Below are 114,512 nucleotides of genomic sequence, written 5' to 3' on the forward strand. Positions count from 1 at the left end.
GCGATCGGGTTGGCACCGGCGGCCACGTTGCGCAGGCCGGCCTTGACCAGGGCCTGTGCCAACACGGTGGCGGTGGTGGTGCCGTCGCCTGCGACGTCGTTGGTCTTGGTGGCCACCGACTTCACCAGCTGGGCGCCGAGGTTCTCGAACGGGTCTTCCAGGTCGATCTCGCGCGCGATGGTCACACCGTCATTGGTGACCTGCGGTCCACCGAAAGCCTTGGCCAGCACCACGTTCCGACCGCGCGGACCCAGAGTCACCTTGACCGCGTCGGCGAGCTTGTCGACGCCGGCCTCCATGGCCCGGCGCGCAGTCTCGTTGAACTCAATCTGCTTGCTCATAGATGTCTTTCTGCTTGAGAACGCATGCCGCCCCGGACATCACCCGCGTTGAACACGGGGATCTCCGGGGCGGACGCACGAGTGTGTTACTTGGAAACGACAGCCAGCACGTCGCGGGCCGACAGGATCAGGTACTCCTCGCCGTTGTACTTGATCTCGGTGCCGCCGTACTTGCTGTAGATGACGGTGTCGCCCTCGGCAACGTCCAGGGGGATCCGCTTCTCGCCGTCCTCATCCCAGCGGCCGGGGCCAACTGCGACGACGGTGCCTTCCTGCGGCTTTTCCTTGGCGGTGTCGGGGATGACCAGACCGGAAGCGGTCGTGGTCTCGGCCGCGTTGGCCTGAACGAGGATCTTGTCCTCGAGTGGCTTGATGTTGACTGCCACGATGGAAGCCCTCCACTTGTTTGGGTATCGAGTCCCGGTGTTCTCCGGGGCCCTCGGGTTAACCAGGTGTTCGGCATGCGTCCGAGCCCTCGCTCCGTCGTCGCGGGTGCCGGCGCTGGGGTAGGCCGCGTGCCACCTAGCACTCTATACATGCGAGTGCTAGCACTCAAGGGTGGGTTGTGCGCCGCCCGCGAACTCTTCTATGAGCTGAAAGCCTGCCAAAAAGTATGAGTCAGTGGACGGTGCTATACTCGAACACATGTTCGAAGTTAGTTGGAACATCGACCTTGACGCCACGGAAGCGGCGTTGGTCGACCAGCTAGCTGCGATGACCCGCGCGACCGCCGGCATTGCCGCGGCACAGGCCAGAGTGACGGCGATGCTGGAAGCCAAGCGCCTCGCCCGTAAGGCCGCTGAGGGTGTGCCTGCCGCCAGACGCGCTCAAGGGCTGGCATCCGAGGTGGGGCTGGCCCGCAAGTCCTCCCCTTGGCACGGGGCCAAGTATCTGAAGATGTCCAGGATCCTGGTCGACGACATGCCTTACACGCTCGCGGCTCTGCAGTCCGGCGTGCTTACCGAATACCGGGCAATGATCATCGCGGACCAGGCCGCCTGCCTGTCACCGGCAGATCGACACGCGATGGACGCCGAACTGTGCGCGGATCCTGCCGTGCTGGATGACCTGGGGGACAAAAAGGTTGAGGCTGAGGCCGGGCGGGTGGCTTTTCGGCTCGACCACGACGCGGTGATGGCGCGCATCAGCCGCCATCAGTGCGATCGCACTGTCACGCTGCGTCCGGCCCCGCACGGCATGGCGTACGTGACTGCGCTGCTGACCTCCGCAGAAGGCGTTACGGCCTATCAAGCGCTGCAGGCGGAGGCCGCCGCCGCCGGGGCCGCCTCGATCGCCGCCGGAGGTGGATGCCAGGGGCGAGGCCCGTTGATGGCCGATGCCTTCTACCGACGGGTCACCGGGCGTGAGGTCGAAGCCGCGGTCCCGGTCGCGCTCAACCTGGTGGTCTCCGACGAGAGCTTGTTGGCCCAGGGTTCCGAACCGGCGGTGCTGCAGGGATACGGCCCCATCCCGGCAGCGGTGGCCCGACAGATGGCCTTGGCGGCGCTGCTGGACCCCCAGGCCGAGGCCGCGGTGCGCAAGCTCTACGCCGATCCGGCCACCGGCAACCTGGTCGCCATGGAGTCCACCGCCCGGGCGTTCCCCAAGGGGCTGCGCTGGCTGATCGCCATGCGTGACCAAAAGTGCCGCACGCCGTATTGCGACGCCCCCATCCGGCACATCGACCACATCACCCGGCACGCCGACGGTGGCGCGACCACCTCCGTCAACGGGCAAGGGCTTTGCGAACGCTGCAATTACGCAAAGGAAAGCCCCGGGTGGCAGACCGCGACCACCTACGACGGTTACGGCCGGCACACCACAGAACTCACCACGCCGACCGGCCGGACCTATCGAAGTACCGCCCCGCCGCTACCTACCGGCGCGCGGGTGTTCACCAGCGACATCCACGTCGTGCGCATTCACGCTGCCGCCTGACCGGTCGACCCGGTCCAGCTCTTCATCCCGCGGCTGACCGCCCGGTATCCGCGTGGCCATGGCCACCAGTCCGTAGGCCACCGCGAACCGATGGCCCAGCTGACCGGCCACGTTTCCCCGGCCCACACTCACGTCGTGGCCGAGCTGCTCGCTGACCGCTCGGACCAGTTCGTCGTCGCTGGCGCCGCCTCCGACGAGCAGCACTCCGGCCACTCCGGGGGCCACCTGCTCGATACCCCGCATCACGTTGCCGCCGATCACCTGGCGTTTGGCGGCCAGGCGCCAACTGCGCCACTCGGCGCCCGACAGCCGCGCCGTGAAGGGCAGCCAACCAGTGGGGGCCGCCGTCAGCAGCCATCCGCTGCACCGGCCGCTGAGCGGCGTGTCCAGGAACTGCCGCCGGCCGTGTTCGTCCTCGATCAGCTGGACGGTGACGGCCGTGACCGCCTCCGCCCGTTTGGCGTATTCGGCCGCGCTTCGGGAGATGTCCAGGGCGGAGGCCGTCGCCGCGGTCAGCAGCTGTCCCGCACCCGGCAACACGACGCGGGATCCGTCGGACACGACGTCGACGGTGCCGCCGCCGACATCCACGACCACAACCCCGGGGGTGACCCCGGGAGTGGTGAGAGCGCCGACGCGGGCCGCTGCGGCCTCCGAGTCGACGGGCGTCACCGGCACGCCCAGCGCGCCGGCCAACTCGTCGGCCCCGGCCGGCGGTCTCTGCTCGCCGCCCATGCTCGCCATCACCAGACTGTCCACAGCGACCGATCCGCGACGCGAATTGGCCCGCGCCGCGATATCGGCGAGATGAACCACATGGGCACCGCCTCGCTCGGGCCGCACGACGGGCGGGGAAACCGCCGGCTCGGAATCGCCGAGGCTGACCACCGCGCAGGCACTGTCGAAGAGCTGATCGGCGATCACGCGCGCATCCGCGCGTTCGGCCTCGCTCAGGCCGAACACATCGGCGAGCCAGAAGGGATCGGTGAGGCTTTGCAGGGGCGCGATGCCCTGGCGCACTTCGGCTGCGACGCGGGACGCCGGCAGTAGCGCCATCACGTCGACGTCGTCGACGACCGGCAGAGCGGTGCTCAGCCGGTTCGACACCAGCACCGCCTCATCGTTGGCCGTCAGTACCGCGGTGACGTTGCAGCCTTGGGCTACAGCGGCATTCACTCGCAGCGCTACCTCACGGTAATCCCACTGCGCCGTCGCGCAGGCGATGACCGGACGGCCGGGCTCGACGTCACCGAGGCACTCGACCGGAACCGGCTGCCCCACCCCGACCGCATCGCCCGCGGTGGTGGCCGCCGACCGGGTGACAATCGTCAGCCTTCCCGTCCGCCTGGTCTCCAGTCGGACCTGTTCGACGGTCGACTGGACGGGCGGGGTCGGGGCGAACGCTGCCCGGTCGACCACCAGCCCATGCGCCTCGGCCAGGCGCCGCACCAACTGCGCGGCACCCTGCACCGCGCGGGGCGATCCCTTGCCACCACGGGTCGGGGTGCGGGCGCTGGCCAGCACCGTGAGTTCGCCGTCCATCCGGCAGAGCACCACCTCGGTGGTGGAATTGCCGATGTCGACACCGGCCCAGACGGTCACCGCAGCAGGCCGCGCCGCTGGTAGGCCGTCGCCGCCTCCCGGACGAGCGCCGCACAGGCGGGTGCATCCCGGTCTGCGAGCCGCTGTGCCAGGTCCTCCAACTCAGCGAAGCTCGACCGGTGCGGCCTCAGCGCCTCATAGGCGGCCAGCATCTCCTCAGAGCTGAGTGCGGTCATCTCAGCCGCCCGCCGCAGGTTCATCGCCAATTGCACGGAGCCGGAGCGCTCCGCGATATCCGCCTGGGACAGAAGGGTTTCCCGGCTTATCCGGATGTCATCGAGAATCAGGTCGCCGCTGCGGGCAGCCTCGACCGTCACCTCGGCGAGGCTGCGGCCCGAGTGCGCGGTGGTCGTCATCGCTTGAGCTCCAATTCCATGTTCACGCTGTCTTCGCGATCGCATTCGGACCGCTCGATCGCCACCATCGACACCACCCTGGTGTGGTACCGGGCGGTGATCGCCTCGTCGGTGTATGCGTTGCGCATCGGAGCCGGTGTCGCGCCCTTGGCGTGCCTGCCGGCGTTGATGCCGATCAGCCGGTACATCCCCGGGGTGATCAGCGGTGCGACACTGAGCAATTCGAGGTTGGCCAACGGCGGGAGATCTCGGCGGTGGATCAGGGTGGTGCCCTTGGCCTGAAGCCCGACACCGATCCCGGATCCGGACAGCCGGGCCGCGGATTTACCGATCACCCCGAGATCCACCGAGTCGGCGATCCGGACCAGGCGTGGCACACACTGCTCCTCTTCCAGCCCGGCCAGGATCTGCTCCAGCGCGTCGTAGACACTCATCCCCGACAGGGTGCGAAACAGCTTGACGCCGAATGCCGGAGACACCCCGATGACCACCTCGCGGGGATCGTCTCCGACGCTCGCGGGCCCCCGCACGATCAGCCGGTCCGGATGGGCGAAGGTCGCCTGCTCCTTGACCAGGTCGGTCACCGACCGCGCCTGGCGCACCGCGTCGATCTGGGCCTGGCGCTCCGCCGTCGGCCGGTACCCGGTGCCGGGACCGCGGTAGTCGTTCGGATCCTGTAGCGCCGAAAGCACATTCATCTGTTCGTCGAAGATCGCCGCGGTCTGCAGATAGTCGCCGGTGACGCGGGCCTTGGCCATGTCCAGAACCCGCTCGGCGATGTCGGTGAAACCCGTCTCCGCGAGCGCGGCGACGATATCGAGCACCGTCAGACCCGATTGCTCGATCATCCGGGCAGCACTGAGTACCTTCACCCCGTCGGTGGCGGGCAGATCCTTGGAACCCGCAGCGCCGACAACGGCTTCCACATGGTCATCATCGAAATCAGCGAGCCCGAGATATTCGAATACCGCCCGGGTGGCTTCGGCGGCCTGGCGGCGCATGGCCTCCAGGGTGGTCGGATCCACCGACCGCAGCCCGCCGTCGACACCCCAGTCGCGCTGCATCACCAGATAGTCGTCGAGGTCGGCGGCATTGAAGTTGGACGGGCCGAACATGTTGTCGTAGGCCACCACCGAGCCGAATCCGGAGAAGATGAAATCCGATCCCGACAACAGCACCGGTAGCGTCCGGCTGGTTCGCCGCATCGTCGACTCGGACACCAGCGAGTCGTTGCCGCTGCAGGATTCGAGCCCGCGCAGCATGACCATGAGGTTCTCGGCGATGAGTTCGCGGACACCACCCGGCACCGACGCGGTGATCGAGGCGCCGTCGATACCGCCGTTCTGAACCCCCTGTGCGCCGATGCCTTTGGCCAGGGCGACGCAGCGGGACTCCAGGTAGTTCATCGACTTGCGTTCGGCCTGGCCCATCAGCACCTCCGATCCCGCCCCGCTGGACAGCCGCATCTTGATACCGCGGGAGGCGTAGGACGAAGTGAGAAACGCTTTCGACCACGGGGTGTCGTCACCGTCGGTGAAGACCTGCTCGGTGCCGTACACCGAAACCGTCTCGGCGTAGGACACCAGGCCGCGCACCCCGAGTTCCAGCTCTCGCGCCTCCTCGACCGAACACTGTGTCAGCGCCCCGGGCGCGGGTACCTGGGAACCGATCAGCAGGCCCACCGCGACCGCCGGGGCGTCGTCGAGCACCGGGACGGTGGCCTCCAGTTCCCGGAAGCCGTAGACGACGGCGGTGGCGGCGTCGGCCGCGATGAGCAACGGGTCGTCGAGGCGGTTGGTGACGTGGGCCTGGTTGGCGGGAGTGCGGCGGGCCCGCATCTTCATCATCGCCATCTGTATCTCGACGGGCTGCAGCAGCGCCACCACCCTGGCCATCTTGGCCGGGGTCAGTCCACCGCAGACGCGCAGCACCTCCTCGCGCGGCACACCCGAGTCGACGATCATCCGGGCCAGCTCGACGTCACTCATCGCCATCGATCGCGGTGCCTGCTCAGGGTCGACGGCGTAGCGGACGATGAACTCGTCGATGGTGTCGAAGTCGGTGGCCGCCTTCGAGTCCATCTCCAGCACGGTGCCGTCGTCGGCCGCCTTCCAGGACGGTTCCGGATCGTGGGGCGACAGATGCGAGATCATGCCCAGCTCGGGGTCGGCCTGGGCGAAGCCGTCCAGGTTGACGCGCTGCTCATCCAGCAGTCGGATGCGCCCCAGCCGGTGATCCTGCTCGGTTTCGCTGCTGTCGTTCATGGCGGTCGTCGTACCTCTCTGTCGCGTGACCGGCCAAGCATCGACTGAACGCAGCGCCGGAAACAACGTCCGCCCGGCACCTTCCAACAATGTGTGTGACTCCGGCGCAGCCAATGTGAACTGGCTTACAACAAGGTGTTGGAAAGTGATCGACTGCAGTGGCGCAGCGGCCTGTGATTCTCGCAAACTTGCCCCGGACTTCACCTGGCCGCCAACTGCGGCCGGCAGTTAGGAGGAATCGACCCAATGACCGAGGTTGTCAACGCGGGCCAAAAGCCCGCACCTGATACGTCATCGGACGGCCGTCCGCCGAAATTGCGCGGACACCTCGGCGTGCCCGCGATCGTGCTGATGGTGGTGGCGGCCTCGGCGCCGCTGTCGACCATCGGCGGCAATGTGCCGATCGCGATGGCATTGGGCAACACCACCGGCATCCCGGTCGCCTTCATCGTCGCCGGGGTCATCTTCGGCCTCTTCGCGGCCAGCTTCGTCGCGATGTCGAAGTACGTCACCGACGCCGGTGCCTTCTACGCCTACATCCGCGAGTCGCTCGGCCGGGCGGCCGGAACCGGTGCGGCCGTGCTCGCGCTCCCGGCCTACATGGCGACCCTGATCGCCGTGGCTGCCTACGACGGCGTCATCCTCAACGAGCTGATCACCCGGTTCGGTGGACCTGATCTTCCATGGTGGTTGTTGACCGGCCTGGTGCTGGCGGCCGTCGCCTGGCTCGGCTACCGCGACATCGATCTCAGCGCCAAGGTGCTCGGTGTCTTCCTGGTGTCCGAGGTCGCGATCCTCATGGTGGTGGATCTGGTGATCGTGGTCCGCGGTGGTGAGCACGGCCTCACCGGCGACTCGTTCACCCCGCAGGGTATCGCCGGCGGATTCGGCATCGCCCTGCTGTACGCCCTGTGGGGATTCGTCGGTGTCGAGGCGACCGCGGTCTTCCGCGACGAGGCCAAGGACCCCGATCGCACGGTGCCCCGGGCCACCTACTGGGCGGTGGGCATCGTCGCGGTCTTCTATGCCTTCACCAGCTGGGCGCTGGTCGAGGGCAACGGCGGGCACGACGCCATCCAGCTGGCCACCGACGATCCCGACAACTTCATGGTGAACACCGCGGGCAAGTACCTCGGCATGGTGGGACGCGATCTGAACACCATCCTGTGGTCTGTCAGTGTCTTCGCGTGTGCCCTCGCGTTCCACAACATCGCGTCGCGGTACGCGTTCGTGCTCGGACAGAGCGGCGTGTTCTCGAAGAAGATCGGCAAGGTGCATGAGCGTCATGGCTCACCGTCGAACGCCTCGCTGGTCATCACCGTGGCCTCGTTCGTCGTCATGGGTATCTGCGCAGCACTGCAGCTGGACCCCGTGTTGCAGATCTTCGGACCTGGCGGTGGCCTCGGCATCCTGGCCCTGGCGCTCCTGTGGCTGCTGACCACGATCTCGGTGGTGATCTTCTTCGTCCGGCGTGGCAACTCGACCGGCAAGGTGGTGCTTGCCTCGTTCGCGACGCTCGCCCTGGCGGCGGCGCTGGTGCTGGTGGTGTCCAACCTGACCCTGGTGGTCGGTGGCACACCCACCCTGGCGGCGATCTTCGGTGTGATGCCGCTGGTGTTCTTCGCAACCGGCATGCTGCTGAGCCGACGATCTTCCGGGGAGCTGGCCTCCATATCGTCGGTCGGCTGAACAAGCCCCGGCGTCGGTGGCCACCTGCCGGGCAGGTGGCCACCGACGTGACTGGTCGCTGATACCGTCGGCTTCGACGCACCGCCGAGCAGTTGATCAGAAGGGAAGCGGCATGTCCGAGGACTCGTCGCTGAACGTAGCGGCGGTCTTGACGATTCCACCCCTGGACCAGGGTTCGGTGGTCGCCGGGCACCGCGGGCTGGCCCGCGAGGTCGGGTGGGTGGACATCATCCACGCACCCGCCGAGGACTTCGTCCGACCCGGTGACCTGGTACTCACCACCGGCGCCGACATCCACCAGCCGGGGGTCCGTGAATTCCTGGTCTCCCTGGTGGCCTCACCGGCCGCGGGCATCATTCTCAGCCCACCACCCGATGTGGACGCCCACGATCTCCTGGAGCTGCTGATCCCCCTCGCCGACCAGCATGCATGCCCATTTGTGCTGCTGCCCTGGGAGATTGCCTTCGCCGACGTCCAGAAGACCATCCTGCCGCTGGTCAGTCCGTCTCCACCGGACACCCGGGTCCAGATGGTCATCGGGCGCCGCTTGCATGACGATCCCCACTGGGGCGACGCCGCCCACAGTTTCGCCAAAGCGCTACACGAATTGGCGCTCGCCGCCGGTCTGACGGTCACCTCCTCGGTCACCGACGACCTGGTGATGAGCCACTTCTCTTCGGCCCCAACAGAAGCCACGGTATCGGGCTTGGTCGATTCCGCACAGCGACTAAGCAAGCTCCCCGAGGAGCTCGTGACCTGGGCGCTGCTGGCACCCGCACATGGCCATGCGGTCACCGTCGCCGCACCGGTCTCGCAGGCACTTCCCGAGGGCCCGGTCGGTCCTATGCAGTTCGCCGAGGTGCTCCGTCAGCACCCGCGCAGCATGGCAACCATCCTGCAAACGCTGCAGCCACTCATCGACTACGACAAGACCCGGCGTGGACAACTCGTGCACACGCTGGAGATCCTTCTCGACGAGGCCACCAACACCAGTGCGGCGGCGCGGGCATTGTTCCTGAACCGGCACTCGCTGCTGTACCGGATCAAACTCATCGAGGAACTCACCGGGCTGTCACTGAAGAACCCCGCCGACCGTTTCCAACTGGAGGTCAGCGTCCGGGTTCACCACATCAACGAAGCGCGCTGACTAGCGGTCGTACTGTCGAGGGTCGACGTTCAGATGCGCCGAAACGTCGCCCACCATCTCGACGTCGACCTTGCGCTCGGTGAAATACCAACCGTGTTCGTCACGGGCGAACATGTCGGCGTAGCGCCCGACCACGATGGGCTGCAGCGGAACCGTCTCGGTCTTCTGGACGACACAGAACGTCGAGCGAGCCTCGGCCCGATCACCGTCCAGCTCGACGATCGGGTTGAGCACCAGGTGGCGGGTCAGCGTGCGATTGCCGTGCTCCCGAAACCGGCGGGTGGTGTGTGCGAACAACTTGGCGATGGCCTGCTCCCCGGCGACGCTGCCCGATGCGGGCCCGCCGAACGTCGCACGGCCCAGCAGCTTGCCGACCCCGTCGAAGTCGCCGGCGTCGATCAGCTCGGCGTAGCGGTACAGCAGCTCGGTGACCTCGAGCTTGTCGGCCATTGCGGTCACGCCACCTGTCCCTTCACCACCGGCAGACCCGGATCACTGGCCGCATCCAGCGGCGACGGCGTCGCGCCTGCCGCGATCAGGTGTGCGGCGAACGAGGCGATCATGGCGCCGTTGTCGGTGCACAGCCGCGGCCGCGGCACCCGCAGTGTCAGGCCGGCCGCCGCGCAACGCTCCTCGGCAAGTTCCCGCAGCCGCGAATTGGCCGCCACCCCACCGGCGATCAGCAGCGTGGACACCTCGAGATCGGTTGCCGCGCGCACGGCCTTGGCGGTCAGCACATCGGCGACGGCCTCCTGGAAGCCTGCCGCGACGTCAGCCTGCGACGCCTCCGGGTGTGCTTCCACGTAGCGGGCCACCGCGGTCTTGAGCCCCGAGAAACTGAACACGTACGGGTCGTCGCGCGGGCCGGTCATGCCCCGGGGGAAGACGATGGCGTCGCGGTCACCGGTGCGAGCCAGCTCGTCGAGCACCCGCCCACCCGGATAGCCCAGCCCCAGCAGCCGGGCCACCTTGTCGTAGGCCTCCCCGGCGGCGTCGTCGACGGTGCTGCCGAGCTCGATGATCGGCTCCCCCAGCGACCTGACATGCAGCAGGTGGGTGTGCCCGCCGGAGACCAGCAGGCCCACGCTCTCGGGCAGCGGCCCGTGGTCGTACACATCGGCGGCCAGGTGCCCGCCCAGGTGATTGACGCCGTAGAACGGGACGTTCCAGCCGGCCGCGTACGCCTTGGCGGCGGCCACGCCGACCAGCAGCGCTCCGGCCAGCCCCGGCCCGATGGTCGCGGCGACGACGTCGGGCCGCTCGATGCCGGCCGCATCCAGGGCCCGGCGCATGGTCGGCCCGAGCGCCTCCAGGTGCGCGCGCGACGCGATCTCGGGGACGACGCCGCCGTAGCGGGCGTGCTCGTCGACGCTGGAGGCGACTTCGTCGGCCAGCAGCCGTACCGTGCCGTCGTCGGCGAGGTCGGCGATGCCGACTCCGGTTTCGTCACAAGAACTTTCGATGGCCAGGATGATCACGACGGGTCCCCTTGGGGAAGGCGTTGCATGGTGTAGGCATCGGCCCCGCTGGCGCGGTAGTACCGCTTGCGCAGGCCTATGTTGACGAATCCGACGCTCTCGTACAGCGCGATGGCCGGTTCGTTGTCGGTGCGGACTTCCAGGAAAACCGTTCCGCCCGAGGCGTACTCGAGCAGGTCGTCGAGCAGCCGGCGCCCGATCCCCTGCCCCTGAAAGTCAGGATCGACGCCGATGGTGTGAATCTCGTACTCATAGGGGCGCATTCGGCCCAGCCGGGAGATGCCGGCATAGCCGACCAGCACCCCGTCGTCGCGGGCCGCGATGTAGCGGTTGTGCTTGGCGTCGAGTTCGGCCAGGAACGCCCGGGCCGGCCATGGATCGTCGCCGGCGAACAGCTTGGCTTCCAGCTCCGCGCACCGCGTGGCGTCGGCCCGCGTCAGCGCGTCGAACACGGTCATTTCCGCACCGCCGCAGAGGGTTTGGCGTCGGGCCGGCGCAGATATAGCGGGACCAACGGCTGCGGGTCGCCCCAATCGGTGACGGCGAGCACCAAGCCCGCAGGCGTCGGATACACCACGTCCAGCCGTGGCAGGTCGAACAGTGCGGCGTGATCGGGTGAACCGGCCACGGCGGCGACCGAGGTCTGCAGTACCGAGGCCACATCGGCGGGAGCGTTGACGGCAGGACCATCGACCCGAACCCCGTCGCGGTAGTGCGCCCAGTACACCTCGCGTCGCCGGGCGTCGGTGACCACCAGCACGTCGCCCTCGGTGTGGATTCCGATGCCGTCCAGGCTGCACACCCCGTGCACCGGAACGCCCAGCGCATGCCCGAACGCCGCGGCACTGGCCATCCCCACCCGCAGGCCGGTGAACGGGCCGGGACCGCACCCGACGACGACCGCGTCAAGATCTGCGACGGTGATCCCGGCATCGGCGATGGCGCCGAGCACATTCGGCGTGAGCTGTTCGGCGTGGGCCCGGGCGTCGACGGTCACCCGCTCGGCGAGGGTCTGCACCGTGCCGTCCTCGGTCCGGCCGACCACGCCGGCGCTGACGGCCGGGGTCGCGGTGTCGACGGTCAGCACATTCATGGGGCGCTCCACTGCCAGATCACCGTGCGCGTCTCGGTTTCGGTGTCCCGCTCGATCCGGATGTCCAGGTGATGATCGGAAAGACGTTCGGCCAGGCCCTCACCCCACTCGACGACCACCACGGCGTCGTCCAGGTCGGTGTCGAGGTCGAGCGCGTCGAGCTCCCCCAGCAGGTCGACACCGGGGTGATCGAGCAACCGGTACATGTCCACATGCACCATCGCCGGCCGGCCGGCCTGCCGGGCGGGGTGCACCCGGGCCAGCACGAACGTCGGGGAAACCACCGGCCCATCGACATCCATGGCCGCCGCGATGCCCTTGGCCATCACGGTCTTGCCCGCCCCCAGCGGACCGGACAGCACCACCACGTCGCCGGCCTTCAACCCGGCGCCGAGCCGCGCGCCCAAGGCGATGGTGTCCTCGGTGGTGGCCAGTTGCGCTGTGCCGGCGCTGCGCTCAGCCACGGAACCGCACCCGGTCGCGGACCCGACGGCTGAGGGTGACCAGTCTGGACGGGGTGGCCCGCTCCACCAGACGGACCAGTGCGTCGTCGATCACCACGGGCTCCTCCAGCTGGACCAGATGACCCGCTCCCCCGACGATCACGAGTTCGGAGCGGGGTAGCTGTGCGGCCATGGCCTTTGAGTATTCCATTGGCGTGAGCAGGTCACGGTCACCACAGGCGATCAGTGTCGGCACTTTCGCCAGCACCCGAAGGGCACCGGCCTCGTCGTGGACCTCCAGGGCATGCAGGAATTCGACCAGCGTGGTGATCGAGGTGCCGTGCATCATCCGTTGGGAGAACCGGACGACACTAGGGCTGACCGCTTCGTCGCCGTAGGACGCCGCGCGCAGTACCGGTCCGATCACCGACCGGGCCGCGCCACGAGTGTGGTGCACCGCGCCAGGGGCATACCGCGCCACGAACCGTACCGCCTCCAGCGCCGGGTTACGCAGGATCTCCCCCAGCGGTGAGCGGGTCACGCCTTCGACCGCCGACGAGATCACCGCCGCGCCCACGATCTGCTTCGGATAGCGATGCGGGAACTGGCGCGCATGCGAGAGCACCGTCATTCCGCCCATCGAGTGGCCGACGAGCACCGCGGGGCCACGCGGAACCGTCACGGACAGAACGGCTTCCAGGTCGCGCCCGAGTTGCTCGACGGTGTAGGTGTCCGGAGGTGCGGTCCCCGACTGGCCGTGGCCCCGCTGGTCGTAGAACACCATCCGCACCTGCGGACCCCACTGTTCGGCCAGTCGGGTGCGCTGAAAGTAGAAGGCGCCCATGCGCAGACAGAAACCGTGCGCGAACACCACGGTCAGCGGCGCGTCGTTGGGGCCGACTTCGCGTACCGCCAACGGCACTCCGTCGTCTGTCGTCACCACGGAGCTGCGGTCGGCATCGAGGCGTTCGAAATCCTCACCCAGGTAGGGGTCTTCGCCGGCTCTGCGCCGGGTCAGCGACCGCGCCACCGACCGGCCCGCCACCGTGCCCACAGCCGTCAGCCCGGCCGCGCCGGCCAACCACTGAGCATTGCGACTCAACGCCCGCGACCCGCCTGCAGATACGTACGGACGATCCGGCCGCGTGGGCTGGTCGCCACCTCATAGTTGATGGTGCCGAGCAGCTCGGCCCAGTCCTGGGCGGTCTCTTCGCCCTGGGTACCGGGGCCGAACAGGATCGCGTCGTCACCTTCGTGGACATCGGTGGCGCCCGGACCGAGATCGACGACGAACTGGTCCATGCAGATCCGTCCGACGGCCGGGCAGCGCCGGCCGTTGATCAGTACTTCGATCCGCCCGCTCAGCGAACGGAAGATGCCGTCGGCGTACCCAACCGGCAGCAGCGCCAGCGTGGTGTCCCGCTCGGCGATCCAGCGGTGACCGTAGGACACCCCGTCGCCGGCGTGCACCGAACGGACCAGCGCGACCGGACATTTCAATGTCATGGCGGGCCGCAGCCCCATGTCGCCGCGCTCCGGGATGGGGCTCAGGCCGTACACCGCGATGCCGGGCCGCACCATGTCGAACGCCAGATCCGGACGGGTCATGGCCGCAGGGGAATTGGACAGGTGGGCCAGCTCGAACTCCACGCCCAGGGCGGCAGCCTGCTCCCGCATCGCGGTGAGGCGCTTGCCCTGCAGGTCGTTGAACGGATTGTCGGGGTCGTCACCGTGCGCCAGGTGACTCATGATGCCCCGCGCCCGCAGCGCCCCGTCGGCTTGCGCACGTGCCAGCGCGGCGATGACATCGGGGAAATCGGCGGGGCTGACCCCGTTACGGCTCAGCCCGGTATCGACCTTCACCGTCACGGTCGCGGTGCGGCCGGTCTGACGTGCGGCGGCCACCACATCGTCGACCTGGCGCACCGAGGACACCGCGACCTGCACGTCGTTGTCGAGGGCGGGGGTGAAATCGGTGCCGGGCGGGTGCAGCCAGCACAGCACCGGAGCGGTGATCCCACCGTTCCGCAGCGCCACGGCCTCGGCGATGGTCACCACCCCGAGTTCAGCGGCCCCGGCGGCCAGCGCGGCCCGGCCCACCTCGACGGCGCCGTGCCCGTATCCGTCGGCCTTGACCACGGCCATCACCCGGGCGTCACCGGCATGTTCACGCAGCAGGCGGACGTTGTGGTCGATCGCGCCGAGGTCCACCATCGCCTGCGGCGAGGCGTGGGGGTTCAGCGATGTCTCGCGTTCGGTCGTCTGCATGTCATATCACCGCCGACCATTGTCCCAGAGGGTCACATCCGGGCAGATCAGCGGACCGGCCAGGCCCATCTAGTGCGCGAACGGTTGCAAGTCGTCGAACGCTCCGCGCGGCTTGAGCGCGTCCAGCCGCCCGAGCACCGTGATCGTGTCCTCCTTGAGCGCGCGGGCCAGATCGGCCGAGAATCCCTCGCGCACCACGACCCGCAGCACCACGACGTCAGTGGCCCCCTCGGGCATCGTGTACGCGGGCACCTGCCAGCCGAACGACCGCAGTCCCTCGGACACGTCGAATTCGGTGTATCCGGGATTGCCCTTGAGGCGGAAGCTGACCACCGGGATAGCCGACCCGTCGGTGATCAGCTCGAAGTGCTCACTGTCACGCAGTTCGTCGCCCAGCCAGCGCGCCGTCTGCGACAGACACTGCATCACCTGGGTATATCCGGCCCGGCCCAACCGCAGGAAGTTGTAGTACTGGCCGACCACCTGGTTACCGGGCCGCGAGAAGTTGAGGGTGAACGTGGGCATGTCGCCGCCGAGGTAGTTGACCCGAAATACCAGGTCCTCGGGCAGGTACTCCTTGCTGCGCCACACCACGAAGCCGATACCCGGGTAGGTCAGCCCGTACTTGTGACCGCTGACGTTGATCGACACCACGCGCGGCAGGCGGAAATCCCATTCCAGGTCGGGGTGCAGGAACGGGACGACGAAGCCGCCGCTGGCGGCGTCGACGTGCACGGGGATGTCCAGGCCCTTGTCCAGTACGAGCTGGTCCAGCGCCGCGCAGATCTCCGCGATCGGCTCCAGCTCGCCGGTGTAGGTGGTGCCGAGGATCGCGACGACGCCGATGGTGTCCTCGTCGACCGCGTCGAGAACCTGCTCGGGGGTGATGACGTAGCGCCCCTCCTCCATCGGCAGGTAACGCGGCTCGACATCGAAGTACCGGCAGAACTTCTCCCACACCACCTGGACGTTGGACCCCATCACCAGGTTGGGGGTGCGTCCCTTCCAGTCCTTGCCCACCTTCTCGCGCCAACGCCATTTCATGGCCAGCCCGCCCAGCATCACGGCCTCGCTGGATCCGATCGTGGAGACTCCGCACGCGGCCGACGCATCCTCGTCGCTCAGCCCTTCGGCGTGGAACAGGTCGGCGACCATACTCACGCAGCGCGCTTCGATCGCGGCGGTGGCCGGGTACTCGTCCTTGTCGATCATGTTCTTGTCGAACGTCTCGGCCATGAGCTTCTCGGCCTCGGGGTCCATCCACGTGGTGACGAACGTCGCCAGGTTCAACCGGGAGCTGCCGTCGAGCATCAGCTCGTCGTGGATGAAGCGGTACGCCGCAGCGGGTTCCATCGACTTGTCGGGCAGGCGCAGTGACGGGACCGGTGACATCGCCAGCCTGCCGGTGTACGCCGGCGAGATGTGCGGGGTGTGACGGTGCTTGTGCGACATGCGGATCCTTTTCTTCTACAGCGCGGCGATCGCGGCGCGGACATGGGCGAGGATGCGGGACGCCGAGGTGGGCGCCGGACTGGGACCGGGATCGGCCGCCGACAGGTTGGCGGCACGGGCATGGACGAAAGCTGCCGCGGCGGCGGCCTCACCTGGGGGCAGTCCGGCGGCCAGCAGGGCCCCGATGATGCCGGACAGCACATCGCCGGATCCGGCTGTGGCACCCCATGATTGGCCCGCGGGGTTGAGATAGGTGGTGTGCCCGGGCTCGGCGATGACGGTGACGTTGCCTTTGAGCAGCACGGTGACGCCGAGGCGGTCGGCGAGGCCGCGGGTGGCCGCGACGCGGTCGGCGCCGGGCGGATCTCCGGCCAGTCGCTCGAATTCGCCGGCATGCGGGGTGAGCACGGTTGGCGCGCTGCGGCCGGTGAGCAGGCCGAGATCGGCGGCCAGCAGTGTGAGGCCGTCGGCGTCGACGATCACCGGAAGATCGGATTCGAGTGCGAACCGCAGCGCGGACTTCGCAGTGTCGTCGGTGCCCATCCCGGGGCCGACCACCCAGGCCTGGACCCGGCCCGCTTCCTGCGGGCTGGGCGCGGCGATCACCTCGGGCCAGTGTGAAAGCACCTGCGGTCCAGCGCTTCCCGCATAGCGGACCATGCCGGAGGTCGCTGCCACGGCGGCGCCGGTGCTCAACACGGCCGCACCGGGATAAGTTGCCGAGCCGGACACCACACCCGTCACCCCTTGGGTGTACTTGTCATCGTGCGGTCCCGGGATCGGCCAGCGGGCACGGACATCGGCCACCTCGAACCCGGCCAGGTCGGCGGGCGCCAACTCCAGACCGATGTCGACGAGCTCGACGCGGCCGCATTCACCCAGGGCATGAACAGGTTTGAGGCCGCCGAACGTGACGGTCAGGGCGGCGCGCACATGCGGGCCGTCGGCGGCTCCGGTCTGCACGTCGAGGCCGCTGGGGATGTCGACGGCGATCACGGGTGCGGTGTTGGCCCCGAATACCGCCGCGGCGTCGGGACGCAGCGGGCCGCGTCCGGAGATGCCGACCACTCCGTCGATCACCAGATCGGTTGCCGCGGAGATGCCGGACACCACGCGGCCGCCGGCCCGGCGGAACGCGGCCAGGGCTTTGGCGTGAGTCTTCTCGGGGTTGAGCAGCACCGCATCGGCGGCGGCTCCGCGGCGGCGCAGGTACGTCGCCGCCCACAGCGCGTCACCGCCGTTGTCGCCCGAACCCACCACCGCGCAGATCCGCCGGCCGGCGACACCACCGGTGCGCAGCTTCAGTTCGGTGGCGATCGCCGTCGCGAGCCCGTACGCTGCGCGGCCCATCAGCACGCCGTCGGGCAGCGATGCCAGCAGGGGCGCCTCGGCCGCACGGATCGCATCGGCCGAGTAGTAGTACCGCATCAGCTCCCGCTCCGCTCGAATGTCTTCGACTTTGCCGCGCGCCAACAGGTTACGTGTGTTTGCTCGACGTGGTCACCGAAAGTGACGTCATGGCTGCTACCGAGTCGCCGGAACGACCGCTGCGTCACTTTCGCGCGATCCGCACGATCCTGGCTGCGGCCTCGCGTAACCGGTCCGGCGGATGCGATGCATACCCGAGCACCAGACCGGGCGCTCCGGGCAGTCGGCGGTGCCACGACACCGGATGTACGAGGACGCCTGCGTCACGCAGTTCGTCGGCGAGTGCGACGTCGTCGACGGTCTCGGGCAGCGTGACGAGCAGGTGCAGACCGGCGGCCACACCGCTCACCTTCGCGGCAGGCATTGCCACCGACAACACGTCCAGCAATGCGTCGCGCCGGGCCCGGTGCCGCGCCCGGACCAGCCGGACATGCCGGTCGTACTCTCCGGATTCCAGTAGCCGGGCGAGCACCAGCTGCGGCACGGTCGGGCTGCCGAGGTCAGTGGCATGCTTGGCCGCGACCAGGTCCGGATGGCGCTGCGCGGGCGCGACCAGCCAGCCCAGCCGCAGTGCGGGCGCCAGGCTCTTCGAGGTGCTGCCGGCATAGGCGATGCGATCGGGCGCCGACGGGTGCATGGCCGGGACGGGCGCCCGGTCGTAGCGGTATTCGGCGTCGTAGTCGTCTTCGATGATCAGCTCGCCGTCCCACTCGAGCAGCTCGCGGCGGCGCTGTGGGCCGAGCACCACGCCGGTCGGGAACTGGTGCGCCGGGGTGAGGAACACGGTGGGCGCACCGCCGGCGGCAAGGGCGTCCACCCGGATGCCGTCCTCGTCGACGGGGACGGGGACCGGGCGCAGGCCCCAGTACTCGAGTTCGTCGACCGCTCCGCGTGAGCCGGGATCCTCGACGGCGATCGTGTCGAGGCCCTCGCCGCGCAACTGCTGGGCGAGTAACGCAACGGCCTGGGCGACACCGGCCACCACCAGGATGTCGTCGGGGTCGATCCGCAGCCCGCGGGTTCGGCCCAGCCACGGCGCGAGCGCCGCCCGCAACCTCGGGTGGCCGCGGGGGTCGCCGTAGCCGAGGTCTTCCGGCGCCGTCTCGGCCAGCACCGCACGCTCCGCCCGCAACCAGGTACTGCGCGGGAACGCCGACAGATCGGGCACCCCCGGCGAGAGGTCGATTCCCTCCCCGACCGGCAGTCGAGGACGCGGCAGACGTGACACCGATGGCGGCGGAGCAGGGGCTACGCCTGAAGGCCGGACCGGCTGCGTGAGTACGTGGGTGCCACCACCGGCATGCCCGCTGACCAGACCTTCGTCGGCGAGGCGCCGATAGGCCTCGACGACCACGCCGCGTGACACCGCGAGTTCTGCGGCCAGCACCCGGGTCGATGGAAAGCGGGTGCCCGAGGCGAGCCTGCCGTCGGCGATCGCGGTGCGTAGCGCATCGGCGAGCCAGTCGGTGAGTCCGCGTGCCGGCGCGGTCGTCGGGTCGAGCTGTAGAAAATCCGCGCCCGCGACTTGGTCCATGACAGATGTCCAAACTTGGTTCTACTTGTTGGACCATATTGGCCGCAGCATGGGAGCATGTCCAGCCCCGCCCACGCCGGTTTGTCCGGCGCACTCGGCATGACGTTCGTCGGCGGCAGCGTGGCCGTCTCGGGCGCGCTCGCTGATGCACCGCTGCACACCGCGCAGGCGTTGCGCTACGCGATTGCGTGCGCACTGTTGCTCGCCTGGGTCCGATTCACCGGCCAATCGCTGCGCCTTCCCCGAGGTACCGAATGGCTGTGGCTGCTGAGTGTCACCGGCAGCGGCCTGGTGCTGTTCAACATCGCCCTCGTATACGGATCGCAGCATGCCGAACCCGCGGTACTGGCGGTCGCGGTGGCTTGTGTGCCTTTGGCTCTGGCCACAATGGGGCCACTGCTGGAAGGCCACCGGCCGCGGAGCCGGGTATTGGCCGCGGCGGTCGTGGTCAGCATCGGCGCCGTGGTCGTCGAAGGAATGGGACGGGCGGACGCGATCGGATTGTTCTGGGCCGCGGTGGTATTCGCCTGCGAGGCAGGCTTTACGCTACTGGCGGTGCCGGTGCTCGGTTCGCACGGTCCCGCGGGGGTATCGGTGCACACCACCTGGATGGCCGCCGCGATGTTCGGCGTGCTCGCGCTGACCACCGAAGGATGGAGAGCGGCAAGCAGTTTCGACACGGGCGAGATCCTGGCCATCGGCTATCTGGCTATCGGCGTGACGGCGGTCGCGTTCGCCCTCTGGTACACCTGCGTGCGCACGCTGGGCGCTGGACGGGCCGGGCTGCTGACCGGGGTGGCGCCGGTCGCCGCCGCGGCGATCGGTGTGCCCGTCACGGGAACCTGGCCCGCAGCAGCCGTGTGGGCCGGCATCGGCCTGATCGCGTGCGGGCTGGCACTGGGCCTGAGCGACCCCGGTGGCACCGGTCAGGCGCGGCCTTCGCCGGAACACATGCCCGACATGAGCAGGTTCAACCCGAACTCGAACCGCGCGTCGAAGTCGAGCAACTGCTCGACGGGGCTGGACGCGAGGTGCGGATAGTCCCCGGCGCGCACCACACCTTCGAGCGTCTCGGTCTCTCCCCCAGCCGCGCCCTGCTGCTCCAGGACTTCACCGAGGACGTAACAGAAAAGGGAGCTGGCAGCCCACAAGGCGTGTTCGCGGGCCAGACCGCCGGCCTGGATGCTGCCGACGAGCGTGTCGACGAAGGTCAGATTCGCCCGCTTGGCGGCGTAGTTGCCGCCGACGATACGGGCTCCGTCGCGCTGCGCCAGGAGCGCTGAACGCAGGGCCGCGGCAAGGCTTTTGGCACGATGCACCCACTCCGCGTCGGCAGTGCCGGCGTTTTCAAGCGCCTTCGCCAAAATCGTCTCGGCCATCTCGTCGATAAGCGCGTCCTTGCCGTCGACCAGTCGGTAGATCGTCGGGAGGTGGGCCCGCAGCCGGTCGGCCAGCCGGCGCATCGTCAGTGATTCCAGACCGCCCTCGTTGACCAGCGCCAGGGCTTCTCCGACCACGCGGTCCACCGACAGGTTGGCCAGCGCCACGCGATCGCGGCCAGTCGAGGCAGTTGACACGTTAACGATGTTAACACTACGCTCTGACCTGCAATTAACATTGTTAATCAACGAAGGAAGGTGCGGCGTGGGAAGCGAACTGCCAGCCGACGGGATCGCCGTCGCCGTCCGCCAGCTCCGATGGGAGGCCGATGGCGTGGTGTCCGTGCAACTGCAGCCGCGGTCCGGCGGGCCACTTCCGCCCTGGGACCCCGGCGCACACATCGACCTGGTCCTGCCGACCGGTATCCGACGCCAGTACTCGTTGTGCGGGCCGATCGGTGAACGGTCGTACTACCGCATCGGGGTGCGGCGCGAACGCGCCAGCCGCGGCGGTTCCGAGTATGTGCACGCGTTTCTGCGTCCAGGGCAACAACTTACGGTTGCCGGACTGCGGAACACCTTTGAGCTGCGTCGGGCCACTTCCTATGTGTTCGTGGCCGGCGGCATCGGAATCACCCCCATCCTTCCGATGATCCGTCAGGCCGAAACCTGGGGCGTGGACTGGGAACTGCTCTACGCCGGGCACACCGCAAGCTCGATGCCGTTCTCGGACGAACTCCGCGGGTACGGACCGCGGGTGCGCTTCTATGCCTCTGACGCCGACGGCCGCATCCCCCTCAGTGAGCATTTCGCCCAAGTGCAGCCCGGGGTGAAGGTCTATGCGTGCGGGCCCTCGGCGCTGCTGTCGGCAGTGCAGGACGCCACCGCACATTGGCCGGCCGACAGCCTGCATCTCGAGCGCTTCAAACCGCGCAAACTGGTAGCCTCCGCCGCCGACAAGCCGGTCGAGGTGGTGTGCGCGGCATCGGGCAAGACGGTCAACGTCGAAGCGGGCCAGAGCATTCTCGCCGCGCTCGACCGCGCCGGGGTCAGCGTGCCGTCGTCGTGCCGATCGGGGATCTGCGGTGCGTGCGAGACGGCCGTAGTCGACGGTGTACCCGACCATCGCGACGACATCCTCTCCGAGTCCGAGCGGGCCGCCAACGACCGCATGTACATCTGCGTCTCCCGGGCCCGAACTCCGCGGCTCGTCCTCGACGTCTAGGGAATTCAATGATGAAAACGACAGGCACAGCGGCAGACTCGTACTCCCCCGTCTCGATGGAGCGGATCAGGGAGATTGTCGGGCACCCCGAACGGTTCATCGCGGAGAAGAAGGAACCGAAACTCGGTGAGTTCTCGGCGCGGTTCATCGCGCACAGCCCGTTCTTCTGCATGGCCACGGTGGGCGCCGATGGCCAGTTGGACACCAGCCCGCGAGGCGACCCACCGGGATCGGTCCGGATCCTCGATCCGTCGACGCTCGCCATCCCCGACCGGCCGGGCAACAAGCTCGCCGACTCTCACGAGAACATCACCAAGCACCCCGCGGTCGGGTTGGTCTTCTTCGTGCCCGGCCTCCGCGAGGTCATCCGGGTCAACGGCGACGCGTTCGTCACCGACGACCCCGAATTGCTCGAGATGCTCAGCGCCGACGGCAAGCCCGCGGTATTGGCCACCATCGTGCGCATCCGCGAAGTGTTCGGGCAGTGCGGCAAGGCGGTGATCCGGGCCAAGCTCTGGGAGGGCGACAGCCGAGGGCTGGCCGACGCCGTGACGTTGGGCGGGGACTTCTACACCCTCTCGATCACCGAGAGCGCGGCGAAGATGGCCGAGAAACTCGGCGACCTGGCCGGCTCACTTCATGCGGTGATCGACGATCACTACAAGAACGAGCTGTACTGACCGTCAACGGCGGCGACCGAACCGTCAGACCGCTGCTGCGGCAGCGGCAGGTTCGACCGTCACCTTGATGGCCTCACCGTTCTGCACGATCGAGAATGCGTCGAGCACGTCGCCGAGCGGGATGTGGCGCGTGATGAGATCCTTCACCGGCACCTGACCGGTCGAAATGTACTGCAGCGCACGCTTGTTGTGCTCCGGAGCGGAACCGTTGGCGCCGTGGATGTGCAGCTGGCGGTAGTGCACCACATTCGAATCACACGTGATGGTCGGATTGGTCTTGGGCAGCCCCCCGAAGAACGAGATGCGCCCGTTTCGGGCCGCCATCGCAATGGCCTGTTCCTGCGTGACGTTGGCAGCGGTGGCGGTGATGACGACGTCGGCGCCGCGGCCGCCGGTCAGTTCCATCACCTTCTCGACGACATCGACCTCCGAGGCGTTGATCACCTCGTCGGGATGCACGGCGTCGGCGGACATCTTCAGCCGGCTTTCGTTCACGTCGACGAGATAGACCGGGCCACAGTTGTGTACACCGCGGGCGATGCGGATGTGCATACAGCCGATGGGGCCGGCACCGAACACCACGACGGTGTCCCCCTCTTCGATACCGAGCAGATCTTGTGCGTTGATCGCGCATGCGAACGGTTCGGCCGCCGACGCCTCGTCATAGCTGACGTTGTCCGGAATCCGGTTCAGGCCATCGACTTTGAGCACCTGGCGCGGAACGATCATGTACTCGGCGAACCCGCCGTCGTACTGGTAGCCCATCGATGTCTGGTTCTGGCACACGGCCATCCAACCCTTGCGGCATTCGTGGCATTCACCGCACGGGACTGCCGCGATCACCTGAACCCGGTCGCCCTCGGCCCAATCGGTGCCGTTCGCGGTGTTTACCTGGGCACCCACCTCCACGATGTCACCGGCGATCTCATGGCCGATGGTGCGCGGTGGGGTCAGGTTCTGGTGCCCGTTGTGCAGGATCTTGACGTCGGTGCCGCAGGTGGAGCAGTTGCGCACTCGGATCTTCACCTCGTCGGGGCCGCACTGCGGCTCCGGTACATCCTCCAGTCGAACATCCTCGGGGGCGTAGTAGCGCAGGGCTTTCATGGCGGTCCTCTCGACTCACAGGGACTGGCGCTAACCGGGTCGGTATGAGCACCCTAACGCCAATCCGGTCATAAAACCACAATTTCTTCTGCCCATTTACGCCCGCTTGCTTGCAGTGATGCCCACTTATGCGGTGTACTGGGTATGTATGTGACCGGCGTCACCCAGCAGCCGGCAAGATCGGAGGTCGTCAGATGTCCACTGTCGAAGCGCCACGCACCGGAGTTCGGGTGCACGTGCAGAAGCTGGGCACTTCGCTGTCGAACATGGTGATGCCGAACATCGGCGCCTTCATCGCCTGGGGCCTGATCACCGCCCTGTTCATCGAGCAGGGCTGGTTGCAGGCCATCTTCGCCGGGCTCAGAGACCCCGACGGGTGGGTGGCCAGAATCGGCGGCTGGGGCAGCTACGACGGCGCGGGCATCGTCGGCCCGATGATCACCTACCTGCTGCCCGTCCTGATCGGGTACACCGGCGGCCGGATGATCCACGGCAACCGCGGTGCCGTCGTCGGCGCGATCGCCACGATGGGGGTGGTCGCCGGCGCCGACGTCCCGATGTTCATGGGCGCCATGATCATGGGGCCGCTGGGCGGATGGGCGATGAAGAAGGCCGACGCGCTCTGGGAGGGCAAGATCCGGCCCGGTTTCGAGATGCTGGTCGACAACTTCTCCGCGGGCATCCTGGGCATGCTGCTGGCCATCTTCGGCTTCTTCGGTATCGGACCGATCGTGTCGTCGTTCACCCGCGCCGCCGGCAACGCTGTGGACTTTTTGGTCAACAACGATCTGCTGCCGCTGACCTCATTGCTCATCGAACCGGCGAAGGTGCTGTTCCTCAACAACGCCATCAACCACGGCGTGCTGACCCCGCTGGGTACCACCCAGGCCCTGGAGACCGGCAAGTCGATCCTGTTCCTCCTTGAGACCAATCCCGGCCCCGGCCTCGGAGTCTTGTTGGCGTTCATGGTCTTCGGCCGCGGCGCCGCCCGCGCCTCGGCACCGGGCGCCGCGATCATCCAGTTCTTCGGCGGCATCCACGAGATCTACTTCCCGTACGTGCTGATGAAGCCCAAGCTGATCGCCGCCACCATCCTCGGAGGCATGACCGGCGTCTTCATCAACGTGCTGTTCGGGTCCGGACTGCGCGCCCCCGCCGCGCCCGGTTCGATCATCGCGATCTACGCGCAGACCGCCGGCGGCAGCTTCCTCGGTGTGACGTTGTCCGTGCTCGGGGCCACCACCGTCTCGTTCGCCGTCGCCTCACTGCTGCTCAAAACCGACCGTGCCGACGACGAGCCCGACCTGGCCGCGGCCACCGCCGAGATGGAGGCACTCAAGGGCAAGAAGTCGAGCGTGGCTTCCACCCTGGTCGCTGCGCACAGGAGCCCGGTGACCAGCATCGTGTTCGCCTGTGATGCCGGCATGGGGTCCTCCGCGATGGGTGCGTCGGTGCTGCGCAAGAAGATCCGTTCCGCAGGATTCGCCGACATCGCGGTGACCAACCAGTCGATCGCGAATCTCACCGACACCTACGACCTGGTGGTGACCCACCGCGATCTGACCGACCGGGCCCGCCTGAAAACCGCTTCGGCCGCGCATGTCTCGGTCGAGGATTTCATGAGTTCACCGCGCTACGACGAGATCGTCGAGATGCTGCGGACCACGAACTCCTCTGGAGATGAGCACTCGCGCCAAGACCAGAAAGACGAGAAGCAGCCCGAGAGCGCTGCGGACGACGTTCTGCCGCTGGAATCGATCGTGCTGGCCGGCAGCGCCACGTCGGCGGATGCCGCCATCGACGAGGCCGGCGCCCTGCTGGTCGCAGCCCACGCCGTCGACCCGGCCTACGTGGAAGCCATGCACGAGCGTGAGAAGTCGGTGTCGACCTACATGGGCAACGGTCTGGCCATCCCGCACGGCACCAACGAGGCCAAGACCGCGATCCGCCGTACCGGGATCTCCTTCGTGCGCTACCCCGAACCCATCGACTGGAACGGCAAACCCGCCGAGTTCGTCGTCGGCATCGCCGGACTGGGCAACGACCACATGGCACTGCTGACCAAGATCGCGCACGTCTTCCTCGACAAGGACGAGGTGGCCCGGCTGCGGGCGGCGACCAGCGCCGACGACGTGCGCGCAGTGCTCACCGACAGCAAATAACCGACGCCGCACCCGGACTCCCCCAGAATGGCAAGCGTGGATTCAGATACCCGCCAGAGTCGCATCGTCGAGTTCGCGCGCAGCCGGGGCCGCGTCGACGTGCTGACGCTGGCCGACGAACTCGACGTCGCGGCCGAGACCATCCGGCGCGATCTCAAGGCACTGGCCGGTAGACGACTGCTCAAACGCGTGCACGGCGGCGCGATCCCATTGGAGACCGCGGCGTTCGAATCCACCGTCGAATACCGCAGCCAGGTGGACCTGGCCCAGAAGCACCGCATCGCCGCCGTGGCGGCACACCTGTTGCACGGAGCCGAAACCGTCTACCTGGACGAGGGTTTCACGCCACGGCTGATCGCCGAGCAGCTCGCCGATCAGGAGCTGACCGTGGTGACATCGTCGCTGCTGGCCGCCGAAGCACTGGCACACAGCGAGACCGTCACCGTCCTGATGATCGGTGGACGAATGCGCGGGCGCACTCTGGCCACCGTCGACCACTGGGCGGTGGAACGACTGAGCAGCCTGGTGATCGACATCGCCTTCCTCGGCACCAACGGAATCACTGCCGAGCATGGCCTCACCACACCGGATCCCGCGGTGGCAGCGGTGAAGCAGACAGCGGTGACCGTCGCGCAACGGTGCGTACTGGTGGCGGCGCATTCAAAGTTCGGGGAGACCAGTTTCTGCCGGTTCGCGCAGGTCTCCGATTTCGAGTCGATCGTCACCGGCACCGAATTGCCCGCCGACCAAGCCCAGCGTTATGAAGCGCTGGGGCCGTCGGTGATCCGCGCCTGAGGTCCCCCACGCCGTCAGACCTCGTCCCAGAACCGCCCCGCGCGCCGAGCGATCTCTTCCGGGTATTCGCCGTTGATGGCGTGGGACGCGTCGGCCCAGAGCTCGACTTGTCCGCGCGGCAACAATTCTCGCGCGCGTTCGACGGCACGCGGCGGGTTGAGCATGACGCTGCGACCCGCGATCAACGCCAGCACCGGCACATCGAGATTTCGCAGTTGCTCATCGGTGAACAGTTTCGGCGCCGGTGTGCGCAGCGTGAAATCCGTTGAACCCGCCGAGATCAGCGCGGCCTCCGTCTCGGCGTCACTGATATCGGCGCCGCCGGCGATCCAGCTCTGCACCCTGCGGCGCCAACGCTCCGGTATGCCGGGAGCGAACAGGGCCACCGAGGCCAGGATCGCCTTGGCCGGGGCACCGGTGAAAGTGAACACCGGATCGAGCAGGGTGAGCGACGCGATCCGGCCGGGCCGGTGCGCCGCGCAGTTCGCCGCCGTCCACCCGCCCATCGACACTCCCAGCAGGTGCGCCTTCTCCAGGTCCAGGCCGGCCAGCGCCTCGTCCAGCCATTGCGCCTGATCCGGTGCACCGCGAATCACCTTGTCCTGCACCGACAGACCGGCCTCACCGAGCAGGTCGACGCCGTAGACGGTGGACCGTTGCAGCAGCGGCCCGAGGTTGGTCTGGTACATCGGCGTCGACGCGTTGCGCCCGGGCAACAGCACCACCGGCGGACCGGCGTCGGGCCCGGCGAACCGGTAGGCCCGCACGGTGCCGAATGAGGTGGGCACGTCGAACAGTTCAAACGGCGGCAATGTCGCCATCCCGGCCCGGTAGGCACCCAGGAAATGCTCGAACGCCGCATCGGAAAGAAAGGCGCCCAGCCCACTGCGGTCCCACCGCCCGGCGATGTTGACCTTGGGAACCCGCAGATCCATCACGTCAGCCCCGCCAACGGCCTCCAATGTTGGCTTGTGTGCCAAATTCTCGCCAAAACTCGCACACAAGCCGACATTCGAGGGCAGCCGGGTTATTCGACGGTGACGGACTTGGCCAGGTTGCGCGGCTTGTCGACGTCGTACCCTCGCGACCGGGCCACCCCGGCAGCGAACACCTGCAGCGGAATCGTCGACAGCAACGGCTGGAAAAGCGTTGACACCGCCGGGATCTCGATCAGGTGATCGGCGTAGGGCCGGACCGTGTCATCGCCCTCCTCGGCGATCACGATGGTCACGGCACCGCGGGCCTGGATCTCCCGGATGTTCGAGAGCAGCTTGGCGTGCAGCATCTGCGCGTTCTTGGGCGACGGCATCACGACGATCACCGGCAGGTCCTCGTCGATCAGGGCGATCGGACCGTGCTTGAGCTCACCGGCGGCGAAGCCCTCGGCGTGCATGTAGGCCAGCTCCTTGAGCTTGAGCGCGCCTTCCAACGCCACCGGGTAACCGACGTGCCGACCCAGGAACAACACCGTGGGCGACTTCGCGAAACGCTGTGCCAACTGCCCCACCGGCTCGATGCCGGCCAGCACCCGGCCGATCATGTCCGGCATGGCCTCCAGATCGTGGTACTCGCGCTCGACCTCGTCGGGGTACTTGGTCCCGCGGGCCTGCGCCAGCGCCAGCCCCACCAGGTAGTTCGCGGCGATCTGCGCCAGGAACGTCTTGGTGGCGGCCACGCCGATCTCCGGTCCGGCCCGGGTGTAGAGCACCGCGTCGGCCTCGCGCGGGATCTGGCTGCCGTTGGTGTTGCAGATCGCCAGCACCTTGGCCTTCTGCGTCTTGGCATGCCGCACCGCCTCCAGGGTGTCGGCGGTCTCGCCGGACTGCGAGATGGCGATCACCAGGGTGCTGCGGTCCAGCACCGGGTCGCGGTACCGGAACTCGCTGGCGAGCTCGACCTCGACGGGCAGCCGGGTCCAGTGCTCGATGGCGTACTTGGCCAGCAGACCCGAGTGATAGGCGGTGCCGCAGGCGACGATGAAGACCTTGTCGATCTCTCGAAGCTCTTGATCGCTCAACCGCTGCTCGTCGAGCACGATGCGGCCGTCGACGAAATGCCCCAGCAGGGTGTCGGCGACCGCGGCGGGCTGCTCGGCGATCTCCTTGAGCATGAAGTAGTCGTAGCCACCCTTTTCGGCGGCATCGAGGTCCCAGTCGATGTGGAATTCCCGGTAGTCCCGGCCGGCCTCCAGATCGTCCCGGCCGAAGAAGTCGGTGATCCGGTAGCCGTCGGCGGTCAGCACCACGGCCTGGTCCTGGCCGAGCTCCACGGCGTGGCGGGTGTACTCGATGAACGCCGCGACATCGGAGCCGACGAACATCTCGCTTTCGCCGATGCCGACGACCAGCGGGGTGGACCGGCGAGCGGCCACGATCGTGCCCGGATCGTCGGCGTTGGCGAACACCAGCGTGAAGTGGCCTTCCAGGCGCTGCAGCACGGCCAGCACCGAGGCCGGGAAATCGCCCGCGGTGTCGCCGTTGGCGTACTGGCGGGCCACCAGGTGCACCGCCACCTCGGAGTCGGTGTCGCTGGAGAACTCCACCCCGTCGGCTTCCAGTTCGGCGCGCAGGACGGCGAAGTTCTCGATGATCCCGTTGTGCACGACGGCGATCTTGGCCGCGGCGTCACGGTGTGGATGGGCGTTGCGGTCGGTGGGACGGCCGTGAGTGGCCCAGCGGGTGTGGCCGAGGCCGGTGGTGCCGGTCAGGATGCCGTCGTCGGTCTCGGCGAGAGCGGTCTCCAGGTTGGCCAGCCGGCCGGCGCGGCGACGTACCGTCAACCCGCCGTTGCCGTCGATCAGGGCGATTCCCGCGGAGTCGTAGCCCCGGTATTCCATCCGCCGCAACGCGTCGACCACGATGCCGCGGGCCGGGCGCGCCCCGACGTAGCCGACGATTCCACACATAGGGTCCCAGGGTAGTGCAGTCGGCCGCGTGGCCCGATTCTGCGCGACGGCGTTTGACGCATCTCACCGCGAAAGCACGCGGGCGCGGATTCGGCGGGGTGGGTTACGGTCAACGCGTGGCCAGCACAAAGAAGCTCTTCGCAGGGTTGACCCGCCGCGGACCGCACCGAGTCCTGCGCGGTGACCTGGCGTTCGCCGGCATGCCGGGAGTGGTGTACACACCGGAGTCCGGCCTGAACCTGCCCGGTGTGGTGTTCGGCCACGACTGGATGACGAAAGCGGACAACTACACGCGAACGCTGGAGCATCTGGCGTCCTGGGGCATCGTGGCGGCGGCACCCGACACCGAGACGGGGCTGGCTCCGTCGGTGCTCAATTTCGCCTTCGACCTGGGAGCGGCCCTCGAAATCATCACCGGGGTGCGGCTGGGTACCGGCAAGATCAGCGTGCACCCGGGCAAGCGGGGCGTGGTGGGACACGGTTTCGGCGGGTCAGCAGCGGTGTTCGCCGCCGCGGGCATGGGCGGTGACCCACACCGCCCGAAGGCGGTGGTGCCGTTGTTCCCGACGGTGACCAAGCCACGGGCCGAAGAACCCGCGTCGGCGTTGAAGGTGCCGGGCCTGGTCCTCACCGACCCCGGCGACCCGATGACGCTGCGCTCGAACGCTGTGGAGCTGGCCCGGGCCTGGGAGGGCGCGACGCTGCGGACGGTCAGCAAGGCCAAGGCCGGCGGCCTGGTCGAAGGGCGCCGCCTGGCCCGTTTCATCGGGCTGCCCGGCGCCGACCGGGAGACCCAGAAGATCGTTCGGGGCCTGCTCACCGGGTACCTACTGGCCACGTTGACCGGTGACAAGACCTACCGCGACTTCGCCGACCCAGAGGGCGACCTGCCGCACACCGAACCGGCCGACCCCAATGCCGATCCCGTGGCACTCGAGGACAAGGTGGTCGCGCTCCTCAAGCCGTGATCGAATCCGTCGAGCATTCACGTCCCGCCGAACCCAGCCATCGGCATTTCCCACTCTTGTGCCAGTACCGGGAATGAGACGGAAATAGGGAAAGGCCCCGTTTCCCATGGCTGCGTCGGGGAGCAGTAGGAAACGGGGCCGGTACCGGGCGGGGTCAGAAGGATCTACCCGGTACGTCTACCTATTCGGAGCCGCCGCCGGAACCGCCGTTGTCGGAGCCGTTGTGCTGCTGGCGCTGCGTCTTCCTTTCCTGCTTGTCGGCCTGCCGCTGGGTCTTGCGCTCGGCGGCCTGGGCCTTGCGCTCTGCAGTGCGCTCGGCCCGGGTGGACTCCTGGTTGTCCGCCCGGTCGGCCTTCTGCTCCGCACGGGTGGCCTTGCGGTCGTGGCTCTGCTGGTCGCGGAGTTGCTTGCGCTCATCCCGCTTGGTGGGTGCGGGCGCGGAGTCGTCGCCGTCGGTGGCACTGCCTGCGCCGGTGCCGCCGGACGAGCCGGTGCCTTCGCTGCCGGTGCCGGCCGAACCGCTGCCCGTGCCGCTGTCGGTGCCGCCGGTCGACGCATTGTCCGTACCGGTGCCGGTACCGGATTCCGATCCACTCGGCCCGGTGGTGTCGCTGCCGGTACCAGCCTTGGCGTCGGTGGCGTCCGTACCGGGCGCAGAGCCCGCCGACGTTCCATCAGCTCCCGTGGCAGAACCGTTCCCGGTCCCGGCTGTGGTTTCCGTCTTGCTGTCGGAGACCGGCTTCACGCTGGTATCGACGGCACCCGAGGAAACTTCGGCCTTGGGCAGCGAAACGTTGACCAGTGCCTTGGTCTGCGGAAGTGCCGCCGGCCCAACGGTTTCTGGCGCTTCGGGCTGCGGCACCTGGAAGCCGATGGCGGCCAGGAATCCGGCGGTGAGCGCGGTCGCGGCGGTTTGGCCAGTCTGCGCCAGCGAGGAGGAGATATCCGAGAACGCCACGGCCCCAATGTCGGCCACGTCGGCCAGTCCGGCCAGGCTGGCATTCAGCGCCGCCAGCCCACCGAGGGTGAGGTTGCCGACCGCATCGCGGACGGTGCCCGGGCTGACCAACGATGCAGCTGTCGCGGTGGCCTGCTCCACCGGCGGTTGGAAGCCGATGGCGGCCAGGAATCCGGCGGTGAGCGCGGTCGCGGCGGTTTGCCCGGTCTGCGCCAGCGAAGCGGAGATATCCGAGAACGCCACGGCCCCAATGTCGGCCACATCGGCCAGTCCGGCCAGACTGGCGTTGAACGCCGCCAGCCCACCGAGGGTGAGGTTGCCGACCGCATCGCGAATGGTGCCCGGGCTGACCATTGCCGCGGTCGCCAGCGTGCTGGTCTGCTCCTCCGTCGGCACCTGGAAGCCGATGGCGGCCAGGAATCCGGCGGTGAGCGCGGTCGCGGCGGTTTGCCCGGTCAGCGCCAGCGAGGCGGCGATGTCCGAGAACGCCACCGCGCCAATGTCAGCCACATCGGCCAGCCCACCCAGGCCAGCGTTGAAGGCACCGAGGAAGCCGAGCGTCAGGTTGCCGACGGCATCACGGATACCGCCGGAGCTGACCATTGCCGCGGCTGCCGTCGCCGGTGCCGTCGAGTCCGGAACCTGGAAGCCGATGGCGGCCAGGAACCCACTCGTCAGCGCCGTCGCAGCGGTCTGACCGGTGACGGCCAGAGACGTCACGATGTCGGAGAACGCCACGGCACCGATGTCGGCCGCGTCGGCCAGTCCGCCGAGGGTGGCATTGACCGCGGTCAGGAAGCCCAGGGTCAGGTTGCCCACAGCATCACGAAGATCGTTGGTGCTGACCATCGTTCGTGCCGCAGACGCGGTGACTGCGCCGCCCTCGGCCGGCATCTCGAACCCGATGGCGGCGAGGAACCCTGCGGTCAGCGCGGTCGCGACGGTCTGACCGGTCAACGCCAGCGAGGCGGCGATATCCGAGAACGCCACGGCACCGATGTCGGCGACATCGGCCAGCCCACCCAGGCCAGCGTTGACCGCCGTCAGGAAGCCCAGAGTCAGGTTCCCGATCGCGTCACGGATGTCGGCCGTGCTGACCAAGGTGGTCGCCGCAGCTGCCGAGGCATTGTCACCGGCCGGAATCTCGAAACCGATCGCGGCAAGGAACCCCGCCACCAGAGCGGTATTCATGGTCTGCCCCGTCAGCGCCATCGACGATGCGATGTCCGAGAACGCCGTCGCGCCAATGCCCGCGGCATCAGCCGCACCCGCCAGGGCGATGTTGAATGCCCCGAGCCCACCGAGAGTGAGGTTTCCGAGAGCATCACGGATGGCAGCCGCGCTCGGCAGCCCCAGCAGCGCCGAGCTCAGCGCCGTCGGCGTGTAATCGGAAAATACGGCCGACAGATCGCTTGCCCTGACCGTGATGTCCGGCGGCGTGGGAGCGATCGGAGCGGCAATCAACGCTGTTGCCCCGACCGCCGCGATTCCGGCGGTGACATATGACCGTGCAGCAACTTCCATGGCTTCCCCTTTGGGAGGTGTGAATCTTGGACGAGCAAACCGTACCTGAGAGCCAGATAAGTAACCAGCCGAATTCGTAGAAGTTGTTTTTTCAATTTCCGCCATCTCACCTGCGTGTTTGCTCTCACGCTGTAGCGGTGCGGGCCCGATCGTTCCGTTCCGGCATATTTAGGCAAACAATTATTGAAACGTTCCCGGGTATTGACGATGAGCCGGCACGGCCGCCCTTTCCTTCGGGTATTGGAATAGCTGAGCTCGCGGCTGGAGACAGATGATCGACGCCAGGTGGCCGGGGTGCCTTGGGTGACGCTTTGCGCGAATTCCGTGCGCCTGCCTTACCGGGAGGGTTGCCCTCGGCGCGCCGGTCGGTGCGCCGACAATTCAGCAATCCGCGCCCGAACCTCTGGCCGGGCCGCGCGGGGATAACTGTACTCGCTGGTAGGAAGGCTTTATTTCTTCGAAGCAACGCCGGCATCACGGCGAGAACACCGGAGTGTTGCGGTCGTGTCGGGCCACTTTCGACCCGGCCGGGTCGGGCTGGGCGGTCGGTTGCGATGCCGCGAACAGCGGCCTGACGGGACTACCGGCTCGCGTGTTGCCGCCAGTACCGATGCGTGTGCAGCCACAACCGTTGATTGGTTTCAGGTGCTCGCCGCGCCAGCTGCGGCCGGACGCTACCCGCGCATCGAACCGTTAACGATTATTCGAGGGTGGCCTGGGCGGACTACCGCGACGAGCACGCGCTTCAGAAAGCTTGCTATTGACGTCGGACTCCGCTGTACAGACCGTTAATTTCGCCCTTTGCTTTTCGACCTCGGCCGCGGCGTCCCGGCCGTTCACCATCCGGTCAGCAAATGTTATGGAAGACGGATTCGGCTAACCTTTCCGAGCCGACTGCTCACGCCCTGAACCAACCGGGCAATGACGTCAGGGCGCTCGTAAGGTGGTGCCCTGTCCCAGTCGGGGCGGTGCACTGCGGTATTGCACGGGTGTGGCAGACAGCGACACGGGATTGGCGACCTGAGGGGTGCTGCTCCCGGGCACCGGGACGGTCACGGTCAGTCCCAGCTTCTCGGCGAACGTGAACGCCTCGGCCATGTCGTTGATGGGCCCGGCGGGCACCCCAACCGCAGCGAGCACGCCATACCAATGGTCGGCGCCATGCTTGCTGAATTCGGCCTCCAACAGAGCACACAGCTCCTCGCGGTGACGCACCCGCAGCGCGTTCGAGGTGAAGCGGTCGTCGTCGGCGAGTCCGTCGAGTCCGAGGGCGGTGACCAACAGCCGGAACTGCTTGTCATTGCCGACGGCCAGCGCGATGGGCCGATCCGCGGTGTGGAAGGTCTGGTAGGGCGCGATGCTGGGGTGGCGATTTCCCATGATCGCCGGGATGCTGCCGGCGCCCAGGAATCCCGACGCCTGGTTGACCATGGAGGACAACAGCACTGACAGCAGGTTGGTGTCGACGCGTTGGCCCTGCCCGGTGCGGTCGCGGTGGGCCAGTGCCACCAAGATGCCGGCGATGGCGTGCATGCCGGTGAGCACGTCGACCAACGCGACCCCGACCTTCGTGGGATCGCCGGGTTGCGTGCCGGTGATGCTCATCAGCCCACCGACGGCTTGAACCAGCAGGTCGTAGCCGGGCAGGTCGGCACCGCCGTCGTGTCCGAATCCCGTGATGGCGCAGTAGATCAAGTCTGGTTTGACCTCGCGCAGCGCGTCGTAGCCGAGACCGAGTTTGTCCATGGTGCCGGGCCGGAAGTTCTCGACGACGATGTCGGCGCGGCTGACCAACTCGCGGGCACGGGCGACGTCGTCGGGATCGGTGAGATCGAGCACCACAGAACGCTTGTTGCGGTTGACGGAATTGAAGTAGGTGGCGACGCCGTCGGCGTCATAGGGCGGTCCCCACTCGCGGGTGTCGTCCCCGACGCCGGGCCGTTCGATCTTGATGATGTCCGCGCCGAAGTCGCCCAGCAGCATGGTGGCATACGGGCCGGCGAGTACACGACTGAAGTCCACGACGGTGATTCCGTCGAGCGCACCGGCGATCATGAGCGCGGCGCTCCGCCGCGCAGGTACACCGTGGTGGTGTGGGTGAAAAATTCCCGGGCGGCCGAGCCCTGTTCCTTGGGGCCAAGACCACTCTTCTTCGCGCCACCGAACGGCACATGCGGATCGGCCCCGGCCGATTCGGAGTTGACATGCAATACCCCGACATCGACGTGTTCGACCGCCTGCAGCGCCCGGGTCAGGTCCTGGGTGAAAAGCGCTGCCGAGAGGCCGAATTCGCTGTCGTTGGCGAGTGTGAACGCTTCCTCGGCGTCGGCGGCGCGGCGCACCGCGAGCACCGGGCCGAACAGCTCGTCAGTCCACAGGTCGGCGCGCTGGTCACCGAGTTCGATAACGGTCGGCGCGATGAAGTAACCGGCCGCGCGGCCTTCGTCGGTATACGGCTGCCCGCCGGCCAGCACTGTGGCTCCTTGGGTCCGGGCGGTGTCGATGCCGGTCGTGATCGTCTTGTAGGCCGACTCGCTGACGACCGGTCCCATCTGCGTGGCCTCATCCACCGGATCGCCCACCACGAGTGCCCCGGCCCGTTCAGCCAGGGCATCCAGGAAGCGGTCGGCGATTTTCTCGGTCAGGATCAATCGCGATGTGGCCGTACACTTTTGACCGGTCGAGCGGAAGGCACCCAGCATCACCTGCTCGACCGCCAGATCCAGGTCCGCGTCGTCGAGCACGACGGCGGCGTTCTTGCCGCCCATCTCGGCTTGCGCCGGAACCCCGCGGGCGGCTGCCATGCTCGCGATACGCCGCCCGATGCCGGTCGACCCGGTGAAAGTGACGGCATCGACGTCGGGATGGTTGACGATCCCGTCACCGATGGCCGAGCCGCCGATCAGCAAGTTGAGCACACCCGCCGGCAGGCCTGCGGTGTCGAGGGCGCGCGCCAGGTGCATCGCGAGCAGCGGCACCGTACTGGCGGGCTTCCACACCACCGCGTTGCCGTAGATCAGGGCCGGTGCGATCTTCCACGCCGGGATGGCGATGGGAAAGTTGAACGGGGTGATGACCCCGACGACGCCAATTGGCTTGCGGGTGACCAGGATTTGCTCACCGGCACGCGGTGAGGCATAGATCTCGCCGGCCTGCCGGTCCCCCTCGTTGCCGTAGTAGCGGAGGATCTGGGCGGCACGACGCACTTCACCGACGCCTTCGGCCAGCGTCTTGCCCTCTTCGACCGACAGGTCGCGGCCCCACTCGGCGGCGTTGCCGTCGAGGATCTCGGCGGCGGCCAGCAGCACGCCACCGCGCGCGGCCATCGGGGTGGCCGCCCACGCGCGAACCGAGTCGCCGGCCGCTGCCACCGCCGTTGCGAGATGGTCCGCGCTCGCGGCACCACCCTCGGCGACGACGGACTGGGGCCGCGAAGGATCGATACTGCGAACTCCGTCACCCTCACCGGAAATCCATTGCCCGGCGATGAGGTGCTGCAGCCGGGCGGGTGTGTGCATCGTCATCCGATTGCTCCAATCAGGTTGCAACGGCTCAGCGGAAGGCGGCCTGGCCGGTGAGGGCTTTGCCGATGGACAGCAGGTGCATTTCGGAGGTGCCTTCGTAGGTGAGCACGGATTCGAGGTTGTTGGCGTGGCGCAGCGGTGAGTATTCGAGGGTGATGCCGCTGCCACCGAGCAGGGTGCGGCATTCGCGGGCAATGGCCAGCGCTTCGCGCACGTTGTTGAGCTTGCCCAGGCTGATCTGCTCGGGCCGCGCCCCCTCGGCGTCCTTGATCCGACCCAGGTGGATGGCCAGCAGCATGCCCTTGCCCAGCTCAACGGTCATGTTGGCCAGCTTCTCCTGGGTGAGCTGGTAGCTCGACAAGGGCTTGTCGAACACCTCACGCGAGCCCGCGTAGTCGATCGCGGTTTCCAAGCTGTCCCGGGCCGCACCAAGAGCCCCGAACACGATGCCGAACCGAGCCTCGTTCAAGCATGACAGCGGCGCGGACAATCCCTGAGCCAGCGGCAGCTGCGCCGAGGCGGGCAGCCGCACATTGTCGAGCACCAGCTCGGAGGTCACCGACGCGCGCAGCGACAGCTTGCGGTGAATCTCGTTGGCGGTGAACCCCGGAGTATCGGTCGGCACCAGGAAGCCCCGGATGCCGTCGTCGGTCTGGGCCCACACCGTGGCCACATCGGCCAGGTTGCCGTTGGTGATCCACATCTTGGTGCCGTTGAGCACCCAGTCGGCACCATCGCGGCGGGCGCGGGTGCGCATGCCGGCCGGGTTGGACCCGAAGTCCGGCTCGGTCAACCCGAAACAGCCGATCGCCTCACCGGTGGCCAGCTTGGGCAGCCATTCGTTTTTCTGGTCCTCGGACCCGTAGCGGTAGATCGAGAACATCGACAGCGAGCCCTGCACCGAGACGAAACTGCGGAAACCGCTGTCGCCGGCTTCCAACTCCATACAGGCCAGCCCGTAGCTCACCGCGTTGGTGCCCGCGCAGCCATAGCCCTGCAGGTGCATGCCCAGCACGCCCAGGCCGCCGAACTCTTTGGCCAACTCCCGAGGCAGGGTGGCCGATTCGAACCACCCCTCGACATTCGGCCGCAGCCGGGCATCGACGAACTGCCGCACTGTCGCGGCGATATCGCGCTCATCCTGATCAAGCAAGCGATCGGTATCGAACAACTCCAACGGCCGGTAAGAGGACTTCTTGGCAACCGGTACGGCGGGGGCGGTCAGCGTCATGGGGTAACTCCTAGGCGAGATTCGGTGGATGAAGATGAATCAGAGGGCGGCAAAGGCGTCGCGTACGACCGCCAACGCCTCGATGAGCAGGTCGTCTGAGATCGACAGCGGCGGCAGGAACCGCAACACATTGCCGAAGGTTCCGGCGGTCAGTGTCAGCACGCCGTTGTCCAGGCAGTGGCGGCTGACGGCGGCCACGGCGTCGCGGTCGGGGGTACGAGTGCCGGGAACGACGAGCTCGGCGGCGATCATGGCGCCACGGCCCCGGATATCGCCGAGAACGTCTGTCGTGCTGGCGATCTCGCGAAGTTCGCGCACCAGAATGTCGCCGATGACTTGCGCACGGTCGAGCAATCGATGCTGCTCGATCTCGTCGAAGACACCGAGGGCGGCGGCACAGGCCACCGGGTTGCCGCTGTATGTGCCTCCGATCCCGCCGGGATGCGCGGCATCCATGATGTCGGCGCGTCCGGTGACCGCCGCCAGTGGCATTCCTCCGGCCAGGCCCTTGGCGGTGACGATCATGTCGGGCACCAAACCGTCATGCTCACTGGCGAACCATGTTCCGGTGCGGGCGATGCCGGCCTGCACCTCGTCGGCGACCAGCAGGATGCCGCGGTCGCGGCAGAAGTCGGCCACCGCGGGCAGGAATCCCTCGGCGGGAACGATGAATCCGCCTTCACCCTGGATGGGTTCGACGACGACGCAGGCCACCGCGTCGGCGCCGATCTGGGCGTCGATCAGTTGGGCGAACTGGCTGAACGCTTCGGCGGCGCAGTTTTCCGGACCGGACGGCCAGCGGTACGGATAGGCCATCGGCGCGCGATACACCTCGGGAGCGAACGGCCCGAAGCTGTGCTTGTAGGGCTGGTTCTTGGCGGTCATGGTCATCGTCAGCAGCGAACGGCCGTGGAAGGCGTGGTCGAAGACCACGACGGCGGGCCGCTTGGTGGCGGCGCGGGCATACTTGACGGCGTTCTCGACGGCTTCGCTGCCGGTGTTGAACAGTGCGGTGCGCTTCTCGAATGCTCCGGGGGCGAGTTGGTTGAGCCTTTCGGCCACCTCGATATAGGGCTCGTAGGGGGTGGCCAGGAAACAGGTGTGGGTGTAGCGGGCCAGCTGATCGGTGGCGCGCGCGACGACGGCCGGCGCGGCGTTGCCCACGGTGGTGACGGCGATGCCACTGCCCATGTCGATGAACGAGTTGCCGTCGACGTCGACGATCACCCCGCCGCCGGCACCGGCCGCGTAGATCGGCGCGCTGCTGGACAGGCCCGCGGGCAGGGCGCCGGCACGGCGCGCAGCCAGTTCGCGCGACCGGGGCCCGGGCACCTCGGTAACCAGTCGGCGTTCCTGGCGCAGTTCCGGCCCGCCGATCACCGTGTCGAGCATCGTCATCTCGCTCGTTCCTTCCGTCGATGTGACGTCAGCCTATGAATCACCAGGCTATGGCGCCCATCGCCGAGTTGGACAATTTCATTCAGATAGTTGTCCATAGTGGAGATTCCGGACCGCAGCCGAAGTCTTCGACACTGTGGGCCTCGAACAGCAGGAAATGCCGAATGGAGAGACTGTGATGAGCTGTGACGTCGCCACCGCCGGGCGGCTGGATGCCGACGCGATCGCCGATGCGCTCAACCGGATGCAGTCGACGGACGAGCCGCCGCTCGAGCAGATGCTCTTCGTCGGCCCCGGCGCGCCACAGACCCACCGCGCGGTGGTCGCCTGGGCCGACCCGGCACCGTTGCTGACCGAGGCCTGCGCCCTGTTCGACCATTTCGGCCTCCAGGTGGCCAACCAGTATCCAGTCACAGTCCCCGGTCATCCATTGACCGTGTCGGCATTCGATTTCGTTGCCCCGGACAAGTGGCGTGCCGGCAGCGAGAACAAGGTTGCCGACGCGTTCGCTGCGCGCAGCGCCCATGGTTTCCGGATCGATGACCATGCGCGCCTGATCATCTCGGCGGGCATCACGTGGCGCGACGTCGTCCTGGTGCGGTCGGCCGGCCGCTTCATGCGCCAAGCGGGGTTGGCCATGTCGGAGGCCTACGTCCTCGACACCTTGACGGACCATACAGACTTCGTTGCCACCCTGGTCGACCTGTTCGCGGCACGGTTCGACCCGCAGTTGTGCGATCGGGAATCACGGGTGGCCGACGCGCAAAGCCGATTGGAGAGCCTGATCGAGGCAACCACGTCCGTCGATGAGGACCGGATATTGCGGGCATTCACCTCATTCATGTCGGCGACGTTGCGCACCAACTGGTTTCAGCGTGGTTCCGACGGCCGGCCCAAACGTCACGCCTCGTTTCTCATCGACTCCTCGATGCTCCACCCGCGCGGACCGATCGTCCCGTTCCGGGAGATCTTCGTCGACAGTGAGGACGTCGAGGGAATCCACGCCCGCAGCGGACCGGTCGCGCGTGGCGGGCTTCGATTCTCTGACCGACCTGAGGACTACCGCACCGAAGTCCTCGGGCTGATGAAGACCCAGACCGTCAAGAACTCACCGATCGTACCGGTCGGCGCCAAGGGCGCATTCGTGCGAAAGGACCCGATGGTCAGTGCCGAACAGTGCTACCGCACCTTCGTCGCCGGCCTGCTCGACCTCACCGACAACCTCCTCGACGATCGTGTCTGCCCGCCCGAACACACCGTGACCTACGGCGGAAATGACACCTACCTGGTGGTGGCGGCCGACAAGGGCACTGCCCGATTCTCCGATGTCGCCAACGAGCTGGCGGTGGACCGCGGATTCTGGTTGGGAGATGCGTTCGCCTCCGGTGGGTCAGCGGGATACGACCACAAGAAGATGGGCATCACCGCCCGCGGGGCATGGGTGTCGGTCCGCGCACACTTCGCCGACCTCGGCCGCGATGCCGACGCCGAACCCATCACCGTCGTGGGTATCGGCGACATGTCCGGCGACGTCTTCGGCAACGGAATGCTGTTGTCGCCCAATCTCAAACTGCTGGCGGCCTTCGACCACCGCCACATCTTCGTCGACCCGGATCCCGACCCACGGGCCGGCTACGCCGAGCGAACCCGATTGGCCGCCATGCCGGCCAGCAGCTGGGACGACTACGACCGGACCGAGCTGTCTCCCGGGGGCGGGGTCTGGTCGCGCAATGCCAAGCGAATCGGCCTGCCGGTCGCGGCTCGCGAGGCACTGGGCATCACCGCAGAAACCGTCACCCCCAACGACGTCATCCGTGCCATCCTCACCGCCGACGCGGATCTGCTGTGGAACGGCGGCATCGGCACCTATGTGAAGTCCGCACGCGAAAACAACACCGACGCAGCCGATCCGGCCAACGACGCCATCCGCGTCAACGCAGACCAGCTGCGCGTGACCGTCATCGGCGAGGGTGGGAACCTCGGGCTGACGCAACGTGCCCGCGTCGAATACGCTCTGGCCGGCGGCCGGATCAACGCCGACTTCATCGACAATGCCGCGGGAGTGGCCTCATCCGACCGCGAGGTCAACCTCAAGATAGCCCTGCAATCGGCCCTACTCGCGCAGCGCGTCAGCGCTGCCGGACGCGACGAGATGTTGGCCGGCTGCCAGGCCGAGGTCGCCGCCGCGGTACTGCGCGGCTGCGAGAACCAGGTTCGGGCCATCAGTCTGGCCGAGGCGCAGGCAGCTCAGCTGCTCAACCGCCACGAACGACTGATCGATAATCTAGAGCAGGTCTCCGGCATCAGCCGCACTGCCGAAATGCTGCCCAGCAGAGTAGAACTCGTCTCGCGTACTCGCGCCGGCCGCGGGTTGACGCGTCCGGAGATCGCGGTGCTGCTGGCGCATTCCAAAAACGTCGTGCGCGACGAGCTGCTGGATTCCGCGGTGCCCGACGATCCGATCTTCTCTACCACGTTGCGCGACTACTTCCCCACGTCATTCCGCATCCACCTCGATGCCGACATCTCTTGTCATCGACTTGCCCGGGAGATCATCGCCACCCAGATCGCCGACGACCTGATCAACCACGTCGGTCCGGGCCTGATCTATCAACTCGACGAGCGCCTGGGCGTACCCACACCGATGGTTGCCGCGGCCTACACCGTGGTGCGCCATCTCTTCGGGATCGATGAAATGTGGCGCGAGGCACTCGAGCAGACCGCAGGCGGCCCGGCCCAGCGCAACGTTGCGCTGCACTCGGTACAGCACTTCATCGAACACACCGCGGGGCGCTTGTTGCTACGCCACGGCGGCAACCTCGACATCGGCACCACCATCGCGGCCTACCGGCGACACGTCGATACCCTGCACCACCACCGCCGTGACTTCGGCGACCGTTGGCCCCGGCTGCGCCCGGACTCATTGGACCTCAGTCGCACGGCGACCAGAATGGGCGTCGACATCACCGCCGTGGCGCACGTGTTCCTTGCGATCGACGACCAACTCGACCTGGACTGGATCGAATGCGGACTGCGGGCACACATCACGCCGACCTGGTGGGATGCCATGGGCACCAGCGCTATCCGCGATCAACTGGCCGACACCCGCCATCAGCTGACGGCTGCGGTGCTGAGTCTGGCCGCCGACCCGGAGGAAGCACGGCGCCTGTGGCGGGACGGCGCAGCGACGGCGCTGGCGAGGTTCAGCCGGATGCGCGCCGAACTGGGCCGCGACAACGTCGTCGATGTGGCCCGCGGGGCCAGTGTTCTGGCCGAACTCGCGCTACTCCTTCGCCACACCCACGGCCTGGCCCGCTGAGCCGGCGCAACCGGTCAGCCGGCCACTCACAAAGTGCCGCTCAGCGACACCAACGCCCATGGTGTCGCTGAAACCGGCAGAGCTGTAGGCGAACTCGGGTCCTCAAGTTTGGACCCTGCGACATGCTCAGCGTCGTTGGCGACGATCACCCGACCCTCGGAGTTGGTGAGCGCCACGGGCGTGCGATGCGCGGCGAACGTCGGCAACAGTGCGGCGTCCAGTCGGGCCACCGGTACATCGGCGCCTGCCACGCCGATGAATTCCCCACGCCCGGAGGTCACCGGCACGGCGAACGTACACACGTACAGATCGACGCCGGTGTAGTCCAGGTAGGGCCCGTACACCCACCGGGTGCCGCGATCGCGGGGCACGGAATACCACTCCATCGTGGAGTAGTCGTAGAAGTACTCGCTGCCCGGATTGAGATCCAGTTCGAGTCGTTGTGCCTCCCCACCGGTTTTGGGGTTTGGCTGCCACCACTCGAGGTACCGAGGAACGTCGGCCAACGCGCTGTCCGCGACGACGAATCCGACCCCGTTCACCAAATGTGCTTGCCGATGCAATTCAGCGATCACCGGGTCGCGGAGTGCCGCGAGGTCGGTCGAGGTCGGCCTGGCACCCGAGTCTTCGACGCGGTCCCACAGTGCACGGGTCGTGACTGCGACCGTGCTCAGCGAGGCGAAGATGTCCTCGACGAGTGAGGTCACTGCCGCGGACACCAACTCGAGCGCCGCATCGCCGTTCTCGGCGCGAAACGACCGGTCCGTTCCGTTCGCCATCATCTCGAATGCCCTTCCGTCTGTATCGGCGTCAGCCTCGGCACCGGCGCCCGGCAGGATGCCGGATCGATCTTGCGGACTCATGCTCTGGCGAGCTCCATCCGCAGGCCGATGAGCCGTCGGATGGTCAGCGCGCCGTACTCCTCTGCCAATGATCGCGCGGCAGACTCATCCCCGGCCTCGATCGCGTCGACAAGACGGTGATGGGTGGCCGCCTCAACCGCGGGGTCCAACCCCAGCCGCGGCAACCAGACCATCGCTGCCAGCTCAGCCTGAATGTTCACCTCCGCGCGGGTGAGGCGAGCGGACTGCGAACACACCGCGATCTCGATCTGGAAGCGACTGTCGGCACGACGGCTGGCGATCGCGTCCTGGCTGTTCGCCAGACGATCGGCCAGCGTCCGAAGCCGGGCGATATCGGCTGACACGGCTCGGCGGGTCGCCAGCACGGCAGTCGCACCGGCGACCGCGAAGTGCTCGTCCCCCAGGTCACGCAAGCCCTCGACGGTCAGCTCCTGCAGCAGCGCGAGCGATCGCGTGTGCACGTCTTCAGCTGACGCACGGACGAAGCTTCCGCCGCCGCGACCTCGCTTCGTCACCACCAGCCCCTGCTCCCGCAAGATGGCCAGCGCTTCACGCAGGGTCACGGTCGATACGCCGAGTTGAGTGGCCAGATCGATCTCGCTCGGAAGTTGCTCCCCGTCAGAGATCACCCCGAGACCGATCGCGGCAGAGATCCGCGCCACCACGGCATCCGTGCGTGGGCCACTGCCCGCCAGCGGCGACAGCACGGCCCCTACCGCGGTCAGGCCGCGCAACTGTTCGACCGCCACTGTTCCCTCCTGCCAGGGCAATTTCGACGATGGTACGCGATAAGTCTTGAACTATGAACTATGGTCCTTTATGTTTTAATTCTATGGCTTGTCTCACAGCCCGCCCCTGAACATGGCCCCTGACACAGAAAGCCGGCCGCCTATGTCGAAATCTCCCGAGCCGCACGACGAGGACCACGCGCAACTCGCCGCGCTCGGCTTCCAGTCCGAGTTCAAACGAGACATGAGCCTGTGGGCCAATTTCTCGCTCGGCTTCACCTATCTCTCGCCGGTCGTCGGCATCTACACCGTCTTCGCGTTCGCACTCGCCGCGGCAGGGCCGCCAATGATCTGGAGCCTGCTGATCGCCGGCTTCGGGCAGATGCTGGTCGCGCTGGTGTTCAGCGAGGTCGTCGCGCAGTTCCCGGTGGCCGGCGGCGTGTACCCGTGGGCCCGCCGACTGTGGGGCCGCAAATGGGCGTGGATGACCGGGTGGGTGTACATGTTCGCACTGCTGGCCACCATCGCCGGCGTCGCCTACGGTGCCGGTCCGTTCGTGGCGACCGTCTTCGGCTTCACCTCAACGGTTTACACCACCGTCGTCTGCGCGCTGATCGTGCTGCTGCTGGCCACCGTCATCAACCTCACCGGCACCAAGATGCTGAGCTACTTCGCGATCTTCGGCTTCACCGCCGAACTCATCGGCGCGCTGATCGTCGGCGGGTGGCTGCTACTCACCCAACGTCACCATGGCCTGGGCGTGCTGTTCGACAGCTTCGGGGCGCAGGGCGAGCACAGCTTCCTCTACGCGTTTCTCGCGGCCAGCCTGATCGGCGTTTTCCAGTACTACGGATTCGAGGCCTGCGGTGACGTCGCCGAGGAAGTCCGCAACCCCGGAGTGCAGATCCCGAAGTCGATGCGACGGACGATCTACATCGGCGGCGCCGCAGCTACTTTCGTCTGCCTCAGCCTGGTTCTGTCGGTCGTCGACATCGGCGCGGTGATCCGCGGCGAGGACGTCGATCCGATCTCGACGGTGCTGGCCACGGCCTTCGGACCGGTCGGATCCAAGATCGTGCTCTGCATCGTGCTGATCTCGTTCGTGTCCTGCGCCCTGAGCCTGCAGGCCGCGGCCAGCCGGTTGCTCTACTCGTACGGCCGCGACGGCATGATCGTCGGCTCCAAGTTGTGGGCCCGGTTCGACAAGAAACGGCACGTGCCTCCGTACGCGCTGCTCGCCGCCGCGGTCATCCCCGCCGCCCTCATCATCGGATCGATCGTCTCCACCGACGCGCTGACCAAGCTCATCAGCTTCGGTTCGGTCGGCATCTACATCGCTTTCCAGATGGTCGTGTTCGCCGCCCTGCGGGCACGCATCAAAGGATGGAACCCGAGCGGGAAGTACCGCCTCGGCCGGTGGGGGATGGTGGTCAACGTTGGCGCCCTGGTCTATGGGGTCGCCGCGATCATCAACATCTGTTGGCCCCGGACGCCCGAGGCGCCCTGGTACGACAACTACATCGTGCTGCTGATGTCAGCCGTCGTCATCGGGCTTGGTCTGCTCTACATGGCCATCGTCCGCTCCCACTCCAACGGCACCACGCCGCACGCCGACGCGATCCCGACGGCCGCGACCGATACACCGGAGACATCCGTTGTGGCGCAGCCGGTTTAGCCGATCAGCCAAATTACGATCACCAAAGGAGAGTCGCCATGACTCCGAACACCATCGCCGCCGGCACCGGCACCGAGGCGCCTCGCCTGCAGGTCACCGATCCCTCATTCTCGATCACCTCGGACGTGGTCCACGATGCCCGTGAGGCCAGCTGGTTCGCCCATACCGAGTACGGGATCGCCGTCCTGCGCTACCACGAGGTCAGCGAGCTCATGCACCATCCGAGCCTGCGCCAGGGCAGCGTGCACTGGCCGTCCCACAACGGGGTCACCGCCGGCCCGTTCCTGGATTGGTGGAACAGCTGGATCCTCAACAAGGAGGGCCAAGAGCACCGCCGACTGCGGACGCTGCTCAACCCGGCGTTCTCCAAGCGGTTGATCAAAGGCCTGGTGCCTCGATTCCAGGCGCTGGCAGGCGAACTCATCGACGCCTTCGCCGAGCGGGGCGAGTGTGAGTTCATCTCAGAGTTCGCCGATCCGTACGCCGCCCGGGTCATCGCCATCATGCTCGGCCTGCCCGAGTCGGAGTGGGAAATCATCGCCCGCGAATCCGCCACCATCGGGCTGGCGATGGGCATCACCTTCAAACAGGAGCTGCCGCGGATCGAAGCCGCCCTGGCCACGCTGTTCGAGTACGCCGATGCCGCGATCGCCGACCGCGAGGCCAACCCGCGCGACGATTTCACCACCACGCTGGTGCAGGCGAAGAACGACGGTGGCCTGTCCACCGACGAACTGCGCGATGCCTTCGTGCTGATGATCTTCGGCGGTTACGACACCACCCGCAACCAACTCGGCCTGGCGATGCGGAGCTTAATCGACCACCCCGCACAGTGGGATCTGCTCGCGCAGAATCCCGCTCTGGGCGGCAAGGCGGTCGAGGAGGTGATGCGGACCAACCCGACCGTCCGCTGGGTGACCCGCGAGGCCACTGAGGACTTCGAATACCAGGGACTGGCGATCAGCGCCGGAACCACCGTCCACCTGTTCAGCGAATCATCGGGCACCGATCCACGGGTGTTCGGGGAGCCCAGCTTCGACATCGCCGCAGACCGCAAGCCGCACTTCGGTTTCGGTGGCGGAGCGCACCACTGCCTGGGGCACTTCGTCGCCCGCGCCGACATGGCCGAGGCGCTGCCGCTGCTGGCCCGCCGGCTGCGTGACCCGAAGCTGCTCGACGGTGCCGACTGGATGCCCGACTCGGGCAACACCGGCGCGAACAAGCTCCCGATCAGCTTCACCCCGGCCTGAGCGGGCCATCCAATCCAACCACCACACTCATCCCGAAAGGTCCGCGTCCATGAGCACAACAGCGCTCGACCAACACCGTGAGGCCAATTCCGCACCCGGAGCCCTCGATGCCGCACTCGCGGCGATCGAGGAGTACGGCGTGGAGTTCGTCTACTTCCAGGCTGTGACGATCACTGCGAGAGTCGTCGGAAAAGTCGTTCCCGCCGACCAATTCGCCCGGTTGGCGACCCGCGGGGTCATGCAGCACCGCACCGCCATCGCCAACTTGCAGACCACCCGCGAGGGCGTCCTGCTCGGCGGCGGCGTCGGCGCGGCCGAGTACTGCGCGATGCCCGACCTCGACACCTTCTCGGTCCTGCCCTGGGACCACAAGACCGCACGCGTCTTCTGCAGCCTGTATGAGCCCGACCACGTGATGGTCGATCCCGGCGCTCCCCTGCCGACCGACACGCGCGGCCTGATGAAGCGACTGCACGCCGCGTTCACCGATCGCACCGGGCTGGAACTGCGCACCGGCACCGAGCCCGAGATGACCTGGGAAGGACCGGGATTCATCACTTCATCACGCCCCGACTCGAGCCCGGCCTATCACATCGAGCACCTTGAGCGATACCGCGCGATCTACCAGAAGGTGATCACCTACGCGAAGTTCATGGGCTTCCAGATGGTCGAAGGCGACTTCGAGGACGCCGGCCAGGTCGAGCTCAACTGGATGTTCGACCACAGCGACGCAACGGCCGACCGGCTGATGACCTACCGGCAGATCTGTAAGCAGGTCGCCCGGGAGCTCGGAATCGAGGCGAGCTTCATGCCCAAGCCCGGCCAGGGTTACATGGGCAACGGCTGCCACCACAACTTCAGCCTTTGGCGCGGCGGCGTCAACATCCTGGCCGACGAAGGTCGCCACGATCTGCACCTGACCGAGGAAGGACAGTACGCCCTGGGCGGGCTACTCACCCACACCCCGGGCGCGATGCTGATCATGGGGTCAACGGTCAACTCCTACAAGCGATACTGGGACGCGGGTCAGTTCGCCCCGTCGAAGATCAACTGGGGCCTCGACAACAAGACCTGCACGGTGCGCCTGTCGGCCAATGGCCGGCTCGAGTACAAGCTTCCCGATGCGGCATGCAACCCGTACCTGACCCACGCGGCGATGCTGGTCTCCATCGACGACGGCCTGAAGAACCAGATCAACCCCGGCGCACCCACCGTCGGCTCGAGCTACGAGTGCACGGACGCCGAATTGTTCGGAGAACTGCCGCTCACCCTCGGCGACGCCCTGGCGGCGTTCAAGGCCGACGACTACTTGATCAATGCGCTGGGCGCCCCGTTGGGGAACCTGTTACTGGAGTACAAGACCGACGAGTGGGCGCGGTTCAACAGCTCCATCACCGACTGGGAGCGCAACATGTACTGGGAGGACACCCCGTGACCGAGCCGTTGCGCCTGGCCTGCATCGACGCCGACGCTCCGCCGCTGTTCGGGCTCGCCTCGGCCCCCGGCGGCCGGTCCGGATACGAGCCGGCCGTGGCCGAACTCCTTGCGGCCGAACTGGACCGGCAACTCGAGTGGGTCATCATGCCGTGGGGCGACATGCTGCCCGCTGCCCGCGACCATCGGGTGGACGGTGTGCTGTGCGGGCAGGGCATCATCCCCGCCCGCCTGGAGCAGGCCGATTTCACCCGGCCGTACGGGATCTTCCACGAAGGCATCCTGATGCGCCGCGGCGAGGGCGTGCCCAACCCCGCGGGCCTGGCCGGCAAACGGATCGCCGCCATCCGCGCCTCGGCAAACTACAACCTGGCCGCCTCGTTCACCGGGGCCGAGGTGATCGAGTTCGAGTCGGAGCACGTCTACGAGGACATGCTGGCCGCCTTGCGCTCGGGTGAGGTCGACGCCGTCTGTGACGACGACGTCGTGTTCGTCCCGCTCGGCGACTCCGATCCGGACTTCGAGCTCGCCTTCGTGGTCAAGACCAACAACCCGTGGGGCATCGCCGTCGCCAAGGACCGGCCCGAAACCCTTGCGGCCCTTGATGGTGCACTGGCCCGGATCATCGCCGACGGAAGGCTGAAGTCGGCGTGGGCGCAGTGGCTGCCGACGCTGGACTACCCCTTCGAGGTGAGCTGACATGCGACCACTGATCGCGGTGCCGGGACGGCGCGCGGCCCGCGTGCCGATCCTGCGCTTCAGCGCGACGCTGGCCGCAGAGGCCATCTGCGAGGCGGTGTGGGCCGGCGGCGGTGAACCACTCGTGCTGCACGGACCGGACGGCGCGCCTGCCGCCGAGCTGGCCGACCGACTGGCCCGGTTCGACGGCATCTGTATGCCCGGCGGAGCTGACCTGGACCCGCGGCACTATGGCCAGGAGCCCGTCGCGGAGACCGAAGATCCTGTGGCACACCAGGATGCGTTCGACATCGCGGTGATGTCCTGTGCCGTGCGGCTCGGCATCCCGACGCTGGCGATCTGCCGCGGTATGCAGATCCTCAACGTGGTGCAGGGCGGAGATCTGATCCAGCACCTACCACCGAGCGACGTCGCACACGGGAACGCCGTGCACGACGTGGTGGTGGCCGAGGGCAGCCGGCTGATCGAGGTCGTCGGGTCCGCCCGGGTCCCGGTGTCGTCGTATCACCACCAGGCGGTCGGGGTGATCGGTGCCGACCTGCGGATCGTCGCCACCGCCGACGACGGGTGCGTGGAAGCTCTCGAACACACCGGCGGGAATGTGCTTGCCGTGCAATGGCATCCCGAGGATCTGCATGCATCCTCGCGCACTGACGCTGCGCTTTTCGCCGACCTCTCCGAACGAGCCGCCAAATCCAGGATGGAGGCCTTTGTATGAACAACCCCGTCGTCCTGCGCGACGAGGTCGAACCGTCCGGCACACGTTCCCGGGAGCCGGGACGGCAGCACATCGCGGTGTTGGTGTCACTGAACTTCCCCGATCTCACCGCATCGGTCGCGGCGCTGCACCGCCGCTTCACCCGTACGGCCCTGACGGCACTGGCCGAGCTCGATGCCAGCTTCGAGCTGGTGGACACCTCCGAACCCGGGTCCGTCGACGTGGTCGTCGATGCCGACGGCCTGCTGGTGCTCGGTGGTGGCGACATCGCCGCGGCCTGCTACGGCGGGCTCGACGGCACACTGCCGAACTCCTATGGGGTCGACGAACAAGCGGACCGCGTCAGTCTCGACATGATCCGGGCCTACGTCGATGCCGGTCGGCCGGTGCTGGGCATCTGCCGCGGTTCGCAGCTGATCAACGTCTGCTACGGCGGCACCATCATCGGGGACATCACCGACTACCAGCTGCACCGCGGCGGGCCGGGCGAACACCTTTTCATCGACGAGAAGGTCGAGGTACTACCCGGGACCCGGCTGGCCGTCATCCTGGGGGCCGGCCCCCTCGTCGTCCGGTCCGGACACCACCAGGCCGTCGATGAGGTGGCAGATGAGCTCGTCGTCGCCGCCCGGGCTCTCGACGGCATCGTCGAAGGCGTTGAGCACCCAACGGACTGGGTGCTGGGTGTCCAGTTCCACCCGGAAGACGACGACGGCCCCCTGGAACCGCTGTACCAGCTGCTTGCCGGCTTCATCGCCGCCGGTCAGCCCGACCTGGGAGCCCGATGATGGAAAACAGCATCGTCGTCCGGATCGCCGAGATCCAGGTCGAGACACCGGAAATCCGAGGTCTGCGCCTGGAGCAGCTCGACGGGTCCCCCTTCAGCGAGTGGCGTTCCGGTGCCCACATCGACGTGACCGGGCCCACCGGGGTGCTTCGCCAGTATTCACTGGCCGGCTCGCCGAAAGACGATTCGTCGATGTGGGTCGCGGTGAAAAAGGAAGGGACTCAGGGCGGGTCAGCCGCCATGCACGAGCTCAAGGTCGGAGACCACCTGAAGATCAGCAAGCCGCGCAACATGCTCGGCATCGTCCCCGAGGCGACCAAGCACATTCTGATCGCCGGCGGTATCGGCCTCACGCCGCTGATGAGCATGGCTTTCGAGCTGTACAGCTGGGGCGCCGACTTCGAGCTGCACTACTTCGCCCGGTCACGGGAGGAGATGGCTTTCGACGACTTCCTCACCGAACGAGTCGAATACCGCGAGTTCGTCACCCTGCACATCGGCGTACCGCGAACCGAGCAGCCCGCGCTGTTCGAGCAGATGGCATCGACCATCTCGGCCGAGACACACATATACACCTGCGGCCCAGAAGGGTTCATGGACCAAGTGGTTGCCGCATTCACCCCCGCCGTCGGTGCCGATCACATCCACCTCGAGGCCTTCACACCGAAAGAAGTCGACACATCCGGCGACAAGGCGTTCACCGTCGAACTGAACACCGGTGAGGTGTTCGAGATCCCGGCCGACCGCTCGATTCTCGACGTACTCGAGGAAGCCGGTTGCGACGTGTTCAGATCGTGCGGGGAGGGCATCTGCGGATCCTGCGTCTCCGGTGTCGTCGAGGGCGTTCCGGATCACCGCGACAACTGCCTGTCGGCAACCGTCAAGGCCAACAACGAGGAAATGGCGCTGTGCGTATCCCGCTCTCTCAGCGACAAACTCGTCATCGAACTGTACTGACCACGCAAAGACTGGAGAACCACCAATGAGCCTGTACGTCGTGACCGACCCAGCCACCGGCGATGTCGTCAAGGAGTATCCGACCGCCACCGACACCGAGATCGACAATGCCCTGTCGGTTGCCGTGACAGCGGCCAAGACGTGGGCACGCGAGACGACCGTTGCCGAGCGCGCAGCCCTCATCCGTCGCATCGGAGAGTTGCATGCCGAGCGCGCCGACGAACTCGGCGCGATCATCGTCCGTGAGATGGGCAAGCCGCTCGGCGCCGCCATCGGCGAAGTGAAGTTCAGCGCCTCGATCTACGAGTACTACGCCGACCACGCCGAGGAGCTCCTGCGCGACCAGCCGATCGAACTGCTCGACGGCACGGGCGAAGCGGTGATCACGAACAGCCCCTACGGTGTCCTCCTGGGGATCATGCCGTGGAACTTCCCGGCCTACCAGGTCGCCCGGTTCGCCGGCCCCAATCTGTGTGTGGGCAACACGATCCTGCTCAAGCATGCCCCGCAGTGCCCGGAGTCGGCCGCGGCAATCCAGCAGATCTTCGACGACGCCGGTTTCCCGGCCGGGGCGTACGTCAACATCTACGCCACCAACGAGCAGGTGGCCAAACTCATCGAAGATCCACGGGTGGCTGCGGTTTCGCTGACCGGCTCCGAGCGGGCCGGTGCAGCCGTCGCCGAGATCGCCGGACGCAACCTGAAGAAGGTCGTCCTGGAACTGGGTGGTTCGGACCCGTTCATCCTGCTGTCCACCGACGATCTCGACGACACCGTCGCCAAGGCGGCGGCGGCCCGCCTGGACAACACCGGGCAGGCGTGCAACGCCGCGAAGCGGTTCATCGTGGCCGACGACCTCTACGACGCGTTCCTGGAGAAGTTCACCGCGGCCGTGCTCGCCGCTGCCGACGACATCACCCCGCTGTCATCGGAATTGGCCGCCGATCGATTGCAGGCACAGGTGGACATCGCCGTAGAACAAGGCGCGACGCTGACCAGTGCGGGCGAACGCAACGGCGCGTTCTTCCCGACCGGCGTGCTGACCAACGTCAAGCCCGACAACGACGTCTACCACCAGGAACTGTTCGGGCCTGTCGCGATGGTCTTCAAGGCAGGTTCGGAGGACGAGGCCCTGGCGCTGGCCAACGACACCCCGTTCGGTCTGGGCTCCTACGTCTTCACCACCGACGCGGAACAAGCCAAGCGGGTGGCCGCGAAGATCGACGCCGGCATGGTGTTCATCAACGGCGTCCAGGCCGATGGGGTGGAACTGCCCTTCGGCGGCATCAAGCGTTCCGGCTTCGGCCGCGAACTCGGCACGCTCGGCATCAGCGAATTCGTCAACAAGAAGCTGATCCGCACCGTCGGGTGATGGGCGGCACCGTCACGACGCGGTGGTGTGCTGAGTCAGTTGCGAAGCGATGGACTCGATCGCCTGGCTGAGGTCCAGATACGGGATGTTCGGGTCGCGTTCGTGGTAGATCGCGGTGACGATGACCGGTAGCGTCGCCATGGCTTCCGGATAGTTTCGGATGTCCATTCGAGCGACCGCCTCGGCCACCGGGACACCCTGGTCGTAGAGCCGCGTCGCGTCGGTGTGCAGGTTCGACCAGAATCGGATTCCGCGATCGATGGCCGCGTTGATCTCGTCTTCGATGAGTACAGGGCCGTGCCCTGCGACGACTTTCTGAGCCCCGAAAGAGCGGATACGCTCCAGCGCTTTGATCCAGTTCGGGATCGAACCCGACCATGTGACCGCAACGACGTTGTGAGTCAGCAGATCTCCCGCGTACAACACACCCAACTCTGGCAGATAGGCGATGGCGTCACCGACGGTGTGCGCCGGCCCGAGCTCGTGAAGCTCGACGTCGAGGTTACCCACGCGCAGAGCCTTTTCTCCGGCAAATGTGGTGTCCGCGGGCCGCACCTGCACCTCAGAAAAGTTGAATGGCCGGCCCAGCGGTTCCAGTGCGTGCAGGGTGCCGCCGGGTTTGGTCTCCGTGCCAAGCAGTTTCGCAGTCAGGTCGACATGTTCCTGAGTCATCAGCGCGCTGGCAGCTTCGGTGGTGATGATCTCGGTATCGGCGGAGAACACCTGGTTGCCGAAGAAGTGGTCGCCATCGGTGTGGGTATTGAAGACGTACCGCACCGGCGCAGTTGCGGTCAGTTCGGCCATGCAGGCGCACATTGCCCGCGCATGCTGCACGTCATAGAGCGTGTCGATCACCAGTGCTTCACCGGCGCTGACCACCAGACCCGCGTTGGCCAGACCGAGCGCCTCGTTGCCGGAGAGAAACACATGCGCTCCGCGGCCGAGATCGAACAAGCCTTCCTGAAAAGGAATTTCGTCTGTCATCGTCCGTCCATCATTCGTTCTCGGTCGAGTTTGGCGGTGGCTTGGGCCAGAACGCTCGCGGTATCGACGTCGCCCTCCTCGGGGACGATGCCCAGCGTGTTGATGAACAGCGCGGTCATCACGTAGTGCCCCGTGAGCAAGACGATTTCGGCGATTTCGTTGTCGGAGTAGAACTCCTGTATGCGCGCGGTGTCCGCTCCCCCACCTTTGATCCGCGCCAGCAGCGCATCGACGAAAGCGACGAGCACATCGACCCGTCGGTCTCCGAACGATGTCGCCCCTGACAGCAGGTTGCCGATCGCCGAATCCGAGATTCCGGCATCGCGCGCCTCGCCCACATGGTGGTGGATCTCGTACTCCGCGCTTGTCACCGCGCCGACTCGCAAGATCACCGACTCCCGCGTTTCAGGCGACAACACGCCCGTGCGGAATGAAAGGCCGAGTGCCAGATAGGGCTTCGCGCTCGACCCGGTCATGGCCAGCCCCCGGGACAAGTTGGCCGGAAATAGGTCGTAGACCTCACGCCCCGCGGGATCGAGGTCAGCGACATCTGGCAATCGAACAGCCATGAACTCCCACCTTCACGTGAAATAGTCCGCTCCAGAGCCGGAAAATAAGATACGTTCCGTTCCCTATAGCAGAGAGGCTAGCGCGGACGATTAAGATACGCAACGTGCCTAACCGAAAGGCGACTGCAGAACCCGAGCCCGCATCGCGGCGCCGGGACGACGTGCTGATGTCGGCGATCCGCGACGCCACCTGGGCCGAGCTGACGGATCGCGGCTACGCCGGCGTCACCTTCGAAGGCGTAGCCCGCCGCGCGAAGACCGGCAAGCCGGTCCTCTACCGCCGCTACAGTTCTCGGGCTCAGATGGTCACCGACGCGCTTCCGACCCTTCGCACGCCCGGCGCCCAAGTACTTTCCCAGAATCTTCGCGACGACATCGTGACCATGGTCGAGTCGCTGGTCAACCAGTGGCAAGAGATCGGAATCAACACCTACCGCAGCCTCATCGCCGAAGCCGACGACGCCACGCTGCAGACTTTCCAGACGAAGGTGGCGGCGAAGACCGACCACACGATCCGCGCGGCGCTGGACGCTGCTCGCGAGCGAGGCGAAATAGGACCCGCCAAGATTTCCGACCGGGTGGCACTGAGCATCTTGGCGCTCATGCGAAATGAATTGCTGTTCGCCCGCAACACGATCCAGTCGAGCACCGTCGCCGAGCTGGTCGACGACATCTACCTGCCGGCGATCGACGCGGCATCCCGCAAGCCGTCGTAGAGTCCGCGGGTCAGGCGCGACGGGCCGGGTTCAACAGCCAGCGCGCGGCAGCGTCGAGTAGGAAACCCAGCAGGCCGATGACGACGATCACCGCGACCACCTGGTCGTAGGCCAACTGGTCGCGGGCGTTCAGGATCTGATAGCCCAGACCCGAACGCACCCCGAGCATCTCGGCGGGCACGAGAACGATCCACGCGACACCGAGCGCCAGCCGTATCCCGGTCTGCACGTGGGCGCGGATCGCCGGCAGGACCACCGCGAGCAGCAACTCCCAGCGCGTCGCGTGGAATGAGCGCGCCACATTGAGCAGCCCCGGGTCCACGGCGCGCACCCCGGCCGCGGTGTTCAGCAGCACCGGCCACACCGCGGCCACCGCGATCAGGAAGATCACGGGCTGGTTGCCGATGCCGAACACGGCCAGCGCAATCGGTGTCCACGACAGTGGTGAGATCATCCGCAGGAAGGCGATGATCGGACCGCCGGCGCGTTCGGCGATGCCCGAAGACCCGATCAACAACCCCAGCGGCATCCCGATCACGGCCGCGACGGCCAGGCCGATCAACAACCGCCACAGGCTGACGCCGAGATCGCTGAGCAGCACACCGCGTTCGAGGAGCTCGGCCAGCGCCGGAAAGACGTGCTGCGGCGCGGTCTGACGCAGCACCGATTCGGGTCCGCTGAGCACGGAGGTCGCGAGCCACCACAGCACCACGGCGGCCAGGATCGCGATGGCCGGCGGCGCGAGCCGGCCCCACCAACTCGAAACACCTTCCGACGCCTGGGCTTTGCTGGCGCTGACGACGGTCATAGCGGTTGCACCTGTTCGGTTCGGGTGAGGTCGGCGGCCAGTCCGAAGGCGCCGGCCCCGCCGTGAGTGGTGAGGGATCGGCGGACGAAGTGGTCCGCCACGAGATCGGTGTGCACCGCATCGGGGTCAAGCCGGTCCAGGAACCGGCGGTCGCCGTCGACGACGGTGTCGTGCATGGCCTCGGCGAGGCGGCGGGTGAAGCTCGGATACGGGAAGGGCTGAAACCCCAGGCGCTGTGGCTGCCAGTCCGGATGCGCCAGCGCATAGGGCGGTTTCGGGTAGGTCAGCGCCAGTGCGATCGCCGGTGTCGGCTGCGGGAGATACCTGCCACCGGTCAGCGCGGCCGCCGCGGCAGCGCGGTCGGCGTCGATGCGCAGCTGCGCTGCCACCACCGCGTCGGTGACAGCCTGTACGGCCTGTGGGCGGCTCGCGATGACATCCTCCCGGGTGACCAGCGCACAGCAGGCATGATCCCGCCAGACGTCACCGAGGAAGGTGTGGATGTGGCCGATCTTCTTGATCTGTGCGACGGCGTTGAACGGGTCGGCCACCACGTACCCGCCCAGCGTGCCGTTGGCCAGGGCGGGCACCATGTCCGATGGGCTCATCACGATGAGTTCCACGGTCCGGTCAGCACGGGAAGCACTGCGCCGCAACACCGGTCGCAGACCATGCGCCCGCAGTTGTTGCTGCAGGACGATGTTGTGGATCGACCACCAGAACGGGATGGCCACCTGGGTGCCGGCCAGATCGCTCAGCTCCCGGATGTGCGGTGCCACCGTCAGCGCCGATCCGTTGGTGTGGTTCCAGCCCAACACGCGCACTCCGGCGCCCAGGGTGTAGCGCAACTGGACAGCCATCGGCATCAGCAGGTGCACCACGTCGACCTGACGCGTGATGAATGCCTCGGCCAGCGCGGCCCAGCTGCGGAACAGCACCGGGCGCGCCGGATACAGCCCGGCACTGTGGGCCATCAGGAGCGGTGCGGCATCGGTGATGGGCAGATAGCCCACCCGCAACGCATCCTTGGCGCCCGGCGCGCCGCTGACCGCGCTGTGCGCCAGTCCCCCGATCCCGAAGAGGCCACCGGCAGCGGTCAGTCCAGCCGCTCCGGCCAGCAGCGAGCGCCGGGTCAGCACCGTCACCGCACCTCCACCGTGGCATCCGCGCGATACTGGGCGAGAACCTCACTGCGCGTGGGCGTTCCGTCATTGCCAACTGTCCAGTCCGCGCGGATCCGTCCCCCGTCGAGCAGCACGATGCGCTGCGCCAGCGACAGCGCCTCGTCGACATCGTGGGTCACCAGCACCACTGTGACGTCCAGTTCCCGTGCCAGCTCCCGGAGCCACTCGACCAGATCGTTACGGGTCGCCGGGTCCAGCGCGCTGAACGGCTCATCGAGAAGCAGCAGCTGCGGGCGGGTGGCGACGGCACGCAAGATCGCCACCCGTTGGGCCTGTCCACCCGACAACTCGTCGGGGTAACGCGCGGCCAGGTGGTCCAATCCGAACCTGGTGATGAGCTTCGCGGCGTCCTGGGCGTCGAAGCCGCTGCGCTGCGCGGTGAATCGGCGAGCGAAGGCCACGTTGTCCGCGACGGTCAGCCACGGCATCAGCAAGGGCTGTTGGAAAACCACCCCGGTGCGCGGCCGGCTGCCGTCGCCCGACCAGGTCAATGTGCCGGAGCTCAGGGCGTCCAGCCCGGCGCAGATCCGCAGCAGGGTCGACTTGCCGCTGCCACTGGGACCCAGCACCGCGAGAAACTCTCCCGTGCGGATCTGCAGATCGACATCGGTCAGTGCCGGTGTCGCACCGAAATGTCTGGCGCCATTCGCTATTCGTAGCGCGTGAGTTCCCACCGCAGTTGTCCTTCCGAGGGTGATTGCACGGGCAGGAAGGCGGTTTCCCGGAACCGCCGGTTGGCCGCACTTCCCAGGGTGTAGCCGGCGCCGCCGGTCAACGAGAGCTCCAGCCTGGTGATGTCCACAGCCACCCGCGCCGCATCCAGTCGCAGCCGGATCAGGTCGGGCACTTTCGCCGCACCGGGATCCGCAGCCCAGCGATACAGCCGCGATCTGACATCGTCGCCACGCGCAACCGCGTCTTCGAGTTCGATGCCGAATCGGGCCAGCGGGCCGGTGTGCGCCTCGGTGGCCGCAGTCAGTGCCGCTCGTGTGACGCCGACGCAGAACGCCGTCTGCAACAACAGGAACGCCGGCCGGATCCCGGCGACGAACGCATCCAGGTCGGTGGTGAGCACGTGATGTGCCGGAACCCGAACCCGGTCCAGGCGCAATGAGGTGGACGCGGTGGCCCCGAGTGCCGTGAGCGTGGGAGCGGGGTTGACGGTCACACCGTCGGCACCGGCGTCCACGGCGACGACCAGGGTCCGGTCCCCGACGCGGACCGGCAGCACGATCAGGGCATCGGGAAACACGTTGGAGGCCCAGCGAATCGGTCCGCTGACGATCAGGCCTGCGCCGTCGGTGTCGCCGGTGATCGGTACCTGCCCGAGCCCGGCGACCTGCTTGAGCCCGGCCGCCATGGCGGTGACGCCGATCCGCCGTGCTGCGGCGAGGCTGCTGACCTGCTCGCCGAACCCACCGCCGGGCGCCGCGTGCAGGTACCGGATGGTCATGTGATGGGCCCAAGTGGAGAAGCCGACGGCGAGGCTGTTGGCCGATACCTCGTCGATGACGCGCGCCATGTCGGACAACTCGAGGTCGAGCAGCCCAGCCTGGCCGAGTTCGGCCAGATCGGTGCGGACATCGGTGCGCTGCTCATCGAGATCGGCGGCGCGAGCGGCGACGGTGTGCGCCACCCGGTCCAGGACGGATTCCGCGAGCGCGGCGGTCACGGCAGCGGCCCGTCCAATCCGTGCAGGCGGTCGATCGGCGTGCTCACCGCGTCGCGGGCCCGCCGCACCGCGGCCTCGTCGGGCGCGTCGTAGAAACACAGGCATTTGTCCATGTCCTCACGGACATAGGTGCGCAGGAACTGAACCTCGGGCACGTCGGCGTACTTGGGCGCGTTGGCCTTCTTGCGGGCCAGATAGGACTCCATGTCGAGTTCGGCCGGCAGGTCCCACTCGACCAGGTAGCCGGCCCGCGGACGGGCGGCTTTGAGATCCGACAGGTCCGCGCCGACCAACCGAACCTGATGCGGACCCGCGACAGTGGCGGCCGCCAGTTGCGTGGCGTCCAGGGCGGTCGCATCCTCTGCGAATTCGGCGATCGCGAAGACCCGCCGGCGCTGAGCGGTGACCTGAGCCTCGATCAGTTCGCCACCACCCCCGGCGATTTCGTTATCGATCGCCTTGAGCAGCTGCCCCACCGCGGCGGCATCGGTGGCGTCGGGGGTGATTTCGTAGAGGTACAGAGTCACGTGGCAATCCTCGGCATCGCAGGGGTGGAACGGCACCGACAGTCGCATAGACAGACAGGTCTGTCTATTGCACGTTCCGGGCTACGCTGACGGCATGAGCACGCCCCAGACCGCCACCGCACCCAAGGCTGCGCCGTCCTCCGGCACCGTCCCGCCGGCCCAGCGATTGCTCGACACCGCGGCCGAACTGTTCGCCGGCCAGGGCATTCGTGCCGTCGGCATCGACCAGATCCTGCGCGAGGCGGGGGTCGCCAAGGCCAGCCTTTACAGCACCTACGGCTCCAAAGACGCGTTGGTGATCGCCTACCTCACCGATTTGGATCACGCTGATCGCAACCGCTGGGGGCACGCGGTCGCCGGGGTCGACGATCCGGTGCAGCGAATCCTGACGTTCTTCGACCTCGCGTCACGCTCGGCGACCCGGCGCGACTACCGCGGCTGCCTGTACGCCAACGCCGCCACCGAATACCCCGGCGTCGAGCTCGAACCGGTACGGGCACACCGCAAGTGGCTGCGGGCCACACTGACCGGGCTGCTGAACCAGGCGGGCGTCGAATCCCCTGCCGCACTGGCCCGCAACATCCAATTGCTCTACGACGGCGCTCTGCTGGGTTCAAAATTGGAGCGCTCCACCAAGCCGATCACTGCCGCGCGTGCACTGACAGCGGAACTGATCGGGCTGTCGCGGACATAGGCCACGGCATACGAGCGCAGCTGCGCGCCCTGCTCGCCGAACAGTGTTGCCCAACACAACAATAAACTGCTGCCACCCTCGTCGTCCTCGGTTCAGTACCCGCCGACGGCCCCTTATTGACCAATCTCCATTGCATCGCGACATCGGGGTCCGGCCTGCCGTCGGCACCGCACCTCCCAACCAACTGGTTGGGTTGCTACACTCCTGCGATGCGCACTGGCATCTTCCTGAGTTATGCCGGCGGCTTCAAAGAAGCAGCCGACCAAGTCGTCGAGCTGGAGAAGGTAGGCGTCGATATCGCCCTAGTCGCCGAGGCGTACTCCTACGATGCGATCAGCCAGCTCGGCTACCTGGCCGCCAAGACCTCCACCATGGAGCTCGGCACGGGCGTGGTCCCGATCTACACCCGCACCCCGGCCCTGCTGGCCATGAGTGCGGCCGGCGTCGACTATGTGTCCGACGGCCGGTTCCGCCTCGGCATCGGCACCTCCGGCCCGCAGGTGATGGAGGGCTTCCACGGCGTCCCGTTCGACGCACCGCTGGGCCGTACCCGCGAGGTGGTCGAGATCTGCCGCAAGGTGTGGCGCCGCGAGAACCTGGATTACGACGGCAAGTACTACCAGCTGCCGTTGCCCGCCGACCGCGGCACCGGGCTGGGTAAGTCGCTGCACCTGATCAATCACCCTGTCCGGGAGCGCATTCCGATCACCATCGCCGCACTGGGGCCCAAGAACGTGGAGCTGACCGCCGAGATCGCCGAAGGCTGGCAGCCGGTGTTCTACCTCCCGGAGAAGGCCGACGACGTGTGGGGCGACGCGCTGCGCGCCGGAACCGCCAAGCGCGATCCGTCGCTGGGACCGCTGGACGTCATGGTCAGTGCCAGCCTCGCCATCGGCGACGACGTCGACGACCGCCTCGCCTGGGCGAAACCCCAGCTGGCGCTCTACATCGGCGGCATGGGCGCGCGCGGGCAGAACTTCTACCACAAACTGGCCACCCGCTACGGCTACGGCGAAGTCGCCGACCATATCCAGGACCTCTTCCTCGCCGGCAAGAAGGCCGAGGCCATCGCAGCCGTGCCCGATGACCTGGTGCGCAACGTGTCGCTGGTCGGGCCGAAGGGGTTCGTCAAGGAGCGGCTCGCCGCGTACGCCGAGGCCGGGGTGACCACGATGCTGGTGCACCCGCTGGCCACCGATTCCGCCGAAACCGTGAGGTTCTGCGAGGAGCTCGTCTCACTCACCAGCTAGGGGCCGCGGCGCCCGGGGCAGTCCCTGAGAACACTCCCCCCGGGCCTGCCGTCGCTCATAACGGGCCGCACCGAGGAGATGGCGTCATCGAGGCCGCCACGGTGTCCGTGCTGGCCACGAAACCGCAGACGTCCTGAGGACCGGCTGACGACCGCGCAAAACCTGCCGGACCGATGTCAGCCGGACGTCGCGGCCGTAGAACGCTTTCCGAGTGCGGCATTCAGGAGCAACGATTCGAACAGCCGGTTCACGCCGTCCATCTCCTTCGGTTCGGTGACCGACGCCGCGTGCGCGAAACCGTCGACGATCGCACCGATCACCCGCGCCACCTGAACGGGGTCGTACTCCGTGGAGATCAGCCCACCCCGCTGGCCCTCGACGACCGAACGCGCGAGCGCGTCCGTCATCCGCACCCCCTGCCGAGCGAAGCCCGCGCTCAACTCCTCGTGCCGGCGGGCGTCGATCGGTGCGGTCGCCACGAAACCGGCCAGCTCGGGAAACTCGCGGTTGATCCGCATCGATTCGGTCAGCGCCGCCCGCAACAGTTCGTGCATCGAATGCGGACCGGCCATGGCCGGTGCGGCACTGGCCAGGATCTTGCCGTAGACGTCATCGCAGACCGCCTCGAACAACTTGTTTTTCGTACCGAAGTGGTAATAGACCGAGCCGGCCGTCACGCCGGCCATCTCGGCGATCTGATTGTTGGTCGCCGGTCCGTAGCCGAACTGGGCGAAGCACCGGCAGGCCGCATCGATGACCCGCTGCCGGGTGTCACCACTGTCGATGCCGGCGGGCCGTCCAGGCCCGGTCTTGACGGTCTTGGTCGCGCTCATCGGACCATCTTGACGCAGAAATCGGGGTGCCGGGTGACCACGTCAGTTGTCAACGAGCGCCCCGGACGACTCACCCCGGGTGATCTGCCAGCGGCAACACCCCGTCGACAGCGGCCGCCACGGCGTTCCATTGCACGCTGGTCTGTGTCCAACTGCTCTTGCGTGCCAGCACGACGGCACCGCAGCTGCGGCACGACACCGGCATCATCGGCAACTCCTCGAGCCGGGGGTCGAGACGGACGGTCATCGCACCGGCTCGGTGGTGGAGCGGGCGGCGATGTTGTGTTCGATCTCGCGGTTCCAGGCGTCCTGCGCGCCCGTGGTGTCGACCTCGTATTCGAATCGGTCGACCATGTCGGCCGCCACATCGCCCGCGTCGACGTAGAACTGTTCGTACCACCGGCGCAGCTGGTACACCGGCCCGTCTTCCTCGCACAGCAGCGGGTTGTCGATGCGGGCCTTGGTTTTCCAGATCGCCACATCCTGTTCGAAGCCGACCTTCACCCAGTCGCCCAGCGCGACGGCGCTCTGCAGGGCCAGCTCGTCGGACACCCCTTCGGGTTTCTTGACGATGATGCCGTATTGCAGGACAAACGAATTCGCGTCGATCGGGTAATGACAGTTGATCAGCACGCTGTGATGGTCAGCGTCGACATAGTGGTACGTCAGGTCATCGATCATGAAGGCCGGCCCGTAGTACGACGCCACCGATGTGGTGCCGAGCATCGTCGGACCCCCGACGTCCTGGCGATCGGCCCGGGTGTCGGAGTTCATGTACTGCGTTGCGATGTGGCCTTCGAAGATGTTCTTGAAGTGCGTGGGCAGTGATCCATGCACATAGAAGAAATGCGCCATGTCCACGACGTTGTCCACCAACTCACGGCAGTTGGCATTGACAACCGTTGTGTACCAATGCCAATCGGTCCACTGATCGCTGTTCGCGCCTTCGATGCGCGGAATGGTCACGTCGGCCGGCGGAGGATTGCCCTCCGGGTCGTTCCAGACGAACAGCATCCCGTCCTGCTCCAGGGCCGTCCAGGTCGCCGTACGCGCCAGCCGCGGCGTGCGCTTGGCGTACGGCACGTTCTTGCAGCGACCATCACCGCCCCACCGCCAATCGTGAAATGGGCAGGCGATCTCATTGCCCTTGACCTGGCCTTGAGCCAGATCTCCGCCCATATGCCGGCAGAACCCGTCGAGCACGTTGATCCTGCCGTCCCCGCCCCGGAACACCACGAGCTTCTGACCGAAGACATTGATTCCGTGCGGTTTCCCGTCGCCGAGGTCACGGGTCAAACCCAGGCAGTGCCAACCACGAGCGAAACGCGTGGGTGGCGCGTCGGCTTCGATCTCACGTATCTCGTCGATCTCACACTCGGACTCCATCGTCATCGAAAGACCCCTCCGAACTTTCCTCGGCGACTGTTATCCACGTCTCAATCAGGTCTAACACCCGGACGGGTCACTGGCGCCGAAAGTCCCACTGGCAGGGATCGCAATCCACTGCCAATCGATCTAGCCGCCGACCTGGGGCAGCTCGTCGGCGGCGATCTCACACGGTGTCTTCGCCGCAGGTGCTACCTCTGGCACGGCCGGGGGCACGACGGCGGGCTGTGCGGCCTGCGGCTCGGCGGGCGGTTCAACGGCGGTCGCTTCGGGCACCGGCGCAGCGACGGGATCCACCGCGGCCGTCTCGTCGTCAACGGCCACGTCGGTGGCCTCGTCGTCCTCGGGTGGCGCCTCGTCATCGGGTTCGACGTCTTCTTCGTCGTCCGGTTCGAGTTCTTCTTCGTCGTCCGACTCCCCGGCGCTGCCCGGTTCGTCGGCCTCGTCGGAGATCTCCGGTGCATCGAGCTGGCCGGAGTTCAACCCCGACGATCCGCTATCACTCGAGCCGATCAGGCCGCCGAACAAGTCGGCGAGTTGCCGGCCGAGACCGGACACCCCGGATCCCGCGCCGGACAACCCGGCCCCGGGCAGTCCGGCGCCGAGGGACGAACCCCAAGCCGAGGCCGGATCGGCTGCGGTGGTGCCGGCGGCCGGCGCAACGGCCGGGGTGGCCGGATCCAACGGCGGCGGCGCGAAAGTCGGTGCAGTAGAGGCAATCTGAGGCATCGATGGCGCCATGCCGACGGAACCCGCCGAAGGCATCGCCGGCGCCGGGCCGGAACCGACCGACGGTACGAACCCGGCAGGAGCCGTGCGGGCACTGCCCACCCAGGACTCCGCGGTAGCGCCGGCGCGCGGCGTCCAGGACGGCCCCAGGTCACCGGGAATCGCGAACACCGGAGGCGGGCCGTCGGCCAGGGCGGCGATCGCCGCGGCATAGGCGTCGGCCACTGCGGCGGTCGCCGCACGCATTGCCGGAACCCACTCGCCGCCGACGTCGGTGTCGACGAACGGTTTCACCCGCGCATCGATCAATTCACTGGCTGCGTCGCGATCTCCGAGACCGGCCCGCACTGTGCGCGCCGCGGCCAACCATTGCTCGCGCTGCGCCGCACATCGCGCCTCGATCCGTTCGGTCACGCCGACCTTGGTGTCGACGGCGCGCCACAGCTGATCACGCAATGCGGCCACGGTGTCGGCCGCTCGGCGCACGGCGACGACGGTCTGCTGCGCGGCGCTACCGTGGCGGAGCAGAAATTCACGCGCAGCCTGGGCACCGCGCCCCTGCCACGCCCCGTCGAGCACGGCCGGCTGATCGTCCTGCAACCGCAGCGCCTGCTCTGCCGTCCCGGCGGCCGCCGCCAGCGCGGTGCAGTCGGCGTCCAGCATCCGCAGGTCCAGGCCGTCCTCCGTGGCGTACCAGTCGTGCACCTGGCCGGCATGCGCGGTGAGGTCCGGATGCTGGTAGCCCAGCAGGCCACAGGCCCACACCAACTCGGCAATCGTCTCGACCGCGGACTGGCCCTGATCCAAACGTCCTGCGACATCACCGGTTTGGACCACGTCTCAGCCCACCCGGGCCGCCGCGCCGGCGTCTGCAACGACGTACCGGTCGGTGGTGCTCCGCAGCACCGCGGCCACCTCGCCCGCCGCGCGGGCCCATTGATGCAGGGATGCGATCCGCTCGTCGAGCGCGGTCCGCAGCGAGTCACCCGAAACCGCGTGCACCCGTCCGGCCGTCGCGCCGTCGAACCGCAGCCGCACCCGGACGCCGGACTCGATGATCTCGGCGGCGGCGCCGTACTGGCGCGCCACCTCAAGCAGCGCATCGGTATCGACTCGGGCGGCAGTTACATCTCCCATGCCCGGTTTAGACGCAGCCAACCCATATCGGGTTCCCTCGGGGTTGAATGTTCCTCGCGCGAGCGCTCGTCAGGCCGACTGGCCGCTGACCGATTCGGCCACCCGCACCGCGAGCAGGCGCGCCGTGTTCTCGTCGGCGGCCTCGACCATCACCCGGACCACCTGCTCGGTACCCGAGGGGCGCAACAGGATTCGGCCGGTATCGCCGAGTTCAGCCTCGGCCTGGGCCACCGCGGACTGCACGGACGGCGCCTTGGCCACGGCAGCCTTGTCGTCGACCTGGACGTTGATCAGCACCTGCGGCAAGGTGCGCATCGGTTCGGCAAGCGACGCCAACGTGGTGCGCGTCTGGGCCATCCGCGACATCAGCCGCAGGCCGGTGACGATGCCGTCACCGGTCGTGCCCAGGCCGGGCAACACGATGTGACCGGACTGCTCACCACCGAGCGAGAACTCGCCGGCCCGCAGTTCCTCCAGCACGTAGCGGTCCCCGACACTGGTGGTGCGGACGTCGATACCGGCCGCCCGCATGGCCAGGTGCAAGCCCAGATTGCTCATCACGGTGGCCACCAATGTGTTGGAGGCCAGTTCGCCGGCCGCCTGCATGGCCAGTGCCAGCACCACCATGATCGCGTCGCCGTCGATAACCCGGCCCGCGGCGTCCACCGCCAGGCACCGGTCGGCATCGCCGTCGTGGGCCAGCCCCAGATCGGCGCCGTGCTCGAGAACGGCGGCCTGCAGCACCTCCATGTGGGTGGATCCGCAGCCGTCGTTGATGTTGAGGCCGTTGGGTTCGGCGTTGATCGCGATGACATTGGCGCCCGCGGCCCGGTAGGCCCGCGGAGCGGCGGCCGATGCCGCACCGTGCGCACAGTCGACGACCACGGTCAGGCCGTCCAGCCGCGTGGTGACAGCCTTGGAGGCGTGCCGCAGGTAGCGGTCCAGTGCGTCCTCGGCGTCGAGCACCCGGCCGATACCGGCACCGGTGGGCCGGCCGCCGGGGCCCGCGTGCACGAGTTCTTCGATGCGGTCCTCGGCGTCGTCGTCGAGCTTGTGCCCGCCGGGACCGAAGATCTTGATGCCGTTGTCGGGCATCGGATTGTGCGACGCGGAGATCATCACCCCGAAATTCGCGTCATAAGCGCTGGTCAGATACGCCACCGCAGGTGTCGGCAGGACACCGACCCGCAACACGTCGACACCCTCGCTGGTGATACCGGCGATCACCGCGGCCTCCAGCATCTCGCCGCTGGCCCGCGGATCACGGCCCACCACGGCCACACGCCGGCCATGTCCCGCCGAGGTGCCGAGACGCCGTGCGGCCGCCGAACCGAGTGCTACTGCCAGTTCAGCAGTCAGATCGCGATTGGCGACCCCGCGCACCCCATCGGTGCCGAACAGTCGACCCATGCCCTTAAACTTCTCATAATTGGCCGCCGGAAACACAACCGACGAGGTCGGCAGCCATCTCGGGGCTGAATTGATGCGCCATCGTGATCACCGAATCCCCGCCCGCGGCTGATCCACGGACGGGGTCGGCGCGGAATCGCTAGCTGCCTTCGCTGTCAGACGAGGCGTGGTTTCCGCCAGGAACCTGCGGCGTCGTCGGCGCCACGCTGTGCGGCGTCGGAGCGGTCCCCTGAGCCGCATTGCCCGGACGCTCGGCGGTGCCGTTCTGGCTGAACGAGATCGTCCCGAGGTTGTTGGTGCAGACCACGTGATCGGTGCTGTTCGCGTCGACGCCCTGCACGGCGGTGGTCAGCGATGCGGTGTCGGTGTTCTCGCACACCCCGGCCGCGATCTGGGCAGCGGCGGCGTCGTCGACGTTCTCCAGAACCGAGACGTTGCCCAGGGTGAGATTCACCTTGCCGTCCCCGGCCGTGTCAGGCGCCGCGTTGGCGACGCCAAGGCCGACGGTAAACAGAAGCGAACCACCGAGCATCGCGCCCGCCGTCGCTGTCTTCACGAAGTTCCCCACAATTACTCCTTCCGGTGGGAAAGCGGCCCCGGTCCCCCGACGTCAAAAACGACGTTCACCGGCGGCAGGAAGGTCCTGCGGGCTCCACCCTGCGGACACAAAGCGGCCCCCTGCTCTCCGCGCACTTGGCTTCCACGTCTTTGCGAGGCTCAAACCTCGAATCCGCAGAAAATCGCCTCGCGGCGGTATCTGCCCAGCTGAGAGGTCAGAAAATCAGCTCGATCAACCGCCGGCTTCCCCGGCCGCGGCGGCGTAACGAGTGATCCGCTGATTTTGTTATCGTCGGAAACATGGTGACGGCACAGCAGCAGCGGCCCAGCAACGCCGACAATCTGCTGCGGGCGGCCGCCGAGCTCCTCGACTCAGGCGGCGTCGATGCGGTCTCCACGCGCGCCGTGGCCGCGGCCGCCGGCGTCCAGCCACCGGTCATCTATCGGCAGTTCGGCGACAAGGACGGTTTGCTCGACGCACTGACGCACTATCTGCTGCGCGACTACGTCGCGGCCAAGCGCCAGCTCATGGACGAGTCCTCCGAACCACTCGACCAGCTGCGCAAGATCTGGGACCTGCATCTGGAATTCGCTTTCCAGCATCCCGCCGCCTATCAGCTCGCGTACGCCCCGACGCGCCGGCCCGGTGCGCTGGGCGCCACCGCCAAGACCGAAACCGTCAACCTGCTCGCCGAGACCGTGGCCAAGCTGGGTGATGAGGGCAAGCTCGCCATGAGCGTCGACCGTGCCACTCGCTACATCTATTCCGCGGGCCTCGGCGTCACCCTGACCCTGCTGCAGCAGGCGCCGGACGATCGGGATCTTCGACTTTCGGAGATCGTTCGTGAGAATGCCTTCGCGGCGATCCTGCACAGCGCGTCGACACCGAACGATCACAGCACCGAGCTCCCCGCCCGTGCCGTGGCTCTTGCCGAGGCACTGCGGGGAGCCGGTGACGTCCCGCTCAGCTCAGCCGAGCGGGCGTTGCTGGAGGAATGGCTGAGCCGACTCGCCGATCAGACACCATCCTGAGCGCCTCGACCCCAGCCACGCGAAGCACCAGCGATCAAGTCGGATGCCCGCTCGGCCAGTCCGTACACGGTTGCCATCGGATTGTTCGACGGCAGTGACGGCATCACCGAAGCGTCCGCGATCCGAAGGTTGGCGATGCCGTGCACGCGGAGGTCGGCGTCGACGACTGACTGCGACGTATCACCCATCGCGCACGTACCGACCGGATGGAAGTAGGAGCTGGCGCTGGACCGGATGAACTGTCGTAGCGAATCCTCGTCCACCACGTCGGGACCAGGAGCCAATTCCTCGCCCCGCCAGGTCGACAACGCCGGCGCGCCCCCGATTTCGCGGGCGATCCTGAAGCCTTCGACCATGACCTTCCAGTCCCGTTCGTCGCTGAGGTAGTTCGGGTCCACCACCGGGGCATCGTCGGCGTGCGCTGTGGCCAGCCTGACGCTGCCGCGGCTGTACGGCTGCATCGCGGAGACGCCGATCAGATAGGTGTCGGGTAGGTCGAGCCCGGTGACGGCAGCTGTGTCCACGAGCAAGATCTGTAGATCCGGAGGGCCGTCGGTGGACGTCGTGCGGATCAGACCCATGGCTTCACCGTGGTTGTTCTGTGGTGTCGGAATTTGTTGTGCTGCACGGTATATGACGCCGGTGAGCGGATGATCCTGCAGATTGGACCCCACTCCGGGCAGATCGTGGACGACGTCGACACCGACCTCCCGCAGGTGTGCGCGTGGTCCCACCCCGGACAGCATCAGCAGTTGGGCCGACCCGATCGCCCCGGCCGCCAGCACCACCTCGGCGGCGAAACGCTCCGTGACTGTGCTGTCTGACGCTCCGCGGAACTGCACACCGACGCAGCGTCCGGCAGTGATCAGCAACCGGTGCACGGCGGCGCCGGAGACCAGTTCGAGATTGGGGCGCCTCAGCGCAGGCTGCAGGTAGGCGTCTGCCGCACTCTGTCGTCGTCCGCCGTCGATCGTCAGATCCGCTGCACCAAAACCGATTTCGTCACCGCTGCTGACGTCGCGCACGAGAGGGTACCCACACTGTTCGGCAGCTGACAAAGCCGCGGCCAGCACAGCGTTGGGCGGGTCTGCCTTTGCGACCCGCAGGGGACCGTCGACCCCGCGCAAGACCGGATCTCCGGTGCGCGCCGTTTCACTGCGTTTGAAGTAGGGCAGCAGATCGTCGAACTGCCAACCGACGGGCCAGTCCGCGTAGCTCTCGCGGTGCCCGCGGGCGAACATCATGGCATTGATCGACGACGAGCCGCCGAGGCCGCGGCCACGAGCCACATGGATGGCCGTCCCGGTGCCCGCCTGCACTGACGTGAGCCCGCCGGCATCCGATGGACCGCCCACCAGAGTCTGCCATTGCGGCGGGATCGCACTCGCCGGTTCCGCGACAGAGCCGCCCGCCTCGATCAACAACACCCGGACCTCGGGATCCTGGCTGAGCCTCGAAGCCAGGACCGAACCGGCAGTGCCCGCTCCGACGATGATGACGTCGTAGTCGCGCCGCTGTGCCATTCTTGCCTCCAGTGATATCGCCGTTATCGATCGCCACGATACCACCGATAATATCGATGGAATCGTCGTAGCGATATCACTGGAAACAACCGGCCGTGACAGCGAGCGGACACAAAAACAAACCCGCCGGGTGTGTACGTGACACACCCGGCGGGTTCGTTCGGCCAGAAAGGCGACAGATCAGCGCTTGCTGTACTGAGGCGCCTTGCGGGCCTTCTTGAGGCCGTACTTCTTGCGCTCGATGGCACGCGGGTCACGCGTCAGGAAGCCGGCGCGCTTGAGGGCGGGCCGGTCCTCCGGCTGCACCAGGATCAGCGCACGGGCGATGGCCAGGCGCAGGGCACCGGCCTGACCCGAGGGGCCGCCACCATCGAGGTGGGCGTAGATGTCGAACTGCTCGAGGCGGTCGACGGTCACCAGCGGGGCCTTGATCAGCTGCTGGTGCACCTTGTTCGGGAAGTAGTTCTCCAGGGTGCGGCCGTCCAGGTTGAACTGGCCGGTGCCGGGGACCAGGCGAACCCGCACCACGGCCTCCTTGCGGCGGCCGACGGTCTGGATGGGACGGTCGATGATGACCGGCTCGCGGTGCTCCTGCTCCACCTCGACGCTTTCGGTCACGGCTTCGACGACGTCGCCGTTCTCAATCGTTTCGGTCATTGGGCCACCTGCTTGATCTCGTACGGAACCGGCTGCTGCGCGGCGTGCGGATGATCCGGGCCGGCGTAGACCTTGAGCTTCTTCTGGATCTGCCGACCGAGCTTGGTGTGGGGCAGCATGCCGATGATCGCGTTCTCGACGACGCGGGTCGGGTGCTTCTCCAGCAGCTCGCCGATGGTGCGCTTGCGCAGACCGCCCGGGTAACCCGAGTGGCTGTAAGCGAACTTGTTGGTGAGCTTGTTGCCGCTGACGGCAATCTTGTCGGCATTGATGACGATGACGAAGTCGCCACCGTCGACATTCGGCGTGAACGTCGGCTTGTGCTTGCCGCGCAGCAGATTGGCAGCTGCAGCGGCGAGCCGGCCGAGCACCACGTCCTGGGCGTCGATGACGTACCACTGACGCGTGGTGTCACCCGCCTTCGGCGTGTACGTAGGCACAGCGCTTACCTCTTCTATCTCGGGTTAGGTGCCGGTCAGGTGAGTGCGCTACGACGCCCCGGCGACCGACGTTGACCCGGGACCCGCTCGCCCATGAGGGCAGCACACACCAACGGAGCAGCTTACCGGTGGGTGTCCTCGCAGGTCAAAACGCGGCTTGCGCGGTCGAGCGTTGGCTTGTGTGCGAGTTCTTCGAGAAATCTCGCACACAAGCCAACACTCGGCGCTCAGAACACCGAGTCCTGCTGGTCGGGCACGACGCTACCGTCGGGCCGGTGCAGCGGGGCTTCCTTACCGCTGGGCTCGATGTAGCCCTCCGTCGCGCATTCGTAGGGGTCACCCTGCTTCTTCTTCGGCTCGATGAACATCGGATTCACCAGCCAGCGGCCATCGGAGTTGTCGTAGGCCGAACACATCAGCTCGGTCTTGTTGCGGTTGATCACCAGGCGCAGAGCGGTGGCATCGGTGAGGAAGGTGACGTCGGTGTCGGAGTCTCCTGCGCCGAAGGCAGCGCGCTTCGGCTCGGCCTGCTGCTCGAAGGCGGCGGGCCCCGTGACGCCGAAGACCTCCTCGTTGACCCGGCACCGCTTGCCCTCGATGTAGGGGATGGCGGTCTCACCACCGCAGGGCACAAGCTTCGAAGTGAGCACCCTACCGTCCAGTTCGGTCCGCACGCCCATCACCTTGTCCGGCGTGAATCCGAGATCGGCCGCCCATACCCGCACCACCGGCTCCGGCGATGCCGAGATCACCCGCACGTCGAAACCGTTGGCGCGCAACGTTTCCACCAGATCCCGCATCTGCGGGTAGTAGCGCACCCAGCCGGTCTCCTCGCCACTGCCCACCTTTTGCTCGGCGCCCTCGGGGGCCTGGATATTCTCCTGACGAGCGGCCTCGGCGAACTCGGTCAGCTCGGATTCCGTCCAGCCGGCCAGCATCTGCGCGTTCCATGCGTAGGCCGGTTCGACCCGGCGGGCGTTGAACCCGGCGAACGCCGGCTCGTCCGTGCGCGTCTCGGCATCGGTGTAGACCGACAGCAGCTCATCAGCGCAGCCCAGGTCGGTGTCGGTCGGCATCGGCTGGCCCGGTTTGGCCGCGGCACACGCCTTGGTCAGGGCCGCAACTGCCTGTGGGGTGAGGTACGGGCTGGTGCCCGACCAGTCGCCGTTCGCGGGGGCCCGCACCTTGCCATTGCGCACCATCCAGAAGAACGTCGCATCGCCGATGTCGTTCTTCACCAGGGTGTTGTCCCAGTCGAAGAGTGCGACGGGTGCGCCGTCGGCCACCGAGCCCGTGGCCCCGCAGTTCCCCACTTCCGCGAGCATCGCATCGATCCGGTCCCGGTTGTCGCCGTACCAACCGGGGTTGTCGGCGAGCGTGCGACACCCGGCGGTGGATGTCTGCGCCGACTCCGACTCGGTGCCCGAACCGCAACCGGCGAGGACCGACACCGCGGTGGCCGCGGCGACAAGGAGGGACAGCGGTGCGCGTGAGGTCATCGAGGGATTCCTGTCAGGTGAGTTCGACTAGGTCAGTTCGGCCAGGCCCGGGGTGCCGAGCGCCGAGGTGCGTGAGGTGTCCTTCAGGTCGACGCCGGAGCGCCCGAGTGCCAGCGCGCCGTCGACCAGGCCGGCGGCCACCCGCGCGGCTTCGGCGTATCCCAGGCCGTCGGGCGGATGAATGTTGGAGATGCAGTTGCGGTCGGCGTCGGTGCGGCCGGGCATCGGTAGGTGGGTGAGATAGATGCCGAGGCTGTCGGCGACGCTCAGACCGGGCCGCTCCCCGATGACGACGAGCACCGTGCGCATGTGCGCCTGGGCTGCGACGTGGTCGCCGAGCGCGACGCGGGCCTGGGTCGCGATCACCGGCGGTGCCAGGGTGTAGCGGTCCTGTAGTTGAGCCACCAATGCCGACAGCAGCGTCGCGCCGTGCCGGTCCAGAGCAGTCGGGGACAACCCGTCGGCCAGCACGAAGCCGATGTCGGCCGGGGTGTCGGGCACCGCCATACCCTCGGCGGGTTCGCGTCCCAGATCGGGCCGGCGCAGATACTCGTCGCGGGACGTGGCGCGGCTGGTCACCACCGTCGGCTCACCGATACCCACGGCGCGGACCTCGTCGGCGAGTTTGTCGACGTTCAAGGGCACGTGCACGGCGTCGCGGGCCGCGGCGTGGGCCGCGGCCAGCTCGAGCACCCGGCGGGTGGGCAGGGCGTTGCCGGCCCGCCCCAGCCCGATCCTGGCCTGCGTCGTCTTGCGCAGCTCATCCCAGAACTCTTGAACCGCAATCTCATTCGGGCTCATGACGTCTCCGCCGAAGTCAGCGACCGCAGCACCGAGCGCTCCAGGTCGAACGGGGTCAGCTTGCCGGAGTCATCCACCATGCCGACGCTGCGCAGCCAGGCCTCGAACTCGGCGGCCGGCCGCAGCCCCAGGGTGCGCCGCGTGGTGAGCACGTCGTGGAACGACAGACTCTGGTAACCGAGCATCACGTCGTCGGCGCCCGGCACGGTGATGACGAACGCCACTCCCGCCGCGGCCAGCAACGTCAGCAGGTTGTCCATGTCGTTCTGGTCGGCCTCGGCGTGATTGGTGTAGCAGACATCCACACCCATCGGCAGGCCGAGCAGCTTGCCGCAGAAGTGGTCTTCCAGCCCGGCTCGGATGATCTGCCTGCCGTCGTAGAGATACTCCGGCCCGATGAACCCGACGACGGTGTTGACCAGCAGCGGCTCCAGATCACGGGCCACCGCGTAGGCGCGGGTCTCCAGGGTCTGCTGATCAACCGGTTTGCCGCCGACCCCGAGGTGCGCCCCCGAGCTGAGCACCGAGCCCTGTCCGGTCTCCAGGTACATGACGTTGTTGCCGACGGTGCCGCGGTTCAGGCTGCGTGCCGCCTCGTTCCCCTCCCGCAGCAACTGCAGGTTCACGCCGAACGCCGAGTTGGCGCCCTCGGTGCCCGCCACGGACTGGAACATCAGGTCCACTGGCGCCCCGGCCTCGACCAGCCCGATCGTCGTGGTGACGTGGGACAACACGCAGGACTGGGCGGGGATGTCGTAACGGGTGCGGATCGAATCGAGCAGGTACAGCAGGTCCGCGGTGGCCTGTGGCGAGTCGGTGGCCGGGTTGATCCCGATCACCGCGTCACCGCAGCCCAGCAGCAGCCCGTCGAGCACCGCCGCGGCGATCCCGCGGGGGTCGTCGGTGGGATGGTTGGGCTGCAGCCGGGTGGCCAGCGTCCCGCGGGCGCCGACGGTGGTGCGGAATGCCGCGGTCACCTCGGCCGCGGCCGACACCGCGATCAAATCCTGGTTGCGCATGATCTTGCTGACCGCCGCCACCATCTCCGGGGTCAGCCCGGGCGCGACGGCGGCCAGCCGTTCGGCGCTGTGATCATGCGCGGCGGTGTCCATCAGCCAGTCCCGCAGCCCGCCGACGGTCAGGTGCGAGATCTCCGAAAAGGCTTGGCGATCATGGCTGTCCATGATCAACCGGGTCACCTCGTCGGTGTCGTAGGGCACCAGCTCCTCGTTGAGGAAGATGTCCAGCGGCAGGTCCGCGAGCACCCAGGCGGCCGCGGCGCGTTCACCGTCGTGCTCGGCCGCGCAGCCGGCGAGCTGATCGCCGGAGCGCAACGGGGTGGCCTTGGCCATCACCTCGACCAGACCGTCGAAGCTGTAGGTCACCCCCGAAACCTGCTGGTGGTACTTCATTTCAGGGCACTCTCCGCTTCCGCGAGCATCGCGAACTCCTCGTCGGGCGAGTTGGCCACCAGGCGGTGGCGACTGTAGACCGCGAAGTAGAGCATGAACGCGCAGAACACGGCCAGGCACAGGCCTGCGGCCACCGGGCTGACCACGAAGGTTGCGATGAGCGCCACGATCGCGATGACCAGGGCGAAGCCGGTGGTGACGATTCCGCCCGGCGTGCGGTACGGCCGGTTCATCTCCGGCTCGCGGACCCGCAGCACGATGTGGCTGATCATCATCAGCACGTAGCTCAGCGCCGCACCGAAGACCGCCATGTTCAGGATCAGATCACCGTGGCCGGTCAGCGACAACAGGAAGCCGATGATGCCCGGGACGATCAGCGCGAGCGTGGGCGCCTTGCGCTTGTTGGTCACCGACAGCGAGGTGGGCAGGTAACCGGCCCGCGACAGCGCGAAGGTCTGCCGCGAGTAGGCATAGATGATCGAGAAGAAGCTCGCGATCAGCCCGAACAGTCCGATGTAGTTGACGGCCTTGGCGGCGAACCCGGTGCCGCCGAGGGCCTGCACCAGTGGATCGTCCACGGTCGACATCGCATCGGCGCCGCCTGCGCCGGCCGTCAGGAACAGCACCGTCACGCAGGTGATGATCAGCACCGTCATCGCGGCGATGATGCCGCGCGGCACGTTGCGCTCCGGGTTGGCCGTCTCCTCGGCAGCCAGCGGGACGCCCTCGACCGCCAGGAAGAACCAGATGGCGAACGGGATCGCCGCCCAGATGCCCAGGTAACCGTGCGGCAGGAAGCTCGACGCGCCGGCCGCGGCCGCGTCGGGAGCGATGTCGGTCAGGTTGGCGACATCGAAGTGGCCGATGGCGCTCACGGCGAAGATCACCAGGCCCAGCAGCGCGATCGCGGTGATGACGAACATCAGCCGCAGCGCTTCACCGACGCCGGCGAGGTGGATTCCGATGAAGATGACGAAAGCCGCCAGGTACACCCACCAGCCCTTGTGAATGCCGAACAGGCCGAGCGATTCGACGTAGCCGCCGATGAATGTGGCGATCGCCGCCGGTGCGATCGAGTACTCGATGAGGATCGCGGTGCCGGTGGCGAAGCCGCCCCACGGGCCGAGCGCGCGACGCGCGAAGGTGTAGCCGCCGCCGGCCGCGGGCAGCGCCGAGGACAGCTCGGCCAGGCCCAGGACCATGCAGAAGTACATGGCGGCGATGACCACCACAGCGATCAGCAGGCCGCCGAAGCCGCCCTGCTCAAGGCCGAAGTTCCAGCCCGAGAAATCACCCGAGACCACATAGCTGACGCCGAGGCCGGCCAGTAGCAGCCACCCAGCGCTTCCGGATTTGAGCTGACGTTTGTTCAGATAGTCAGCGCTCTCCAGGTGTTCTTCCACACCCGCCATGTCAACTCCTTCAGTTACGACGGTTTCGTCTGTCTCGTATGTGATGCCGTCAGCTGATGACGGTCTTGCGGGCGGTGGCCCAACCATTAACCCGGCAACACCGCCGGGTCGGCGCTCGATCTCCGACGAGGTGACCTTCCAAAGGTATGAAACTCAACCTTTAATCGAAGATTATTGCCCGACTACGCGGCGGTGTCTACCCCAACGGCCAATTTGGTTGCCAATCGTCGGGTTTGAGCGGCACACCGGCCACGATGCGGGCCGCGTTGTGGCCCAGCCTACGGACAGCGGCATGACCGGCGCCGCCACCAGAAGACAACTCGGGCAACGGATCTGACAATTTCGCGTGCTGCACGCACACCTCACCCCGCGTGCCCACACCCACCCCGACATGCAGCGGCGACCTGAGCGCCGCGCGGCGCGCCAGTTCCGCGGCCGGCACCTGCGCGTCACCCGGAACCAGCAGATACGGGACACCTTCTTCCTCGATGCCCGCCAGCACATTCCGTTCGACCTCACGGCTGCCCGCACTCAACACCACGATCGCGGGACGATCGGGCTGACCAACGCTATGCACTGATACCCGCTCCGACCAGCCGTGCATGAGACGCCACCAGACCTGTGGCCACCGCATTCCGCGGGCCTTCTGAACCACGCACATTGCCTGTGCCGCAGACAATTCCGAATGGAGCAAGGGCATCGGCGATGAGCTCGGGGATCTCGAAGTCCAGCGCGCACCCGCCGAGCAGCACCACGAACCCGATCCGACGCAGATCGCCGCCGGGCGCGACAGCGCGCAACGCGCGCAGCGCGTTGACGACGAATACCCGCTCCTTCGCCCCGCGGCGCACCAACCTGATCCGCTCCATGGAATGCCGGGTGGGGATCGCATTCATGCCGTACTCGGCCAGTGTGACCACCCGCGCGAACGACGCCGCGGGCAATGGCTTTTCGAAGAACATCACGTTGCCGTTCTCCAACCGGACGTGAAAGAAGCTCTCCGCCTTGCCCAATGGTGATCGTTTGATGTCCTCGGCCAGCTCCAGGTTGTCCAGGCCGAGCTCGGCGTCGATCAGCTTGGTGACCAGATCCCCCGCGCCGGCCAGGTGTACGGCCTCGATGTCGGCGTCCTCGATCAATGCGGCATCCGTCGACCCGCCGCCGAGATCGAGCACGACGAGCGGCTTGTCGGTTCCGGGCGTGGTCAACGCGCCCTGCGCCGCCATCTCGGCCTCGACACCGCCGACCATCACCTCGACAGATCGGGCGCCGGCAGCCTGCAATCGCGCGCGCACCTCATCGGCCACCGCACGCATACCACTTTCTCGAGTCCGGACCATGGCAGCCAGCGCGACCGCATTCTCCAGTGCCACCTCACCGGCCACCCCGCCACGAACCTCTTGCGGCACAAAGGTATCCACGGCCAGTAGATCTTGTATCCGCACGTCTTCCGGTGCGTGACCGGAGAGTTCGGCCATGCTGTGCCGGACGTTGGCGATCATGCCTCCGGTGTTGGTGCCGGACTCCCCGGCCACATCCGCCAGTGGAGCGACCCGCTCGACCGCGCTCATGATCTCCGGCGCGCCGCGGGATACGTCGACCGTCGCGCGTTTGTGCGCGCCGGACAACGCAAGTGATCCGGCCGGGATACTGCGATCCGCGACATCGCCTGCGGGGGTGCGTACCACCACCGCCGAGCGGTTGCCGGTCAGTGCCCGGGCCACGGGTGAGATCACCTTCGTGGCCGCCGCGTCCAGGTCGAAGATCGTCGCCAGCCCATAGGCATTGGACAAGGTCCGGATCGAGTTGCCGGGCGCGGCCACCTCGACCGCGGCCAGCATGCCCAGCGGCACCGCATCGATGCGCGATACCTCGTCGATCACCGGAATCACGGTGTCGAGCCGGTTGGCCACCAGCACGGCGTCGTCGTTACCCAGGATCGCCCCGCGCACAACAAGTCCCTGTGCGGCCGCAGCATTGATCGTGCGGGCCGCGTCCTCGAAGTCCACCTCCCGGGGGACCACAACGATCACTTCGGTGCCAGAAGGAGATTCGGTGAGGGCGTCGAACGCGACGGTGACGCCCACCCCGAGACCGCGACCACCGGGGGTGCGCGGGTCATGACCGATCATCGTCGACTCGGTGATGATGGTTTCGGTGATGGTTTCCATCGCCATGCCGCTGATCACCGGGGTCGCCTCGTTCAGCAACACGATGTCCAGCTCGGCCAGACCCATCGCGCTCGCCTCCAGCGCACGAACCACCGCCTGGGCCACCCCGTCGACATTCCGTGGGGTGCCCTTGATGCCCGTCGTCGGGGTCAGCGCGGCGCCGCGGAACCGGATGGAGCCGTCAGTCGCGACGACCGCGGCGCTGGCCTCGGTCGTCGAGTTGCCGATGTCGACACCGACAACAGTCAGAGCCATCAGGTACCCAGTGCCTCAGGGGTCAGCTCGGCGAACTCCGGCGTCACCTCTACCGGGCGGGTCTGCTTGCGGATCTGCTCGGTCTCCTTCAGATGCAGCAGCGCTGCCTTGGCCTGCCAGCGGGGCCGGGCCATCTGGTCGTTGAGCGTCGGAACCGGTTCTGGTGACTCGCCTTTGGCGTACTGGGCGGCGTTCGAGCCGATGCGGCGATAGGTCTCCAACGTCATCAGCGGGCTCTGCGGGAACAGCTCGAGGCTGGACAACCGCGGGAGGTCACGCTGATGGATCATCGACGTGCCGCGAGACAGGATGCCGATACCGATACCCGACCCGCTCAGTCTGGCCGCCGCATGCGCGACCACCGCGAGGTCGCTGCTGTGCCGCACCCGGATGCATCGCGCGGCCACCTCCTGCTCCTCGATGCCTGCCAGGATCTGGCGGATCACCTCGGCATGGGACAGGCCGATGATGGTCTGACTGAAGAAGTCGGCGAACGCCGGCGAAATCGCCAGCACCACTTCATCGGAGCGCTTTCCCGGTTCGGCCGGCTGCTCGCCGGTGAACGTCAGGGTGCGCTGCCCGGTCACTGCCGACATGTCACTCGACCTCCAGTTCGGGGTTCTCGGCGCTGGTCACGTGACGCAGCCGCTTCATCTCCTCCCAGCGCGCACCCGTGGGGCGGTAACCCGTGCCCGGACCCGCGTAGTCATTGCGATCGTTGACCGCCGACAGCGGCTGCAGCTCGCGCGTCATGATCGCCGAGGTCTGCAGGAGGTCACCCGAAACCCGCTGGCGCAGCACGGCCAGGAGGTTCTCGGCGATGTCGGAGAACCCGGTGGCTTCCAATGCCTTCACCAGGTCCAGACCGGTGACTCCGCGATCCATCACCTGCTGTGCGCCCTTGAGGTCCTCCAGGACGTCACGCGGGACCAGTTCGCGGCTGCCATGGGCGTACACCGCGGCCTCGATCTCCGCGTCGGTGATGGCCGGCAGGTCGAGGTAGGCGAAGACCGCCTGCAGCGCCTTGCCCGCCCGGCTACGCGCGGCCAGAATCTCGGACTCGTTGACATGGCGCAGGCCGCCGTCGATCTGCAGGTCGCGCTGGATGGTGTTGAAGTCGTCGAAGTCCTCGGCATCGACGTTGGATCCGGCAAACATGTTGTCGTAGTTGGGCGTTGCCGAGTATCCGGAGGTGATGAAATCGGTGCCCGGCATCATCTGGGGCAACAGCCGCGCCGTCCGGCGCATCGGCGAATGCGAGAAGGACTGGTCATTGCCGGACGCGCACTCCAGGTCCACCGCCGACGCGATCAGGTTCTCGGCCGCCACCGCACGGATACCCGCCGGCACCGCACCCGGTACGCCGATGCACGAGATCGAACCGTTCTGCAGGCCCTGTACGCCGGCGCCTTTGGCCACCAAGATGCAGCGGATCTCCAGATACAGCATCGAACGGCCCTCGGCGTTGCCCATCTGCACTTCCGAACCAGTGCCCGAGGTGAACCGCATCTTGATCCCCCGCGAGGCATAGGCCGCGGCGAGAAAGGCCTTCGACCACGGTGTGTCATCGCCGTCGACGAACACCGACTCGGTGCCGTATACCGAGATGGTCTCGGCGTAGGCGGTGATCCCGCGCATGCCCAGCTCCAGCTCGGTGGCCTCCTCGAGTGCACACTGCGTCAGGCGCCCACCACAGCCGACCTGGCTGCCGATCTGCAATGCCATCGCGACCAGCGGGGCGTACCGCACCACGCCCAAAGTCGTTTCGACTTCCGAGAATCCGCGCAGCGACGCCTCGGCGGCTTCGCAGGCCACCTGCAGCGGGTTATCGCGCGCGCTGGTGCAGTGCGCCTGGTTGGCCGTGGTGCGACGGGCCCGCATCTTCTGCATTCCCATCATGATCTCGACGATGTTCAGCGTCTTGGCGACCGCGAGCAGCTTGGCCGGGGTCAGGCCGCCGGTCACCGCGATCACCTCGTCACGGGTCACGTGAGGGTCGACCAGCATCCGCGCGATCTCGACCGCCGGGATCGCCATGGCCTGTTCGGTGGTCGCCACGTCGATGGCGTGGTCAGCGATGAACTGGTCGATGAAATCGAAGTCGGCGCGGACCCGGCCGTCCATCTCGACGATCACCCCGTCGGCGACCCGCACGCTGGGCGCGGGATCGAACTCGCTGTCCAGCGCAACCATGCCCACCTCGGGCCACTCCTCGACGAAGCCGTCGAGGTTGACCGGCCGGTCCTCGAGTACCTTGGTGCGCTCAGACTGCCTGCGCTGGCCGGCCGTGGAATGTTGTGGCGATACTGCCGTCACCGGTGTTCTCCTATTCGCTGGTGGCCAGGATGTCGCGGCGCTCGTAGACGTCGGCGGCCTCGCGGACGAGATCGGCCAGCAACTCCGCCCCGTATTTCGTGTCCAACTCGTCGGCGATCGCGTCGAGTTCGGCCTTCGTGGAGGCGTTGGGCCGCAGCGCGTTGTAGATCTGCAGCACCCGCTCGTCGCTGATCGCGGTCATCTCCGCCGCGCGCCGCAGGTTCGAGCCGAGCTGGCGGCGCCCCACCTTTTCGGCGATCTGAGCCTGCAGTCGCAGGGTCTGCGGGGTGATCCGGAGGTCCGACGCGGCGACCTCACCAGACATCACCGCATCCATGGTGATATCGCCGATCGGCTTGCCGTTGGGCGTGAACAGCAGGTCCTCGCGATGGATGCTCAGCGGGTAATCGACCGAAGGATCAAGGATCGGTTCCGTCATTCACTACTCCAACTGACTCGGGGCGGTTCTCCCACCGATGTGCGACACAACGCGACCCAATTGTGCGCTGCATCACGTTGCATGAAGGTTGCGCCGCAGGTCAGTGCGGCTACTGCGGCGACTGTGTACTCGTCGACTAGATTGCCGCTGGCGCAGCCTCGACTACATTGCCGCTGCCGCAGCGGAAGCCACCGCGACGTCCTGCTCGACGCTGCCGGCACTGACCCCGACCGCACCGATCACCGTGCCGTCGGCTTCCAGCGGTATCCCGCCGCCGAACACGACTAAGCCGCCCGAGGTCTGCTCCAGGCCGTACAGTTCGCCGCCCGGCTGACAGGCCGCCATCAGCGCGCTGGTGGGCAGGTTCATCATGACCGCGGTCCGCGCCTTGCGGATCGAGATGTCGATGCTGGCCTTGATCGCACCGTCCATGCGGACGAACGCGACCAGGTGACCTCCGTCGTCGACCACGGCGATGTTCATCGGCTGGCCGATCTCCTCGGCCTTGACTACTGCGGCGTCGATCACCTTCTGCGCGGTCGGCAGCGGCAGGGAACCCATGGGTCTCCTCGTGAATCATGTTGATGGACAGTGCTTGTCAAGCAGTACCGCGAGTGTGAAGCTGTTACGAGCGTGCGGGTCAGATGTCGCAACAGCTTCACACTCGACGGCAGTTCAGGGGACCTCTACTACCGGTAATCGATGACGATCCGGCCGTCGATCTGCCCGCGTTCCATCCGCTCGAACACGTCGTTGATCTGATCGATGGACGTCGTCTCAACGATCGGGTGAATCAGGCCACGGTGGTAGAAATCGAGGGCCTCAACCATGTCCTGGCGCGAACCCACGATCGAGCCGCGGATGGTCAATCCCTTGAGCACGATGTCGAAGATCGGCGCCGGGAAGTCTCCCGGCGGCAGACCGACGAACACAATGGTGCCACCGCGGCGGGCCAGCCCGATGGCCTGGCCGAACGCCTGCGGATGCACCGCCGTCACCAGCACGCCGTGCACGCCGCCGGTGGCCTTCTGCACTTCGGCCACGACGTCGGACGTCGTGGCATTCACCGTCACCTCGGCGCCGAGTCGGCCGGCCAGTTCCAGCTTGGCGTCGTCGATGTCGATGGCGACCACCCGCAGACCCATCGCGCGGGCATACTGCACCGCGACGTGACCCAGTCCCCCGACCCCTGAGATCGCGACCCATTGACCGGGCCGGGTATCGGTCACCTTCAGGCCTTTGTAGACCGTCACCCCGGCACACAGGACGGGCGCCACCTCGACCGGGTCGGCGCCGTCGGGGATCCGAGCGGCATAGGCGGCGTTGACCAACATGTATGAGCCGAAGCTCCCGTTGACGCTGTAGCCACCGTTGCGCTGCTGCTCACACAGGGTCTCCCAGCCGGTGCGGCAGTACTCGCACGTGCCGCAGGCCGACCACAGCCAGGCGTTGCCGACCTTGTCGCCGATCTTCAGGACTGCCACGCCGGGCCCCAGCGCCACTACCGTGCCGTATCCCTCATGGCCCGGCACGAACGGCGGGCTGGGCTTCACCGGCCAATCGCCATGTGCGGCATGGAGGTCGGTGTGGCACACGCCGGAGGTCTCGAGCTTGACCAGTGCCTCGCCCGGTCCGGGCGTGGGTAGGTCGAGTTCGGAAACCTGCAGCGGCGCACCGAATTCGGTGACCACCGCCGCGCGCATCCGGCCAGCGCTGTTGGCGCCGACGCTGTCGTCGAGGGTCTGAGTCATGAGCCGTTCCCATCATTGAAAGGTGTTGCTGGCAGCCGATTTTTGTTGTTATTCGGTTGTGCGATCCCGCTGGCAGCACCGGCACGCACCGGTGCTGCCCGCGCGCAGCATGACGACCCTTCCGGACCGGACTCGTCGACCTCGACGGCCTAGAAGAAGCCCTGCGCCTTGTTGGCGTAGCTCACCAACAGGTTCTTGGTCTGCTGGTAGTGGTCGAGCATCATCTTGTGGTTCTCCCGGCCGATGCCGGACTGCTTGTAACCGCCGAACGCCGCATGCGCGGGGTAGGCGTGGTAGCAGTTCGTCCACACCCGGCCGGCCTTGATATCCCGGCCGGCGCGGTAGGCGGTGTTGCCGTTGCGGCTCCACACGCCGGCACCCAGGCCGTAGAGGGTGTCGTTGGCGATCGAGATGGCGTCGTCGTAGTCCTTGAACGAGGTCACGGCCACGACCGGCCCGAAGATCTCCTCCTGGAACAGGCGCATCTTGTTGTGCCCGGTGAAGATCGTCGGCGCCACGTAGAAGCCTCCGTTCAGATCGCCGCCGAGGTCGGCCCGCTCACCACCGGTGATCAGTTGGGCGCCTTCGGATTTGCCGATCTCGATGTAGGACAGGATCTTCTCCAGCTGATCGTTGGAGGCCTGCGCACCGATCATCGTCTCGGTGTCGAGCGGGTCACCCTGCCGCACCGCCTTGGTGCGGATGGCGGCCAGTTCCAGGAACTCGTCGTAGATGTCGGCCTGGATCAGCGACCGCGACGGGCAGGTGCACACCTCACCCTGGTTCAGGGCGAACATGGTGAACCCTTCCAGGGCCTTGTCCTGGAAATCGTCGGCGGCGGCCAGCACGTCCGAGAAGAAGATGTTCGGGCTCTTGCCGCCCAGCTCGAGGGTTACCGGGATCAGGTTCTGGCTGGCGTACTGCATGATCAGCCGGCCCGTGGTGGTCTCACCGGTGAAGGCGATCTTGGCGATCCGGTTGCTCGAGGCCAGCGGCTTGCCGCACTCGACGCCGAAGCCGTTGACCACGTTGACCACGCCGGCGGGCAGCAGGTCACCGATCAGTGACATCAGGTAGAGCACCGAAACCGGTGTCTGCTCAGCAGGTTTGAGCACCACCGCGTTGCCGGCGGCCAGGGCCGGGGCCAGCTTCCACACCGCCATGAGGATCGGGAAGTTCCAGGGGATGATCTGGCCGACGACGCCGAGCGGCTCGTGGAAGTGGTAGGCGACCGTGTCCTCGTCGATCTGCGAGAGCGAGCCTTCCTGGGCGCGCAGCACACCGGCGAAGTACCGGAAGTGGTCGACCGCGAGCGGGATGTCGGCGTTCAGCGTCTCACGGATCGGCTTGCCGTTGTCCCACGACTCGGCCAGCGCGACGGATTCGAGATTCTCCTCGATCCGGTCGGCGATCTTGTTGAGGATGACCGCGCGCTCGGCCGGCGAGGTCTTGCCCCACGCCGGGGCTGCGGCGTGAGCGGCGTCCAGCGCCTTCTCCACGTCGGCCTCGGTGGAGCGGGCCACCTCACAGAACACCTGACCGGTGACCGGCGTCGGGTTCTCGAAGTAGCGGCCCTCGGCGGGGGCGACCCACTCGCCGCCGATGTAGTTGTCGTAGCGGGCCTCGAACGACATCAGGGCGCCTTCGGCGCCCGGACGTGCATAAACAGTCATGGCAATCTCCTGCATCGGACACCAGATGTGTCGGTCATCACTAACGGTAGTCGGCAGTAGGTTGCAGCACAGTTGCACACGTCAAAAGCAACGTTGCAGCCCGCGAGCGGGGCGATCAGCCCAGTTCAGAGTCGATTCCGGCCAGATGTCCACTCGCCTGAGCCCGGGCCACCGGGTCTGCGTCGGCGTGGTCGTGCAGCACCCGCCAACCCTCCCGGTCGTCGCGGCCGTCGGGCAGCGCCAACCAGCGCCGCAACAGGCTGAGGTTGCCCCCGGCCAGTACCGACTCGCGCAGGCTGGCGCTCAGCTCTGTGCGCAGCCGCGCGACGGCCGGCGACACCGACTGCGGCAGCAGCGCCCCCGAGTATGCGTCCAGGGCAGCCGAGACGTTCCTGGCCTGCAGCGCGTCGTAGACGTCGCCCATATCGCTGGCGACCGGGGCCATCAACCGGTACGGCCGGGACTCAATGTAGGTACTTCCGATGACCCGCCGCAGCCGCGACACTTCGGCCCGCACGGTGACCACGTCAAGGTCTTTGTCGTCGAGGAGCATGGCCAGATGGTCGGCGCTCAGTCCCTCGGGATGCCGGATCAGCAGAACCAGGATGTCGGCGTGCCTCCCGGTCAGGACGCTGGATTGGGGGCGGCCGGCGGCGTCGGCCAGGTGCCAGCGTGGACGTTCGGCGCCCAACACGGTCAGCCGCGCCCCCTCGGCGGTCGCAGGCGCGGGTGGCGCGGTGAGCCGGAGCAGGGCCAGCTGGTTCTCGACCGCGACTGCAGTCGCCCTGACCAGTGCCAAGGTCTGGGTTGAGGCCACCTTGGACCCCCCGGTCAGATCGATGGCACCGAGCAGCGCCCCGGTGGCCGGGTCGTGCACCGGAACCGCGGTACAGCTCCACGGGTGCACGATCCGGGAGAAGTGTTCTGACCCCAGGATCTGCAGTTCGCGATCGAGCGCCAAAGCGGTGCCGGGGGCATTCGTCCCAGCCGTCCGCTCACTCCAGTCCGAACCGGGAACGAAGTTCATCGCCTCAGCTTTGCGGCGCACTCCGGAGTCGCCCTCGACCCACAGCAGGGTGCCGTCGGCGGCAGTGATGGCCACCAGGACGCCGGCGTCGACGGCATCCTCGACCAGCAGACGACGGATCAGCGGCAGCGTGGGCGCGAGCGGATGCGCGTTGCGCAATTCGGTCAGCGCGGCCGCCGCGGCGGCCGCCCGGGTGCCCAGGTCGGGATCCACCCCGGTGGCCAGGCTGCGCTGCCAGCTCTCCACGATGACGCGACGCACCGGGGTGGAATCCAGCGAAGCGGCGTCCACCTGGCCCTCGATGAACAGGTCATGGATGGCGCGCACCTTCGCCGGAAGGGCCCGGGTGGACATCCGGCCTCCCGCGTTCCTCGATGCGGCCACGGCGATCATCTCTCCCGGCGTCGGGCCATGGGTATGGCATTCACGCGTAACCGCCAGGATAGTTGACCCGTCTGGGCCTGTGATGGATACCACCCGCTGGTCAGCAGCCAGAACTCGGGGAAACCGGTCCGCTACCCGTATAGTCGGGGCACGGCGGCTTGTCTGTTCTGCCTTTGCCGCCTTCTCGATCGTCACACCGAGCGCCGCGAGATATCACTCGCGCCGGGCAGGACGACCGCCCTCTATTTTCGGAGCTTTCATTTTGTCTGTCCAAGAAACCCCGGGCACCGCTGTGCCCACATTCGCCGAGCTCGGCCTGCCCGCCGAGATCGTCGCCACCCTCGCCGCGAACGGAATCGAGACCCCCTTCCCGATCCAGGCCGCGACCCTGCCCGATTCACTCAAAGGCCGCGATGTCCTCGGCCGCGGCCGGACCGGGTCCGGCAAGACGTATGCGTTCCTGTTGCCCCTGGTGGCGCGGTTGGCGACCAGCGGCACCCGCCGGGCGCCGAACCGCCCCCGCGCGCTGATCCTGGCGCCCACCCGTGAACTGGTCACCCAGATCGAGGCCTCGCTCACCCCGCTGGCCAAGGCCACCGGCCTCCGGTCGGTCAACATCTTCGGTGGCGTGGGCCCCAACCCGCAGATCTCCGCGCTCAGAAGTGGCGTGGACATCGTGATCGCTTGCCCGGGCCGGCTCGAAGACCACATGCGGTCCGGCCACGCCGACCTGTCCGCGGTCGAGGTCACCGTGCTCGACGAGGCCGACCACATGGCCGACCTCGGCTTCCTGCCCGGCGTGAAGCGCCTGCTGGACCGCACGCCGAAAGACTGCCAGCGCCTGCTGTTCTCGGCCACTCTCGATGCCGGGGTCGACGTACTGGTCAAGCGCTATCTGCACGACCCCGTGGTGCACAGTGTCGATTCGGCGCAGTCCCCGGTGACCGCGATGGTCCACCACGTGCTGCACGTGGACAACGCCGCACGGGTCAACGTGGTTGCCGATCTGGCTGCCGCCCCGGGCCGGACCATCGTGTTCGCCCGCACCAAGCACGGTGCGAAAAACCTGACTCGCCAGCTCAATTCGCGTGGCGTGTCGGCAGTTGAGCTGCACGGCAACTTGTCTCAGAATGCCCGCACCCGGAACCTGACGGCGTTCTCCGACGGATCGGCGGCAGTTCTGGTGGCCACCGATATCGCCGCCCGCGGGATCCACGTCGACGACGTGAGCCTCGTGGTGCACGCCGATCCGCCGGTCGAGCACAAGGCCTACCTGCACCGGTCCGGGCGCACGGCCCGCGCCGGGAACGAGGGCACCGTGGTGACCCTCATGCACGACGCGCAGGTTTCCGATGTGCGCACCCTGACCAAGAAGGCCGGCGTCAAGCCCACGATCACCCGGGTGAACGGAACCGATCATCCGGTGCTTCGCGAGATCGCCCCCGGCGACCGCGTTTTCGGTGATCCCATTCGTCCCGAGCCGGTCGCCCAGGCCGCTCCGGCGCCGCGGCGCGGGGGCAACCCGGTCCGGATCCGGTGGTGGCGCCGGCGGCCAACAGCGCGGTGGACACCGCCGCCCCCGCCGCGCAGGCGATTCCAACTCCAGCCGCTAGACCGTCGCCAGAACGGAAGTGTGCGGTCCCGCTCGGTCCTCTCCACCGAACGGGACCGCACCGGCTTTTCCGAACCTGTCACACACGCCAGGCGTTGGCGGCACTGCGATCGGTGGCGTCCACTTCGTCGGCACCGTCGCGCACCGCATTGCCCAGGGAGAACAGGATCTCGTTGAGGGCCGCCGCGGCCTGGTTCCAGCGCGCCTGCTCGACTGCATAGGCTTGCGCTGCTTCGCGGGTCCAGACCTGCTGCAGCGGCGCGATCTGGGAACGTAATTCGTCGAGTGCGGCATTGAACCGGCTCGAGGTGGTGTGGATCTCCTGGCGGACCGAGTACTCGATCTCGCCGAAGTCATAGGACAGAACGTGATCCATCGCCGGGGCCGGTCAGATTCCGTCACCGACGGTGCCCAGCCGCTGCGCGTGCATGTCGGCAGCCGCGCGCAACGTGCGCTCATTGGTCCGGATCGTCTCCGCGATACGGCTCAACGTGGTGTGCAGGGTCAGCGATTCACTGTTCCAGCGGTCAACCACACTGCGAAAGCGCACCGCAGCCACCCCGCCCCAGACCGACGGCGGCACGCTGCTCATCTTCCCGATGAATGTCTGCAGCATGGCCCGGACATCGTCGTTGAGCACGTCGATCCGGCCGGCCACGCGATTCATCACCTCGAAGTCGGTGCCCAACGGCCCCGTCGGTCCTGGTGGCATTTCCTCTGCCCCTTCCGGTCTTGTGTTGCGGGATATAACAATTCGACGCAGCAGGGACAGGTTCGGTTCCATCTGATTTCTACAACGCTGTGTGGGCCGAGCGGGTGGCTGCCTCACACGCTGAGCGCACCGCCTCCGCATGCCCGGGAACGCTCTGGCATCCGATCGCGATCCGCACCGCACCGTCGACGAACACCGCCCAACGAATCTCCCGGCCGGTGCGGACCTCCCGGTAGCTGACCACCGGCCGTGCCGCAACGACCGCGGCCGGATCGAAGTCGGTGAAGACCCCATCGGGCTGCCCCTGCAGGGCCCGCCGCAGGATGTCGGCCACCGCACCGTCCCCGACACCGGACTGGGTCAGATGAATCATCACCATCGGATCGGTCGGCGAAACCACCTGAACCCGAGCTGATCCCGGGCCATCGGTGATGCGCCGCACGGTCCACCCGGCCGGGATCTGCACCGCGACCCGTCCCTCGACCAGGACCGCCATCGCCACGCCGTCACCGGGTCCGCCATGAGCGAAGGCGATGGTCCCGAGCACCGCTGCCAGAACCGCTGCGGCACCGATCGCGATCCGGCCCGGCGGTACCCGCCGGCCGATCCTTGCGGCAACGGCCGGTGCCTCGGACGCGAGCGGGGCCTCATGCCAGGCCACGGTGTCGGCCAGGGCGGCCGTGGAGCCGCGACGACGCAGTCCGGCCATCACCGCAGTGCCGAGAGACATCGCTCCGGCGACCTCTGCCGGGGCATCGACGACCACCTCGGCCGACGGCCCGGCAGTCGCAAACACCGCGCGTACCACCGTCTCCGGATCCGGCTCCCCCTCCCCGTGGCGGGCCAGCGTGACGCTTGCGCCGTCGGATCCCGAGACCATGACGACTTCGACGGCGATCTCGACCACCACCCAGGCCGCACTCGTGCACGCCGCGCTCACGACCTGAACCCGCTGCCGCACCGCTACTTCAGCACCCGACGCGGTGGCGGCGACCCGTACCCGCTCGCATTGATCGGCGGTCCACCAGGTAGGGAACACCAGGGTGAGGCGCCGTGCCCCCGCTGCCGCGGTGACGAGCACCTCGGCCCACAGGTCGGATACCGCAACTGGTCCGTCGTCGACCAGGGCGATCTCGTCGTCGATGCTCGCCACCGCCGTCGCAGCCACGTCCGAGACCGGGCCCGGTCCCCGCACGGTCACCGGACCCACCTCGACGACGACCGGCGTCACCACGCGACCTGAACCAGCTGCTCGGCGGCCGCCCGGGTGATCAGGGTGCCGCGCCCCGGCGGAAGCCGCACCGGGCGTACCGATCCCAGCAGCACGCCGTCGTCGGCGTTGGCACTCATCATCAGGCCCATGCAGCCGAGGTCTCTGACCGCGCCCAGGATCGGGTCGAACATCGCTCGCGCCGCACCGCCGGAACGGCGGGCCAGCAGCAGGTGCAGACCGAGATCACGCGCGTGCGGCAGATAGGGCAACAACGGAGTGAGCGGATTCACCCCGCCGGCCGCCACCAGGTCGTAATCGTCGACCACGACGTACAGTTCCGGCCCGCCCCACCACGCGCGGTCACGGAGCTGCCGCTGGGTGACCTCGGGCCCCGGCATCCGGTTGCTCAGGGTCTCAAGCATTCTCGGCAGGACGGCCTCCAGTGCGCCGACAGTGGGCGCGTACCCGGTCAGATGCTCCGACTCGACGACGCCCAGCAGTGCGCGGCGAAAGTCGACGATGAGCAGTTGCACGCTCGCCGCGTCGTTGACGGCCACCAGGTCATGGCACAGGGTGCGTAACACGGTGGACTTGCCGCAGCCGGTGTCACCGAGGATCACCAGATCGGGCTGGGCAGCGAAATCGACCCGCACCGGGGCGAGTTCGCGTTCGCCGAGGCCCAGCAGCACTTCGGTGGCGGGTCGGGTGCGCGATGCCGGAATCAGCTCGTGCCGGCGCACACTCGTCGGCAACAGCCGGATGGCCGGGGCTCGAGCCTCACCGTACTGGGCGCGCAAGATTTCCCCGACCCTGGCCAATGACGTGCCGATCCCGGTATCGATCGCAATCCCGTCCAGCCGCGGCAGCGCGATCAGCAGCTCGCGGCCCTCACGGGTCAGCCCCCGTCCCGGCGTGCTCTGGGCGAGCTGCCGCGCTCGCTTGCGGTCCATCTCGGATTCGGCGGGATCACCGAGCCGCAGTTCGATGCGGGTGCCCAATTGATCCTTGAGTGCCGGGCGGAACTCCGCCCACCGTGACGCCGTCGCGACCACGTGGACACCGAGCGAAAGCCCCTGTACCGCAAGCGCGGTGATCGACGGCTCCATGGAGTCCAGTTCGCCGCGCAACGTCGTCCACCCGTCGATGATCAGGAACACGTCGCCGAACGGATCATCGATGTCCCCGGCTTGACGGCGTGCCCGGTATTCGGCCATGGAAGTGATGCCGAGCGTGGTGAACCGCGCCTCGCGGATGCTGACCAGGGCATGCAGCTCGGCCACGGTGCGCCGGACCAGATCGCCGTCCGCCCGCCCGGCTACGGCACCCACGTGCGGCAGCCCGCGCAGTGCGCTCAACGCTCCCCCGCCGAAATCCATGCAGTAGATGGCCACGTCGTGTGGATGATGAGTAGCGGCCAGTGCCACCGCCAACGTCGTGGCCGCCGTGGATTTACCGGACTGGGGGCCACCGACGATCGCGACATTGCCCTGGGCGGCGCCCAGGTCGAGCATCAGTCGGTCCCGGCGCTGCTCGAAGGGACGGTCGACCAGCCCGATCGCCACCGCCAGTGCCTCGGAATCGGACAACAACACATCACTGAGCGGTACGGCGCCCGGCAGCGGGGGCAGCCATACCTGATGTGCCGGTGTCCCGTATCCCGCCAGCCGGTCGACAACTTGTTGCAGCACACTGGTCGTCGTCGGCGCTACCGGGCGGGGGCCGGCTGTTGCCCATGCCCCGGTGAATCGCCGCGGCATCGGCGCCTCCTGCGGTGTGCGCGAGGGTTGTTCGGCGACCTGGCTGTCGGCCGAGACGAACGCGGTCTGGAACCTGATGATCTCGCCGGCCGGTGTCTTGAGATAAGCCGCTCCCGGTGCGTTGGGGAGTTCGTACGCGTCGGCGATGCCGAGCACCGAGCGGGATTCGCTCGGCGAGAAGGTCTTGAGGCACACCCGGTAGGACAGGTGGCTTTCCAGCCCACGCAGCCTGCCTTCGTCGAGGCGCTGGCTGGCCAGCAGCAGATGTATGCCCAGTGACCGCCCGAGCCGGCCGATCGCCACGAACAGATCCGCGAAATCCGGGTGCTGTTGTAGGAGTTCGGAGAACTCGTCCACGACGATCAGCAGCGCGGGCAAAGCGGGCAGATCCGCGCGCCGTCGGTACTCGGCGACGTTGGCCAGGTTTCCGGCCGCCCGGAGCAGTTCTTGTCGCCGGGTCAGCTCTCCGGCCAACGCATCGGCCATCCGGGCCACCAGCGGTGCCTCCTCGGCCAGGTTGGTGATCAACGCGCTGATGTGGCGCGTCCGGTGCAACCCGAGAAATGTTGCACCACCTTTGAAGTCGACGAGAACCAGGTTCAGCGCCTCGGGCGGATGGGTGGCGATCAAGCCGAGCACAAGGGTGCGCAGAAACTCCGATTTCCCCGAGCCGGTGGCACCGACGCACAGCCCATGGGGGCCGAACCCGTCGTGTGCGGCTTCCTTGAGGTCGAGGTGCACCGGCGTGCCATCTGCGCACCGGCCGACCGGGACCCGCAGGAACCGCTGCGGATCCGACGCCGTCCAGTTCGTCGCCGGATCGATGGCGGTGGGGTCGGCGATACCGATCAGTGCTGCCCAGCCGGTGTCGTCGGGTGCCTGAGCACAGCGGTATCGGGCCAGTCTGCGGGCACACGTGGCGGCCTGCCCGAGGGTTATCCGGTCGGGTCGTGCCGTGGCATCACCGCATCGCACCATCTCGGCGTCCAGCTCCAGATGCAGGTCGACGTCGGCGCCGTCGATACCGGCGCGGCCGGCGATGGTCAGCACGGTCACACTCGGAACCTGCGTTGCGACCGAAGGCGTGGCGGAGTCGACGATGACGACGGTATGCACCGGCGAAGCTGCGTCCGGCAGGTCGGTCAGTGTGCGCAACCGCAACGCGGTGGTCCCGCCGTCCGGATGCCGATGGTGGGCAAGCCATTTCATCCATTCCCAGTCGGCAGCGGTCGACACGTCGACGACAATGGCAATTCGGAGGTGTCTCGGGCTGTGTGCGGTCGCCAGCTGGCAGATCATGGCACGCAACAAGGCCCGGGCCGCGTCGGCCGGCCCGCCGACGGTCACGTGTCCGAGCCCGCGCAGGTTCACCGTCACCGGCACGCCGGTGACAATCGCCCTACGCCGGATCAGCTGCGCCACAGCCGATGTCGTCACCGGATCGGCGTCGCGTCCCGGGTCCGTGGCGCCGGCGACCAGCCGTGTGGCCAGCGGCCGGTCCCCCACCCCGATCCGCACCTCGCAGAACTCCGGGGCATCCGGGCGGCGCTGCCACATCCGGTCGCTACCCGCCAGCGTCCACAGTCGCTCCGGTGCGGGATGTTCTGCATGCAGCTCCAACCATTGTGAGCGTCCGGTTTCGCCCGCCGCGGTGTCGATCCCATCGAGGTAGCGCAGATACTCACAGCGCTCACGGTGGAGCTGCTGAGCCCGGCCACCACTCTTGAAGCCGTAGGCGACGGTGCCGATCGCCGACACCGCCATCATGATCGGGAACATCGCAGACGCCGGTCCGCGGGTGGCAGCCGTCCCCGAGGTCACGTACACGGCGATCATCCCGGCCATCGCCACCACGAGCACGAGCGGCAACAGCCTGGTCAGCGGGCTCACCGGAGTGTGCCGGGGCAAGGCAGGCGGGGCATCGATGAGCAGCTCCCCGGTCGCGGGCCCCGACGTCGGGAGCGCGCGGGTGGCGTGCGGTGTGCGGATCGGTTCCATCGACGTTTGGACGCATGCCGAGTCTCTCGGGTTCCCGTCTCGCTCCGAAATTTTGGTGCGCAGGTCTGCCCGCCGGGTCGGTTAACGTGACATGCATCGGCGTCTACCGGGGGGGGTGATGCGATGCCGGATTCCTTGCGCCATGTATCGATTCACTTCGGGACGCCGCACGAGCCGGGCCGCGGTGTCACCGTCGACCTGTCCTTGCCCACCGCCGTGACCGTGGGCGAGCTGCTGCCATGGATCGTCGATGCGCTCGGAGTCGCGGACGGGACCCCGCGTCGCTGGCAGCTGGCACAGCTGGGTGGTCGCCGGCTGGACGAGTCGGTCACTCTGGTGCAGAACGATATTCGGGACGGCGATCTGCTGGTCCTGGATTCCTCCTGCGAGCAGCCAACGCCGCAGCGGCCACTGATCACCGCGCTGACCGTTGATTCGTCCGATGACGGTTTTCCCGCCGGCCTCCGTGTTGCTGCCTGCCTGTGGGCCTCCGCACTGAGCCTCGTGGCGTTGATGTGGGCCGGGCTGGGCCGTGTCGGACTCGACCGCGTCGCCGCCACCGCGGCACTGGCTGTGGCCGTCACCGGCATCGCGGTGACGGCACCACGTCTGGGTCTGCGCCCGATCACCGTCGCGACACTCAACGTCGTAGCCGTGGCATATGTGGCGGTTGCCGGCTTCCTCGTGGTTCCGGCCGGGCCCGCTCCGGCGAACTTCTTCCTGGCTGCGACGGCAGCCGGCTCGCTGGGAGCAGTCCTGCTCCGCCTATCGCGTGACGGCTCACAGCTCCTGCTCGCGATCGTGACGGTCGCCGGACTGCTGGCCGTGGCGACAGGTGTGGCGGTGCTCTGGCCGTTGGCCACGCCGGCACTGGGTGCCGTGGCGAGTGCGCTCGGGGTGGGCCTGCTGCCGCTGACTCCACGGCTGTCGATCGCGCTGGCCGGACTGACGCCTCCGATACCGGCCTACCCCGATGCGGAGGAAACCCTGGAAGACAACGGGTTCGATGTCGAGGGCCGGGCGCTCGCCGGACACCGGAACCTGGTGAGCCTGATAGCGGGGTGTTCCGCCACGGCCGCACTGGGAACCGCGGTCCTAGCCCTCACAGCTCTGCAACAGGTCACGGTGATCGAGGTCGCCTTCGCCGCGGCCGTCGGGGTGGCGCTGCTACTGCGGTCACGAAGCTACGGGTCCGTGTACTGCCGCACAGTTCCCGCGATCTGCGGATTCCTCTCGCTCACCGCGGCTTTCGTCCTCGTGGTGGCATGGCTGCCCGCACACGGCAGTTGGACCGGCATACTCGCCGTGGGCGCCGGGATCGCCGTCGTCTGGCCGGTGACGATCCAGAGCCCCGTGGCAGCGCGGCTCGCCGACGCCCTCGAGTACGCCGCGCTGACCGCGGTGGTGCCGCTGGCATGCTGGCTCGCCGGCGCCTTCGACCTCATTCGCGACCTGGGATTGCGGTGAAACGCTCAGCCCGACTGATCGCGACGTTGATCGCCGGACTTCCGCTGGTGCCCGTTGCCCCGGCGGCTGCGGTCATACCGCCGGCAATCGACAAGACCTTGCTTCCGCAGCCCGCTCCGCCGGCTCCCCTCACCTCCACCGAGCAGCGCCGGCCCTGCTTCCGATCCACCACCGGCGCCACCACTCCGCCGGGCACCGCCCTCGAGCTCGATGCGGTATGGCCGCTCACCCGCGGCGCCGGTCAGAAGATCGCGGTGATCGACACCGGAGTCGCCCGGCACCGGCTACTGCCGAACCTGATCGGCGGCGGCGACTATGTGTCCCGCGGTGACGGCACCGCCGATTGCGACGGTCACGGCACGATCGTTGCCGGAATCGCCGCTGCCACACCGAGCGACGGATTCAGCGGGGTTGCCCCCGACGCCGCCGTCCTGGCCATCCGTCAGACGAGCAACAAGTTCGCCGCAGACACCGGAGCGAACGGTGTCGGCGATGTCGACACCCTCGCCATGGCGGTGCGCACCGCGGCCGATCTGGGTGCCACCGTCATCAACATCTCCTCGGTTGCGTGCGTGCCGGCCACCGCCACACCCGATGACCGCGCCCTCGGTGCCGCGTTGAGCTACGCGGTCGATGTCCGCAACGTGGTGGTGGTCGCCGCGGCAGGCAACGTCGGTGGCGGCTGTGCGCAGCCGGATGGAACCGTCGGAGCGCCCGGCGAGCCCGACTGGAACAGCGTGCGCTCGGTTTCCAGCCCGGCCTGGTACGACGATCTCGTGCTGTGCGTGGGATCGGTCGGATCCGACGGCACCCCATCGGATTTCAGCCTGGCGGGTCCCTGGGTGGACGTGGCCGCGCCGGGCGAGAACCTGGTGTCGCTGCATCCCGACGGCGAACAGTTGATCGACAGGCTCGGACGCGGCGCCCCGATCTCCGGAACCAGCTATGCCGCGCCGGTGGTGGCCGGGCTCGCCGCGCTGGTGCGGTCCCGGTTTCCTCAGCTGAGTGCCCGAGAGGTGATGCGCCGCATCGAAGACACGGCCCACACCCCCGCCGACGGCTGGAATCCGTTTGTCGGGCACGGTGTTATCGACGCGCCGGCCGCGGTCAGTAGCGGCACGGCGTCGCCCGTGGCCGCGCCGACCGCTCCGGTTTCGGTGGCACCGACGGCGCCCGCAGCGGTTGATCCCCGGCCCGGGCGGATCGCATTCGGCGGTGCGGCCGTGTGCGTCGGCGCGACGGTCCTGACCGCACTGGTGTTGGCCACCAACCGGTTACGCCGGTGTCGTCCGGAGACCGGGGACGGCGTCCCGAGCGACTGAGGCCGCGTCACGGCTGAGTTCGGGGCCGCGCGGCAGCATGGCCAGCATGGGCCATGGTGCGGGAACGGCTCTGTTCCCGAGGCCGAGGTGTTCGGCAGTCGTCCCGTCGTGGATCCCGAACAGCACACCGAGATCGCTCAGCAGATACAGCGGTCCACCGGCGGTGCCCCCGCGGACCACACTGCCGGCCTGCAGCAGCACGCTGCGACCCGCGGGGATCTGCACGCGATCGACGTTCGGCCCGTCGCCGTCGGCCTGGGCCAACTGCACGCTGTCACCCTGCAGTGAATCCGCGGTCGCCACAGTCGTATTCGTATCGCCGTCAGGTTGCCTCGGATCCCAGCGTGCGCATAAGACGGCTCGTCCACGGGGCAGTACCCGCTCGGGAAACCGGGCCACCTCGAGGTGGTCAGCCACCGGCACATCGGCCACCACATCGGCGGGGACGACGGGAGGTTCGTCATGCTGCTGTACCACGCTGAAGCGGATGACGTCGGACGCCACCCGGCCGACACGTTGCAATCCGTCGGCAAGCACCACATAGAACTCGGTGGGCCCGGCACGCACCACGCGGATCACGGTCCCCACGGTCAGGCCGCCCAGCGCGGCGGGTCCGGGAGTGCCCACGCCGGCGATCAACGGGGCCTGCAGCGCGGGCACTTCGGGCACAGCGTCCAGCAGGGTCTGCGAAACCGGGAGCGGTGACACACCTTCCAGGTGCAAAGCCCGCACGACGGCGATGTCGCGCAGATCCACCCGGGCACGCCGTCCGTCGGCGAGCAGGTAGGTCGACGCTCCTACCGCGCGTGCTGACACCAACAGGGCCTGACCGTCCAGCAGCGGAGACGTCTCGGGTCCGGTCCCGCCCGCCACCAGCACGGTCTCGGCCGGCTCAGCGACATCGCACGTCGCCCAGCCCGACTCGTCGAGACTCAGCGGTGTTCCGATCTGGGCAGGTGCACCCGGAATCCCGACCTGCGGCCCGCGCCGGACCTTGGCAATCGCCGCGTCGTCGACCACCACCGGGTCCGCCGGCGCGCCGACGATGAGCCGGGCCGAGGCGAGGTTGGGCACCGGGTGCACGGCGTCGGCGATCCGCACGTAGAGGGCACCGGTGTCACGCGCCATCAGGATCGGCGCATCGCCAGGCGCCGAACCCGGACGCACCACCGCGAGCACCGCGCACACCGCGATCGCGATGGCTGCCACCGCGCACCCGGCAGCGTAGGCCACCGCCTGGGCACGCAATGGATCGTCGAGCATCCGGGCATCACCGCGAACCATCGCGTGTGCCATGCGCCGCAACAGGAATCGATGCCCGCTGAGCTGTAGCCGAGTGGCCGATCGCCGTGCCATGTGTCCCCCGGCGATCACCCTAACCCGGCCTGGAGCACCTCCCGCGCAGTGATTGCGGCCTCACGGGATCACGACACGGCCGTGAGATCGAAAATGCCCTCGGCGCTCAGCAGCCGACAGCACATGATGTAACTGATTCAGTCCTCGCGCTGACGCTGCCGGTAGGCCGCGACGTGCTGCCGGTTGCCGCAGTTGCCCGTGTCGCAGAAGATGCGCGAGCGGTTGCGCGACAGGTCGGTCAACACGGCCTCGCAGTCGGGCGCCGCGCAGATCTTGAGACGACGCAGCTCGCCGCCACGGATCAGGTCGGCCAGCGCCATCGCCATCTCCGCGCCCATCCGCTGAGCCAGCGGGTCATCAACCGAAGCCAGGTGCAGGTGCCACTCCGGCATCTCTTTGTGCCGGGTCAGCCACGGCGCCGCCTTGGTGTCGCTCAGCAGGGCGTTGACCCGACGGACTGCTTCCTCCTCGTCGTCGGCCACCGTCCAGATCTCCCCGAGGCGCGTGCGCAGTGCGCGGACAGCCTTCAGTTCGGCGTCGTCGCGGTCACGCCGGCCGGTCCAGCCGAAGTCATCCAGGTAGGCGCTCAGATCGGACTGGTCAGCCAGTTGTTCGCCCTCTACCCGATCGGTGTTCACCAACACCATCGCGGCGCGGAGCGTGAGCTCCGTGTCATAGGTAAAAAGCATTTGACTCATGACCCCCTGTCGCCGTAAGTTCTACCTTACTGTCATTACCATAATCAATTTTACTCATGACACGCCCCGGGGAGGTGTACCGATGACTGCCGAAGCCCAGCTCGATCGCACGACCGCCGACAACCACTTCCGGCTCGGACTACTGTTCGCCGTGAGCTCCGCGCTCGCATTCGGCTCATCGGGCCCCTTCGCCAAAGCACTGATGGAAGCCGGTTGGAGTCCCACCGCGGCCGTCACCGCCCGGCTCGCCGGCGGCGCGATCATCATGGCCGTCTTCGCCAGCATCGTGCGGCCCGGCTGGCTCCGCGAAGTGCTCGGCCATGCCAAGACCGTCGTCGGCTACGGCCTGATCCCGATCGCCGGGGCGCAACTCTGCTACTACAACGCCGTCGCGCATCTTTCGGTCGGCGTGGCACTGCTCCTCGAGTACACCGCGCCGATCCTCGTCGTCGGCTGGGTCTGGGCCACCACCCGGCACCGCCCCAGTGCCATGACTTTCGGCGGGGTGGCCGTCGCCATCGCCGGCATCATCCTGGTGCTCGACGTCTTCAGCGGAGCCCAGATCAACCTCACCGGTGTGACCTGGGGTCTGGCCGCCGCCGTGTGCGCCGCCTGCTACTTCATGATGTCCAACAAGGCCAGCACCGACGGCGACGGACTCAGCCCGATCAGCCTGGCCGCAGGCGGCCTGATCATCGGGACCGCGGCCGTGACACTGCTCGGTGTCGCCGGAGTCATGCCGCTGACCTTCACCACCAACCCGGTCACCATCGCCGGGTACACCACCGCGTGGGTGGTGCCGGTGATCGCACTGGGGCTGATCCCCACCGCCCTGGCCTACACCCTCGGCATCGTCGGGATCGCCAGGCTCAAGCCGCGCTTCGCCTCCCTGGTCGGCCTCTCGGAGGTCCTGTTCGCGGTCCTGATCGCCTGGATCATGCTCGGCGAGGCCATGTCGGTGAGCCAGGCAATCGGCGGCGTAGTGGTTCTCATGGGACTGGCGGTGGCCCGTCAGGGCGACCGCACCGAGCCGACGGACCCCGGAGCAGCCAGCCAGATCGAGCTCGCGACCTGGCCCGATATGGCTTTGCAGGAGACTTCGGAACGGCCAAACGATTAGCCGCGGCTAACCATTTTGTGTGAATATGTCCCCCGTGAGTCTCCTCCGGAAGTCGGCCCGGGTGGCCGCGATCGTCTCAACCCTGGTCAGCGCGGCTTTCCCGCTGGCGCTCGCCGCGCCCGCCGCGGCGGCACCGTGCTCCGACGTCGAGGTCATCTTCGCCCGCGGCACCAATGACGCACCCGGACTGGGCCGGCCAGGCCAGGCCTTCGCCGACGGACTGAGCTCCCGACTCGGCGGCCGCACCGTCAGCACCTACGCGGTGAACTACCCGGCCAGCTACGACTTCCTGGCGGCCGCCGACGGCGCCAACGACGCCGCCAACCGCATCGCCACGCTGGCGTCCAGCTGCCCGTCCACCAAGGTGGTACTCGGCGGCTACTCCCAGGGTGCCGCGGTCGTGGACATGCTGGCGGGCATCCCGCCGCTCGGCAACCGGGTCGGCGAAATCGGGTCGGCCCCGCCCCTTTCCGGAGACCTGGTGCCCCAGGTCGCCGCCGTTGCCGTGTTCGGGAACCCGTCGGCCAAGTTCGGCATTCCGATCACCTCGTCGGTCTTCGGTGGCAAGGCGATCGACATCTGCAAGGACGGGGACCCGATCTGCTCACGCGGCCGGAACCCGTTCGCGCACAGTGATTACGTCGGCATGGCCGATCAGGCTGTGAACTTCGTCGCGGGAATCGTTTAGTGGCAAACAGACGTTAGGATTCGGTGTGGCCATTGATCTTGTTCGTCGCTGCACTGTGTTCGTGGCGGCAGCGCTGACCGCTGCCGCCGCCGTCGTCGCCCCCGTCGTGGTGCCCACCAACCCCGGCACGGGTCTCGGAGCGGCGCTGCCGACCGCCAAAGCCGCGGACTGCCCCGATATCGAGGTGGTTTTCGCCCGCGGCACCAATGACACGCCTGGCCTCGGCCGGATCGGCAACGCCTTCGTCAGCTCGCTGCGCAACAAGGTCGGTGGCCGTTCGGTCGGTGCCTATGCGGTGAACTACCCGGCCAGCTTCGACTTCCTGGCCGCCGCCGGTGGCGCCAACGACGCCTCGGGCCACATCCAGTGGATGGTGGACAACTGCCCCAACACCCGCCTGGTGCTGGGCGGATACTCCCAGGGCGCCGCGGTCATCGACGTGATCGCCGCCGTCCCGTTCCCGGCCGTCGGGTTCACCGCACCGCTGCCGCCGAACGTCCCCGAGCACGTCGCCGCGGTCGCCGTCTTCGGCAACCCCTCGGCCAAACTCGGTTTGCCGCTGACCTCCAGCCCGGTGTACGGATCTCGTGCCATCGACCTGTGCAACCCCGGCGATCCGATCTGCGGCGACGGCGACAGTGTGCCGGCGCACCGGGCGTACGAAGGCCCGGCCAACGATGCCGCGAACTTCGTCGCGGGGCTGCTGTAGTGCACGTCCGCTACGATCGCTGAGGTGGTCAAACTTCCCATGGATAGCCACGTCGCCCGAACGCTTCGGCGCTGGATCGGTGTGGCAGCCATCATTGCCGCGGCTGTAGCCGTCCTGCCGGTCACCTCGGCTGCCATTCCCGGCGCTGTAGCTACTGCCAATGCCGCCCCGTGCCCTCCGGTCGAAGTGGTATTCGCCCGTGGCCGTACCGAACCCGCCGGCGTCGGCACTCTCGGAAACGCGTTCGTGAACGCGCTGCGTTCCAAGGCCAACAAGAACATCGGCGTGTATGCCGTCAAGTACCCCGCCGACACCGAAGTCGACATCGGCGCCAACGACATGAGCGGCCACATCCAGTACATGATGGACAACTGCCCGGATACCCGGTTGGTGATCGGCGGGTACTCACTGGGCGCGGCTGTTGCCGACGTGGTGCTGGCCGTCCCGTTCACCGGGTTCGGCTTCAAGACGCCGCTGCCCGCCGGCGCAGACGGGCACATCGCTGCTGTTGCCCTGTTCGGCAACGGGGCCGCGTGGGTCGGACCCATCACCCGCTTCAGCCCGATCTACGCCGACCGGACCATCGAGCTGTGCCACGGTGCCGACCCGATCTGCAACCCGGCCGACCCGGACACCTGGAAGAACAACTGGCCCGATCACCTGGCCGGCGCCTACATCGATGGCGGGATGGTCAACCAGGCGGCCGATTTCGTCGCCGGCCGGCTCTGACGCGACACACTTCGTCGCCGGATCGTTGCCGGACCGGCACCTATTCTCGACGCGATCGTCAATACCATCTAACGCGTGATTGGCCATCGTATGTTGGCCGCACTGACCACCGCTCTGACTGCGGTCGTGGCGCCGATAGTCGTGGCGCCCAGCATGATTGGCGCCGCCACGGCCGCCAGTTGTCCGCCTGCAGAGGTGGTGTTCGCCCGCGGCCGCATGGAGCCCCCGGGTCCCGGGCAGGTCGGCGCTGCGTTCGTCAACGCTCTTCGCACCCTGCGCGGCCCGAACATCAGCCTCTACCCCGTGAAGTACCCGGCCGACACCCAGGTCGACATGGGCGCCAACGACATGAGCCGGCGCGTGCAGTGGATGATGCGCAACTGCCCGAGAACCAAACTCGTGCTGGGCGGATACTCACTGGGCGCCGCGGCAACCGATCTCGTTCTGGCAATGCCCATCTCGGCATTCACCTTCAACAGCCCGCTGCCGGCCGGCTCCGAACGACACGTCGCAGCGGTGGCGCTGTTCGGCAACGGCGCCAACTGGGCCGCGCCGATCACCCTGCTGAACCCGGCCTATCGGAACCGCACCATCGACTTGTGCCACTCCGATGACCCGGTCTGCAACCCGAGCAGCCCGTACAACTGGCGAGCCGGGTGGCAGGATCACCTGGCGCCCGGCTACATCCGGTCAGGCATGGTGGCCCAGGCCGCGAGGTTCGTCTCCGCACGGCTCTGAGGGCGGCGGATAACCTTCGGCCGAAGTTCCCGACGGCATGCGGGCACCGCATTCCACCCTGAGAGGTCGCTGGACCATGTGACCTACGAGCCAGGAGTAGAACACGGTGTACTGCCGCGCTCAGTCGACCGTCCGCACATCGCGGGTGATCAGATTGCGAGCCTCGAGCTCATCATCGGCCGGGTAATCGACCTGGACCAGCGTGAGCCCACGGGCAGGGGCAGCGGCGAAATCACTGGACCGGCTCGTCTCACCCAGCAGCCCGGCGGTCCACGACGCTGGTCGCCTACCTTCCCCCACCGCGAGCAGCGCACCAACCAAGGAGCGAACCATGTTCCAGCAGAACGCATCCGCGGTGACATAGGCCGTCACGTAGAAGCCGTCACGCACCCACTCCAGCCGTTGCAGGTCGCGGATGGTCGTCGCACCCGGGCGATGGCGGCAGAACGCCGCAAAATCGTTGAGCCCCAGCAATTCCCGTGAGGCCGCGGTCATCGCGTCGAGGTCCAGCGGTTTGGACCATGGTGTGACGAACCGCGCCTCGGCCGGCTCGACGCCGTAGGGGGCGAGGCTGAGTCGGTACGTGTAGTGCCGTCGCAGCGCGGAAAATCTGGCGTCGAAACCCGCTGGTGCGCGCACGATGTCGCGGATCCGGACATCGGTCGACAGCAACCGCCCCAATCGCCGCACCAGCGGCGTGAATTCGGCATCGCCGGGGCGGGTGGTCCGCGGATAGGCATGTGACAGCGCGTCGGCGGGAATGTCGACGTGGGCGACCTGACCGGAGGCATGCACCCCGGTGTCGGTTCGGCCCGCGGTGCGCGTCACCACCGGCGTACGGAAGACCGTCGAGAGTGCCTCGTCGATCACCCCGGCCACGGTGCGCTGACCGGCCTGCACCGCCCAGCCCGCGAAATCCGTTCCGTCATAGGCAATGTCCAGGCGCAAACGAACATGCCCGCCACCGGATTCGGTGGCGGGCATGTCCATGTTCTCGCTACGACTTGGCAGCGTCGTCCTCAGCCGCAGCCTCAGCCGTCTCGGCGTCAGCGACGGCGGCGTCCTCGGCCTCAGCCTCGGCGACCGGGGTCTCCTCGGCGGCTTCCTCGGCCTCTTCAGCCTTGGGAGCCTCGGCCTCGGCAGCCTTGGCCTGCGCGGCGGCCGCACGACGAGCGCGGTCGGCCTCGGAGGTCACGGTCTTCTCCCGCACCAGCTCGATGACCGCCATGGGCGCGTTGTCGCCCTTACGGTTCTCGACCTTGATGATGCGGGTGTAGCCACCCTCGCGATCGGCGAAGAAGGGACCGATCTCGGCGAACAGGACGTGCACGACGTCCTTGTCGCGGATCTTCTTCATCACCTCACGCCGGTTGTGCAGTTCACCCTTCTTGGCGTGGGTGATCAGCTTCTCGGCGTACGGACGCAAAGCCCGGGCCTTGGGTTCGGTCGTCTTGATGCGGCCGTGCTCGAAGAGCGAGGTGGCCAGGTTGGCCAGGATCGCCTTCTGGTGCGAGGACGACCCGCCGAGGCGGGCACCCTTGGTGGGCTTGGGCATTGCGACTATCTCCTAAATGGGGCCGGTCCCCGTATCAGGTAGGACCGGGACGGTAATTCTTTAGAGCTGCTCGGTCTCGGCGTAGTCCTGGGTGTCATCCAGGTCATAACCGCCGGCATCCGCGGTCCAGGTGCCGGTGGCGGCGTCGTAACCGGCGACCTCGGACGGATCGAACGTGGCCGGGCTGTCCTTGAGCGAGAGACCCAGCTGGTGCAGCTTGATCTTCACCTCGTCGATGGACTTCTGGCCGAAGTTACGGATGTCCAGCAGGTCGGACTCCGTGCGGGCGACGAGCTCGCCCACCGTGTGCACCCCCTCGCGCTTGAGGCAGTTGTACGAACGGACGGTCAGGTCCAGATCGTCGATCGGCAGCGCGAAGCTGGCGATGTGGTCTGCCTCGGCCGGCGACGGGCCGATCTCGATGCCCTCGGCCTCGACGTTGAGTTCCCGTGCCAGACCGAACAGCTCGACCAGGGTCTTGCCGGCCGACGCCAGGGCGTCCCGCGGGCTGATCGAGTTCTTGGTCTCGACATCGAGGATCAGCTTGTCGAAGTCGGTGCGCTGCTCGACGCGGGTGGCCTCAACCTTGTAGGTCACCTTCAGCACGGGGCTGTAGATGGAATCGACCGGGATACGGCCGATTTCGGCACCCGAGGCCTTGTTCTGAACGGCGGGGACGTAGCCACGGCCACGCTCGACGACGAGCTCGACCTCCAGCTTGCCCTTGTCGTTCAGGGTGGCGATGTGCATGTCCGGGTTGTGCACGGTCACACCGGCCGGAGGCACGATGTCACCGGCGGTGACCGCACCCGGGCCCTGCTTGCGCAGGTACATGGTGACGGGCTCGTCCTCTTCGGAGGACACGACCAGGCCCTTCAGGTTCAGGATGATGTCGGTGACGTCTTCCTTCACCCCGGGGACGGTGGTGAACTCGTGCAGCACACCGTCGATGCGGATGCTCGTGACCGCTGCGCCCGGAATGGACGACAGCAGCGTGCGCCGCAGCGAGTTACCCAGCGTGTAACCGAAACCGGGCTCCAGCGGCTCGATGACGAACTTGGAGCGGTTGTCGGCGAGGGTTTCCTCGGACAGTGTGGGTCGCTGAGAGATCAGCATTTTCTATTTCTCCTTCTCGGCACCCGCTATTTGATGCCGTCTGGGTACCTACCGGCCGGATGGCCGGATAGGTCATTACTTCGAGTAGAACTCGACGATGAGCTGTTCGGCGAGCGGCACCTGGATCTGGGCGCGCTCGGGCAGCTGGTGCACCAGGATGCGCTGACGCTCCCCGACGACCTGCAGCCACGACGGGATCGGACGCTCACCCGCGGTCTGCCGAGCAACCTCGAACGGCAGGGTGTTGAGCGACTTCTCCTTGACGTCGATGATGTCGTACTGCGACACCCGGAAGCTCGGGATGTTCACCTTGACACCGTTGACGGTGAAGTGGCCGTGGCTGACCAGCTGACGGGCCATCCGGCGGGTGCGCGCCAGGCCGGCGCGGTACACCACGTTGTCCAGCCGGCTCTCCAGGATCTGGAGCAGGTTCTCACCCGTCTTGCCGGCCTTGCGGTTGGCCTCTTCGTAGTACTTGCGGAACTGCTTCTCCAGCACGCCGTAGGTGAAGCGAGCCTTCTGCTTCTCCTGCAGCTGGGTGCGGTATTCGCTCTCCTTGATCCGCGCGCGGCCGTGCTGGCCGGGCGGGTAGGGGCGCTTTTCGAACGACTGATCTCCGCCGACCAGGTCGACGCCGAGACGACGCGACTTGCGGGTGGCGGGGCCGGTGTAACGAGCCATTTTCTAAATCCTCCCTAGACCCGGCGCCGCTTGGGCGGACGGCAGCCGTTGTGCGGCTGCGGAGTGACGTCGGAAATCGCGCCCACCTCGAGGCCGGCGGCCTGCAGCGAGCGGATAGCGGTCTCACGGCCCGAACCGGGGCCCTTCACGAACACGTCGACCTTCTTCACGCCGTGCTCCTGCGCCTTGCGGGCGGCGTTCTCGGCGGCCAGCTGCGCGGCGAACGGGGTCGACTTACGCGAACCCTTGAAGCCGACATGGCCCGACGACGCCCAGGCGATGACGTTGCCCTGGGGATCGGTGATCGAGACGATCGTGTTGTTGAACGTGCTCTTGATGTGAGCGGCGCCGTGCGGGACGTTCTTCTTTTCCCGGCGACGAGTGGTCTTGCCGCGCTTGGCGCCCGCGGCCTTCTTCGGTGGTGCCATCGGGGTTACCTAGCCTTCTTCTTGCCGGCGATGGTGCGCTTCGGGCCCTTGCGGGTACGCGCGTTGGTCTTGGTCCGCTGGCCACGCACCGGCAGGCCACGGCGGTGCCGCAGGCCCTGGTAGCAGCCGATCTCGATCTTGCGGCGAATGTCGGCCTGCACCTCGCGGCGCAGGTCACCCTCAACCTTGAGGTTGCCTTCGATGTAGTCGCGCAGAACGGTCACCTGATCGTCGGTCAGGTCCTTGGTGCGCATGTTCTTGTCGATGCCCGTCGCGGCGAGAATCTCGTTCGAACGGGTACGGCCGATGCCGTAGATGTAGGTCAGCGCGATCTCCATGCGCTTGTCGCGCGGAAGATCAACGCCCACGAGGCGTGCCATGTGGCGGTGTTCCTTCTTCTCTTGCGGAGGTCTGGTCCCAGCCCGTTCCCATCAGCCCCTAAGGGCTCTGAAGGGGTCCGGCCTCCGTACCGGACGTGGATGAGTGCTCATCGCGGATGAACGGCGTATCCGTTCAGTGGTGCTGGGAGTTCATCATTCAGTTGTGGTGTGCCGTCCGTATCCGGACGGTCTAGCCCTGCCGCTGCTTGTGGCGGGGATCGCTGCAGATCACCATGACCCGCCCATGCCGGCGGATCACCCTGCACTTATCGCAGATGGGCTTGACGCTCGGGTTCACCTTCACGGCTGTTTCGATCCTTCTGGCTCTGTAGGTGTCGCGCACGTCAGCGCGGCACCCTTCTCGTCGTTACTGGTCGGGCTTCTATCGGGTCACTTGTACCGGTACACGATGCGGCCCCGGGACAGGTCGTATGGAGAGAGCTCCACCACTACCCGGTCCTCGGGCAGGATGCGGATGTAGTGCTGCCGCATCTTGCCGCTGATGTGGGCCAGGACCTTGTGTCCGTTCTCCAGCTCAATGCGGAACATCGCATTGGGCAGAGGTTCGACCACGCGACCCTCGACCTCGATGGCACCGTCTTTCTTGGCCATGCTGTTCGGCGATCCTTGCTTTCGTTTCGTAGCTTCATTAGTCGCAATGCAGCCCGTCGTGATGCTGCCGGCGACCAACTTCAAAACGTGAGCCGGATCCAGACGAAATTGCAGAAAATCAGCAGTTCCAAGACGGGGCACGCAAAAAGTCGGCACGATAGCCGCACCGTTGGTCCACAATACCCGCTCGACGGCCTGCGCCAAAATCACGGCTGATCAGCTCGGGCCACCTCATATCCCGGCCGCAGATTGGTGCGCGGCGCAGCCCCCGCACAGGTGAGAATTGTACGGACTGATCCGCGCACCCGCCGAACGGAGACCACGAGCACGTGATGGCTGTGTACCTGGCCGCGTTCGTCGTCGGCGGCATCGCCGTACTGGCCGCCCTCCTGCTCGCCGACGTCGGCCACGGGGACGGAATGCCGTTCCTGAGCCTGACCGGACTGTCGGTCGGCCTGCTCGGCGCCGGAACCGGTGGTCTGGCCGGCACCTGGCTCGGACTGGGCACGGTGTGGAGCGCGGCGCTGGCCGCTGCCTGCGCCGTCGTGCTGGTGTTCCTCCTCAACGGGCTGCTGCTGCCCTACATGCGCCGCCAGCAATCCAACTCGCACCGGGGCCGGTCCTCCTATGTGGGCCTGCTCGGCACGGTCACCCTCGAGGTCCCGCCGGGCGGCTGGGGCGAGATCTCCTTCGTCGACGCCGACGGCAACCGGGTCTTCTCCCGCGCCAAGAGCGACGAAGCCGACGCGCTGCCCAAGGCGACCCGCGTCTACATCTCCGACATCGACCCGGACTTCGTCCATGTCGTCGCAGTTCCGGAGACCTGAGCTGTCCCAGAAACCTGAGTAGTACCCGAGCACGAACCGTCAGAAAGGCACCACAGTGTCCCTGCTGCTCATCGTCGTCCTGGCCGCCATCGCCGCCATCCTGATCCTGGTGGTGCTGCCGCTGATCTACGTCAAGAACTACATCAAGGTGCCGCCCAACGAGGTGGCAGTGTTCACCGGCCGCGGCACACCGAAGGTGGTCCGTGGCGGGGCCCGGTTCCGGATGCCCGGCATCGAACGGGTCGACATCATGAGCCTGGAACCGTTCAACGTCAGCATCAACCTGCAGAACGCCCTGTCCAACAACGGGGTGCCCGTCAACGTCGAGGCGGTCGGGCTGGTTCGCATCGGCTCGGCCGACGAGGCCGTGCAGACCGCGGTGCAGCGCTTCCTGACCTCCGACCTCAACGAGTTGCAGCGGCAGATCAACGAGATCCTGGCCGGTTCGCTGCGCGGCATCACCGCGACCATGACCGTCGAGGACCTCAACTCCAACCGCGACAGCCTGGCCCGCAGCGTGGTCGAGGAGGCCGGCGGCGACCTGGCCCGGATCGGCATGGAGGTCGACGTCCTCAAGATCGCCGGCATCTCCGATGCCAACGACTACCTGAAGTCGCTCGGCCAGCGCCGCATCGCCGAGGTGAAGCGGGACGCCACGGTCGGCACCGCCGAGGCCGAGCGTGACGCCCAGATCCAGTCGGCCAAGGCCCGCCAGGAGGGGTCGATCGCCCAGGCCGAGGCTGACACCGCGATCGCCACCGCCAATCAGAAGCGCGATGTGGAACTGGCCCGGCTGCGCGCACAGACCGAGGCCGAGAACGCCCAGGCCGACCAGGCCGGGCCGCTGGCCAACGCCCGCGCCCAAAAGGACGTCGGCATCGCGATCGAACAGGCCGAGGCCGCCCGGGTGCAGGCCCGCATCGAGGTGGAGCAGCGTCGCGCCGAGCAGGCCCAGGCCGCCCTGCAGGCCGACGTGATCGCGCCGGCCGAGGCGAAGCGGCAGGCCGACATCGCGATCGCCGAGGGCCAGCGCCAGTCCTCGATCCTGGCCGCCGAAGCCGCCGCCGAGACCGAGCGACGCAAGGGCCAGGCCGAGGCCGATGCCCGTAAGGCCGCCGCCGACGCCCTTCGCGTCGAGAAGCAGGCCGAGGCCGACAGCTTGCAGGCCAAGCTGGTCGCCGAGGCCGCCGGTAAGAAGGAACTGGCCGATGCACTGCGCGTCGAACAGCAGGCCGAAGCCGCCGGTATCGAGGCCAAGCTGCTGGCCGAGGCCAACGGTAAGAAGGAGATCGCCGCCGCGCTCAACGGCTACACGGCCGACGCCGCGCGTCTGCTGATGCTGCCCGACGTGCTGGCCTCGGTGGTCAAGGCGACCGAGGCGGCGGCCGCACCGCTGGCCGAGATCGACCGGCTGTCGATCATCGGCGGGTCGAACGACACCCAGGGCGCAGTCGGGAGCCTGCTCGGCATCAGCCCGCTCGCGGTGTCCAACATCCTGGAGTCGCTCAAGGCCTCAGGAATCGACGTGGCCGCCATGCTCAATCGAGACGGTCACCCCGCCGACAACTGACGGTCAACCGGCCTCGGCGGTGCGTTTGATCGCCGCGAGGGTTTCCGGGATCCCGGTCAGTGCGGCCTCGCTGCGCGCGGCGATCTCGTCGTCGGCCCGCTCACCGAAGCGGTCGCGGAAGCCGGCGATGCCCTTCGGCAAGAAGGTCCATGCCTGGGTGACCCTGGTACCGCCCTCGGCAGGTTCGAGATGGAACCCCCACCGGACCCAACCGTCGTTGACCTCCCAGGTGAACTGACGACCCGGATCGGCGACGACCACCTGGCTGCGGGTGTCCCAGGTGCGCTCCGGCGTGACGTTGCGGCCGGTGAACCAGGCTCCGGCGACCGCACCCGCAGCGGGGTCGTCCCACCAGCACGACTTGCAGACCGGACTCCACTCCCCCATCCGGGAGACGTCGGAGACCAGGGCGTAGGCCGAATCCGGATCAATCGCAACAACAACCGAATCGGAAAATTCGAGAACAGTCACGAAAGCGGATTCTAGGAGCCCGGCCGGGGCGACCACGACGGGAGATTCGCTCCGCTGATCGGGTGATGACGTGGCAGAAGGTAGCGACCTGACCCGATATCGGCTGGACTGGCGGCGCATACTTGTTAGCGATGACTGGCCCCGCCTCCCAGCCCCGTAAACCCGTAATCCTGACCGTCGACGACGATCCCGCGGTCTCGCGCGCGGTCGCCCGTGACCTGCGCCGCCACTACGGCGAGCGCTACCGCATCGTGCGCGCCGAATCTGGCCCGGACGCCCTGGAAACCCTCAACGAGCTGAAACTGCGCGGCGACACCGTCGCGGTGTTCGTCGCCGACTACCGGATGCCGCAGATGAGCGGCATCGAGTTCCTCGAATCGGCGATGGATCTCTACCCGATGGCCCGCCGTGTGCTGTTGACGGCATACGCCGACACCACCGCGGCCATCGACGCCATCAACGTCGTCGACCTCGACCACTACCTGCTCAAGCCGTGGGATCCGCCCGAGGAGAAGCTCTACCCGGTGGTCGACGGCCTGCTGGAGGCCTGGCACGCCGTCGGTGACCGGGCCATCCCGCACACCAAGGTGATCGGGCATCAGTGGAGTTCACGGTCCTGGGAGGTGCGCCAGTTCCTGGCCCGCAACCAGCACACGTTCCGGGCGTTCACCACCGACGAGCCGACGGGCCGTCAGCTCCTGGATGCCGCGGGGCTGGACGGGCTGCAGCTGCCGGTGGTGATCACCGAGGGTGGCGAGACACTGGTGGAACCCAGCGACGGCGAGCTCGCCGACATGCTCGGGCTGTCGACCACCCCGTCGCTGACCATGTATGACCTCGCGGTGATCGGCGGTGGCCCGGCGGGTCTGGCCGCCGCGGTGTACGGCGCATCCGAAGGTCTCAAGACCGTGCTGATCGAGGGCACGACCACCGGCGGACAGGCCGGCCGCAGCTCGCGGATCGAGAACTACCTGGGCTTCCCGACCGGGGTGTCGGGGGCCGAGCTGGCCACCTCGGCGCGCAGGCAGGCCGAGCGGTTCGGCGCCGAGGTGATCACCACCCGCGAAGCCGTCGCCCTCGACGTCGCAGGCGCGGCCCGCACCATCACCTTCGCCGACGGCGAGACCATCGGTGCCCGCGCGGTCATCCTGGCCACCGGCGTCGAGTACCGCCAGCTCCCGGTGCCGGGATGCTTCGCCGATCCCGACAATCCGAACAACTACGTCGGCCGCGGTGTGTACTACGGCGCCTCGGTGTCGGACGCCTCCGAATGTCGCGGCGAGGACGTGTACATCGTCGGCGGCGCGAACTCGGCCGGGCAGGCCGCGATGTTCATGTCACGCGAGGCCAAATCGGTCACTCTGCTGGTGCGGGGGCCGTCGCTGGAAGCGTCGATGTCCTACTACCTGATCCAGCAGATCGAGCAGACTCCCAACATCTTCGTGCGCACCTGCACGGAGGTGGTCGGTGCGATCGGCGAGGACGACCACCTGGTGGGCCTGGAGTTGGTCAACCGGCAGTCCGGCGAGCACGAGGAGGTGCGGGCCACCCGCCTGTGCTGCTTCATCGGCGCCACCCCGCGCACCGACTGGCTCGACGGTGTGGTGGCCCGCGACGACCACGGCTTCATCCTGGCCGGCCCCGATCTGCGCGACGTGTGCGGTTGGACGCTGGATCGTCCGCCGCACCACCTGGAAACAAGTGTGCCCGGTGTGTTTGTTGCAGGAGACGTGCGTGCCGAGTCCGCCAAGCGGGTGGCTGCCGCCGTCGGTGAAGGATCGATGGCTGTGATGCTCGTGCACCGCTACCTGGCAGAAGCGTGACGGCCGGCGAGGCCTGAGGGAGTTGATGACGGATATGGGCGAGACCTGTGTGCGGGACGAACTGCGGACCTTGTTCCTGTTCGAGCACCTGTCCGACGCGCAGCTCGACACGTTGTGCCAGGCCGGCAGCATCGAGACGTTCCCGGCCGGCCCGATCGTCACCGAGGGTGATCCGGCCACGTGCTTCTACGTGATGCTCGACGGTGAGCTGGTGATGTCGAAGCGCTCCGGAGGCGTCGACATCCAGACCAACCGCACCTCGATGCGTGGCGTGTATTTCGGCGCCTGGTCGGCTTACATCCCCGGTGAGGAACACATCTACGAGGCGTCGGTACGGCTGACCAAACCGTCGCGGGTGTTCGTCCTGGATGCCAATGCGTTCGCGGGATTCATGCAGTCCCAGTTCCCGATGGCGGTGCACCTGCTGGAAGGCCACAAGGTCGGCGGCCGACGTCAGAGCCAGATCATCGGTCAGCGCGAGAAGCTGCTGGCGCTCGGCAACATCACCGCGGGCCTGACCCATCAGCTCAACAACCCGGCGGCAGCCACCGCCCGCGCCGTGGCCGACCTGCGCGAAGGCGTCGGCAAGATGCGTCACAAGCTGGCGATGCTGGCCGACGGCAAATTCACCCCGCAGGCGCTGCGGATGCTGGTGACGATCCAGGATGAGGTCGCCGAGCAGGTCGCCAAGCACAAGGGGTTGGAGCTCACCGCGCTGGAGACGTCCGACCGCGAGGACGAGATGGGCGACTGGCTCGAGGACCACGACATCGTGTACGCGTGGGATTACGCGCCGACATTCGTCGAGGCAGGTCTGGACATCGATTGGCTGGAGCGCATCTCGGCGTCCGTCGATGACGCGCTCAAGGACGGCGAGGCATCGGCAACCCTGCAGGCGGCGCTGGGCTGGCTGAAGTACACGATCGACACCGAGCTGCGGATGAACGAGATCGCCGAGGCGAGCAAGCGGATCTCGGCGCTGCTGGCCGGCGCCAAGCAGTATTCGCAGATGGATCGCGGCGATTATCAGAGCGCCGACGTCCACGAGTTGCTGCGCAGCACGCTGATGATGTTCGGCGACAAGATCGGCAAGGACAAGCCAGTCAGCCTGTGCAAGGACCTGGACAAGTCACTGCCCGAATTGCATTGCTACCCAGGTGATCTCAATCAGGTGTGGACCAACATCATCGACAACGCCATCCAGGCGATGGACGGTCACGGCACCCTCACGCTGCGCACCTCCCGGGAGACCGACGAGATGATCCGGGTGGAGATCTGCGACGACGGCCCGGGCATCCCCGCCGAGGACATCAGCCGGATCTTCACGCCGTTCTTCACCACCAAGCCGTTCGGCGAGGGCACCGGGCTGGGCCTGGATCTGGCCTGGCGCATCGTGGTGGAAAAGCACCACGGGGATCTGCGGGTGCAGTCCAAGCCGGGCGACACCCGCTTCATCGTGCTGTTGCCGCTGCAGGCGCCCGCACCCGAGACGCAGGCCGCGCAGGCGCAGGCGGCGGAGTAACGGCCAGATCCAGAATCAGCGTGATTCGCCCGGAATAGGCCCCGCACACACCCCGGTTGTGACGTTCATGACCCAGACCACGGCGGGCACCAAGCCCGATCTCGGCACGTTCGGCGCGTTCGGCCACTACCTGCAGTTCCAGCAGCTCTCGCCGCAGCAGTTGCGGGACATCGAAGCGCTGGGCTACGGCGCGATCTGGGCCGGCGGATCCCCGCCCGCCGAGCTCGAGTGGATCGATCCGATCCTGGCCGCCACCAGCACTTTGCAGCTTGCCGCCGGCATCGTGAACATCTGGAGCGCCGCGGCCGGCCCGGTCGCCGAGTCGTTCCACCGCATCGAGGCGGCCTACCCCGGCCGGTTCCTGCTGGGCATCGGGGTCGGGCACCGTGAGGCGATCGGCGAGTACCGCAAGCCGCTCGAGGCGCTCACCGACTATCTCGACAAGCTCGACGAGTACGGCGTGCCGCGGCACCGCCGGGTGGTGGCCGCGCTCGGCCCGAAGGTGCTGCAACTGTCGGCGGACCGTTCTGCCGGTGCGCACCCGTACCTGACCACACCGGAACACACCGCCCAGGCCCGCGAGCTGATCGGCCCCGACGCGTTCCTGGCTCCCGAGCACAAGGCGGTGCTGACCACCGACTCCGGCAAGGCGCGGGCGATCGGCCGCAAGGCACTCGACATCTACCTCGGTCTGAGCAACTACCTCAACAACTTCAAGCGGCTGGGCTTCACCGACGAGGACCTGGCCAAGCCGGGCAGTGACCGGTTCATCGATGCCGTTGTCGCGCATGGCACGGTGGATGAGGTGGCTGCCCGGCTGCGCGCGCATCGCGAGGCCGGCGCCGACCACGTGCCTGTACAAGTACTGACCTCACCGGACACACTGGTACCGGCACTGGCCGAACTCGCCGGGCCGCTCGGCCTGGCCTAGAAGCGCCGGCAGGCCGCGATAGAAAAGGACGCTCAGATGACCGAATCACTCTCGCTCAAGCCCGATCTGGGTCGCTACGGGGTGTGGACGTTCGGGGCCGTGCAGCCCGAGCAGGCGCTCGAGATCGAGAAGCTGGGTTACGGCGCACTGTGGGTGGGCGGCTCCCCGGCCGCCGACCTCTCGTTCGCCGAACCGATCCTGGAAAGCACGCAGACGCTTCAGCTGGCCACCGGCATCGTCAACATCTGGACGGCCGAAGCCCAGGCGGTCGCCGAGTCGTATCACCGCATCGAAGCCGCGCACCCCGGCCGGTTCCTGCTCGGTATCGGGGTGGGGCATCCCGAGCACACCGGCGAATACCGCAAGCCCTATGAGGCGTTGGTGGAGTACCTCGATGCGCTGGATGCGGCCAAGGTGCCGACCAGCCGGCTGGTGATCGCCGCGCTGGGCGACAAGGTGCTGAAGCTTTCGGCCAAACGCAGCGCCGGGGCGCACCCGTACCTCACGACGCCCGAACACACCGCGCATGCCCGGGACGTG

General features: G+C 67.4%; 106 protein-coding genes and 1 pseudogene (2 of these 107 only partly in view). 36 read left to right on the top strand and 71 right to left on the bottom strand.

What is annotated here, in order from left to right; all coding sequences use genetic code 11:
* Together groL and groES are read right to left on the bottom strand one after the other, a co-directional pair.
* Positions 1 to 341, bottom strand: the start of a protein-coding gene (groL, locus tag BN2156_RS13925; protein WP_090514708.1) for a chaperonin GroEL. It extends 1,279 nt beyond the left edge of the window; only the first 341 of its 1,620 coding nucleotides appear in the window; the start codon lies at positions 339 to 341; its stop codon lies off the left edge, out of view.
* A gap of 86 nt (positions 342 to 427) precedes the next feature.
* The gene (groES, locus tag BN2156_RS13930) at positions 428 to 730 is read right to left on the bottom strand and encodes a co-chaperone GroES (protein WP_090514711.1); all 303 of its coding nucleotides are present in this window, start codon (positions 728 to 730) and stop codon (positions 428 to 430) included.
* A 256-nt stretch (positions 731 to 986) separates the two neighbouring features.
* On the opposite strand from groES, the gene BN2156_RS13935 reads away from it, so the two are divergent.
* On the top strand, positions 987 to 2,279 hold the full coding sequence (locus tag BN2156_RS13935) for an HNH endonuclease signature motif containing protein (protein ID WP_090514713.1): 1,293 nt from the start codon (positions 987 to 989) through the stop codon (positions 2,277 to 2,279).
* Here BN2156_RS13935 and BN2156_RS13940 read toward each other — a convergent pair.
* Genes BN2156_RS13940 through BN2156_RS13950 form a run of 3 tightly spaced genes read right to left on the bottom strand, consistent with a single transcriptional unit; the run spans position 2,214 to position 6,501 of the window.
* Positions 2,214 to 3,881: a diol dehydratase reactivase ATPase-like domain-containing protein gene (locus tag BN2156_RS13940; protein WP_090514716.1), complete on the bottom strand. Its 1,668-nt coding sequence runs from the start codon at positions 3,879 to 3,881 to the stop codon at positions 2,214 to 2,216. The genes BN2156_RS13935 and BN2156_RS13940 overlap by 66 nt on opposite strands.
* Positions 3,878 to 4,237: a diol dehydratase small subunit gene (locus BN2156_RS13945; protein ID WP_090514719.1), complete on the bottom strand. Its 360-nt coding sequence runs from the start codon at positions 4,235 to 4,237 to the stop codon at positions 3,878 to 3,880. Before BN2156_RS13945 ends, BN2156_RS13940 begins: the two co-directional genes overlap by 4 nt.
* The gene (locus BN2156_RS13950; RefSeq protein WP_090514721.1) at positions 4,234 to 6,501 is read right to left on the bottom strand and encodes a propanediol/glycerol family dehydratase large subunit; all 2,268 of its coding nucleotides are present in this window, start codon (positions 6,499 to 6,501) and stop codon (positions 4,234 to 4,236) included. The genes BN2156_RS13945 and BN2156_RS13950 overlap by 4 nt, the downstream gene beginning before the upstream one ends.
* Before the next feature lie 246 nt (positions 6,502 to 6,747).
* Here BN2156_RS13950 and BN2156_RS13955 point away from each other — a divergent pair, with 246 nt between their 5' ends.
* Both BN2156_RS13955 and BN2156_RS13960 read left to right on the top strand, forming a co-directional pair.
* Entirely contained in the window at positions 6,748 to 8,190 is a 1,443-nt protein-coding gene (locus BN2156_RS13955) for an APC family permease (protein ID WP_090514724.1), read from the top strand.
* A 112-nt stretch (positions 8,191 to 8,302) separates the two neighbouring features.
* The gene (locus tag BN2156_RS13960; RefSeq protein ID WP_090514727.1) at positions 8,303 to 9,337 is read left to right on the top strand and encodes a PucR family transcriptional regulator ligand-binding domain-containing protein; all 1,035 of its coding nucleotides are present in this window, start codon (positions 8,303 to 8,305) and stop codon (positions 9,335 to 9,337) included.
* Here the strand turns inward: BN2156_RS13960 and BN2156_RS13965 are convergent, their stop codons facing one another.
* The 10 genes from BN2156_RS13965 to pdxR form a co-directional block, all read right to left on the bottom strand.
* Positions 9,338 to 9,787, bottom strand: coding sequence for a nuclear transport factor 2 family protein (locus BN2156_RS13965; protein WP_090514729.1), 450 nt, complete (start codon positions 9,785 to 9,787; stop codon positions 9,338 to 9,340).
* 5 nt (positions 9,788 to 9,792) lie between these two features.
* The gene (gene tsaD / locus BN2156_RS13970) at positions 9,793 to 10,815 is read right to left on the bottom strand and encodes a tRNA (adenosine(37)-N6)-threonylcarbamoyltransferase complex transferase subunit TsaD (RefSeq protein ID WP_090514732.1); all 1,023 of its coding nucleotides are present in this window, start codon (positions 10,813 to 10,815) and stop codon (positions 9,793 to 9,795) included.
* Positions 10,812 to 11,273 carry a ribosomal protein S18-alanine N-acetyltransferase gene (rimI, locus tag BN2156_RS13975; protein ID WP_090514735.1) on the bottom strand — a complete coding sequence of 154 codons (462 nt, stop codon included), beginning with the start codon at positions 11,271 to 11,273 and terminating at the stop codon, positions 10,812 to 10,814. The genes tsaD and rimI overlap by 4 nt, the downstream gene beginning before the upstream one ends.
* Positions 11,270 to 11,908, bottom strand: coding sequence for a tRNA (adenosine(37)-N6)-threonylcarbamoyltransferase complex dimerization subunit type 1 TsaB (gene tsaB, locus BN2156_RS13980; RefSeq protein WP_090515909.1), 639 nt, complete (start codon positions 11,906 to 11,908; stop codon positions 11,270 to 11,272). The genes rimI and tsaB overlap by 4 nt, the downstream gene beginning before the upstream one ends.
* The gene (tsaE, locus tag BN2156_RS13985) at positions 11,905 to 12,372 is read right to left on the bottom strand and encodes a tRNA (adenosine(37)-N6)-threonylcarbamoyltransferase complex ATPase subunit type 1 TsaE (RefSeq protein WP_090514737.1); all 468 of its coding nucleotides are present in this window, start codon (positions 12,370 to 12,372) and stop codon (positions 11,905 to 11,907) included. The genes tsaB and tsaE overlap by 4 nt, the downstream gene beginning before the upstream one ends.
* Positions 12,365 to 13,453 (bottom strand): alpha/beta fold hydrolase, encoded by a 1,089-nt coding sequence (locus BN2156_RS13990; protein WP_090514740.1) that lies wholly within the window; start codon positions 13,451 to 13,453, stop codon positions 12,365 to 12,367. The genes tsaE and BN2156_RS13990 overlap by 8 nt, the downstream gene beginning before the upstream one ends.
* Complete coding sequence (alr, locus tag BN2156_RS13995; protein ID WP_090514743.1) at positions 13,450 to 14,619, bottom strand: alanine racemase; 1,170 nt, start codon at positions 14,617 to 14,619, stop codon at positions 13,450 to 13,452. The genes BN2156_RS13990 and alr overlap by 4 nt, the downstream gene beginning before the upstream one ends.
* A 69-nt stretch (positions 14,620 to 14,688) precedes the next feature.
* On the bottom strand, positions 14,689 to 16,071 hold the full coding sequence (locus BN2156_RS14000) for a glutamate decarboxylase (RefSeq protein WP_090514746.1): 1,383 nt from the start codon (positions 16,069 to 16,071) through the stop codon (positions 14,689 to 14,691).
* Positions 16,072 to 16,086: 15 nt separating this feature from the next.
* The gene (locus BN2156_RS14005) at positions 16,087 to 17,499 is read right to left on the bottom strand and encodes an NAD(P)H-hydrate dehydratase (RefSeq protein ID WP_090514749.1); all 1,413 of its coding nucleotides are present in this window, start codon (positions 17,497 to 17,499) and stop codon (positions 16,087 to 16,089) included.
* A gap of 124 nt (positions 17,500 to 17,623) precedes the next feature.
* The gene (gene pdxR, locus BN2156_RS14010; protein ID WP_090514751.1) at positions 17,624 to 19,033 is read right to left on the bottom strand and encodes a MocR-like pyridoxine biosynthesis transcription factor PdxR; all 1,410 of its coding nucleotides are present in this window, start codon (positions 19,031 to 19,033) and stop codon (positions 17,624 to 17,626) included.
* 57 nt (positions 19,034 to 19,090) lie between these two features.
* On the opposite strand from pdxR, the gene BN2156_RS14015 reads away from it, so the two are divergent.
* Positions 19,091 to 20,074 (top strand): DMT family transporter, encoded by a 984-nt coding sequence (locus BN2156_RS14015; protein ID WP_090514753.1) that lies wholly within the window; start codon positions 19,091 to 19,093, stop codon positions 20,072 to 20,074.
* On the opposite strand, the gene BN2156_RS14020 is transcribed toward BN2156_RS14015, so the two are convergent.
* Complete coding sequence (locus tag BN2156_RS14020) at positions 19,960 to 20,610, bottom strand: TetR/AcrR family transcriptional regulator C-terminal domain-containing protein (RefSeq protein WP_235625302.1); 651 nt, start codon at positions 20,608 to 20,610, stop codon at positions 19,960 to 19,962. The two genes, BN2156_RS14015 and BN2156_RS14020, sit on opposite strands and share 115 nt — an antisense overlap.
* A gap of 67 nt (positions 20,611 to 20,677) precedes the next feature.
* Here BN2156_RS14020 and BN2156_RS14025 point away from each other — a divergent pair, with 67 nt between their 5' ends.
* Both BN2156_RS14025 and BN2156_RS14030 read left to right on the top strand, forming a co-directional pair.
* On the top strand, positions 20,678 to 21,637 hold the full coding sequence (locus BN2156_RS14025; RefSeq protein WP_235625303.1) for a PDR/VanB family oxidoreductase: 960 nt from the start codon (positions 20,678 to 20,680) through the stop codon (positions 21,635 to 21,637).
* An 11-nt stretch (positions 21,638 to 21,648) separates the two neighbouring features.
* Positions 21,649 to 22,317: an MSMEG_1061 family FMN-dependent PPOX-type flavoprotein gene (locus tag BN2156_RS14030; RefSeq protein WP_235625304.1), complete on the top strand. Its 669-nt coding sequence runs from the start codon at positions 21,649 to 21,651 to the stop codon at positions 22,315 to 22,317.
* A gap of 24 nt (positions 22,318 to 22,341) precedes the next feature.
* Here BN2156_RS14030 and BN2156_RS14035 read toward each other — a convergent pair whose 3' ends face one another.
* The gene (locus BN2156_RS14035; RefSeq protein WP_090514760.1) at positions 22,342 to 23,421 is read right to left on the bottom strand and encodes a zinc-dependent dehydrogenase; all 1,080 of its coding nucleotides are present in this window, start codon (positions 23,419 to 23,421) and stop codon (positions 22,342 to 22,344) included.
* A gap of 194 nt (positions 23,422 to 23,615) precedes the next feature.
* Between BN2156_RS14035 and BN2156_RS14040 the strand changes: the two genes are divergently transcribed.
* Both BN2156_RS14040 and BN2156_RS14045 read left to right on the top strand, forming a co-directional pair.
* On the top strand, positions 23,616 to 25,583 hold the full coding sequence (locus BN2156_RS14040) for a PTS mannitol transporter subunit IICBA (protein WP_090514761.1): 1,968 nt from the start codon (positions 23,616 to 23,618) through the stop codon (positions 25,581 to 25,583).
* A 36-nt stretch (positions 25,584 to 25,619) separates the two neighbouring features.
* Complete coding sequence (locus BN2156_RS14045) at positions 25,620 to 26,378, top strand: DeoR/GlpR family DNA-binding transcription regulator (protein ID WP_090514763.1); 759 nt, start codon at positions 25,620 to 25,622, stop codon at positions 26,376 to 26,378.
* A gap of 14 nt (positions 26,379 to 26,392) precedes the next feature.
* Here the strand turns inward: BN2156_RS14045 and BN2156_RS14050 are convergent, their stop codons facing one another.
* Positions 26,393 to 27,313 carry an alpha/beta fold hydrolase gene (locus BN2156_RS14050; protein WP_090514766.1) on the bottom strand — a complete coding sequence of 307 codons (921 nt, stop codon included), beginning with the start codon at positions 27,311 to 27,313 and terminating at the stop codon, positions 26,393 to 26,395.
* A gap of 92 nt (positions 27,314 to 27,405) precedes the next feature.
* Positions 27,406 to 29,283: a glutamine--fructose-6-phosphate transaminase (isomerizing) gene (gene glmS, locus BN2156_RS14055; protein WP_090514769.1), complete on the bottom strand. Its 1,878-nt coding sequence runs from the start codon at positions 29,281 to 29,283 to the stop codon at positions 27,406 to 27,408.
* A gap of 116 nt (positions 29,284 to 29,399) precedes the next feature.
* Between glmS and BN2156_RS14060 the strand changes: the two genes are divergently transcribed.
* On the top strand, positions 29,400 to 30,251 hold the full coding sequence (locus tag BN2156_RS14060; protein ID WP_090515912.1) for a dienelactone hydrolase family protein: 852 nt from the start codon (positions 29,400 to 29,402) through the stop codon (positions 30,249 to 30,251).
* Positions 30,252 to 30,432: 181 nt separating this feature from the next.
* Here the strand turns inward: BN2156_RS14060 and BN2156_RS14065 are convergent, their stop codons facing one another.
* From BN2156_RS14065 to gabT, 5 genes are all read right to left on the bottom strand, one after another.
* Complete coding sequence (locus BN2156_RS14065) at positions 30,433 to 32,733, bottom strand: beta strand repeat-containing protein (protein WP_090514772.1); 2,301 nt, start codon at positions 32,731 to 32,733, stop codon at positions 30,433 to 30,435.
* A 927-nt stretch (positions 32,734 to 33,660) separates the two neighbouring features.
* Entirely contained in the window at positions 33,661 to 34,788 is a 1,128-nt protein-coding gene (locus BN2156_RS14070; RefSeq protein WP_090514773.1) for a CaiB/BaiF CoA transferase family protein, read from the bottom strand.
* Complete coding sequence (locus BN2156_RS14075) at positions 34,785 to 36,251, bottom strand: aldehyde dehydrogenase family protein (RefSeq protein ID WP_090515914.1); 1,467 nt, start codon at positions 36,249 to 36,251, stop codon at positions 34,785 to 34,787. The genes BN2156_RS14070 and BN2156_RS14075 overlap by 4 nt, the downstream gene beginning before the upstream one ends.
* Before the next feature lie 34 nt (positions 36,252 to 36,285).
* On the bottom strand, positions 36,286 to 37,488 hold the full coding sequence (locus BN2156_RS14080) for an acyl-CoA dehydrogenase family protein (RefSeq protein ID WP_090514776.1): 1,203 nt from the start codon (positions 37,486 to 37,488) through the stop codon (positions 36,286 to 36,288).
* Positions 37,489 to 37,527: 39 nt separating this feature from the next.
* Entirely contained in the window at positions 37,528 to 38,880 is a 1,353-nt protein-coding gene (gene gabT, locus BN2156_RS14085; RefSeq protein ID WP_090515916.1) for a 4-aminobutyrate--2-oxoglutarate transaminase, read from the bottom strand.
* A 184-nt stretch (positions 38,881 to 39,064) separates the two neighbouring features.
* On the opposite strand from gabT, the gene BN2156_RS14090 reads away from it, so the two are divergent.
* Positions 39,065 to 42,205, top strand: coding sequence for an NAD-glutamate dehydrogenase domain-containing protein (locus BN2156_RS14090; protein WP_159402837.1), 3,141 nt, complete (start codon positions 39,065 to 39,067; stop codon positions 42,203 to 42,205).
* Positions 42,206 to 42,231: 26 nt separating this feature from the next.
* On the opposite strand, the gene BN2156_RS14095 is transcribed toward BN2156_RS14090, so the two are convergent.
* Positions 42,232 to 43,068: a cache domain-containing protein gene (locus BN2156_RS14095; RefSeq protein WP_090514781.1), complete on the bottom strand. Its 837-nt coding sequence runs from the start codon at positions 43,066 to 43,068 to the stop codon at positions 42,232 to 42,234.
* A complete protein-coding gene (locus BN2156_RS14100; protein WP_210436606.1) occupies positions 43,065 to 43,817 on the bottom strand; it encodes a FadR/GntR family transcriptional regulator in 753 nt (250 codons plus the stop codon). The genes BN2156_RS14095 and BN2156_RS14100 overlap by 4 nt, the downstream gene beginning before the upstream one ends.
* 142 nt (positions 43,818 to 43,959) lie before the next feature.
* Between BN2156_RS14100 and BN2156_RS14105 the strand changes: the two genes are divergently transcribed.
* The 8 genes from BN2156_RS14105 to BN2156_RS14140 are packed head-to-tail and all read left to right on the top strand — an operon-like array spanning position 43,960 to position 52,688.
* Positions 43,960 to 45,471: an APC family permease gene (locus BN2156_RS14105; protein WP_090514783.1), complete on the top strand. Its 1,512-nt coding sequence runs from the start codon at positions 43,960 to 43,962 to the stop codon at positions 45,469 to 45,471.
* Positions 45,472 to 45,509: 38 nt separating this feature from the next.
* Positions 45,510 to 46,721: a cytochrome P450 gene (locus tag BN2156_RS14110; protein ID WP_090514786.1), complete on the top strand. Its 1,212-nt coding sequence runs from the start codon at positions 45,510 to 45,512 to the stop codon at positions 46,719 to 46,721.
* Positions 46,722 to 46,770: 49 nt separating this feature from the next.
* Entirely contained in the window at positions 46,771 to 48,156 is a 1,386-nt protein-coding gene (locus BN2156_RS14115) for a glutamine synthetase family protein (protein ID WP_090514789.1), read from the top strand.
* Positions 48,153 to 48,854, top strand: coding sequence for a substrate-binding periplasmic protein (locus tag BN2156_RS14120; protein WP_090514793.1), 702 nt, complete (start codon positions 48,153 to 48,155; stop codon positions 48,852 to 48,854). The genes BN2156_RS14115 and BN2156_RS14120 overlap by 4 nt, the downstream gene beginning before the upstream one ends.
* 1 nt (position 48,855) lies before the next feature.
* Positions 48,856 to 49,572, top strand: coding sequence for a gamma-glutamyl-gamma-aminobutyrate hydrolase family protein (locus tag BN2156_RS14125; protein WP_090514796.1), 717 nt, complete (start codon positions 48,856 to 48,858; stop codon positions 49,570 to 49,572).
* The gene (locus BN2156_RS14130) at positions 49,569 to 50,360 is read left to right on the top strand and encodes a gamma-glutamyl-gamma-aminobutyrate hydrolase family protein (RefSeq protein ID WP_090514799.1); all 792 of its coding nucleotides are present in this window, start codon (positions 49,569 to 49,571) and stop codon (positions 50,358 to 50,360) included. The genes BN2156_RS14125 and BN2156_RS14130 overlap by 4 nt, the downstream gene beginning before the upstream one ends.
* Entirely contained in the window at positions 50,360 to 51,316 is a 957-nt protein-coding gene (locus BN2156_RS14135; RefSeq protein WP_090514802.1) for a PDR/VanB family oxidoreductase, read from the top strand. Before BN2156_RS14130 ends, BN2156_RS14135 begins: the two co-directional genes overlap by 1 nt.
* A 25-nt stretch (positions 51,317 to 51,341) precedes the next feature.
* Positions 51,342 to 52,688, top strand: a complete 1,347-nt coding sequence (locus BN2156_RS14140) for an NAD-dependent succinate-semialdehyde dehydrogenase (RefSeq protein WP_090514805.1) — start codon at positions 51,342 to 51,344, stop codon at positions 52,686 to 52,688.
* A 12-nt stretch (positions 52,689 to 52,700) separates the two neighbouring features.
* On the opposite strand, the gene BN2156_RS14145 is transcribed toward BN2156_RS14140, so the two are convergent.
* Positions 52,701 to 53,672, bottom strand: a complete 972-nt coding sequence (locus BN2156_RS14145) for an MBL fold metallo-hydrolase (RefSeq protein WP_090514807.1) — start codon at positions 53,670 to 53,672, stop codon at positions 52,701 to 52,703.
* Positions 53,669 to 54,241: a carboxymuconolactone decarboxylase family protein gene (locus BN2156_RS14150; protein WP_090514809.1), complete on the bottom strand. Its 573-nt coding sequence runs from the start codon at positions 54,239 to 54,241 to the stop codon at positions 53,669 to 53,671. Before BN2156_RS14150 ends, BN2156_RS14145 begins: the two co-directional genes overlap by 4 nt.
* Positions 54,242 to 54,408: 167 nt before the next feature.
* Here BN2156_RS14150 and BN2156_RS14155 point away from each other — a divergent pair, with 167 nt between their 5' ends.
* Entirely contained in the window at positions 54,409 to 54,957 is a 549-nt protein-coding gene (locus BN2156_RS14155; RefSeq protein WP_090515920.1) for a TetR/AcrR family transcriptional regulator, read from the top strand.
* Positions 54,958 to 54,967: 10 nt separating this feature from the next.
* Here the strand turns inward: BN2156_RS14155 and BN2156_RS14160 are convergent, their stop codons facing one another.
* The 5 genes from BN2156_RS14160 to BN2156_RS14180 are packed head-to-tail and all read right to left on the bottom strand — an operon-like array spanning position 54,968 to position 59,148.
* On the bottom strand, positions 54,968 to 55,765 hold the full coding sequence (locus BN2156_RS14160; RefSeq protein WP_090514812.1) for an ABC transporter permease: 798 nt from the start codon (positions 55,763 to 55,765) through the stop codon (positions 54,968 to 54,970).
* On the bottom strand, positions 55,762 to 56,910 hold the full coding sequence (locus BN2156_RS14165; RefSeq protein ID WP_090514815.1) for an ABC transporter substrate-binding protein: 1,149 nt from the start codon (positions 56,908 to 56,910) through the stop codon (positions 55,762 to 55,764). Before BN2156_RS14165 ends, BN2156_RS14160 begins: the two co-directional genes overlap by 4 nt.
* Positions 56,907 to 57,623: an ABC transporter ATP-binding protein gene (locus BN2156_RS14170; RefSeq protein ID WP_090514818.1), complete on the bottom strand. Its 717-nt coding sequence runs from the start codon at positions 57,621 to 57,623 to the stop codon at positions 56,907 to 56,909. Before BN2156_RS14170 ends, BN2156_RS14165 begins: the two co-directional genes overlap by 4 nt.
* Positions 57,599 to 58,621 (bottom strand): acyl-CoA dehydrogenase family protein, encoded by a 1,023-nt coding sequence (locus BN2156_RS14175; protein ID WP_090514821.1) that lies wholly within the window; start codon positions 58,619 to 58,621, stop codon positions 57,599 to 57,601. The genes BN2156_RS14170 and BN2156_RS14175 overlap by 25 nt, the downstream gene beginning before the upstream one ends.
* Positions 58,618 to 59,148 carry a DUF4242 domain-containing protein gene (locus BN2156_RS14180; RefSeq protein WP_090515922.1) on the bottom strand — a complete coding sequence of 177 codons (531 nt, stop codon included), beginning with the start codon at positions 59,146 to 59,148 and terminating at the stop codon, positions 58,618 to 58,620. The genes BN2156_RS14175 and BN2156_RS14180 overlap by 4 nt, the downstream gene beginning before the upstream one ends.
* Before the next feature lie 94 nt (positions 59,149 to 59,242).
* Between BN2156_RS14180 and BN2156_RS14185 the strand changes: the two genes are divergently transcribed.
* A complete protein-coding gene (locus BN2156_RS14185) occupies positions 59,243 to 59,842 on the top strand; it encodes a TetR/AcrR family transcriptional regulator (protein ID WP_090514824.1) in 600 nt (199 codons plus the stop codon).
* A gap of 209 nt (positions 59,843 to 60,051) precedes the next feature.
* Positions 60,052 to 61,092: an LLM class F420-dependent oxidoreductase gene (locus BN2156_RS14190; RefSeq protein WP_090514827.1), complete on the top strand. Its 1,041-nt coding sequence runs from the start codon at positions 60,052 to 60,054 to the stop codon at positions 61,090 to 61,092.
* A gap of 176 nt (positions 61,093 to 61,268) precedes the next feature.
* On the opposite strand, the gene BN2156_RS14195 is transcribed toward BN2156_RS14190, so the two are convergent.
* From BN2156_RS14195 to BN2156_RS14225, 7 genes and pseudogenes are all read right to left on the bottom strand, one after another.
* The gene (locus BN2156_RS14195) at positions 61,269 to 61,925 is read right to left on the bottom strand and encodes a TetR/AcrR family transcriptional regulator (protein WP_090514829.1); all 657 of its coding nucleotides are present in this window, start codon (positions 61,923 to 61,925) and stop codon (positions 61,269 to 61,271) included.
* Between the two features lie 112 nt (positions 61,926 to 62,037).
* Positions 62,038 to 62,172 (bottom strand): annotated as a pseudogene (locus tag BN2156_RS14200) (ferredoxin); the annotation flags it as partial.
* Entirely contained in the window at positions 62,169 to 63,311 is a 1,143-nt protein-coding gene (locus BN2156_RS14205) for a 3-ketosteroid-9-alpha-monooxygenase, oxygenase component (RefSeq protein WP_162839235.1), read from the bottom strand. The pseudogene BN2156_RS14200 and the gene BN2156_RS14205, both read right to left, overlap by 4 nt.
* A 129-nt stretch (positions 63,312 to 63,440) precedes the next feature.
* Positions 63,441 to 64,877, bottom strand: coding sequence for a hypothetical protein (locus tag BN2156_RS14210; protein ID WP_090514834.1), 1,437 nt, complete (start codon positions 64,875 to 64,877; stop codon positions 63,441 to 63,443).
* 3 nt (positions 64,878 to 64,880) lie between these two features.
* Complete coding sequence (locus BN2156_RS14215; protein ID WP_090514837.1) at positions 64,881 to 65,177, bottom strand: type VII secretion target; 297 nt, start codon at positions 65,175 to 65,177, stop codon at positions 64,881 to 64,883.
* A gap of 69 nt (positions 65,178 to 65,246) precedes the next feature.
* The gene (glmM, locus tag BN2156_RS14220; RefSeq protein ID WP_090514840.1) at positions 65,247 to 66,587 is read right to left on the bottom strand and encodes a phosphoglucosamine mutase; all 1,341 of its coding nucleotides are present in this window, start codon (positions 66,585 to 66,587) and stop codon (positions 65,247 to 65,249) included.
* A gap of 139 nt (positions 66,588 to 66,726) precedes the next feature.
* Positions 66,727 to 67,155, bottom strand: coding sequence for a hypothetical protein (locus BN2156_RS14225; protein ID WP_235625305.1), 429 nt, complete (start codon positions 67,153 to 67,155; stop codon positions 66,727 to 66,729).
* A 290-nt stretch (positions 67,156 to 67,445) separates the two neighbouring features.
* Here BN2156_RS14225 and BN2156_RS14230 point away from each other — a divergent pair, with 290 nt between their 5' ends.
* Entirely contained in the window at positions 67,446 to 68,177 is a 732-nt protein-coding gene (locus tag BN2156_RS14230) for a TetR/AcrR family transcriptional regulator (protein ID WP_090514843.1), read from the top strand.
* Here the strand turns inward: BN2156_RS14230 and BN2156_RS14235 are convergent.
* The 16 genes from BN2156_RS14235 to BN2156_RS14310 all read right to left on the bottom strand — a co-directional run bounded on the left by BN2156_RS14235 (position 68,162) and on the right by BN2156_RS14310 (position 85,907).
* Positions 68,162 to 69,700, bottom strand: a complete 1,539-nt coding sequence (locus tag BN2156_RS14235; protein WP_090514847.1) for a GMC family oxidoreductase — start codon at positions 69,698 to 69,700, stop codon at positions 68,162 to 68,164. The two genes, BN2156_RS14230 and BN2156_RS14235, sit on opposite strands and share 16 nt — an antisense overlap.
* A 180-nt stretch (positions 69,701 to 69,880) precedes the next feature.
* On the bottom strand, positions 69,881 to 70,357 hold the full coding sequence (gene rpsI, locus BN2156_RS14240; protein WP_235625306.1) for a 30S ribosomal protein S9: 477 nt from the start codon (positions 70,355 to 70,357) through the stop codon (positions 69,881 to 69,883).
* Positions 70,354 to 70,797 carry a 50S ribosomal protein L13 gene (gene rplM / locus BN2156_RS14245; RefSeq protein ID WP_090514850.1) on the bottom strand — a complete coding sequence of 148 codons (444 nt, stop codon included), beginning with the start codon at positions 70,795 to 70,797 and terminating at the stop codon, positions 70,354 to 70,356. Before rplM ends, rpsI begins: the two co-directional genes overlap by 4 nt.
* A 227-nt stretch (positions 70,798 to 71,024) precedes the next feature.
* Positions 71,025 to 72,296, bottom strand: coding sequence for an HAD family hydrolase (locus BN2156_RS14250; protein WP_090514853.1), 1,272 nt, complete (start codon positions 72,294 to 72,296; stop codon positions 71,025 to 71,027).
* 27 nt (positions 72,297 to 72,323) lie between these two features.
* A complete protein-coding gene (eutC, locus tag BN2156_RS14255; protein WP_090514855.1) occupies positions 72,324 to 73,097 on the bottom strand; it encodes an ethanolamine ammonia-lyase subunit EutC in 774 nt (257 codons plus the stop codon).
* Positions 73,094 to 74,509: an ethanolamine ammonia-lyase subunit EutB gene (locus BN2156_RS14260; RefSeq protein WP_090514858.1), complete on the bottom strand. Its 1,416-nt coding sequence runs from the start codon at positions 74,507 to 74,509 to the stop codon at positions 73,094 to 73,096. The genes eutC and BN2156_RS14260 overlap by 4 nt, the downstream gene beginning before the upstream one ends.
* Positions 74,506 to 75,921, bottom strand: a complete 1,416-nt coding sequence (gene eat / locus BN2156_RS14265; RefSeq protein WP_090514860.1) for an ethanolamine permease — start codon at positions 75,919 to 75,921, stop codon at positions 74,506 to 74,508. The genes BN2156_RS14260 and eat overlap by 4 nt, the downstream gene beginning before the upstream one ends.
* Before the next feature lie 196 nt (positions 75,922 to 76,117).
* On the bottom strand, positions 76,118 to 76,498 hold the full coding sequence (locus tag BN2156_RS14270) for a glycerol dehydratase reactivase beta/small subunit family protein (protein ID WP_235625307.1): 381 nt from the start codon (positions 76,496 to 76,498) through the stop codon (positions 76,118 to 76,120).
* Entirely contained in the window at positions 76,491 to 78,347 is a 1,857-nt protein-coding gene (locus BN2156_RS14275) for a diol dehydratase reactivase subunit alpha (protein WP_090514865.1), read from the bottom strand. Before BN2156_RS14275 ends, BN2156_RS14270 begins: the two co-directional genes overlap by 8 nt.
* Complete coding sequence (locus BN2156_RS14280; protein ID WP_065457307.1) at positions 78,347 to 78,943, bottom strand: propanediol/glycerol family dehydratase medium subunit; 597 nt, start codon at positions 78,941 to 78,943, stop codon at positions 78,347 to 78,349. Before BN2156_RS14280 ends, BN2156_RS14275 begins: the two co-directional genes overlap by 1 nt.
* Position 78,944: 1 nt before the next feature.
* Complete coding sequence (locus BN2156_RS14285; protein ID WP_090514868.1) at positions 78,945 to 80,663, bottom strand: propanediol/glycerol family dehydratase large subunit; 1,719 nt, start codon at positions 80,661 to 80,663, stop codon at positions 78,945 to 78,947.
* Between the two features lie 10 nt (positions 80,664 to 80,673).
* Complete coding sequence (locus BN2156_RS14290) at positions 80,674 to 81,102, bottom strand: diol dehydratase small subunit (protein WP_090514872.1); 429 nt, start codon at positions 81,100 to 81,102, stop codon at positions 80,674 to 80,676.
* Between the two features lie 162 nt (positions 81,103 to 81,264).
* Positions 81,265 to 81,663: a GlcG/HbpS family heme-binding protein gene (locus BN2156_RS14295; RefSeq protein WP_090514874.1), complete on the bottom strand. Its 399-nt coding sequence runs from the start codon at positions 81,661 to 81,663 to the stop codon at positions 81,265 to 81,267.
* A gap of 128 nt (positions 81,664 to 81,791) precedes the next feature.
* Positions 81,792 to 82,853, bottom strand: coding sequence for an alcohol dehydrogenase AdhP (adhP, locus tag BN2156_RS14300; protein ID WP_235625308.1), 1,062 nt, complete (start codon positions 82,851 to 82,853; stop codon positions 81,792 to 81,794).
* Positions 82,854 to 83,002: 149 nt separating this feature from the next.
* On the bottom strand, positions 83,003 to 84,526 hold the full coding sequence (gene adh / locus BN2156_RS14305; protein ID WP_090515930.1) for an aldehyde dehydrogenase: 1,524 nt from the start codon (positions 84,524 to 84,526) through the stop codon (positions 83,003 to 83,005).
* 115 nt (positions 84,527 to 84,641) lie between these two features.
* Complete coding sequence (locus BN2156_RS14310; RefSeq protein ID WP_090514877.1) at positions 84,642 to 85,907, bottom strand: helix-turn-helix domain-containing protein; 1,266 nt, start codon at positions 85,905 to 85,907, stop codon at positions 84,642 to 84,644.
* A 292-nt stretch (positions 85,908 to 86,199) separates the two neighbouring features.
* Between BN2156_RS14310 and BN2156_RS14315 the strand changes: the two genes are divergently transcribed.
* Complete coding sequence (locus BN2156_RS14315) at positions 86,200 to 87,726, top strand: DEAD/DEAH box helicase (RefSeq protein WP_407661694.1); 1,527 nt, start codon at positions 86,200 to 86,202, stop codon at positions 87,724 to 87,726.
* Here BN2156_RS14315 and BN2156_RS14320 read toward each other — a convergent pair.
* The 4 genes from BN2156_RS14320 to eccCa all read right to left on the bottom strand — a co-directional run bounded on the left by BN2156_RS14320 (position 87,629) and on the right by eccCa (position 93,229).
* Entirely contained in the window at positions 87,629 to 87,925 is a 297-nt protein-coding gene (locus BN2156_RS14320; RefSeq protein WP_090514879.1) for a WXG100 family type VII secretion target, read from the bottom strand. The genes BN2156_RS14315 and BN2156_RS14320 overlap by 98 nt on opposite strands.
* A 12-nt stretch (positions 87,926 to 87,937) precedes the next feature.
* The gene (locus BN2156_RS14325; protein ID WP_090514882.1) at positions 87,938 to 88,261 is read right to left on the bottom strand and encodes a WXG100 family type VII secretion target; all 324 of its coding nucleotides are present in this window, start codon (positions 88,259 to 88,261) and stop codon (positions 87,938 to 87,940) included.
* Between the two features lie 79 nt (positions 88,262 to 88,340).
* Complete coding sequence (locus BN2156_RS14330) at positions 88,341 to 89,492, bottom strand: type VII secretion-associated protein (protein ID WP_090515932.1); 1,152 nt, start codon at positions 89,490 to 89,492, stop codon at positions 88,341 to 88,343.
* A complete protein-coding gene (gene eccCa / locus BN2156_RS14335) occupies positions 89,489 to 93,229 on the bottom strand; it encodes a type VII secretion protein EccCa (RefSeq protein ID WP_090514884.1) in 3,741 nt (1,246 codons plus the stop codon). The genes BN2156_RS14330 and eccCa overlap by 4 nt, the downstream gene beginning before the upstream one ends.
* 123 nt (positions 93,230 to 93,352) lie before the next feature.
* On the opposite strand from eccCa, the gene eccD reads away from it, so the two are divergent.
* Together eccD and mycP are read left to right on the top strand one after the other, a co-directional pair.
* On the top strand, positions 93,353 to 94,696 hold the full coding sequence (gene eccD, locus BN2156_RS14340) for a type VII secretion integral membrane protein EccD (protein WP_090514887.1): 1,344 nt from the start codon (positions 93,353 to 93,355) through the stop codon (positions 94,694 to 94,696).
* Positions 94,645 to 96,018 carry a type VII secretion-associated serine protease mycosin gene (gene mycP / locus BN2156_RS14345; RefSeq protein ID WP_090514889.1) on the top strand — a complete coding sequence of 458 codons (1,374 nt, stop codon included), beginning with the start codon at positions 94,645 to 94,647 and terminating at the stop codon, positions 96,016 to 96,018. Before eccD ends, mycP begins: the two co-directional genes overlap by 52 nt.
* Here mycP and eccB read toward each other — a convergent pair.
* Together eccB and BN2156_RS14355 are read right to left on the bottom strand one after the other, a co-directional pair.
* Positions 95,971 to 97,374 (bottom strand): type VII secretion protein EccB, encoded by a 1,404-nt coding sequence (gene eccB, locus BN2156_RS14350; RefSeq protein WP_090514892.1) that lies wholly within the window; start codon positions 97,372 to 97,374, stop codon positions 95,971 to 95,973. The two genes, mycP and eccB, sit on opposite strands and share 48 nt — an antisense overlap.
* Positions 97,375 to 97,511: 137 nt before the next feature.
* Positions 97,512 to 98,063, bottom strand: coding sequence for a CGNR zinc finger domain-containing protein (locus tag BN2156_RS14355; protein WP_162490862.1), 552 nt, complete (start codon positions 98,061 to 98,063; stop codon positions 97,512 to 97,514).
* A 91-nt stretch (positions 98,064 to 98,154) separates the two neighbouring features.
* Here BN2156_RS14355 and BN2156_RS14360 point away from each other — a divergent pair, with 91 nt between their 5' ends.
* From BN2156_RS14360 to BN2156_RS14380, 5 genes are all read left to right on the top strand, one after another.
* Positions 98,155 to 99,192: an EamA family transporter gene (locus BN2156_RS14360; protein ID WP_090514897.1), complete on the top strand. Its 1,038-nt coding sequence runs from the start codon at positions 98,155 to 98,157 to the stop codon at positions 99,190 to 99,192.
* 25 nt (positions 99,193 to 99,217) lie between these two features.
* Entirely contained in the window at positions 99,218 to 99,880 is a 663-nt protein-coding gene (locus tag BN2156_RS14365) for a cutinase family protein (protein WP_090514899.1), read from the top strand.
* A gap of 25 nt (positions 99,881 to 99,905) precedes the next feature.
* Positions 99,906 to 100,589: a cutinase family protein gene (locus BN2156_RS14370; protein WP_090514902.1), complete on the top strand. Its 684-nt coding sequence runs from the start codon at positions 99,906 to 99,908 to the stop codon at positions 100,587 to 100,589.
* A gap of 39 nt (positions 100,590 to 100,628) precedes the next feature.
* Entirely contained in the window at positions 100,629 to 101,318 is a 690-nt protein-coding gene (locus BN2156_RS14375; RefSeq protein WP_090514905.1) for a cutinase family protein, read from the top strand.
* 90 nt (positions 101,319 to 101,408) lie between these two features.
* Positions 101,409 to 102,056: a cutinase family protein gene (locus BN2156_RS14380; protein WP_090514907.1), complete on the top strand. Its 648-nt coding sequence runs from the start codon at positions 101,409 to 101,411 to the stop codon at positions 102,054 to 102,056.
* A gap of 120 nt (positions 102,057 to 102,176) precedes the next feature.
* On the opposite strand, the gene truA is transcribed toward BN2156_RS14380, so the two are convergent.
* The 8 genes from truA to infA form a co-directional block, all read right to left on the bottom strand.
* Positions 102,177 to 103,040, bottom strand: coding sequence for a tRNA pseudouridine(38-40) synthase TruA (truA, locus tag BN2156_RS14385; RefSeq protein ID WP_090515934.1), 864 nt, complete (start codon positions 103,038 to 103,040; stop codon positions 102,177 to 102,179).
* Between the two features lie 13 nt (positions 103,041 to 103,053).
* Complete coding sequence (gene rplQ, locus BN2156_RS14390) at positions 103,054 to 103,611, bottom strand: 50S ribosomal protein L17 (RefSeq protein ID WP_090514910.1); 558 nt, start codon at positions 103,609 to 103,611, stop codon at positions 103,054 to 103,056.
* Between the two features lie 60 nt (positions 103,612 to 103,671).
* Positions 103,672 to 104,727 (bottom strand): DNA-directed RNA polymerase subunit alpha, encoded by a 1,056-nt coding sequence (locus tag BN2156_RS14395; protein ID WP_019347690.1) that lies wholly within the window; start codon positions 104,725 to 104,727, stop codon positions 103,672 to 103,674.
* Between the two features lie 75 nt (positions 104,728 to 104,802).
* Entirely contained in the window at positions 104,803 to 105,408 is a 606-nt protein-coding gene (rpsD, locus tag BN2156_RS14400; RefSeq protein ID WP_090514912.1) for a 30S ribosomal protein S4, read from the bottom strand.
* A gap of 14 nt (positions 105,409 to 105,422) precedes the next feature.
* Positions 105,423 to 105,836 carry a 30S ribosomal protein S11 gene (rpsK, locus tag BN2156_RS14405; RefSeq protein WP_004571524.1) on the bottom strand — a complete coding sequence of 138 codons (414 nt, stop codon included), beginning with the start codon at positions 105,834 to 105,836 and terminating at the stop codon, positions 105,423 to 105,425.
* 5 nt (positions 105,837 to 105,841) lie between these two features.
* Positions 105,842 to 106,216 (bottom strand): 30S ribosomal protein S13, encoded by a 375-nt coding sequence (gene rpsM, locus BN2156_RS14410; protein WP_004571523.1) that lies wholly within the window; start codon positions 106,214 to 106,216, stop codon positions 105,842 to 105,844.
* A 190-nt stretch (positions 106,217 to 106,406) separates the two neighbouring features.
* A complete protein-coding gene (gene rpmJ / locus BN2156_RS14415) occupies positions 106,407 to 106,520 on the bottom strand; it encodes a 50S ribosomal protein L36 (RefSeq protein WP_003879483.1) in 114 nt (37 codons plus the stop codon).
* Between the two features lie 86 nt (positions 106,521 to 106,606).
* The gene (gene infA, locus BN2156_RS14420; protein ID WP_003418601.1) at positions 106,607 to 106,828 is read right to left on the bottom strand and encodes a translation initiation factor IF-1; all 222 of its coding nucleotides are present in this window, start codon (positions 106,826 to 106,828) and stop codon (positions 106,607 to 106,609) included.
* A gap of 332 nt (positions 106,829 to 107,160) precedes the next feature.
* Between infA and BN2156_RS14425 the strand changes: the two genes are divergently transcribed.
* Positions 107,161 to 107,655, top strand: coding sequence for an NfeD family membrane protein (locus BN2156_RS14425; RefSeq protein WP_210436608.1), 495 nt, complete (start codon positions 107,161 to 107,163; stop codon positions 107,653 to 107,655).
* Positions 107,656 to 107,710: 55 nt separating this feature from the next.
* The gene (locus BN2156_RS14430; RefSeq protein WP_090514917.1) at positions 107,711 to 109,225 is read left to right on the top strand and encodes a flotillin family protein; all 1,515 of its coding nucleotides are present in this window, start codon (positions 107,711 to 107,713) and stop codon (positions 109,223 to 109,225) included.
* A gap of 3 nt (positions 109,226 to 109,228) precedes the next feature.
* On the opposite strand, the gene BN2156_RS14435 is transcribed toward BN2156_RS14430, so the two are convergent.
* The gene (locus BN2156_RS14435) at positions 109,229 to 109,696 is read right to left on the bottom strand and encodes an SRPBCC family protein (RefSeq protein ID WP_090514920.1); all 468 of its coding nucleotides are present in this window, start codon (positions 109,694 to 109,696) and stop codon (positions 109,229 to 109,231) included.
* A gap of 131 nt (positions 109,697 to 109,827) precedes the next feature.
* Here BN2156_RS14435 and BN2156_RS14440 point away from each other — a divergent pair, with 131 nt between their 5' ends.
* The 4 genes from BN2156_RS14440 to BN2156_RS14455 all read left to right on the top strand — a co-directional run.
* A complete protein-coding gene (locus BN2156_RS14440) occupies positions 109,828 to 111,519 on the top strand; it encodes an NAD(P)/FAD-dependent oxidoreductase (protein ID WP_090514921.1) in 1,692 nt (563 codons plus the stop codon).
* A 34-nt stretch (positions 111,520 to 111,553) separates the two neighbouring features.
* Complete coding sequence (locus BN2156_RS14445; RefSeq protein WP_090514924.1) at positions 111,554 to 113,041, top strand: ATP-binding protein; 1,488 nt, start codon at positions 111,554 to 111,556, stop codon at positions 113,039 to 113,041.
* 67 nt (positions 113,042 to 113,108) lie between these two features.
* Complete coding sequence (locus BN2156_RS14450; RefSeq protein WP_090515936.1) at positions 113,109 to 113,972, top strand: LLM class F420-dependent oxidoreductase; 864 nt, start codon at positions 113,109 to 113,111, stop codon at positions 113,970 to 113,972.
* Between the two features lie 36 nt (positions 113,973 to 114,008).
* On the top strand, positions 114,009 to 114,512 hold the 5' portion of the coding sequence (locus BN2156_RS14455; RefSeq protein WP_090514926.1) for an LLM class F420-dependent oxidoreductase. Its footprint extends 348 nt past the window's final position; only the first 504 of its 852 coding nucleotides appear in the window; it begins with the start codon at positions 114,009 to 114,011; the stop codon falls past the right edge of the window.

Source organism: Mycolicibacterium neworleansense (assembly GCF_001245615.1).
In the GTDB taxonomy this organism is placed as follows: domain Bacteria; phylum Actinomycetota; class Actinomycetes; order Mycobacteriales; family Mycobacteriaceae; genus Mycobacterium; species Mycobacterium neworleansense.

Excerpts from the sequence above, each read along its gene's own strand:
- BN2156_RS13935 (WP_090514713.1), top strand. The coding sequence starts at position 987 with ATGTTCGAAGTTAGTTGGAACATCGACCTTGACGCCACGGAAGCGGCG.
- BN2156_RS13945 (WP_090514719.1), bottom strand. The coding sequence starts at position 4,237 with ATGACGACCACCGCGCACTCGGGCCGCAGCCTCGCCGAGGTGACGGTC.
- BN2156_RS13950 (WP_090514721.1), bottom strand. The coding sequence starts at position 6,501 with ATGAACGACAGCAGCGAAACCGAGCAGGATCACCGGCTGGGGCGCATC.
- BN2156_RS13955 (WP_090514724.1), top strand. The coding sequence starts at position 6,748 with ATGACCGAGGTTGTCAACGCGGGCCAAAAGCCCGCACCTGATACGTCA.
- BN2156_RS13960 (WP_090514727.1), top strand. The coding sequence starts at position 8,303 with ATGTCCGAGGACTCGTCGCTGAACGTAGCGGCGGTCTTGACGATTCCA.
- BN2156_RS13965 (WP_090514729.1), bottom strand. The coding sequence starts at position 9,787 with ATGGCCGACAAGCTCGAGGTCACCGAGCTGCTGTACCGCTACGCCGAG.
- rimI (WP_090514735.1), bottom strand. The coding sequence starts at position 11,273 with ATGACCGTGTTCGACGCGCTGACGCGGGCCGACGCCACGCGGTGCGCG.
- tsaB (WP_090515909.1), bottom strand. The coding sequence starts at position 11,908 with ATGAATGTGCTGACCGTCGACACCGCGACCCCGGCCGTCAGCGCCGGC.
- alr (WP_090514743.1), bottom strand. The coding sequence starts at position 14,619 with ATGCAGACGACCGAACGCGAGACATCGCTGAACCCCCACGCCTCGCCG.
- BN2156_RS14000 (WP_090514746.1), bottom strand. The coding sequence starts at position 16,071 with ATGTCGCACAAGCACCGTCACACCCCGCACATCTCGCCGGCGTACACC.
- BN2156_RS14005 (WP_090514749.1), bottom strand. The coding sequence starts at position 17,499 with ATGCGGTACTACTACTCGGCCGATGCGATCCGTGCGGCCGAGGCGCCC.
- pdxR (WP_090514751.1), bottom strand. The coding sequence starts at position 19,033 with ATGGACCAAGTCGCGGGCGCGGATTTTCTACAGCTCGACCCGACGACC.
- BN2156_RS14015 (WP_090514753.1), top strand. The coding sequence starts at position 19,091 with ATGTCCAGCCCCGCCCACGCCGGTTTGTCCGGCGCACTCGGCATGACG.
- BN2156_RS14030 (WP_235625304.1), top strand. The coding sequence starts at position 21,649 with ATGAAAACGACAGGCACAGCGGCAGACTCGTACTCCCCCGTCTCGATG.
- BN2156_RS14035 (WP_090514760.1), bottom strand. The coding sequence starts at position 23,421 with ATGAAAGCCCTGCGCTACTACGCCCCCGAGGATGTTCGACTGGAGGAT.
- BN2156_RS14040 (WP_090514761.1), top strand. The coding sequence starts at position 23,616 with ATGTCCACTGTCGAAGCGCCACGCACCGGAGTTCGGGTGCACGTGCAG.
- BN2156_RS14050 (WP_090514766.1), bottom strand. The coding sequence starts at position 27,313 with ATGGATCTGCGGGTTCCCAAGGTCAACATCGCCGGGCGGTGGGACCGC.
- glmS (WP_090514769.1), bottom strand. The coding sequence starts at position 29,283 with ATGTGTGGAATCGTCGGCTACGTCGGGGCGCGCCCGGCCCGCGGCATC.
- BN2156_RS14065 (WP_090514772.1), bottom strand. The coding sequence starts at position 32,733 with ATGGAAGTTGCTGCACGGTCATATGTCACCGCCGGAATCGCGGCGGTC.
- BN2156_RS14070 (WP_090514773.1), bottom strand. The coding sequence starts at position 34,788 with ATGATCGCCGGTGCGCTCGACGGAATCACCGTCGTGGACTTCAGTCGT.
- BN2156_RS14075 (WP_090515914.1), bottom strand. The coding sequence starts at position 36,251 with ATGCACACACCCGCCCGGCTGCAGCACCTCATCGCCGGGCAATGGATT.
- BN2156_RS14080 (WP_090514776.1), bottom strand. The coding sequence starts at position 37,488 with ATGACGCTGACCGCCCCCGCCGTACCGGTTGCCAAGAAGTCCTCTTAC.
- gabT (WP_090515916.1), bottom strand. The coding sequence starts at position 38,880 with ATGCTCGACACGGTGATCGGCGGGCCGGAACTGCGCCAGGAACGCCGA.
- BN2156_RS14090 (WP_159402837.1), top strand. The coding sequence starts at position 39,065 with ATGAGCTGTGACGTCGCCACCGCCGGGCGGCTGGATGCCGACGCGATC.
- BN2156_RS14095 (WP_090514781.1), bottom strand. The coding sequence starts at position 43,068 with ATGAGTCCGCAAGATCGATCCGGCATCCTGCCGGGCGCCGGTGCCGAG.
- BN2156_RS14105 (WP_090514783.1), top strand. The coding sequence starts at position 43,960 with ATGTCGAAATCTCCCGAGCCGCACGACGAGGACCACGCGCAACTCGCC.
- BN2156_RS14110 (WP_090514786.1), top strand. The coding sequence starts at position 45,510 with ATGACTCCGAACACCATCGCCGCCGGCACCGGCACCGAGGCGCCTCGC.
- BN2156_RS14115 (WP_090514789.1), top strand. The coding sequence starts at position 46,771 with ATGAGCACAACAGCGCTCGACCAACACCGTGAGGCCAATTCCGCACCC.
- BN2156_RS14125 (WP_090514796.1), top strand. The coding sequence starts at position 48,856 with ATGCGACCACTGATCGCGGTGCCGGGACGGCGCGCGGCCCGCGTGCCG.
- BN2156_RS14130 (WP_090514799.1), top strand. The coding sequence starts at position 49,569 with ATGAACAACCCCGTCGTCCTGCGCGACGAGGTCGAACCGTCCGGCACA.
- BN2156_RS14135 (WP_090514802.1), top strand. The coding sequence starts at position 50,360 with ATGGAAAACAGCATCGTCGTCCGGATCGCCGAGATCCAGGTCGAGACA.
- BN2156_RS14140 (WP_090514805.1), top strand. The coding sequence starts at position 51,342 with ATGAGCCTGTACGTCGTGACCGACCCAGCCACCGGCGATGTCGTCAAG.
- BN2156_RS14145 (WP_090514807.1), bottom strand. The coding sequence starts at position 53,672 with ATGACAGACGAAATTCCTTTTCAGGAAGGCTTGTTCGATCTCGGCCGC.
- BN2156_RS14150 (WP_090514809.1), bottom strand. The coding sequence starts at position 54,241 with ATGGCTGTTCGATTGCCAGATGTCGCTGACCTCGATCCCGCGGGGCGT.
- BN2156_RS14155 (WP_090515920.1), top strand. The coding sequence starts at position 54,409 with ATGTCGGCGATCCGCGACGCCACCTGGGCCGAGCTGACGGATCGCGGC.
- BN2156_RS14160 (WP_090514812.1), bottom strand. The coding sequence starts at position 55,765 with ATGACCGTCGTCAGCGCCAGCAAAGCCCAGGCGTCGGAAGGTGTTTCG.
- BN2156_RS14185 (WP_090514824.1), top strand. The coding sequence starts at position 59,243 with ATGAGCACGCCCCAGACCGCCACCGCACCCAAGGCTGCGCCGTCCTCC.
- BN2156_RS14190 (WP_090514827.1), top strand. The coding sequence starts at position 60,052 with ATGCGCACTGGCATCTTCCTGAGTTATGCCGGCGGCTTCAAAGAAGCA.
- BN2156_RS14195 (WP_090514829.1), bottom strand. The coding sequence starts at position 61,925 with ATGAGCGCGACCAAGACCGTCAAGACCGGGCCTGGACGGCCCGCCGGC.
- BN2156_RS14205 (WP_162839235.1), bottom strand. The coding sequence starts at position 63,311 with ATGGAGTCCGAGTGTGAGATCGACGAGATACGTGAGATCGAAGCCGAC.
- BN2156_RS14215 (WP_090514837.1), bottom strand. The coding sequence starts at position 65,177 with ATGGGAGATGTAACTGCCGCCCGAGTCGATACCGATGCGCTGCTTGAG.
- glmM (WP_090514840.1), bottom strand. The coding sequence starts at position 66,587 with ATGGGTCGACTGTTCGGCACCGATGGGGTGCGCGGGGTCGCCAATCGC.
- BN2156_RS14230 (WP_090514843.1), top strand. The coding sequence starts at position 67,446 with ATGGTGACGGCACAGCAGCAGCGGCCCAGCAACGCCGACAATCTGCTG.
- BN2156_RS14235 (WP_090514847.1), bottom strand. The coding sequence starts at position 69,700 with ATGGCACAGCGGCGCGACTACGACGTCATCATCGTCGGAGCGGGCACT.
- rpsI (WP_235625306.1), bottom strand. The coding sequence starts at position 70,357 with ATGACCGAAACGATTGAGAACGGCGACGTCGTCGAAGCCGTGACCGAA.
- BN2156_RS14250 (WP_090514853.1), bottom strand. The coding sequence starts at position 72,296 with ATGACCTCACGCGCACCGCTGTCCCTCCTTGTCGCCGCGGCCACCGCG.
- eutC (WP_090514855.1), bottom strand. The coding sequence starts at position 73,097 with ATGAGCCCGAATGAGATTGCGGTTCAAGAGTTCTGGGATGAGCTGCGC.
- BN2156_RS14260 (WP_090514858.1), bottom strand. The coding sequence starts at position 74,509 with ATGAAGTACCACCAGCAGGTTTCGGGGGTGACCTACAGCTTCGACGGT.
- eat (WP_090514860.1), bottom strand. The coding sequence starts at position 75,921 with ATGGCGGGTGTGGAAGAACACCTGGAGAGCGCTGACTATCTGAACAAA.
- BN2156_RS14275 (WP_090514865.1), bottom strand. The coding sequence starts at position 78,347 with ATGGCTCTGACTGTTGTCGGTGTCGACATCGGCAACTCGACGACCGAG.
- BN2156_RS14280 (WP_065457307.1), bottom strand. The coding sequence starts at position 78,943 with ATGTCGGCAGTGACCGGGCAGCGCACCCTGACGTTCACCGGCGAGCAG.
- BN2156_RS14290 (WP_090514872.1), bottom strand. The coding sequence starts at position 81,102 with ATGACGGAACCGATCCTTGATCCTTCGGTCGATTACCCGCTGAGCATC.
- BN2156_RS14295 (WP_090514874.1), bottom strand. The coding sequence starts at position 81,663 with ATGGGTTCCCTGCCGCTGCCGACCGCGCAGAAGGTGATCGACGCCGCA.
- adhP (WP_235625308.1), bottom strand. The coding sequence starts at position 82,853 with ATGACTCAGACCCTCGACGACAGCGTCGGCGCCAACAGCGCTGGCCGG.
- adh (WP_090515930.1), bottom strand. The coding sequence starts at position 84,526 with ATGACTGTTTATGCACGTCCGGGCGCCGAAGGCGCCCTGATGTCGTTC.
- BN2156_RS14310 (WP_090514877.1), bottom strand. The coding sequence starts at position 85,907 with ATGTCCACCCGGGCCCTTCCGGCGAAGGTGCGCGCCATCCATGACCTG.
- BN2156_RS14320 (WP_090514879.1), bottom strand. The coding sequence starts at position 87,925 with ATGGATCACGTTCTGTCCTATGACTTCGGCGAGATCGAGTACTCGGTC.
- BN2156_RS14325 (WP_090514882.1), bottom strand. The coding sequence starts at position 88,261 with ATGCCACCAGGACCGACGGGGCCGTTGGGCACCGACTTCGAGGTGATG.
- eccCa (WP_090514884.1), bottom strand. The coding sequence starts at position 93,229 with ATGGAACCGATCCGCACACCGCACGCCACCCGCGCGCTCCCGACGTCG.
- eccD (WP_090514887.1), top strand. The coding sequence starts at position 93,353 with ATGCCGGATTCCTTGCGCCATGTATCGATTCACTTCGGGACGCCGCAC.
- mycP (WP_090514889.1), top strand. The coding sequence starts at position 94,645 with ATGCTGGCTCGCCGGCGCCTTCGACCTCATTCGCGACCTGGGATTGCG.
- eccB (WP_090514892.1), bottom strand. The coding sequence starts at position 97,374 with ATGGCACGGCGATCGGCCACTCGGCTACAGCTCAGCGGGCATCGATTC.
- BN2156_RS14355 (WP_162490862.1), bottom strand. The coding sequence starts at position 98,063 with ATGCTTTTTACCTATGACACGGAGCTCACGCTCCGCGCCGCGATGGTG.
- BN2156_RS14360 (WP_090514897.1), top strand. The coding sequence starts at position 98,155 with ATGACTGCCGAAGCCCAGCTCGATCGCACGACCGCCGACAACCACTTC.
- BN2156_RS14365 (WP_090514899.1), top strand. The coding sequence starts at position 99,218 with ATGTCCCCCGTGAGTCTCCTCCGGAAGTCGGCCCGGGTGGCCGCGATC.
- BN2156_RS14375 (WP_090514905.1), top strand. The coding sequence starts at position 100,629 with ATGGATAGCCACGTCGCCCGAACGCTTCGGCGCTGGATCGGTGTGGCA.
- BN2156_RS14380 (WP_090514907.1), top strand. The coding sequence starts at position 101,409 with ATGTTGGCCGCACTGACCACCGCTCTGACTGCGGTCGTGGCGCCGATA.
- truA (WP_090515934.1), bottom strand. The coding sequence starts at position 103,040 with ATGCCCGCCACCGAATCCGGTGGCGGGCATGTTCGTTTGCGCCTGGAC.
- rplQ (WP_090514910.1), bottom strand. The coding sequence starts at position 103,611 with ATGCCCAAGCCCACCAAGGGTGCCCGCCTCGGCGGGTCGTCCTCGCAC.
- BN2156_RS14395 (WP_019347690.1), bottom strand. The coding sequence starts at position 104,727 with ATGCTGATCTCTCAGCGACCCACACTGTCCGAGGAAACCCTCGCCGAC.
- rpsD (WP_090514912.1), bottom strand. The coding sequence starts at position 105,408 with ATGGCTCGTTACACCGGCCCCGCCACCCGCAAGTCGCGTCGTCTCGGC.
- rpsK (WP_004571524.1), bottom strand. The coding sequence starts at position 105,836 with ATGGCACCACCGAAGAAGGCCGCGGGCGCCAAGCGCGGCAAGACCACT.
- rpsM (WP_004571523.1), bottom strand. The coding sequence starts at position 106,216 with ATGGCACGCCTCGTGGGCGTTGATCTTCCGCGCGACAAGCGCATGGAG.
- infA (WP_003418601.1), bottom strand. The coding sequence starts at position 106,828 with ATGGCCAAGAAAGACGGTGCCATCGAGGTCGAGGGTCGCGTGGTCGAA.
- BN2156_RS14425 (WP_210436608.1), top strand. The coding sequence starts at position 107,161 with ATGGCTGTGTACCTGGCCGCGTTCGTCGTCGGCGGCATCGCCGTACTG.
- BN2156_RS14440 (WP_090514921.1), top strand. The coding sequence starts at position 109,828 with ATGACTGGCCCCGCCTCCCAGCCCCGTAAACCCGTAATCCTGACCGTC.
- BN2156_RS14445 (WP_090514924.1), top strand. The coding sequence starts at position 111,554 with ATGGGCGAGACCTGTGTGCGGGACGAACTGCGGACCTTGTTCCTGTTC.
- BN2156_RS14450 (WP_090515936.1), top strand. The coding sequence starts at position 113,109 with ATGACCCAGACCACGGCGGGCACCAAGCCCGATCTCGGCACGTTCGGC.